At 64.1% G+C, this 114357-nt stretch carries 106 protein-coding genes and 2 pseudogenes (1 of these 108 only partly in view); 68 read left to right on the forward strand and 40 right to left on the reverse strand.

The annotated features are described in order from the left end of the window. Both AC4NN3_RS14910 and AC4NN3_RS14915 read right to left on the reverse strand, forming a co-directional pair. Positions 1-195: pseudogene (locus AC4NN3_RS14910) on the reverse strand (hypothetical protein); the annotation flags it as partial. Between the two features lie 150 nt (positions 196-345). After that, positions 346-651, reverse strand: a complete 306-nt coding sequence (locus AC4NN3_RS14915) for an ArsR/SmtB family transcription factor (protein WP_491927881.1) — start codon at positions 649-651, stop codon at positions 346-348. A gap of 75 nt (positions 652-726) precedes the next feature. Between AC4NN3_RS14915 and AC4NN3_RS14920 the strand changes: the two genes are divergently transcribed. The 21 genes and pseudogenes from AC4NN3_RS14920 (at position 727) to AC4NN3_RS15020 (ending at position 22842) form a co-directional block, all read left to right on the forward strand. Then, complete coding sequence (locus AC4NN3_RS14920) at positions 727-948, forward strand: YgaP family membrane protein (protein WP_491927882.1); 222 nt, start codon at positions 727-729, stop codon at positions 946-948. Continuing rightward, positions 945-1373: a YeeE/YedE family protein gene (locus AC4NN3_RS14925; protein ID WP_491927883.1), complete on the forward strand. Its 429-nt coding sequence runs from the start codon at positions 945-947 to the stop codon at positions 1371-1373. The genes AC4NN3_RS14920 and AC4NN3_RS14925 overlap by 4 nt, the downstream gene beginning before the upstream one ends. Further along, positions 1373-1813 (forward strand): DUF6691 family protein, encoded by a 441-nt coding sequence (locus AC4NN3_RS14930; protein WP_491927884.1) that lies wholly within the window; start codon positions 1373-1375, stop codon positions 1811-1813. Before AC4NN3_RS14925 ends, AC4NN3_RS14930 begins: the two co-directional genes overlap by 1 nt. Positions 1814-1834: 21 nt before the next feature. Then, positions 1835-2728, forward strand: coding sequence for an MBL fold metallo-hydrolase (locus AC4NN3_RS14935; RefSeq protein ID WP_491927885.1), 894 nt, complete (start codon positions 1835-1837; stop codon positions 2726-2728). A 61-nt stretch (positions 2729-2789) separates the two neighbouring features. Further along, the gene (locus AC4NN3_RS14940) at positions 2790-3149 is read left to right on the forward strand and encodes a protein tyrosine phosphatase family protein (RefSeq protein WP_491927886.1); all 360 of its coding nucleotides are present in this window, start codon (positions 2790-2792) and stop codon (positions 3147-3149) included. Between the two features lie 50 nt (positions 3150-3199). Then, positions 3200-4969, forward strand: a complete 1770-nt coding sequence (locus AC4NN3_RS14945; protein WP_491927887.1) for a SulP family inorganic anion transporter — start codon at positions 3200-3202, stop codon at positions 4967-4969. Continuing rightward, entirely contained in the window at positions 4962-5423 is a 462-nt protein-coding gene (trxC, locus tag AC4NN3_RS14950; RefSeq protein ID WP_491927888.1) for a thioredoxin TrxC, read from the forward strand. The genes AC4NN3_RS14945 and trxC overlap by 8 nt, the downstream gene beginning before the upstream one ends. A gap of 149 nt (positions 5424-5572) precedes the next feature. Then, positions 5573-6874, forward strand: coding sequence for an NAD(P)/FAD-dependent oxidoreductase (locus tag AC4NN3_RS14955; RefSeq protein WP_491927889.1), 1302 nt, complete (start codon positions 5573-5575; stop codon positions 6872-6874). Between the two features lie 10 nt (positions 6875-6884). Beyond that, entirely contained in the window at positions 6885-7259 is a 375-nt protein-coding gene (locus AC4NN3_RS14960) for a DUF5368 domain-containing protein (protein ID WP_491927890.1), read from the forward strand. 297 nt (positions 7260-7556) lie between these two features. Continuing rightward, positions 7557-8108 (forward strand): annotated as a pseudogene (locus AC4NN3_RS14965) (DUF3422 family protein); the annotation flags it as partial. A 426-nt stretch (positions 8109-8534) separates the two neighbouring features. Next, a complete protein-coding gene (locus AC4NN3_RS14970) occupies positions 8535-9506 on the forward strand; it encodes an acetylxylan esterase (RefSeq protein WP_491927891.1) in 972 nt (323 codons plus the stop codon). A gap of 68 nt (positions 9507-9574) precedes the next feature. After that, positions 9575-10582, forward strand: a complete 1008-nt coding sequence (locus AC4NN3_RS14975) for a LacI family DNA-binding transcriptional regulator (RefSeq protein WP_491927892.1) — start codon at positions 9575-9577, stop codon at positions 10580-10582. Positions 10583-11024: 442 nt separating this feature from the next. Then, positions 11025-12965, forward strand: a complete 1941-nt coding sequence (locus tag AC4NN3_RS14980; RefSeq protein ID WP_491927893.1) for an ABC transporter substrate-binding protein — start codon at positions 11025-11027, stop codon at positions 12963-12965. 296 nt (positions 12966-13261) lie between these two features. Beyond that, the gene (locus tag AC4NN3_RS14985; RefSeq protein ID WP_491927894.1) at positions 13262-14254 is read left to right on the forward strand and encodes an ABC transporter permease; all 993 of its coding nucleotides are present in this window, start codon (positions 13262-13264) and stop codon (positions 14252-14254) included. Between the two features lie 15 nt (positions 14255-14269). Beyond that, positions 14270-15397, forward strand: a complete 1128-nt coding sequence (locus AC4NN3_RS14990) for an ABC transporter permease (RefSeq protein WP_491928149.1) — start codon at positions 14270-14272, stop codon at positions 15395-15397. A 4-nt stretch (positions 15398-15401) separates the two neighbouring features. Continuing rightward, positions 15402-16430: an ABC transporter ATP-binding protein gene (locus tag AC4NN3_RS14995; RefSeq protein ID WP_491928150.1), complete on the forward strand. Its 1029-nt coding sequence runs from the start codon at positions 15402-15404 to the stop codon at positions 16428-16430. After that, the gene (locus AC4NN3_RS15000) at positions 16427-17461 is read left to right on the forward strand and encodes an ABC transporter ATP-binding protein (RefSeq protein WP_491927895.1); all 1035 of its coding nucleotides are present in this window, start codon (positions 16427-16429) and stop codon (positions 17459-17461) included. The genes AC4NN3_RS14995 and AC4NN3_RS15000 overlap by 4 nt, the downstream gene beginning before the upstream one ends. Then, on the forward strand, positions 17461-19314 hold the full coding sequence (locus AC4NN3_RS15005) for a DUF2264 domain-containing protein (RefSeq protein ID WP_491927896.1): 1854 nt from the start codon (positions 17461-17463) through the stop codon (positions 19312-19314). Before AC4NN3_RS15000 ends, AC4NN3_RS15005 begins: the two co-directional genes overlap by 1 nt. After that, the gene (locus AC4NN3_RS15010; RefSeq protein WP_491928151.1) at positions 19311-20321 is read left to right on the forward strand and encodes a hydroxyacid dehydrogenase; all 1011 of its coding nucleotides are present in this window, start codon (positions 19311-19313) and stop codon (positions 20319-20321) included. Before AC4NN3_RS15005 ends, AC4NN3_RS15010 begins: the two co-directional genes overlap by 4 nt. Before the next feature lie 21 nt (positions 20322-20342). After that, positions 20343-21980, forward strand: a complete 1638-nt coding sequence (locus AC4NN3_RS15015) for an acyltransferase (protein WP_491927897.1) — start codon at positions 20343-20345, stop codon at positions 21978-21980. A 211-nt stretch (positions 21981-22191) separates the two neighbouring features. Beyond that, positions 22192-22842, forward strand: coding sequence for a ThuA domain-containing protein (locus AC4NN3_RS15020; protein ID WP_491927898.1), 651 nt, complete (start codon positions 22192-22194; stop codon positions 22840-22842). 3 nt (positions 22843-22845) lie between these two features. On the opposite strand, the gene AC4NN3_RS15025 is transcribed toward AC4NN3_RS15020, so the two are convergent. Next, a complete protein-coding gene (locus AC4NN3_RS15025) occupies positions 22846-23568 on the reverse strand; it encodes a class I SAM-dependent methyltransferase (RefSeq protein WP_491927899.1) in 723 nt (240 codons plus the stop codon). Between the two features lie 146 nt (positions 23569-23714). On the opposite strand from AC4NN3_RS15025, the gene AC4NN3_RS15030 reads away from it, so the two are divergent. Together AC4NN3_RS15030 and AC4NN3_RS15035 are read left to right on the forward strand one after the other, a co-directional pair. Then, entirely contained in the window at positions 23715-24206 is a 492-nt protein-coding gene (locus tag AC4NN3_RS15030) for a YciE/YciF ferroxidase family protein (RefSeq protein WP_491927900.1), read from the forward strand. 54 nt (positions 24207-24260) lie between these two features. Further along, entirely contained in the window at positions 24261-24482 is a 222-nt protein-coding gene (locus AC4NN3_RS15035; protein ID WP_491927901.1) for a DUF2934 domain-containing protein, read from the forward strand. Positions 24483-24617: 135 nt separating this feature from the next. Here the strand turns inward: AC4NN3_RS15035 and efp are convergent, their stop codons facing one another. Beyond that, entirely contained in the window at positions 24618-25187 is a 570-nt protein-coding gene (efp, locus tag AC4NN3_RS15040) for an elongation factor P (RefSeq protein WP_491927902.1), read from the reverse strand. Positions 25188-25313: 126 nt separating this feature from the next. On the opposite strand from efp, the gene epmA reads away from it, so the two are divergent. The 3 genes from epmA to AC4NN3_RS15055 all read left to right on the forward strand — a co-directional run bounded on the left by epmA (position 25314) and on the right by AC4NN3_RS15055 (position 27708). Then, complete coding sequence (epmA, locus tag AC4NN3_RS15045; protein WP_491927903.1) at positions 25314-26372, forward strand: EF-P lysine aminoacylase EpmA; 1059 nt, start codon at positions 25314-25316, stop codon at positions 26370-26372. Continuing rightward, positions 26369-27424, forward strand: coding sequence for a lysine-2,3-aminomutase-like protein (locus tag AC4NN3_RS15050; RefSeq protein ID WP_491927904.1), 1056 nt, complete (start codon positions 26369-26371; stop codon positions 27422-27424). The genes epmA and AC4NN3_RS15050 overlap by 4 nt, the downstream gene beginning before the upstream one ends. A 71-nt stretch (positions 27425-27495) precedes the next feature. Beyond that, positions 27496-27708, forward strand: coding sequence for a hypothetical protein (locus AC4NN3_RS15055; protein WP_491927905.1), 213 nt, complete (start codon positions 27496-27498; stop codon positions 27706-27708). A gap of 35 nt (positions 27709-27743) precedes the next feature. Here AC4NN3_RS15055 and fabV read toward each other — a convergent pair whose 3' ends face one another. From fabV to AC4NN3_RS15080, 5 genes are all read right to left on the reverse strand, one after another. Further along, positions 27744-28913, reverse strand: a complete 1170-nt coding sequence (gene fabV / locus AC4NN3_RS15060) for an enoyl-ACP reductase FabV (RefSeq protein ID WP_491927906.1) — start codon at positions 28911-28913, stop codon at positions 27744-27746. A 174-nt stretch (positions 28914-29087) separates the two neighbouring features. After that, a complete protein-coding gene (locus AC4NN3_RS15065; protein ID WP_491927907.1) occupies positions 29088-29705 on the reverse strand; it encodes a class I SAM-dependent methyltransferase in 618 nt (205 codons plus the stop codon). Beyond that, a complete protein-coding gene (locus tag AC4NN3_RS15070; protein WP_491927908.1) occupies positions 29702-30367 on the reverse strand; it encodes a glutathione S-transferase family protein in 666 nt (221 codons plus the stop codon). Before AC4NN3_RS15070 ends, AC4NN3_RS15065 begins: the two co-directional genes overlap by 4 nt. A 2-nt stretch (positions 30368-30369) precedes the next feature. Beyond that, positions 30370-32082 carry a Rieske 2Fe-2S domain-containing protein gene (locus AC4NN3_RS15075; protein WP_491927909.1) on the reverse strand — a complete coding sequence of 571 codons (1713 nt, stop codon included), beginning with the start codon at positions 32080-32082 and terminating at the stop codon, positions 30370-30372. Positions 32083-32169: 87 nt separating this feature from the next. Beyond that, entirely contained in the window at positions 32170-33063 is an 894-nt protein-coding gene (locus AC4NN3_RS15080) for an aromatic ring-hydroxylating dioxygenase subunit alpha (RefSeq protein WP_491927910.1), read from the reverse strand. 135 nt (positions 33064-33198) lie between these two features. Here AC4NN3_RS15080 and AC4NN3_RS15085 point away from each other — a divergent pair, with 135 nt between their 5' ends. Next, entirely contained in the window at positions 33199-34245 is a 1047-nt protein-coding gene (locus tag AC4NN3_RS15085; protein ID WP_491927911.1) for an Ldh family oxidoreductase, read from the forward strand. Here the strand turns inward: AC4NN3_RS15085 and AC4NN3_RS15090 are convergent. Together AC4NN3_RS15090 and AC4NN3_RS15095 are read right to left on the reverse strand one after the other, a co-directional pair. Next, entirely contained in the window at positions 34242-35042 is an 801-nt protein-coding gene (locus AC4NN3_RS15090; protein ID WP_491927912.1) for an endonuclease/exonuclease/phosphatase family protein, read from the reverse strand. The genes AC4NN3_RS15085 and AC4NN3_RS15090 overlap by 4 nt on opposite strands. Before the next feature lie 3 nt (positions 35043-35045). Then, entirely contained in the window at positions 35046-35822 is a 777-nt protein-coding gene (locus AC4NN3_RS15095; protein WP_491927913.1) for an SDR family NAD(P)-dependent oxidoreductase, read from the reverse strand. 173 nt (positions 35823-35995) lie between these two features. On the opposite strand from AC4NN3_RS15095, the gene AC4NN3_RS15100 reads away from it, so the two are divergent. From AC4NN3_RS15100 to AC4NN3_RS15125, 6 genes are all read left to right on the forward strand, one after another. After that, positions 35996-37201, forward strand: a complete 1206-nt coding sequence (locus AC4NN3_RS15100) for an efflux RND transporter periplasmic adaptor subunit (protein WP_491927914.1) — start codon at positions 35996-35998, stop codon at positions 37199-37201. Further along, on the forward strand, positions 37198-39147 hold the full coding sequence (locus AC4NN3_RS15105; protein ID WP_491927915.1) for a MacB family efflux pump subunit: 1950 nt from the start codon (positions 37198-37200) through the stop codon (positions 39145-39147). The genes AC4NN3_RS15100 and AC4NN3_RS15105 overlap by 4 nt, the downstream gene beginning before the upstream one ends. Before the next feature lie 280 nt (positions 39148-39427). After that, complete coding sequence (locus AC4NN3_RS15110) at positions 39428-41278, forward strand: autotransporter assembly complex protein TamA (protein ID WP_491927916.1); 1851 nt, start codon at positions 39428-39430, stop codon at positions 41276-41278. Further along, entirely contained in the window at positions 41278-45606 is a 4329-nt protein-coding gene (locus AC4NN3_RS15115; protein ID WP_491927917.1) for a translocation/assembly module TamB domain-containing protein, read from the forward strand. Before AC4NN3_RS15110 ends, AC4NN3_RS15115 begins: the two co-directional genes overlap by 1 nt. 39 nt (positions 45607-45645) lie before the next feature. Then, positions 45646-46248 (forward strand): class I SAM-dependent methyltransferase, encoded by a 603-nt coding sequence (locus tag AC4NN3_RS15120; protein WP_491927918.1) that lies wholly within the window; start codon positions 45646-45648, stop codon positions 46246-46248. 89 nt (positions 46249-46337) lie between these two features. After that, entirely contained in the window at positions 46338-46565 is a 228-nt protein-coding gene (locus AC4NN3_RS15125) for a hypothetical protein (RefSeq protein WP_491927919.1), read from the forward strand. A gap of 26 nt (positions 46566-46591) precedes the next feature. Here AC4NN3_RS15125 and AC4NN3_RS15130 read toward each other — a convergent pair whose 3' ends face one another. The 4 genes from AC4NN3_RS15130 to AC4NN3_RS15145 are packed head-to-tail and all read right to left on the reverse strand — an operon-like array spanning position 46592 to position 52345. Continuing rightward, positions 46592-48445 carry an extracellular solute-binding protein gene (locus AC4NN3_RS15130; RefSeq protein WP_491927920.1) on the reverse strand — a complete coding sequence of 618 codons (1854 nt, stop codon included), beginning with the start codon at positions 48443-48445 and terminating at the stop codon, positions 46592-46594. Positions 48446-48492: 47 nt separating this feature from the next. Further along, complete coding sequence (locus AC4NN3_RS15135) at positions 48493-50118, reverse strand: ABC transporter ATP-binding protein (RefSeq protein ID WP_491927921.1); 1626 nt, start codon at positions 50116-50118, stop codon at positions 48493-48495. Then, complete coding sequence (locus AC4NN3_RS15140; protein WP_491927922.1) at positions 50115-51254, reverse strand: ABC transporter permease; 1140 nt, start codon at positions 51252-51254, stop codon at positions 50115-50117. The genes AC4NN3_RS15135 and AC4NN3_RS15140 overlap by 4 nt, the downstream gene beginning before the upstream one ends. Further along, the gene (locus AC4NN3_RS15145) at positions 51251-52345 is read right to left on the reverse strand and encodes a microcin C ABC transporter permease YejB (RefSeq protein WP_491927923.1); all 1095 of its coding nucleotides are present in this window, start codon (positions 52343-52345) and stop codon (positions 51251-51253) included. The genes AC4NN3_RS15140 and AC4NN3_RS15145 overlap by 4 nt, the downstream gene beginning before the upstream one ends. A 213-nt stretch (positions 52346-52558) precedes the next feature. Between AC4NN3_RS15145 and AC4NN3_RS15150 the strand changes: the two genes are divergently transcribed. The 19 genes from AC4NN3_RS15150 (at position 52559) to AC4NN3_RS15240 (ending at position 71603) form a co-directional block, all read left to right on the forward strand. Next, a complete protein-coding gene (locus tag AC4NN3_RS15150; protein WP_491927924.1) occupies positions 52559-52792 on the forward strand; it encodes a hypothetical protein in 234 nt (77 codons plus the stop codon). Between the two features lie 121 nt (positions 52793-52913). Continuing rightward, positions 52914-53555, forward strand: a complete 642-nt coding sequence (locus tag AC4NN3_RS15155; protein ID WP_491927925.1) for an AprI/Inh family metalloprotease inhibitor — start codon at positions 52914-52916, stop codon at positions 53553-53555. A gap of 174 nt (positions 53556-53729) precedes the next feature. After that, positions 53730-54887 (forward strand): cell division protein ZapE, encoded by a 1158-nt coding sequence (zapE, locus tag AC4NN3_RS15160; protein WP_491927926.1) that lies wholly within the window; start codon positions 53730-53732, stop codon positions 54885-54887. Between the two features lie 146 nt (positions 54888-55033). Then, the gene (gene mdh, locus AC4NN3_RS15165; protein WP_491927927.1) at positions 55034-55996 is read left to right on the forward strand and encodes a malate dehydrogenase; all 963 of its coding nucleotides are present in this window, start codon (positions 55034-55036) and stop codon (positions 55994-55996) included. Between the two features lie 76 nt (positions 55997-56072). Beyond that, complete coding sequence (locus AC4NN3_RS15170) at positions 56073-56303, forward strand: hypothetical protein (RefSeq protein ID WP_491927928.1); 231 nt, start codon at positions 56073-56075, stop codon at positions 56301-56303. A gap of 3 nt (positions 56304-56306) precedes the next feature. Beyond that, positions 56307-57506 (forward strand): ADP-forming succinate--CoA ligase subunit beta, encoded by a 1200-nt coding sequence (gene sucC, locus AC4NN3_RS15175; protein ID WP_491927929.1) that lies wholly within the window; start codon positions 56307-56309, stop codon positions 57504-57506. Positions 57507-57529: 23 nt separating this feature from the next. Then, positions 57530-58438 (forward strand): succinate--CoA ligase subunit alpha, encoded by a 909-nt coding sequence (gene sucD / locus AC4NN3_RS15180; RefSeq protein ID WP_491927930.1) that lies wholly within the window; start codon positions 57530-57532, stop codon positions 58436-58438. 231 nt (positions 58439-58669) lie between these two features. Next, complete coding sequence (locus AC4NN3_RS15185) at positions 58670-61672, forward strand: 2-oxoglutarate dehydrogenase E1 component (RefSeq protein WP_491927931.1); 3003 nt, start codon at positions 58670-58672, stop codon at positions 61670-61672. Positions 61673-61683: 11 nt separating this feature from the next. Then, positions 61684-62976, forward strand: coding sequence for a 2-oxoglutarate dehydrogenase complex dihydrolipoyllysine-residue succinyltransferase (odhB, locus tag AC4NN3_RS15190; RefSeq protein ID WP_491927932.1), 1293 nt, complete (start codon positions 61684-61686; stop codon positions 62974-62976). 160 nt (positions 62977-63136) lie between these two features. Then, on the forward strand, positions 63137-63583 hold the full coding sequence (locus AC4NN3_RS15195; RefSeq protein WP_491927933.1) for a hypothetical protein: 447 nt from the start codon (positions 63137-63139) through the stop codon (positions 63581-63583). A gap of 93 nt (positions 63584-63676) precedes the next feature. After that, on the forward strand, positions 63677-64309 hold the full coding sequence (locus tag AC4NN3_RS15200; RefSeq protein ID WP_491927934.1) for a LysE family transporter: 633 nt from the start codon (positions 63677-63679) through the stop codon (positions 64307-64309). 18 nt (positions 64310-64327) lie between these two features. Further along, complete coding sequence (lpdA, locus tag AC4NN3_RS15205) at positions 64328-65737, forward strand: dihydrolipoyl dehydrogenase (protein WP_491927935.1); 1410 nt, start codon at positions 64328-64330, stop codon at positions 65735-65737. A gap of 311 nt (positions 65738-66048) precedes the next feature. After that, positions 66049-67029, forward strand: a complete 981-nt coding sequence (locus AC4NN3_RS15210; protein ID WP_491927936.1) for a TRAP transporter substrate-binding protein — start codon at positions 66049-66051, stop codon at positions 67027-67029. Positions 67030-67089: 60 nt separating this feature from the next. Then, on the forward strand, positions 67090-67617 hold the full coding sequence (locus AC4NN3_RS15215) for a TRAP transporter small permease (RefSeq protein WP_491927937.1): 528 nt from the start codon (positions 67090-67092) through the stop codon (positions 67615-67617). A 5-nt stretch (positions 67618-67622) separates the two neighbouring features. Next, positions 67623-68909: a TRAP transporter large permease gene (locus AC4NN3_RS15220; RefSeq protein ID WP_491927938.1), complete on the forward strand. Its 1287-nt coding sequence runs from the start codon at positions 67623-67625 to the stop codon at positions 68907-68909. Then, positions 68909-69640 (forward strand): FadR/GntR family transcriptional regulator, encoded by a 732-nt coding sequence (locus AC4NN3_RS15225; RefSeq protein WP_491927939.1) that lies wholly within the window; start codon positions 68909-68911, stop codon positions 69638-69640. The genes AC4NN3_RS15220 and AC4NN3_RS15225 overlap by 1 nt, the downstream gene beginning before the upstream one ends. A gap of 19 nt (positions 69641-69659) precedes the next feature. After that, positions 69660-70502: a 5-dehydro-4-deoxy-D-glucuronate isomerase gene (gene kduI / locus AC4NN3_RS15230; RefSeq protein WP_491927940.1), complete on the forward strand. Its 843-nt coding sequence runs from the start codon at positions 69660-69662 to the stop codon at positions 70500-70502. Beyond that, entirely contained in the window at positions 70499-71263 is a 765-nt protein-coding gene (gene kduD, locus AC4NN3_RS15235) for a 2-dehydro-3-deoxy-D-gluconate 5-dehydrogenase KduD (RefSeq protein ID WP_491927941.1), read from the forward strand. The genes kduI and kduD overlap by 4 nt, the downstream gene beginning before the upstream one ends. 4 nt (positions 71264-71267) lie before the next feature. Then, the gene (locus tag AC4NN3_RS15240; RefSeq protein WP_491927942.1) at positions 71268-71603 is read left to right on the forward strand and encodes a cupin domain-containing protein; all 336 of its coding nucleotides are present in this window, start codon (positions 71268-71270) and stop codon (positions 71601-71603) included. Between the two features lie 179 nt (positions 71604-71782). Here AC4NN3_RS15240 and AC4NN3_RS15245 read toward each other — a convergent pair whose 3' ends face one another. Beyond that, positions 71783-72403 carry a hypothetical protein gene (locus tag AC4NN3_RS15245; protein WP_491927943.1) on the reverse strand — a complete coding sequence of 207 codons (621 nt, stop codon included), beginning with the start codon at positions 72401-72403 and terminating at the stop codon, positions 71783-71785. Between the two features lie 80 nt (positions 72404-72483). Between AC4NN3_RS15245 and AC4NN3_RS15250 the strand changes: the two genes are divergently transcribed. The 5 genes from AC4NN3_RS15250 (at position 72484) to AC4NN3_RS15270 (ending at position 77103) form a co-directional block, all read left to right on the forward strand. Beyond that, positions 72484-73098, forward strand: a complete 615-nt coding sequence (locus AC4NN3_RS15250) for a trimeric intracellular cation channel family protein (RefSeq protein WP_491927944.1) — start codon at positions 72484-72486, stop codon at positions 73096-73098. Beyond that, positions 73095-73442 (forward strand): DUF4326 domain-containing protein, encoded by a 348-nt coding sequence (locus tag AC4NN3_RS15255; protein WP_491927945.1) that lies wholly within the window; start codon positions 73095-73097, stop codon positions 73440-73442. The genes AC4NN3_RS15250 and AC4NN3_RS15255 overlap by 4 nt, the downstream gene beginning before the upstream one ends. 58 nt (positions 73443-73500) lie before the next feature. Beyond that, entirely contained in the window at positions 73501-74706 is a 1206-nt protein-coding gene (gene uxuA / locus AC4NN3_RS15260) for a mannonate dehydratase (protein ID WP_491927946.1), read from the forward strand. 102 nt (positions 74707-74808) lie between these two features. After that, positions 74809-76704, forward strand: coding sequence for an ATP-binding response regulator (locus AC4NN3_RS15265; RefSeq protein WP_491927947.1), 1896 nt, complete (start codon positions 74809-74811; stop codon positions 76702-76704). Positions 76705-76707: 3 nt separating this feature from the next. Further along, complete coding sequence (locus AC4NN3_RS15270) at positions 76708-77103, forward strand: response regulator (RefSeq protein WP_491927948.1); 396 nt, start codon at positions 76708-76710, stop codon at positions 77101-77103. A gap of 37 nt (positions 77104-77140) precedes the next feature. On the opposite strand, the gene AC4NN3_RS15275 is transcribed toward AC4NN3_RS15270, so the two are convergent. Beyond that, positions 77141-78502 (reverse strand): aminotransferase class I/II-fold pyridoxal phosphate-dependent enzyme, encoded by a 1362-nt coding sequence (locus AC4NN3_RS15275; protein WP_491927949.1) that lies wholly within the window; start codon positions 78500-78502, stop codon positions 77141-77143. Between the two features lie 205 nt (positions 78503-78707). Here AC4NN3_RS15275 and AC4NN3_RS15280 point away from each other — a divergent pair, with 205 nt between their 5' ends. Then, positions 78708-81107 carry a putative bifunctional diguanylate cyclase/phosphodiesterase gene (locus AC4NN3_RS15280; RefSeq protein WP_491927950.1) on the forward strand — a complete coding sequence of 800 codons (2400 nt, stop codon included), beginning with the start codon at positions 78708-78710 and terminating at the stop codon, positions 81105-81107. A gap of 1 nt (position 81108) precedes the next feature. Here the strand turns inward: AC4NN3_RS15280 and AC4NN3_RS15285 are convergent, their stop codons facing one another. From AC4NN3_RS15285 to AC4NN3_RS15310, 6 genes are all read right to left on the reverse strand, one after another. Beyond that, positions 81109-82251 carry a succinylglutamate desuccinylase/aspartoacylase family protein gene (locus AC4NN3_RS15285; RefSeq protein ID WP_491927951.1) on the reverse strand — a complete coding sequence of 381 codons (1143 nt, stop codon included), beginning with the start codon at positions 82249-82251 and terminating at the stop codon, positions 81109-81111. A 9-nt stretch (positions 82252-82260) separates the two neighbouring features. Next, positions 82261-82551, reverse strand: coding sequence for an MTH1187 family thiamine-binding protein (locus tag AC4NN3_RS15290; RefSeq protein ID WP_491927952.1), 291 nt, complete (start codon positions 82549-82551; stop codon positions 82261-82263). A 7-nt stretch (positions 82552-82558) separates the two neighbouring features. Beyond that, positions 82559-83293, reverse strand: a complete 735-nt coding sequence (locus AC4NN3_RS15295; protein ID WP_491927953.1) for an ABC transporter permease — start codon at positions 83291-83293, stop codon at positions 82559-82561. After that, positions 83293-84102, reverse strand: a complete 810-nt coding sequence (locus AC4NN3_RS15300) for an ABC transporter permease subunit (protein WP_491927954.1) — start codon at positions 84100-84102, stop codon at positions 83293-83295. Before AC4NN3_RS15300 ends, AC4NN3_RS15295 begins: the two co-directional genes overlap by 1 nt. Positions 84103-84186: 84 nt before the next feature. After that, on the reverse strand, positions 84187-84939 hold the full coding sequence (locus AC4NN3_RS15305) for a transporter substrate-binding domain-containing protein (protein ID WP_491927955.1): 753 nt from the start codon (positions 84937-84939) through the stop codon (positions 84187-84189). A 19-nt stretch (positions 84940-84958) separates the two neighbouring features. Continuing rightward, positions 84959-85792: an ABC transporter ATP-binding protein gene (locus AC4NN3_RS15310; protein WP_491927956.1), complete on the reverse strand. Its 834-nt coding sequence runs from the start codon at positions 85790-85792 to the stop codon at positions 84959-84961. Positions 85793-85970: 178 nt separating this feature from the next. Between AC4NN3_RS15310 and AC4NN3_RS15315 the strand changes: the two genes are divergently transcribed. Beyond that, positions 85971-86777 carry a YdcF family protein gene (locus AC4NN3_RS15315; RefSeq protein WP_491927957.1) on the forward strand — a complete coding sequence of 269 codons (807 nt, stop codon included), beginning with the start codon at positions 85971-85973 and terminating at the stop codon, positions 86775-86777. A 71-nt stretch (positions 86778-86848) separates the two neighbouring features. Here the strand turns inward: AC4NN3_RS15315 and AC4NN3_RS15320 are convergent, their stop codons facing one another. After that, positions 86849-87643, reverse strand: coding sequence for a response regulator (locus tag AC4NN3_RS15320; RefSeq protein WP_491927958.1), 795 nt, complete (start codon positions 87641-87643; stop codon positions 86849-86851). Positions 87644-87819: 176 nt separating this feature from the next. On the opposite strand from AC4NN3_RS15320, the gene AC4NN3_RS15325 reads away from it, so the two are divergent. Continuing rightward, a complete protein-coding gene (locus tag AC4NN3_RS15325) occupies positions 87820-88029 on the forward strand; it encodes a NepR family anti-sigma factor (protein ID WP_491927959.1) in 210 nt (69 codons plus the stop codon). 4 nt (positions 88030-88033) lie between these two features. Next, positions 88034-88606 carry an RNA polymerase sigma factor gene (locus AC4NN3_RS15330; protein WP_491927960.1) on the forward strand — a complete coding sequence of 191 codons (573 nt, stop codon included), beginning with the start codon at positions 88034-88036 and terminating at the stop codon, positions 88604-88606. Here AC4NN3_RS15330 and AC4NN3_RS15335 read toward each other — a convergent pair. Further along, entirely contained in the window at positions 88581-88970 is a 390-nt protein-coding gene (locus tag AC4NN3_RS15335) for a response regulator (RefSeq protein WP_491927961.1), read from the reverse strand. The genes AC4NN3_RS15330 and AC4NN3_RS15335 overlap by 26 nt on opposite strands. A 192-nt stretch (positions 88971-89162) precedes the next feature. On the opposite strand from AC4NN3_RS15335, the gene AC4NN3_RS15340 reads away from it, so the two are divergent. The 4 genes from AC4NN3_RS15340 (at position 89163) to AC4NN3_RS15355 (ending at position 93279) form a co-directional block, all read left to right on the forward strand. Next, complete coding sequence (locus AC4NN3_RS15340) at positions 89163-89855, forward strand: Crp/Fnr family transcriptional regulator (RefSeq protein WP_491928152.1); 693 nt, start codon at positions 89163-89165, stop codon at positions 89853-89855. A gap of 220 nt (positions 89856-90075) precedes the next feature. Continuing rightward, a complete protein-coding gene (locus tag AC4NN3_RS15345; RefSeq protein ID WP_491927962.1) occupies positions 90076-90726 on the forward strand; it encodes a sensor histidine kinase in 651 nt (216 codons plus the stop codon). Between the two features lie 28 nt (positions 90727-90754). Continuing rightward, positions 90755-91663, forward strand: coding sequence for a diacylglycerol/lipid kinase family protein (locus AC4NN3_RS15350; protein WP_491927963.1), 909 nt, complete (start codon positions 90755-90757; stop codon positions 91661-91663). Between the two features lie 38 nt (positions 91664-91701). Further along, the gene (locus tag AC4NN3_RS15355; protein WP_491927964.1) at positions 91702-93279 is read left to right on the forward strand and encodes an HWE histidine kinase domain-containing protein; all 1578 of its coding nucleotides are present in this window, start codon (positions 91702-91704) and stop codon (positions 93277-93279) included. Between the two features lie 20 nt (positions 93280-93299). On the opposite strand, the gene AC4NN3_RS15360 is transcribed toward AC4NN3_RS15355, so the two are convergent. The 15 genes from AC4NN3_RS15360 to AC4NN3_RS15430 all read right to left on the reverse strand — a co-directional run bounded on the left by AC4NN3_RS15360 (position 93300) and on the right by AC4NN3_RS15430 (position 110928). Then, the gene (locus AC4NN3_RS15360) at positions 93300-93740 is read right to left on the reverse strand and encodes a hypothetical protein (RefSeq protein ID WP_491927965.1); all 441 of its coding nucleotides are present in this window, start codon (positions 93738-93740) and stop codon (positions 93300-93302) included. A 5-nt stretch (positions 93741-93745) separates the two neighbouring features. Next, the gene (locus AC4NN3_RS15365; RefSeq protein ID WP_491927966.1) at positions 93746-94114 is read right to left on the reverse strand and encodes an ElaB/YgaM/YqjD family protein; all 369 of its coding nucleotides are present in this window, start codon (positions 94112-94114) and stop codon (positions 93746-93748) included. Positions 94115-94318: 204 nt separating this feature from the next. After that, positions 94319-94477 (reverse strand): DUF3309 family protein, encoded by a 159-nt coding sequence (locus tag AC4NN3_RS15370; RefSeq protein ID WP_193334877.1) that lies wholly within the window; start codon positions 94475-94477, stop codon positions 94319-94321. 41 nt (positions 94478-94518) lie between these two features. Continuing rightward, a complete protein-coding gene (locus AC4NN3_RS15375) occupies positions 94519-94683 on the reverse strand; it encodes a hypothetical protein (protein ID WP_193334878.1) in 165 nt (54 codons plus the stop codon). Positions 94684-94809: 126 nt separating this feature from the next. After that, positions 94810-95688, reverse strand: a complete 879-nt coding sequence (locus AC4NN3_RS15380; RefSeq protein WP_491928153.1) for a transglutaminase family protein — start codon at positions 95686-95688, stop codon at positions 94810-94812. A 5-nt stretch (positions 95689-95693) separates the two neighbouring features. Next, positions 95694-98102: a circularly permuted type 2 ATP-grasp protein gene (locus AC4NN3_RS15385; RefSeq protein WP_491927967.1), complete on the reverse strand. Its 2409-nt coding sequence runs from the start codon at positions 98100-98102 to the stop codon at positions 95694-95696. Between the two features lie 3 nt (positions 98103-98105). Next, positions 98106-101456, reverse strand: coding sequence for a transglutaminase family protein (locus AC4NN3_RS15390; RefSeq protein ID WP_491927968.1), 3351 nt, complete (start codon positions 101454-101456; stop codon positions 98106-98108). Between the two features lie 85 nt (positions 101457-101541). Next, positions 101542-103128 carry an FGGY-family carbohydrate kinase gene (locus AC4NN3_RS15395; protein ID WP_491927969.1) on the reverse strand — a complete coding sequence of 529 codons (1587 nt, stop codon included), beginning with the start codon at positions 103126-103128 and terminating at the stop codon, positions 101542-101544. A gap of 58 nt (positions 103129-103186) precedes the next feature. Continuing rightward, complete coding sequence (locus tag AC4NN3_RS15400) at positions 103187-104662, reverse strand: mannitol dehydrogenase family protein (RefSeq protein WP_491927970.1); 1476 nt, start codon at positions 104660-104662, stop codon at positions 103187-103189. Between the two features lie 59 nt (positions 104663-104721). Further along, positions 104722-105726, reverse strand: a complete 1005-nt coding sequence (locus AC4NN3_RS15405; protein WP_193334884.1) for an ABC transporter ATP-binding protein — start codon at positions 105724-105726, stop codon at positions 104722-104724. Between the two features lie 11 nt (positions 105727-105737). Next, positions 105738-106568 (reverse strand): carbohydrate ABC transporter permease, encoded by an 831-nt coding sequence (locus tag AC4NN3_RS15410; RefSeq protein ID WP_491927971.1) that lies wholly within the window; start codon positions 106566-106568, stop codon positions 105738-105740. A gap of 11 nt (positions 106569-106579) precedes the next feature. Continuing rightward, the gene (locus AC4NN3_RS15415) at positions 106580-107452 is read right to left on the reverse strand and encodes a carbohydrate ABC transporter permease (RefSeq protein ID WP_491927972.1); all 873 of its coding nucleotides are present in this window, start codon (positions 107450-107452) and stop codon (positions 106580-106582) included. 216 nt (positions 107453-107668) lie between these two features. Further along, entirely contained in the window at positions 107669-108976 is a 1308-nt protein-coding gene (locus AC4NN3_RS15420) for an ABC transporter substrate-binding protein (RefSeq protein WP_491927973.1), read from the reverse strand. Positions 108977-109133: 157 nt separating this feature from the next. After that, entirely contained in the window at positions 109134-110093 is a 960-nt protein-coding gene (locus tag AC4NN3_RS15425) for a sugar-binding transcriptional regulator (RefSeq protein ID WP_491927974.1), read from the reverse strand. Between the two features lie 61 nt (positions 110094-110154). Beyond that, positions 110155-110928, reverse strand: a complete 774-nt coding sequence (locus AC4NN3_RS15430) for a FadR/GntR family transcriptional regulator (RefSeq protein ID WP_491927975.1) — start codon at positions 110926-110928, stop codon at positions 110155-110157. A 488-nt stretch (positions 110929-111416) separates the two neighbouring features. Here AC4NN3_RS15430 and chvE point away from each other — a divergent pair, with 488 nt between their 5' ends. The 3 genes from chvE to mmsB all read left to right on the forward strand — a co-directional run. Then, entirely contained in the window at positions 111417-112445 is a 1029-nt protein-coding gene (gene chvE / locus AC4NN3_RS15435) for a multiple monosaccharide ABC transporter substrate-binding protein (protein WP_491928154.1), read from the forward strand. Positions 112446-112549: 104 nt separating this feature from the next. Then, the gene (gene mmsA, locus AC4NN3_RS15440; RefSeq protein WP_491927976.1) at positions 112550-114082 is read left to right on the forward strand and encodes a multiple monosaccharide ABC transporter ATP-binding protein; all 1533 of its coding nucleotides are present in this window, start codon (positions 112550-112552) and stop codon (positions 114080-114082) included. Then, a protein-coding gene (gene mmsB / locus AC4NN3_RS15445) for a multiple monosaccharide ABC transporter permease (protein ID WP_491927977.1) crosses the window boundary here: on the forward strand, positions 114079-114357 show its 5' end (the start). The gene runs 1005 nt beyond the window's last position; 279 of the gene's 1284 nt are visible here — the first part of the coding sequence; it begins with the start codon at positions 114079-114081; the stop codon falls past the right edge of the window. Before mmsA ends, mmsB begins: the two co-directional genes overlap by 4 nt.

The raw sequence follows: 114357 nt of genomic DNA on the forward strand, positions 1-114357 counted from the left end.
CCGCCAAAGCCTTGGCATTACGGCATAACCAGTCCAAGTTTTGATCCGCACCCCCAGGGCTGATGAATACCGGCGCAACAGATAGGCCTCCGTCAGCAAGCCAATGACTTTCTTGGTGCTGACATTCTCGACGACAGCAAGCTCCTCACTTTCGGCGCGTTCGAAGACCGCGCTGGCATCCGTGCCGGCACGCATGAACCAACACGCCACCAAGCCAGGTCGCCCATGCCGCCTCGGGCGGAAACGGCGGAAACCACTCTCCGTCCAGCAACCAGGTCAAGCCGAACAGGACGGCAGGGTAGGTCGGGGGCGGCAGAAGCAGCCTGGGATGGTCAGTCGCGGTCATCAGCAGGCGCAGTAGATATTGTAGAGTGTCATCAGCATCTGGCGCACCTCGTCGGAGGCCAGGGAGTAGTTGACCTGCTGGGCTTCCCGCCGCGTCTTGACCAGGCCCCAGGCGCGCAGCTTTGACAGGTGCTGCGACAGCGGCGACTGGCCGAGCTCGACCCGCTCGGACAGCTGACCCACATTGAGCTCGGCATCGAGCAGGTTGCACAGGATCAGCAGCCGCTTGGGATTGGCCATGGCGGTCAGGAGCTGGGATGCCCTGTCGGCATTCTCCTCCATTTTCGCCAAATCCATCTTGATCATATTAGATCTCTCGTATATACGAACATTCGCATACACACTATCACTCGTTTCAGGGCGGTTTTCAAGGAGCTTCAGATGCCTGTCAATATTGGTTCTGCCGACCGAATCGCCCGGATCATTGTCGGCCTGGCGCTGATCCTTGTTCCCATGGTTTCCGGCCTGGCGCTGTTCGCCAATCCGCTCCTGTACTGGGGCGCGGTGATCGTGGGCGCTGTGCTCGTCCTCACCGCCCTGGTGCGGTTCTGCCCCCTCTATACCATTTTCGGCCTCTCCACCTGCAAGGTACCCAATCGATGACTGAATTTACCCCAATGCTGTCGCTGTTCGGCGGCGCATTGATCGGCCTTTCAGCCGTTCTTCTCATGGCTTTCCATGGTCGCATTGCCGGCATGACCGGCATCCTGACCAGCCTTCTGCCCCCGGTTTCCACCGACTGGGCGTGGCGGGCCGCCTTCATTGCCGGCGCCATTGTCGCGCCCATGCTGGTGCTGAACCTGTCCGAGCACGCCATCGCCTATTCCAGCCCCGTGCCCACCCCCTGGGTGATCATTGGCGGCCTGATCGTCGGCGTCGGCGTCTATTTCGGCTCCGGTTGCACCTCCGGCCACGGCGTCTGCGGCATGGCCCGCATGTCGCCCCGCTCGATCGCCGCCACCATCATCTTTCTGGGCACGGCCATGCTGACTGTCTTCGTCATTCGTCATCTTTTGGGAGGCCTGTAATGCAGCGCACCATCATGTCCGGCATTATCGGTCTCATCTTCGGCACCGGCATCGCCCTGTCCGGCATGGCCAATCCGGCCAAGGTACTGAACTTCTTTGACGTCGCCGGCTTTTGGGACCCCTCCCTGGCCTTCGTCATGGGCGGGGCCCTGCTGGTGACCGCCATCGGCTACCGCTTTGTGCTGCGTCGCGACAAGCCGCTGTTCGAGGCGAGTTTCCACCTGCCGGCCAACCGCAAGCTCGATGCGCCGCTCCTGGCTGGCTCGGCCGTCTTCGGCTTGGGCTGGGGCATTTCCGGCTTCTGCCCGGGCGGCGCCATCCCGGCTCTGGGCCTGGGCGAAGTCTCGGCCTGGGCCTTTGTCGGCGCCATGCTGGTCGGCATTTTCGCCGCCCGTACCGTCCGCCTGGCGCGTGAACAGCGCGCCACCCAATCCGCCTGACCCTCAAACAGGAGTTATGCCATGACCATTCTACCCTTCACCCCCGACCTGACGGTTCACCCCGAGGTCACCGCCTTCTTCGACGCGCCGACCAATACAATCAGCTATGTGGTCAAGGATCCCGATTCCAATGCCTGTGCGGTGATCGATTCCGTCATGGATATCGACTATGCCGCCGGCCGCATCACCTATGACGGCGCCGATGCCATCATCGCCCATATCGAGCAGCACCAGCTCAAGCTCGAATGGCTGATCGAGACCCATGTCCATGCCGACCACCTGTCCGGCGCGCCCTATATCCAGGGCAAGCTGGGCGGCAAGCTGGGCATCGGCGAAAACATCCGCATCGTCCAGGAGACCTTTGGCAAAGTGTTCAACGAGGGCACCGAGTTCCAGCGCGACGGCTCCCAGTTCGATCGCCTGTTCACCGATGGCGACAGCTACCAGATCGGTGGCCTGACCGTCTTTGTCATGCATACGCCGGGTCACACCCCGGCTTGCATGACCCATGTCGTGGGCGATGCCGCCTTTGTCGGCGATACGCTGTTCATGCCCGATGGCGGTTCGGCCCGTGCCGACTTCCCCGGCGGCGATGCCCGCACGCTTTACCGCTCGATCCAGCGCGTGCTAGCGCTGCCACGCGAAACCCGGCTCTTCATGTGCCACGACTATGGCCCCAATGGCCGCGACATCGCGTGGGAAACCACGGTGGCCGACGAGATCGACCACAATATCCATGTCGGTCACGGCACTGACGAGGACACCTTTGTCAGGATGCGCGAGGCGCGCGACGCCACGCTCGCCATGCCCAAGCTGATCATCCCGGCTTTGCAGGTCAATATGCGCGCCGGCCAGCTGCCGCCCAAGGATGAAAGCGGCAAGAGCTTCCTCAAGGTTCCGGTCAACGGGCTCTAGCCCATTGCTGCGCCTCCCCGCGCCGCTGCGCGGGGAGGGACCATTCCCGAAAGTCCAAACCATGTTCTCCTTTTTCAAGCCCAAGGCCAACACCATGAACCTCCGCAAGGTCGACGACAATTTTGCCGTGACCGGCCAGATCACCCCCGAGCAGGTCCAGGCCGTCTCGGATGCCGGCTACAAGTCCATCATCTGCGCCCGTCCCGACAATGAGGACCAGGGCCAGCCCAGCTTTGCCGAAGTCGCCCGCGCCGCCGAGACGCTCGGCATCCAGATCGTCCATATCCCCGTCTCGGGACCTCTGGGCGAAGGCCAGATCATCCGCTTCCACGACGCCTGGGAGCAGCTGCCCAAGCCCATGCTCGGCTATTGCCGCTCCGGCGCCCGCGCCGGCAGCCTCTACGCCACGCTGAGCAAGTAATCCCCGGTTCAGTCCCCCGGGGCTGGACCCTTCTCCCACCGAGTTGACCGATGCACCTGAAGTCTTATTTCCCCATTCTCGACTGGGGCCGGCGCTATAATCACCAGACGCTGACCAGCGACCTCGTTGCCGCGATCATCGTGACCATCATGCTGATCCCGCAATCGCTGGCCTATGCGCTGCTGGCCGGCCTGCCGCCGGAAGTGGGTCTCTATGCCTCGGTGCTGCCGCTGGTCGCCTATGCCATCTTTGGCACCTCCTCGGCTTTGGCCGTCGGCCCGGTGGCGGTCGTCTCGCTGATGACCGCCGCTGCCGTCGGGCGCATCGCCGCCGAAGGCACGGTCGACTATGCCAGCGCCGCCATCCTGCTGGCTTTGCTCTCGGGCATCATGCTGACGTTGATGGGCCTGTTCCGGCTCGGTTTCATCGCCAATTTCCTGTCCCATCCGGTGATTTCCGGCTTCATCACCGCCTCGGGCCTCATCATCGCCACCAGCCAGGTCGGCGGCCTGCTCGGCATCAAGACCGAGGGCCACGCCATGCCCGATCTGGTCATGTCGATCCTGGCCAATATCGGCCAGATCAATCTCTATACCTTGGGGATCGGCGCCCTGGCGCTGTCCCTGCTGCTGTGGATCCGGCTCGACCTCAAGAACTGGCTGGCGCGTTTCGGCGTGCCCAAGGGTGTCGCCACCATTATCGTCCGGGCGGGGCCCGTGCTGGTGGTGTTCCTGACCATGGCGCTGTCGGTGCTGCTTGACCTGGGCGCCAAGGGCGTATCGCTGGTGGGCGACGTGCCGCAGGGCCTGCCCATGCTGTCGCTGCCCAATTTCGACATGGGCGTGATCCAGCAGCTGGCCGTGCCGGCGCTGATCATCTCCATCGTCGGCTTCGTGGAATCCATTTCGGTGGCGCAGACCCTGGCGGCCAAGCGCCGCGAGCGCATCTCGCCCAATCAGGAGCTGATCGGCCTGGGCGCCTCCAATATCGCCGCAGCCATCGGCGGCGGCTATCCGGTGACCGGCGGCTTTGCCCGCTCGGTGGTCAACTACGATGCCGGCGCTGCCACTCCCGCCGCCGGCGCCTTCACCGCCGTCGGCATTGCCGGCGCCACGCTGCTGCTGACGCCCTTTCTCGCCATACTGCCCAAGGCGACGCTGGCTGCCACCATCGTGTTGGCCGTGCTGACCCTGGTGGATTTCTCCATCCTCAAGCGCGCCTGGGCCTACTCCAAGGCCGATTTCGCCGCCGTGGCCATCACCCTGCTCGGTACGCTGCTGCTCGGCGTCGAAGTGGGCATTTCCCTCGGCGTCGGCGCCTCGATCCTGATCTTTCTCTATCGCTCCTCCCAGCCGCACGCCGCCATTGTTGGCCAGGTCCCGGGCACCGAGCACTATCGCAATGTCCTGCGCCACCAGGTCGATACCGTGCCTGGCGTGCTCTCGATCCGCATCGATGAGAGCCTCTACTTTGCCAATGCGCGCTATCTCGAGGATCTGGTGATCAACCAGGTCGCGGCCAATCCCGGCCTGACCGACGTCGTGCTGATGTGTTCGGCCGTCAATGCGGTGGACATGTCGGCGCTCGAAAGCCTCGAGGCGATCGATCACCGGCTCAAGGATCTGGGGGTGCGCCTGCACCTTTCCGAGGTCAAGGGCCCGGTCATGGACCGGCTCGCCGACACCGAATTCGTCAGCCACCTGCGCGGCGGCGTGCATCTGAGCCAGCACCAGGCGATGCGCGACATCATCGCCCGCCAGCTGCAAGCCGGATCCCCCTCGCCTGACCTGGATCAAAGACCGAGCGCCCACAATGGCTGACAATACCAATCTGGAGGACGTGATGACCCATATCGTTTGTTCCCATTGTGGCGCCACCAGCAGGATTGCCCAGGGGCAGGATGTCGGCGCCGGCAAGTGTGGAAAATGCGCGCTGCCGCTGTTTGACGGCCAGCCCGCCGACGTCCCCGCCGCCATTCTCGAAAAGCACATCGCCAAGTCCGACATTCCGGTGCTGGTCGATATCTGGGCGCCCTGGTGCGGCCCCTGTCGCGTCATGGGACCGCAATTTGCCGCCGCGGCCGAGCAGGCCGAACCGGCCATGCGCTTTGTCAAACTCAATTCCGACGAGAACCAGGATCTGTCGAGCCAGCTGAACATTCGCGGCATTCCGACCATGATCATGTTCAAGGGCGGCAAGGAGATCGCCCGCGTCTCGGGCGCGATGGCGAGCGCGGATATTCTCAGATGGGCCAGCAGGCAATCGGCAAGCTGACGTCACGCCCTGCTTGAGGAGGCAGGGGCAATCGGGGAGGAGAAAAAAGATGAAACGATGGTTGCTCTAGGGGCCCGGCCAAACGCCGGCCGCAGCGTCACGCAACGCAAAGGCGGATCGATTTCAGTCTATCAAAGGTGAACTACATCATGGATCGCAGGAAATTTCTGCAGCTGGCTGCCCTGGGAGGCGGGGTCGCTGCACTGTCACGCGCGACAGTCGCCCAGGCGCAACCCGTCACCCAGACGGCCGCGCGCATCGTCATCATCGGCGCCGGTGCCGCCGGCACGGCCCTGGCCAATCGACTCGCCGGCCGCCTGCGCGGCGCGACCATCACCATCATCGACCCGCGTCAGGAACACTTCTATCAGCCGGGCCTCACCCTGGTTGCCGCCGGTCTCAAGCCCGCCAGCTACACGCTGTCGCGCACCACGGACTGGTTGCCCGCCGGCGTCACCCTGCTGGCTGAACGCGTCGCGGCCGTCGATCCGCTCACCCGCATGGTATCGACCGAAACCGGCCAGAGCCTGGAATATGATTTTCTGATCGTCGCACCGGGCCTCGTGCTCGATCACGACGCTATCGAGGGCTTCTCGCTCGACATGGTGGGTCAGAACGGCATCGGCGCCCTCTATGCCGGGCCGGACTATGCGGCGCGGACCTGGACCGCGGCACAGCAGTTCATCCAGGAGGGCGGCACGGCCGTCTTCACCCGGCCGGCCACGGAGATGAAATGCGCCGGCGCGCCGCTCAAGCATGCCTTCCTGCTGCATGACCTGACCAAGCGGGCCGGCAATCTGGGCAAGGCCAGGTTCATCTATGCCGCCCATAACGACGCCCTATTCGGGGTGCCGATCGTCTCGGAAAAGGTGCGCATGCTGTTTGGCCAGCGCGGCATCGAGACCAGCTATTCCCGCGTCCTGACCGCGGTCGATGCCGGGCGCAAGGTCGCGACCTTCAAGACCGCCGAAGGCAGCGAGCAGGTCCCCTACGACTACCTGCACGTCATCCCGCCGCAGCGGGCGCCCGATTTCGTCCGCCAGTCCGGCCTGTCCTGGGCCGACAAATGGACCGATCAGGGTTGGGTCGAAGTCGATCAGGGAACGCTGCGCCATCTGCGTTACCCCGAGGTGTTTGCCCTGGGCGACGTCGCCGGCGTGCCCAAGGGCAAGACCGCCGCCAGCGTCAAGTGGCAGGTGCCCGTAGTGGAAGATCACCTGATCGCCGCCATCGAGGGGCGCGAGGGTACGCTGGTCTATAATGGCTATACCTCATGCCCGCTGATCACCCAGGTCGGCCGGGCCATGCTGGTCGAGTTCGACTACAAGAACAATCTGGTGCCGTCCTTTCCCGGTATCATCGCCCCGCTCGAGGAACTCTGGATCAGCTGGCTGATGAAGGAAGTGGCGCTCAAGGCCACCTACAATGCCATGCTGCGCGGCCGGGCTTGAGGAGATAGCCATGAAAGACCTGACCCTTGATACCATGCTGGCCGTGTTTGAAGAGATGTTCGGCACCGGCCTGTTCTGGACCCTGATGATCGCGGCACTGCTGGTGACCCTGGCCTATCTCTTCGTGCTGATCCGCGATCGGGCGGTGAACTGGCACAAATTCCTGCTGGCCCAGCTCGCCATGCCCATCGGGGCCATCCTGGCGGTGCTGTTCACCCAGGCCGTCACCAGTTCGAGCTTTGCCGATATCGGCGGCCCCATCGACCTCCTGGTCCTGCTGGCCGTGGCGGCAGCCGGCGCCATCGGCATGGCGATCCTGGTCTATACCATCCAGTCCCTGCTGCGCCCGCCGGCCCAGACCATTGTCGAAAGGAAAATGCCCTGAGTGCTTTTCATTCGCGGCGTTCCCACCATGATCATATTCAAGGCCGGCAAGGAGATCGCCCTGTCTCGGGCGCCATGGCGAGTGCGGATATTCTCAGATGGGGCACGGCATGAAGCCTGATTTTATCGCCGATCACCCGTACCGCGTGGCCATCGAAGCGGAGCTGCATGCCCGACCCGTGGAGCTGGTAGGCTCAACTCTGCGCGCCCGAAGGCTGGTGTTCGCCATGCCGCCGACTCCGGACGTGATGCGGCAAGCTATTGCTCGCTTCAGCAGGCGGTTTCCGCCCGGGGCTTTGACCTCCCGGAACACGATGGCCGGCAGTTCAGTTATCGATGCCAGGAATTGGCCATCACCTGGGAGTTCCATACCAAGTTCATCACCGTGAGCTGGGTTTCGGCCCTGGCGGACGGGGACAACTGGCCTCCATGCCTATGCCTCGATGCCCTCGACACGGGCCTATTTGTTGGAGCGACGCGCCTCGATGTAACGCAGGGCAGACGTATCGACCCGGAACTTCTGCCTGGCTTCGCTATCAACAGCCTGTGCCTTTCAGGCGTCGAAAACGACGCTGGAGAAGTTGCCACCGATTTCGTCGTAAACCAAGATCTGTATACCCGCCTGGAAGCGGCCTTTGGTGAACTATCAACCTTCAGGCGATCGGCGATGGTCCGACGGCTGTTGGAAGTGGAGTCCTATCGTGTGATGGCGTTGATGGGCCTATCCTACCAAACCCGGTGGCGGCTCACGCTTGCGCATGGCCTGCTGCGTCAGGCGAATGCGCGCGTCAGTGATGTTGCCAGGCAGGTCGGCTACGATTCTGACGTCGCTTTTCAGCCGAGCGTTTAAGGCGCAATTCGGAATTCCCCCGGTTGGGGTCAGATCACCAAGTGAGCAGTGATAGAGGTCCAACTGTACTTCAATATTCCGCGTCGCCAACTGGCGGCCCAGGCGTCGCACAACAGTCACCCCACTCAGAGACCTTGCTGTACGCTTGGCAGGCCGGCAGCTTTCGGGAACCTGCAACGGCGGCCGGAAATGGGGTGCGTTGCTGTCGTCTTCGTGCTATGTCCTATAACCGGTCGGTGATAGCGATCTCGCCGACATGCGGAATCATAATCCGTGTGTCCCCAGTTCAAATCTGGGCTTCGCTACCAATTTTGACCCCTGGAAACTGATCGGTTTCCAGGGGTTTTTGGTTTTAAGCCGCGACGTCATCTGGCTTGGATGCGGGGCGCGGTGCATGGTGTGGGCCGTTGATTTGCGGGAGTCGCCATGCCGTTTCCAGACCTGATCCAGCCCGAACTGGGTGAATATTATAGCACGGTGCAGACACCCGGGGATTTCGCGGGGTTCTGGGAGAGCACCCTGGCCGAAGCGCGGGCGATCGGCGGGGCGGTCAGCGTAGTGCCGGCGAAGACGACGCTGACGGCAGTCGAGGTCTTCGATGTGACCTTTCCGGGGTTTGGCGGGCATCCGGTCAAGGGCTGGCTGGTGCTGCCGATGCAGCGCAGTGGCAGGCTGCCGCTGGTGGTGCAGTTTGTCGGCTATGGCGGCGGGCGGGGCTTTCCGCACGAACAGCTGCACTGGGCGGCCTCGGGCTATGCCTATTTCCGCATGGATACGCGCGGGCAGGGCAGTGGCTGGAGCGTGGGCGAAACGCCCGATCCCGTCGGCTCGACGCCCTCGGGGCCGGGTGTGATGACCAAGGGCGTGCTGGACAAGAACGGGTATTACTACCGGCGGGTGTTTACTGACGGGGTTCGGGCGATCGATGCGCTGCTGGGCCATGACTTTGTGGACGCCGGCAAAATTGCCGTCTGTGGCGGTAGCCAGGGTGGCGGCATTGCGCTGGCGGTGGCCGGCCTGGACAAGCGGGTGACCGCAGCGATGCCGGATGTGCCATTCCTCTGTGACTACCCCCGGGCGGTGGCCAAGGCGACGCGCGACCCCTATGGCGAAATCGTGCGTTTCCTGGCGCAGCATCGCGACAAAAAAGAACAGGTTTTCGAAACACTTGCCTATTTCGATGGGGTGAATTTTGCGCGGCAGGCCGCGGCACCGGCGCTTTTCTCGGTGGCGGTGATGGACGATATCTGTCCCCCCTCGACCGTCTATGGTGCCTTCAATGCCTATGCCGGGGACAACAAGACAATGATCGAATATGAGTTCAACAATCACGAGGGCGGCGGGCCGTTTCAGGACCGCGCACAGATGGAGTGGCTGGCGACGCAGTTCGGGGGATAAGTGCAGTCAGGGCTTGCCTTGCGCAAGAAACGCAAATATTGCGTTGTTAAGCAATCTGAGGCAGACCGATGGCAGTGCAGAAGCGAGCCAACCAGGCCGATATCGCCGAACGCCTAGGCGTATCAGTGAGTACGGTGTCGCGCGCGCTGGCCAATGAGATGGGCATTAGCGACGCAGTGCGGCGCGATGTACAGCGCATGGCCCGCACGCTGGGATACAAATCCAAGCATATCACAGGCCCGGCGGGCGGGGATAAGCGGGCGGTAGCCTTGGTGCCGCTGGGGAGCGCGACCAGCGGGCTGTCCGGCTTCTATTTCGGCATTGTCGAGGGCATGCGGCAGCAGGCGGCGGAAGCCGGTATGATGCTCGACGTGCGGCTGGTCAACGACCAGATGGTGACGCTGGACATGATCCGCAAGCAGATCGACCAGGCCGATGCCGGCGGGCTCCTGCTGGCCGGCATAGATGCATGGGATGAGCTGGCGGCGTGGTGCGTGCAGGAAGATATCCCCGCCGTGCTGGTCAATGGCAGCGACCCGCGCATGCGCATCAGCTCGGTGTCTCCGGCCAATTTCTACGGCGCCTATCTGGCGACGCAGCGGCTGCTCGATGTCGGACACCGCCGCATCCTGCACTATACCCATCGCTATCGACCGACAATTCTGCAGCGGCAGCGGGGGTTTGAGGCGGCCATTGCGGCCACGCCGGGCGCGCAGGGGATCATCGTCAATACCGCCGATCGGGATTCCCGCGGCCTGCTGGCCGACCTCTTGGTCGGCGAGCATGATGTCACGGCCATGTTCAGCTGGAACGACATTGCGGCGGTGGAGATGCTGGAGGGGATCTATGCCCCCGACAGTCCGCTGCCAGCGGGGTTCTCGATGATCGGCTTTGACGACCTGCCGCTGGCGGGCATGGCGACGCCGCGACTGAGCACGATCCGGGTGGATCGCGAGGCGATCGGGCGCGGCGCGGTGCGGCTGCTGAGCCAGCATATGGAGGGGGAAAGGGCGGTGCAGCAGCTCGAGATCGGCGTCAGCATGGTCGAGGGCGAGACGGTGTTTGCCGCCAAATGAACACGAGTATGAACGCATGATGTCTCTGCGTTCATCGATTTTCCTCAGCTTAGGCCCTTGTTTGCACGACGCAAAGTGAACAAATTTGCGTAACTTGCGTGAATTGCGTAAATTGCTTGAAATAACGCAAATTGTGAACTAGCCTTTGTCCATCGGCGAAGCGCACCGACGAGCCGCAGGCTCAGGTGGCGCTGCCGGGAGGGGCGCCGACAACCACACCCCGTTCATCTGCCGGCCGAGGCGCGCTACTGCCTCAGGCGGGCTGCTGCCCGCCTGGTGTGGCGACGCAGATCTCACCGCTCACAAAGAGCGGGAGCGCCGGCCAAACGCCGGCACACGAGGACGGGCCGGCCTTTGGCCGGCGCGGTTGCGGATGACGGCACTGGGCCGTCATGCGCCAGACGAAACCCGGGCGAGGCAGCCCGGAACAGGGAGGATGAGGATGAAGCAGTTTAAACTTTTCGGTCGTGCCGAGGGGTCAGGCGGCCTGCGGCTGGCCAGCGCAGTGGCGCTGACGGCGCTGCTGGCGGCGGCGGGCCCGGCGCTGGGCCAGCAACAGGCACCGATACTGGACGCCATGGTAGAAAGCGGCGCACTGCCGCCGGTGGCCGAACGGCTGCCGAGCAACCCGCTGGTGGTCGAGCCGGTCGAAAGCGTCGGCACCTATGGTGGCACCTGGCGCTCGGCGCTGCGCGGCGGGCTCGACAATGCCTGGATCGCCCGGACCGTCGCCTATGACGGGCTGGTCCGCTACAATCGCCAATGGGATGAAATCATTCCCAACCTGGCTGAAAGCTGGGAGGTCAGCGAGGACGCGACCACCTATACGTTCAAGCTGCGCGCAGGGTTGAAGTGGAATAACGGCACGCCGTTCACCAGCGCCGACATTGCCTTTGCCGTCGAGCTGATGAGCGAGCCCAGCTATGGTGTGGGCACCTTCATCAAGAATGCCAACAATCCGGTGACGGCCGAGGTGGTGGACGAGACCACGGTCAAGCTGATCTTTGAAAAGCCCAATGGCATCATCATGGATGAGCTGGCCAGTGTGAACGGGCTGACCCTGGTGTCGCTGAGCAAGGACTATTGCAGCCAGTTCTACCCCAAATACAATCCCAACGCTGCTGAAGAGGCCAAGGCCGCCGGGTTTGAAACCTGGGAATTGTGGATGGCCAATCGTTGCAGCTGGTCCACGGAGACCATCCGCTTCGCCAATCCCGAGCTGCCGTTCATGAATGCCTGGATGATCGAGGAGCCGCTGACCGGCGACGCCACCCGCGCTACCTTCGTGCGCAATCCCTATTACTGGAAGGTCGACAGTACGGGCAACCAGTTGCCCTATATCGACCGGCTCGAAATGCGGGTGTCGGATTCGCTCGAAGAGATTACCCTGATGGCGCTCAACGGGGAAATCGACTTCCAGGATCGTCACATCGCGACGGTAGCCAACCAGCCGCTGTTCTTTGATGGCCAGGAAGCAGGCGACTACCGGCTGGGCGAGAATATCCCGTCGAACATGAACACCATGGTGCTGCAGTTCAACCTGAACCATGTCGACCCGGTCCGGCGCGAGCTGTTCTCCAACAAGGACTTCCGCATCGGCGTCAGCCATCTGATCGACCGGCAGGAAATCATCGACGTGGTGTTTACCGGCCAGGGCTCGCCGGGCCAGGCGGCGCCGCGCCCGGAATCGCCGTTCTATGACGAGGAAATGACCACTCAATATACCGAGTTCGATCCCGACGCGGCGGCAGCGGCATTTGCGGCGGCGGGCCTGGGCGAAAAGAATGGCGATGGCTTTTACACCATGCCGGACGGTTCACCGCTGGTGGTGACCATCGACATGATCTCGGCCTTCCGCGCGGAATGGACGGATATGATGGAGCTGATGCAGCTGCAGCTCGAAGCGGGTGGTATCGATATCGAGCTCAACAATATCGACCGCACACTCTATTACGACAAGCGCCCCACCGGCGACTATGACGCGCAGATCTGGCAGGGTGATGGCGGGCTCGATGTGATCCAGGAGCCGCGCTACTACATGCCGAGCGGCGATGAATCGGTCTGGGCCTATCGCTGGGCGCAGTGGTATCTGGGCTCGCGGCCCGAGATTGCCGAAGAGCCCGCCGAATGGGCCAAGCAGCAGATGGATCTTATGAACCAGCTGCGGGCGAGCGGCGACCCGGCGGTGCGCGACGAGCTGATGAAGCAGATTCTGACCATCGCCAAGGAAAACTTCCCGGTGATCGGCGTCAGCCTGCCCGGCAACGGCTACTACATTGCCAAGAACAACCTGCGCAATGTCGCCGAGCCCATGCTGCATGCCTATCTGTTCCCCACCCCGGGTCCCTACGATCCGTTCCAGTGGTATTTCGCCGCGGAATAACCTCGTCCCTCCCACCCCTCGCGGCAGCAGTGCCGCGGGGGGAATCTGGACCAAGATGGTCCGACCCTCGCCTCCCTCCCAACCCGGTCGCGCCGCGGCGCGCCCGAGTGCAAGCTCTGCGGGAGGGATCAAGGGTTGGGGCAAGTCACGCGCACCGAGCGTGCGACGCCATACCCCCACCCTGCTCGATACACGGACTTGGCTGACGCCAAGCCCCATCTCGCTTCCCTGCCCGCAAGGGGGAGGGAGCCCGACTGAAACGTCGGCGTGAGCGTAGACCTTGGAGGAGTTGCCCCATGCTGGGTTTCATCGGCCGACGATTGATTGCCATGGTGCTCACCATGTGGGCGGTGAGCTTTGTGGCCTTTGCCATCATCCAGCTACCGCCGGGCGATTACCTGACCACCTATATGGCGACGCTGGCCGCCAATGGCGACCGGGTCGATCCGGCCACCATCGAGGCGCTGCGGCGGCAATATGGCTTTGGCGAGCCGTATATAGTGCAGTACTGGAAATGGATCAGCGGCATCGTGCTGCGCGGGGATTTCGGGCAGAGCTTTGAGTGGAAGGCGCCGGTGACGACCCTGATCTGGGGCCGGCTGGGCAATTCCATCCTGCTCGAAGGGCTGGCCGTGATCGTGATGTGGCTGGTGGCCGTGCCGATCGGCATCTATGCGGCGGTTCGCAAATATTCGCTGGGCGATTACCTGGCCACCATTGGCGGCTTTATTGGCCTCGCCATTCCCAATTTCTTCTTCGCGCTGATCCTGATGTATCTCAGCTTCATCTGGTTCGGGGAGACCATTGGCGGGCTGTTCTCGCCGCAATATGAGGCGGCGCGCTGGAGCCCGGGCCGGGTCTGGGATTTCCTGAGCCATGCCTGGGCCCCCGTGCTGGTGCTGTCGATGGCCGGGACGGCCGAGCTGATCCGCATCCTGCGGGCCAATCTGCTCGACGAACTCAAGAAGCCCTATGTGACGACGGCGCGGGCCAAGGGGCTGAGCGAATTCCGCACCATCATGAAATATCCGGTGCGGGTGGCGCTCAACCCACTGATCTCGACGATCGGCTGGCTGCTGCCGGCGCTGGTGTCGAGTTCGGTGATCGTCTCGGTCGTGCTCAACCTGCCGACAGCCGGGCCGCTGCTGCTGCGCTCGCTCACAAGCCAGGACATGTTCCTGGCCGGCGCCATCATCATGCTGCTGGGCATGCTGACCGTGATCGGCACGCTGGTCTCTGACCTGCTGCTGGCCTGGATCGATCCCCGCATTCGCTATGGGAGCAAGTAAGTGGCCGTTCAAACGCTGACCCGTCCTGCAGTCGACACGATACCGGTAGTGCGCGCCAGGCGCGAGAGCCAGTTCGACCTGATGTGGCGCCGCTTCCGCCAGCACCGGCTGGCGCTGGTGAGCCTGTGGATCGTCGTGGCCTTCTACCTGGTGGCGATCCTCGCCGAGTTCCTGGCGCCGACCGATCCGGGCGCCTATAGCGCGCGCTATACCTATGCCCCGCCCCAGGGCATCCAGCTGTTCTCGACCGGCGAGGACGGCTCCTGGCGCCTGGCGCCGCATGTGAATGGCTATGCCAGCGAGATCGACACCAAGGCGATGCGGCGGACCTTCGTCATCGACCCCGAGGTGGAAATCCCGGTGCAGTTCCTGGCCCCCAGCGAACCCTATCTGCTGGCCGGGGTAATCCCGATGAGCGTGAAGTTCATCGGGGTGACCGAAGCGCGGGCGCCCTTCTATATTCTGGGTGCCGACCGGCTGGGGCGGGACCTGCTGAGCCGGCTGATCCATGGCACGCGGATTTCGCTCTCCATTGGCCTGGCCGGCGTGACGCTGAGCCTGTTCTTCGGCATCATCATCGGCGGCTTTGCCGGCTATTATGGCGGCTGGTTCGACAGCGCGGTGATGCGGGTGGTCGAGTTCATCCGCTCAATGCCCACCATTCCGCTGTGGCTGGGCCTGGCGGCAGCCATGCCCAAGGACTGGAGCGCGCTGCAGACCTACTTCGCCATCACCATCATCCTGAGCCTGATCGGCTGGACCGAACTGGCACGGGTGGTGCGCGGGCGGTTTTTGAGCCTGCGCACCGAGGACTTCGTCACCGCGGCGCAGCTAGACGGCGCCAGCGACTGGCGCATCATCACCCGGCATATGGTGCCCAGCTTCATGAGCCACATCATCGCCGCGGCCACGCTGGCCATTCCGGGCATGATCCTGGCCGAGACGGCACTGAGCTTCCTGGGGCTGGGGCTGCAGGCGCCGATCGTCAGCTGGGGCACGCTGCTGCAGGACGCGCAGAACATCCGCACGCTGGCCACGGCGCCCTGGCTGCTGACACCGGGTCTTTGCGTGGTGGTGGTGATCCTGGCGATGAACTTTTTCGGCGACGGCCTGCGCGATGCGGCCGATCCCCATGGACGGTAAGATGATGACCGAACACAGCAAACCCATCCTGACCATCCAAGACATGTCGATCGTGTTCTCCTCGCCCGACGAGGCCGATATCGAGGCGGTACGGCAGGTCGACCTGACGCTGACGCCGGGCAAGACGCTGGCGCTGGTGGGCGAAAGCGGCTGCGGCAAATCGGTGACGGCGCGGGCCATCCTGCGCCTGCTCGACGCCAATGCGAAAATCCCGCGCGGGCGCATCCTGTTTGAACCCGAGGGCGAGGCGGCGACCGACATCGCCCAGCTCAAGCAGGACAGTCTGGCGCTGCGGGCGATCCGCGGCAACCGGATCGCCATGATCTTCCAGGAGCCGATGAGCTCGCTGTCGCCGGTGCATACGATCGGCGACCAGATCGACGAGATGATGACCATCCATGAGGGGCTCAAGCCCAAGCAGGCCCGCGAGCGCACGGTGGCGCTGCTCGACAAGGTGGGGGTGCCGGGGGCGCGCGAGCGGGCCGGGGCCTATCCGTTCGAGCTCAGCGGCGGGTTGCGGCAGCGGGCGATGATCGCCATGGCGCTGGCCTGCACGCCGCAGTTGCTGATCGCCGACGAGCCGACCACGGCGCTGGACGTCACGACACAGGCGCAGATTCTCGACCTGTTGCGGCAGCTGCAGGCCGATTTCGGCATGGCCATGCTGTTCATCACCCATGACCTGGGCGTGGTGGCGGAGATCGCCGACGAGGTGGCGGTGATGTATCTGGGCGATGTGGTGGAGCAGGGCAATGTCTATGACGTGTTTGCCCGGCCCAGCCACCCCTATACCCAGGCCCTGATGGCCTCGATCCCCAAGATGGCTCGCAAGGCCGAGCGGGTGCGGCTCAACCCGATCAAGGGCACGGTGCCGGCGCCCCGGGACCGGCCAACGGGCTGCGCCTTTACCAGCCGCTGTCCGTACGCCTTCGAGCCCTGCGCCAGTGTGCGACCGGCGCGGACGGCTGTGGGCGAGGGGCACCATGCGCGCTGCCATCTGCTGACGGCCGTGCCGGTGGAGGAAATGGCATGAGCCGGCTGCTGAGCGTCGAAAATCTGAGCAAGCATTTCACCCTGGGCGGCGGGCTGTTCGGCAAGGGAAGGCGGCTGGATGCGCTGACCGAGATCAACCTGACCGTCGAGGCCGGCGAGACGCTGGCCATTGTGGGCGAAAGCGGCTGCGGCAAGACCACTTTGGGGCGCTGCATCATCCAGGCGCAGTCGGTCAGCGAAGGCCGGGTGGTGTATCACCCCAAGGGGGGCAGCGACGTGGTGCTGACCGCGCTCAGCAAGCGCGCCATCAAGCCGTGGCGGCAGGACATCCGCATGATCTTCCAGGACCCGATGAGCTCGCTCAACCCCAATATGCGGGTGTTCGACATCGTCGCCGAACCGCTGCGCATCCACCGGATCGCCAAGGGCAAGGTGCTTGAGGACATGGTGATCTCGATGCTGGAAAAGGTGGGCATTCCCGCCGAGGCAGTGGGGCGCTATCCGCATGCCTTTTCGGGTGGGCAGCGGCAGCGCATCGGCATTGCCCGGGCGCTGGTGCTCGAGCCCAAGCTGGTGATTGCCGACGAGGCGGTGTCGGCGCTCGACGTCTCGATCCAGGCGCAGGTGCTCAACCTGCTCGAGGATCTCAAGACCGATCTGGGGCTGACCTATATCTTCATCAGCCACGACCTGGGGGTGGTCAACTACATCGCCGACCGGGTGGTGGTGATGTATCTGGGCCATGTGGTGGAAAATGCGCCCACCGAAATGCTGTTCGAGCGGCCGCGCCATCCCTATAGCGAGCTGCTGCTCGAGGCGCTGCCGATTGCCGACCCGCTGCGGCGCAAGGGCCCAAGCGCCGAAGTGCGCGGCGAGATTCCCTATCTGGGCAACCGGCCCAAGGGCTGCCCGTTCAACACCCGCTGCAAATATGCCCAGGATGTCTGCCGCACCGACAAGCCGGTGCTGCGGCCGATCCACGGCACCGCGCAGGAAGCGGCCTGCCACTTCGCCGAAGAGCTGAATCTGAAGGGCGCCTATGATGTCGCGCCAGCCAAGGAACTTGCCTAATGACCTATGATCCCGTCACCGCCAATCCGCTGCATGGCAATCCGCTGCAGAGCCGCGCCGATGCGACAAAGGCGCTGGGCGACCTGTTCGCGCCGCTGCTGCCCTATTTCTCCGAGGGGGGCGCGCGAGTGCGGCTCGACGGGGCGGCGGCGCATTTCGACCGCGCCGCGGCCGACCTCGAGGGCTTTGCCCGGCCGCTGTGGGGGCTGGCGCCGCTGGCGGCGGGCGGCGGGGATTTTGCGCATTGGGAACTCTATCGGCGGGGCCTCGCCAATGGCACGGAGCCCGAGCATCCCGAATATTGGGGCGCGGTCAATTCGACCGACCAGCGCATGGTGGAGCTGGCGGCGATTGGCTTTGCCATGCGGCTGGTGCCGCATCTGGTGTGGGAGCCGCTGCCGCAGAAGGCCAAGGACAACCTGGCGGCCTATCTCAAGCATGCGCGGCAGTTCAACTATGCCGACAATAACTGGAAGTTCTTCCGCGTGCTGGTCGATCTGGGGCTGGAAGAATGCGGCGTCGCCTTCGACCGTTCGCTGACCGACGCCTATCTCGAGGAGCTGGACGGGTTCTATATCGCCGATGGCTGGTATCGCGATGGCAATATCCGCCGCATCGACCACTACATTCCCTTCGCCATGCATTTTTACGGGCTGATCTATGCCAAGCTGGCGCGCGGCGACGAAGCGCGCGTGGCCCGGTACAAGGAACGCGCGGTGGCCTTTGCCAAGGATATTCGCCACTGGTTCGATGAGGATGGCGGCACGCTGGCCTTCGGGCGGAGCCTGACCTATCGCTTTGCCTGTGGCGGCTTCTGGGGCGCGCTGGCCTTTGCCGATGTCGAGGCGCTGCCGTGGAGCGAAATCAAGGGGCAGTATATGCGCCACCTGCGCTGGTGGGCGGACAAGCCGATTGCGCATGGCAATGGCGTCTTGTCGATCGGCTATGGCTATCCAAACCTGTTCATGAGCGAGAGCTACAATTCGGCCGGTTCGCCCTATTGGGCGTTGAAGGCCTTTTTGCCGCTGGCGCTGAGTGCCGAGCATCCGTTCTGGAGCGCGGCGGAAGCGCCCGCGGTGGTGGATGACCAGCCGGTGCCGCTCAAGCATCCGGGCATGGTGATGATGCATACCAAGGGCAATGTGGTGGCACTGTCGAGCGGACAGCAGAACTGGCAGATGCGCGCGGGCGCCGAGAAATATGCCAAGTTCGTCTATGCCAGCCGCTATGGCTTTTCCGTCGAGGCGGACGAGCGGGCGTACAATATGGGCGCCTTTGACGGGGTGCTGGCCTTTTCCGATGACGGGCGGCACTACCGGGTGCGCGAGAGCAATGAGGTGGCGCAGATTGCCGGCGATACGCTCTATGCCCGATGGAAGCCATGGAGCGACGTCAGCGTCGAAACCTGGCTGATCCCGGCCAATCCCTGGCACATCAGGGTGCACCGGATCACGACGCCGCGGGCGCTGCATGCTACCGAAGGCGGCTTTGCCATCGAACGGGCCGACCTCAATGCCGACACGCTGACCGAAGCAGCGGGTCGGGCGGTGGCGCACAGCGTCAACGACATCAGCGCGATTGTCGATCTGGGCGGACAGCGGGAAGGGCGGGCGCACAAGGCCTATCCCAATACCAACCTGATCGTGGCCAAGACGCTGGTGCCGCAATTGCGCGGGGATATTGCGGCGGGGACAAGCGTGCTGGTCACGGCGGCCATGGCCCTGCCGGCGGGGGCCGATGCCGAGGTGGCGTTGGCGCGTGTGCCGGCCGCGCCCGACATCGCGGCGCTCGAAGCCCTGTTTGTCCGCGAGGGCATGGATGTCAGCGCCATTCTGGTTCCGGAGCGGTTCTGATGCGGCCCAAAATCGCCTTCGCCATGGCGGCGGACAAGACCAAGTTCGTTTTTGATGAGCAGGCCCTGGCGCGGCTGGCAGTGCATGGCGACATCGTGCAGGAGATCCCGCTCAACGAGTTCAGCAGCAGCGCGGCGCGGGCCGTGCTGGCCGAGATCGATATTCTGATCACCGGTTGGGGCTGCCCGATGATTTCGGACGCGGTGGTGCGGGCGGCGCCCAAGCTCAAGCTGATTGCCCATGCGGCGGGGACGGTAAAATATACGCTGGACCCGTCGGTCTATGCGGCGGGTATCATGGTAACGCATGCGGCCGATGCCAATGCGGTGCCGGTGGCAGAATATACGCTGGCAGCGATCATCTTTGCCAACAAGCGCATGTTCGAGATGCGCGACCGTTATCGGGCCGATCCGGCGCGGCGCTCGAGCCACGCGCTGATGGACGAGCCAATCGGCAATTATCACCGCACCGTGGGGCTGGTCGGGGCCTCGCGCATCGGGCGCAAAGTGGCCAAATTCCTGGCCGGCTTCGACTTTACCGTGCTGCTGAGCGACCCCTTCGTGCAGGCGGACGACCCAGTGACGGCTTTGGCCGAACTGGTCGATCTCGACACCCTGCTGGCGCGCTCGGATGTGGTGTCGCTGCATGCGCCCTCGCTGCCGACGACGCGGGCAATGATCGGTGCAAGGCAGTTGGCGCTGATGGCCGATGGGGCCACCTTCATCAATACGGCCCGCGGGGCGCTGGTGGACGAGGCGGCGCTGATCGCCGAACTGCAGAGCGGTCGCCTGCACGCGGTGATCGATGTGACCGAGCCGGAAATTCCGCCAGCGGGATCGCCGCTCTACAGCCTGCCCAATGTGTTCCTGACGCCGCATGTGGCCGGCGCCATCGGCACCGAGCGGCTGCGGCTGGGGCAATTGGTGGTCGACGAGATCGAGCGGTTTGTCGCCGGGGAAAAGCTCGAATTTGCGGTGGAACCGGCGTTGCTGGAGCGGTTGGCGTGAGCGGGACCTGGGCGGTGGAGGGTGCACGTGGATAGCTACCAGACACAAGACGATGTCGAGCACGAAGCGCGGTTGCAGTATCTCACCTGGGACCGGACACAAGAGGATATTGCCAGCCCGGAGCATCGGGCGCGATTGGCGCATTGGGCAGAAGTAGCGGGGGCCGAGTTTGCCGAGGGCGCCTATGTGGCGGCGCAAGCGGCGATCTTTACCAGCCATCTGGTGCTGGGCGCCGACAGCTGGATTGCCGGGCATGCGCTGGTGCGCGGCGATGTCGAATTTGGCGCCCATTGCACGGTCAATGCCTATGCCATGATTTCGGGCAAGGTGCGCTGCGGCGACGGGGTGCGGATTGCCAGCCATGTGAGCCTGGTCGGCTTCAACCATGGTTTTGACGATCCCGATGTGCCCATCCATAGGCAAAAGCATGAGAGCCTGGGCATCACGATCGGGGACGATGTCTGGATCGGCGCCAATGCGGTGGTGCTGGACGGCGTGAGCGTGGGCAAGGGCGCGGTGATCGCGGCGGGTGCGGTGGTCAGCAAGGACGTGCCGCCACTGGCCATTGTCGGCGGCGTACCGGCCAAGGTCGTGCGCTATCGCGGCCAGTCGGCCAAGCGCGACAGCGTGGCGCAGTTGGAGCGGCTGGGGGCGCGGGCGGCGGCGCAGTGGCCGCAGGTGCTGGCCAATCACCGCGTGAATGGTGTCTATCTGTCGATCGAGGCCGATGGGCAAAGCCGGCCCAGCCTGCGGCACCGCAATGACGCCATCGAGATTGCCGCCGGTTTCGGCGCCCTGCCCGAGGGGTTGGACGTGGCGGCGACGCTGGCCGAACTGCAGGGGCTGCAGGATAAGGCTACCGGGCTGTTTCCCGATCCGCATCGGCCGCTGGCGCCGGGCCAGGCGCTGCGCGATGACGGGCTGGCGCTCTACAATGTGCTCTCGGTCGGCTATGTCCTCGAGCTGCTTGGCGGCCAGCCGCGGCATCGAATTGCGGCGGTGGAGCTCGATGCGCCGGCGCTGTGCGACTGGCTGGAACGCCTGAGCTGGCGGGAGCGGGCCTGGGGCGCCGGCGCGGCGGTGGATGCCATCGGCACGGCGCTGTATTTCAATGCGCGGTATTTCTCCACCGGCCGGGCGCGCGAGACGCTGTTCGGCTGGCTGGCGCTCAACCAGGATCGGGCCACGGGATTGTGGGGCTCGCCGACCGCGGCGGCGGGGCTACTGCAGCCGGTCAACGGCTTTTACCGGTTGACGCGCGGCACCTATGCCCAGTTCGGCCTGCCGGTGCCGCAGGCCGAGCGGGCGATCGATAGTGTGCTGGCCAATTATCGCAATTATGGCGGGTTTGCCGGGCCGACCTATACGGCGTGCAACCTGCTCGACACGGTGCATCCGCTCTGGCTGTGCCTGCAGCAGAGTGACCATCGCCGGGCGGAAGCCGAGGCGATTGCCCGGGCGGTGATTGCGCGGGCCGAAGAGCGCTGGCTGGACGGGGCGGGCTTTGCCTTTGCCGACGGACAGGAACCGAGCCTGCAGGGGACCGAAATGTGGCTCAGCGTGGTGCATCTGGCGGCCAAGCTTCTGGGGATCGGGAGCCACTTTGCCTTCGTGCCCAAGGGGGTGCATCGGACGCAGGCGGTGGGGCTGGGGTTGTAACTATGCATGACCGGTCTCTTGCAGGCACAGAGCGTTCCGTGCCTGTGGCACCCCCACCCTTAATCCCTCCCCACAAGGGGGAGGGAGACGATGGAGCCGGGGGGAGTTGTGCTGGCGCCTCCCTCCCGTTGATGGGGAGGGAATGAGGGTGGGGTGACTGGGGGCTGGTGGACAAACCCAGGGAGCGTTGAATAGTGCCAAGGAGTTGTGCGTGACCAGGAACAAGAAAGCCCTCGTCGTCTGGGGCGGGATGGAACTGCATACGCCCGAGCGGAGCGCCCATGTGGTGCGCGACCTGCTGGAGGCCGAGGGCTTTGCCGTGACGGTGACGCCCGACTATGACGCGCTCGGCGCCGAGGATGTCGGCAGTCATGACCTCGTCGTGCCGGTGATCACGGCAGGCGAACTGGCGCCCGACAAGATGGACCGGCTGATCGCGGCGGTGCGGGCGGGGACGGGGCTGGCGGGCTATCACATGGGGCTGGCGACCAGCTTTCGCGCCAGCGTGCCGTTCCGCTATGCGGCCAGCTGCTACTGGGTGCAGCATCCGGGCAATATCATCACTTATACGGTCGATGTGGCACAGGCCGCGCACCCGATCATGGCGGGAATCGAGAGCTTCGAGCATATCAGCGAGCAGTATTACCTGAACTATGACCCGGCGGTCGATGTGCTGGCGACGACCACGTTTTCGGGGGAATTCCACCCGTGGCGTAAGGACGTGGTGATGCCGGTGGTGTTCACCACCCTGCATGACCGCGGCAGGGTGTTCTATTCCTCGCTCGGCCATACGGCCGACGAACTGGCGGGCGGTCCGGTCCGCGAAATCCTGCGGCGCGGCCTGCTCTGGGCGGCGCGCTAGGCCCTATTGCTGCTGCGCTGCCTCGGCCTGGTGCTTGAGCACTTCGGATTCGGGCAGGGCATTGGCATAGGCCAGTTCGCGGTTGGCGCGGGACCAGAAGGCCGGGTGGACGGTATCGAGCAGAGCCGGGTCGGTGGGGGTAAGGCCCAGCGCCGTCGTGGTGGCGGCGTCCAGATACAAGATAGCGTTCTGCCGGTACCAAGCGGGGATGGCGTCGTCGGCCCAGAGAACGGGGCGGATAAGGTCGTGTGCCGTGTAGCCATGGCGGGCGAAGCGGGCGGCCCACCAGCTTTGCCACTGCTCGTTGAGGTGGCCGACGCCGCCCTGGCCGGGAATGGCGGCGCTGAAAAGCACGGCGGGGGCCAGCGCCACCAGATCGGCGACGAAGCTGTCGGCACGGGCGGGGGACAGGTGTTCGGCGACTTCCAGCGAGAGGGCCAGATCGACGCGCGGACCGGCAAAAGGCTGTTCCAGATCATGCGGCACAAAGGCGATGCGCGGATCATCGAGCATGGCGGGGGTGACCCAGGCGCCCTCGACACCCAAGGCCGACTGAGCCCCGGCTGCCAGGGCGGTGGCAAGCCAGGTGCCGGTGCCGCAGCCGATATCGGCAAAGCTGGCGCGGGGCAGGCCGGCCGGCAGGGCGGCCAGCAGGCGCCGCGCGGCATGGGCGGTGTGGCCGCGTCGGTTCTGGTAGAAATCGGCGGGATAAAGAGCTGCTGTCATGCGGCGGCCGATCTGATGTGAGGCACGGATTGGGGCAACAGGTACGGTACGGTACAAGGTGCCCCATGGATCAATTGTCGGGAACCGTCCGCAGGTTACTACGTTGTTTGGCCAGCGTCCTCAATTACCACGCATGGAGACAGCAAATGGCTGCCGAAAAAACTCTCGACGACCTGTTCCTCGATACGCTCAAGGACATCTATTATGCCGAACGCCAGATCGTGAAGGCCCTGCCCAAGATGGCCAAGGCAGCGCAGTCGGCCGAGCTCAAGGCCGGCTTTGAAAAGCACCAGGTGGAAACCGAAGGCCAGATCGACCGCCTTGAGCAGATCTTCGAGCTGCTGGGCAAGCCGGCCCGCGGCAAGACCTGCGACGCCATTCTCGGCATTCTGGAGGAAGGCAAGTCGATCATGGACGAGTACAAGGGCACCATCGCCCTTGATGCCGGCCTCGTTGCTGCAGCCCAGGCTGTCGAGCACTACGAAATCGCCCGCTACGGCACGCTCAAGACCTGGGCGAACGAGCTGGGCATGAAGGAGGCCGTCAGCCTGCTCGACGCCACCCTGCAGGAAGAAGTGGCCACCGACCAGACGCTGAGCCAGCTGGCCACCAGCGCGGTGAACCAGAAGGCTGCCTAAGGGCTGTGCGGGCGCGGCGGCAACGCCGCGTCCGGTCCTTTGGGAACCGGTATCATGCTGAAGAATTCCGAGCTGGCCGAGGCCATCCGGCGCACGGCCTACTTCCTGTGGGAGCACGATGGCCGACCCGAGGGGCGGGCCTTCGACTACTGGCTGCGCGCCAAGGAAATGCATCAGCGGCATATGGCCTATGATCGCTGGCTGGCCGAAGGCACGCCGATCGACCGGGCGGAAGCGCACTGGAATGCTGCGGCCGGACAGATGGACGAGAAATAGGAACGGGCCCCGATGGGGCCCGTTTTTACTTGGATCGTGCATGCGGATCACCTGGGCCCTGCGAGCGTAGCTCTCCGGGCCTGATCGCCTAAATCTCCCCACCGGGCAGATTTTGCCGCCGCAGGCGGCCGGCGATCAGTCCTTCGCGCGTTCGACGTAGGAATTGTCTTCGGTGTTGATGACGATGCGGATGCCGGCGCCGATATGGGGCGGGACCATGCATTTGAGGCCATTGGTCAGCAGAGCTGGCTTGTAGGACGAGGAGGCCGTCTGGCCCTTGACCACTGGCTCGGTCTCGGCGATCTCGACGGTAACGCGCTGGGGCAGTTCCATGGAGAGGGCGGTGCCTTCGAAGGTCTTGAGGTGAACCTTCATCCCATCGGTCAGATAGGCCTTCTGGTCGCCGATCACGTCGTCGTGGACGGTGATCTGCTCGAAGCTCGAAGGCTCCATGAAGTGATGGCCCTCGCCATCGGAATAGAGATAGTCATATTCGCGGTCATCGACATCGGCCTTTTCGACCATTTCGACAGTGCGCCAGCGGCCGACGACCTTCACGCCGTCGGAAATCCGACGCATGTTGACGTTGGTGATGGAGTTGCCCTTGCCGGGGTGGACGTTTTCCGCCGTCAGCACGACGTGCAGATTGCCGTCCTGCTCGACCACATTGCCCTTGCGCAGCGACGAGGCGATGACCTTGACCATTATTCTTCCTTGTTCGTATCGGATGCGCGTCGTAGAGGCAGGGCCGTCCGCGCGCGGAAATAAGCTTTCGTGCGCCAACTACCCTATCTCGGCGCAAATCTCCAGCCTTGGTGTCATAAAGGTCTCATGAGCGCATCTGATCGCCTGCCAGCCTCGCCGTGGTGGACCCCGGCCGTGCATGCCGACCGCCGGCCGATCCTGTTGGCGCGCAACCGCATCGAGGCGGCGGTGCGCAGCTACCTGGCGGCAGAGGATTTCCTGCTGGTCGATCCGCCGGGACTGCAGCGCTCGCCGGGCAACGAGACGCATCTGCATGCCTTTGGCACGCAGATGATCGGCAATGACGGGGTGGGGCAGGCGATGTATCTGCATACCTCGCCCGAATTCAGCATGAAAAAGCTGCTGGCCGCCGGGGAGACCAGGATCGCCAGCCTGGGCCATGTCTGGCGCAATCGTGAGCGCAGCGCGCTGCACCATCCCGAATTCACGATGCTGGAATGGTATCGGGCGGGGGAGAGTTATGACGCGGTGATCGCGGACTGCGTGGCGCTGCTGCGGCTGGCGGCGACGACGACCGGGGTGGCGGCGCTGATCTATCGGGATCGGGTCTGCGACCCGTTTGCGGCGCCGGAGCGGTTGAGCGTTGTCGAGGCGTTTTTACGACATGCCCGGATCGACCTGTTTGCCAGCATGGATGCGGAGGGCGTCACCGATGGCGAGAAGCTGGCAGCGCAGATGGCGGCTTTGGGCATGGCCGTGCCGGCCGACACCAGCTGGAGCTATCTGTTCAGCCTGATCCTCACCGACAAGGTGGAGCCGCAGCTGGGGCTGGGGCGGATCACCGTGCTGGACCGCTATCCGGCGGCCGAGGCGGCGCTGGCGCGGCGGGCGGCTGATGACCAGCGGGTCAGCGAGCGGTTCGAGCTCTATGCCTGCGGCGTGGAACTGGCCAATGGCTTTGGCGAACTGACCGACGCGGACGAGCAGCGGCGGCGGTTCACGGCCGAGATGGACGAGAAGGCGCGGCTCTATGGCGAGCGCTATCCGATCGACGAGGATTTCCTGGCCGCGCTGGCGCTGATGCCGGCGGCCAGTGGCGTCGCGCTTGGCTTTGACCGGTTGGTCATGCTGGCGACGGCGGCGCCCAAGATCGAGGCGGTGCTATGGGCGCCGGTGGCCGAATGAGCGGGCAGCGGGCGATCAAGTCGGTGGCAGGCCTGGTCGAGGCGGGTCTGGTAGATGATGCCGGCGGGCTGGCGGCCGTGGCGGCGAAATATGCTGTGGCGATCACGCCCGCTGTGATGGCGCTGATCGACGTCACCGATCCCAATGATCCGATGGCGCGGCAATTCGTGCCGAGCGCGGCCGAGCTGGTGACGACGCCGGACGAGCGGGCCGATCCGATCGGGGACCTCAGCCATTCGCCGGTCGAGGGGATCGTGCATCGCTATCCCGACCGGGTGCTGCTCAAGGCGGTGCATGTCTGCCCGGTCTATTGCCGCTTCTGTTTCCGCCGCGAAATGGTGGGGCCGGCGGGGCTGGGGACGCTGACGCCCGATGAGCTAGACGTGGCCGTTGCGTATATCGCCGCGCATGCGGAAATCTGGGAAGTGATCCTGACCGGCGGCGATCCGCTGGTGCTGTCGCCGCGGCGGCTGAGCGAGATGATGGCGCGGCTGGCGGATATCGCGCATGTCAAAGTCGTGCGCTTTCATACGCGGGTGCCCGTGGTGGAGCCCGAGCGGGTGGATGCGGCCATGATTGCGGCGCTCAAGGCCAGCGGCAAGACGACGTATCTGGCCGTCCATGCCAATCATCCGCGCGAGTTCACCGCGGCGGCGCGGTCGGCCATGGCGCGGATGGCCGATGGCGGCATTGCGCTGGTCAGCCAGTCGGTGCTGCTCAAGGGGATCAATGATGATGTCGAGACACTGGCGGCGCTGATGTGGGCCTTTGTCGAAAACCGGGTGCAGCCCTATTACCTGCACCATCCGGACCTGGCGCCGGGGACCAGCCATTTCCGCATGAGCATCGAAGAGGGCCAGGCGCTGGTGGGGGCGCTGCGGGGCAAGATCTCGGGGCTGGCCCAGCCCACCTATGTGCTCGATATTCCGGGCGGGCACGGCAAGGCCGATATCGGGGCGGCGAGCATTGTGAGCGCTGACGGGCAGTTTCTGGTGCGCGACTGGCAGGGAATGGAACATGCTTATCCGCCGACAGCGGGAGATGCGGCGTGAAGATGCGCAGGCCTGGTGACAATGGCGGACCGCCGCTGGAGGAGTCAGAGCGCCCGTGGGGATCGGGCCCGGTGGGCAACTATTTCGAATGGAAGAAGGCCAAGCGCGAAGCGTTTGCCGAAGTGCCCTACGAGATCGCCATGATGCGGGCGCGGCGGGCCGAGAAGATCGGCCTGACCTATGAGGAATATACGCTGGAACTGCTGGAGCGCGGGCGGTTCCTGCAGGCGGAGGATGTCGAGCGGATCGCCCAGATCATCGCCAAACGCGGCGTGCGCTATTAGGCAAAGGGGCGCCGATGGCGCCCCAATTGTTGAGATCAGTTGACGATCTGCGGATCGACATCGGCGCTGTAGTCCACGCCGCCCAGGCCGAAGCCGAAGAGCTTGAGGAATTCGGCGCGGTGCTTGGGTAGGTCGGCCAGGCTGGGCAGGGTCTCGGTGGTGAGCGCGGCCCAGCGCGTTTTGAGTTCGGCCTGCACGGTGCCCGAGAGTTCCCAATCATCGACGCGGACGCGGTGGTCGCTATCGAGCGCCACATCGCCCTGCAGCTTGACGCGGAACAGGCGATCGATCTGCTCGATCGTGCCCTCGCCAATGCCCATTTCGTCCATGACCTTGATCAGCAGGGTGCCATAGAGCGGCACGACGGGAATGGCGGAACTGGCCTGGGTGACGACGGCCTTGAGCGCGACGACATGGGCGGCGTGCGCGCCATGGGCCGCACGGATGGCGGCGGCGGCGCGGTCGAGGTCGGCCTTGGCGCGGCCCAAAGTGCCATTGTGGTAGATGGGCCAGGTCAGCTCGCTGCCCAGATAGGTATAGTTGAGCGACTGGAAGCCATCGGCCAGTATACCGGCCTCGGAAAGAGCCTTGATCCAGAGTTCCCAATCCTCGCCGCCCATGACCTTGACGGTGGCGGCGGCCTCTTCCTCGGTGGCGGGCTCGACGGTGATCTCGGAGACTTCGCCGGTGGCAGTATTGAGCGTCTTGGACGTGACCTGGGCGCCATAGGGCTTGATGGCAGAGCGATAGGTGACGCCATCGGTCGGATCGGTGCGGACCGGGGAGGCTACCGAATAGACGATGAGGTCGACCTGGCCCAGATTGGCCTTGATGGCCGCAATGGCTTCGGCCTTGATGGCATCGGAAAAGGCATCGCCCTCGATGGTGACGGCCTTGCGGCCGGCGGCGCGGGCGCGGTTCTCGAAGGCGCGGTTATTGTACCAGCCCGCCGAAGCGGTCTTGCCTTCGGCAGGCGGGCGCTCGAAGGATACGCCGACCGTGTCGGCGTCGCTGCCAAAGGTGGTGACGATGCGCGAGGCCAAGCCATAGCCGGTCGAGCAGCCCAGCACGAGGACGCGCTTGCGGCTCGAGGCAATGGGGCCCTTGACCACGACATGGTCGATCTGGCGCTGTACATTGGTGGCGCAGCCGGTGGGGTGGGCCGTGGTGCAGATGAAGCCGCGGATCTTGGGTTCGATAATCATGCAAAGACTCCTCGATTTTGCCCAAGGCAATAGCGGGATTGGCGGCGCGGGGCTAGGGGCTGGCACGATTACCGCTCCAAGGAACTGCGGTCCCTCCCGCTGCTGCAGCTCCGAGCGGCGCAGGTGACGGATGTGGGGCAGGCCGCCCGGCCAGCGTGCAGTGATCCCGTCGTATCAGAGCCGCTCGAAGGTGCTGAACTGGAACTTCTGCACCGAGCCCCAGGGCGTGGCGTGTTCGTGCCGCTGCGTGGCGAGCAGGCGGAAACCGGGCCCGAGCACAGCGGCGAGCGAGGCGGCGTCGTGGCGGGCCACGGGCAGGCCGCTGCATTTTTCCGGGCCATCGGGTGCAAAGGTACCGATGACGGCGCGGCCGCCCGGCTTGAGGGCGGCGTGCAGGATAGTGGCATAGGCCTGCTGGTCAGCCGGCGCGGTGAGGAAATGGAAAGCGGCCCGATCATGCCAGAGGTCATAGGCGCGGTCCGGCGCCCATCGGGTGATGTCCGAGACGATCCAGGTGGCCCTGGCCTTGTGGCCGATGCGGTCTCGCGCCGTGGCGAGGGCGGCAGCGGATAGATCGAGCACCGTGACATGGTCCTGCCCGCGTGCCAGCAGGGCATCGACGAGGCGGGAGGCGCCGCCGCCGATGTCGATCACGGCCATGGCGGGCGACAGCCCAGCCTCCTGCAGCAGGCTGACGGAGAGTTCGGGCGTGTCCTCGAACCAGCTGACCTCGTTTTCCTGCTTGGTGGAATAGACGTTTTCCCAATGGTACTGGCGGTCGGTTTCGGTCATGCGGCACTCCCGTGCTGGGCCGGCAGCGCCTTGCCGGCGGGGAAGATGCCGGACATGACGACGAAGCCGGGCACGCGGCGCACGCGGTCGGTCCAGCGGCGGAGGGCGGGATAATCCTGGCGGGAAATGCCGCCTTCCTCGCTCAGCATGACATAGGGGAAGCAGGCAATGTCGGCCGTGGTGGGATGGGCTGGCGTGCAGAGCCAGTCGCGGCCCTCGCGCTCGCCGAACCACAGATGCTCGTCCATGAGGCGGAAGATGGCGTGGGCGCCGGCCTGCGCCTTGGGCAGGTCGACATCGTAGAAGAAGCCCAGTGCCAGGCGGGCGGCCGAACTGGTGGCGGTGATGTCATCGGCCACGGCATGCCAGCGCAGTACCTGGGCCAGGATCGCCGGATCGGTGGGAAACCATTGGCCGGTCGGATCGTACTTTGTGGCCAGATAGGCCAAGATGGCGCCGGAATCCGACAGGGTCAGGTCATCGTCCTGCAGCACGGGGAGCTGGCCGAAGGGATTGAGGCGAAGGAAGGCATCGGACTTGTGCTGGCGGCCGGGATAAAAATCGACCGGCACGACGTCATAGCGCAGCTTGAGCACGCTCATCAGCAGGCGCAGCTTGTAGCAGTTACCGGAGAGCTCGAAGTCGTGCAGGGTGATGGTCATGATCAGATATCCAGCACGAGGCGCGCGCTCTTGGCGCGGGAGACGCAGGTCATCATGGCAGTATTGGCGCGCTTCTCGCTGTCGTTGAGATAGACGTCCTGGTGGTCGCATTCGCCCTCCAGCACGCCGGTGAGGCAGGTGCCGCAGGCGCCCTGTTCGCAGGAGGAAGGGACGGTCAGCCCGGCCTCGCGCATCACCTCGAGAATGGTCTTGCCCGATGGCACGTGCAGGGTCATCGCCGAGCGGGCGAGTTCGACATCAAATGACGAGGAATCGTCGATGGGCTTGTCGTTCTTGAAGTATTCGAAATGGATGGATTCATCCGGCCAGCCTTGCGCGGCGGCAGTGGCGCGGACGGTTTCGAGCATGGCAGAGGGGCCGCAGACATAGACGTGCTGGGCGAAGCTCCACGTACCGAGGGTGGCCGCGATGGTGCTGCCGATCTCGGGGCGCGGCAGGCCGGTATGGAGCATGACCTTGCCATGCAGGGCTGCGAGCTCGCTGCGGAAGGCGACCTGTTCGCCGAGACGGGTGAAGTAATGCAGCTCATAGGGCAGGTCGGATTTGTCGAGAAAGCGGGCCATGGAGAGCAAAGGCGTGATGCCGATGCCGCCGGCAATCAGCACGGTGCGGGTGGCGTCGCGGCGCAGCGGGAAATTGTTGCGCGGCTCGGAAATGGCCAGCACATCGCCCTCGCGCACGGTGTCGACGAGGATCTTTGAGCCGCCCTTGCTGGCGCTCTCCTGCTTGACGGCAATGACATAGCTCAACAGGTCACCCGGGCCATTGGTGATGGAATATTGCCGGATCAGGCCATTGGGCAGGTGAACATCGATATGGGCGCCGGGCTGGAAAGTGGGCAGGTGGCGGGTGTCGCGATCGGCCAGCTCAAAGCCCACCACGCCATCGGCGCTGGTCCATTTGCGCTTGACCACGACCGGGATGGTGGTGCCGCGCGGAATGGCGATATCGGGCATGGTGGCCAGCTCGGCCGAGACCTTGTCAAAGGCCGGCTGCAGCGGCGTTGGCGCGGGCTGGCGGGCCGCAGCGCGTTCGAGCCGGTCGCGCAGCTTGGTCAGCGTCTCGTTGTGGTGGCGCAGGGCGAGGCTCGCGTCATCGGGCTGGCCTTGCAGCAGCCCCCGGATGACAGCGCGGCCGGCATCGACGGGCTGGACGAAATAGAGCGTGGTGCCGAGACGGATGGCGAGGCCGGGCAGGATCTGGGCCGGCTGATCATCGGGGGCGAGGCGGCCAAGGGCGGCGATGACGGCTTCGGGCGCGGCATTGACCGGCATGGGGCGCAAAGCGAACCAGTCGTCGGTCGTTTCGGCGCCGGGGAAGGGGGCGAAGGGGCGGTCACTGGTGGCGGCGGACCAGACCAGGCCATAGGCTTCCTGCACCGGATAGGTGCGGTTTTCGATGCGGCGGGCCGGGGCGTCGGCGGGGTGGGCCGGGATATAGGTGCAGCCGGCGGAGCGGTTGGCATAGCGCCAGCCATGATACTGGCATTTGAGCTCGGCGCCCTCGTTGACGCCGATGGAGAGGCGCACGCCGCGATGGAGGCACCGGTTTTCCCAGACATTGACATTGCCGTCATCGGCCCGCCAGACGGCTAGTTCGCGGCCGAGCAGCTGGCCCTGATACACGTGGCGAAAGGGCAGATCGTCGCTGGAGGCGATGGGGTACCAGGCGGGGTCGGTCAGGGAGAGCGTCATGGGATCATCCGAGGAGTAAGGGATCGCGCCACGATCGGATGAGGTCGGTACCGGCGCGCCCTGGCGTACGGGGCACGCTGCATGGCGTCAGCTCGCCATGGGAATGGTGCCATAGGTGATGCCCTTCTGGCTGAGCCAGCGGCGGTAGGCAATGGCGGACTTGTCGGCGCGGATCGGGGTTTCGGCACGTGGGTCAAGGGGGAGCCGCTTGGGATACTGGTTTTCCAGAATCGGCTTGTCCTGGCCGAAAATGGTCTGCTGGAACCGGCGCAAGTCGGTGACGGTGGAGGTGGAATCGATCATCGACTGCAGCAGATGGGCGCGGCAGCTTTCCTCGGTCATAGGCTGGAGGAAAATGGCGATGACGTCGCGGCGCTCGGGGGCCTCGGGCGAGGATTTGTAGAGCACCGAGCAGAAGGGATGGGGCACGCGATAGACATATTCGACATCCATGCCCTCGGTGGCCGAGAGCGCGGCGCGGGGCTGGAAGAACTTGCATTTGGTGGCCAGCACCTCGTCGCGCTCTTCGGAGACCTCGACGTCATATTCCTTGACCTCGGTATGCGGCTCGGCGCCCAGAATGTCGGTATGGACATAGGGGAAGTGACCCATGTCGAGGAAGTTTTCCACGGCGCGCGGGGCCGAGACGTGAATGCCGATGGAGCCGCAGCTCATGTTCTTGCGGTCGGGCTCGGCATATTCGGGAATGGGGAAGAGCGCGGCCGGCGGGTGGCCGAAGCTGGTCCAGATATAGCCATAACCGGTAATGACGGGGAGGCGCTCGATAATGCTCTCGGGGTCGATCTCGTCGCCGCGCTGCTCATGGGTGCGGCGCCAGACGACGGGCAGGCCGTCGGCATCGCGGGTGATGGCAAGCTTGGTGTCGAGCAGCAGCGTGGTCTCGACCAGGCCGGGCTGGATCTCGTCGGTGGCGGCGATCACCTGCCAGAGGTCATGGGTGGTGGCGTCGATGGCGGTCATGAAAAGCCTCAGGGTTGGCAATAGCATAATGCGGTCAAGGGCAAGTGCCAGTGGAAAGTTTGGCCAAGGCCGATCTGACGCAGGCGGGGCGCTCGAATTCTGGTATGGAAGAGCCGGATGGCAGGGAGTGCAGGCATGGCGATCGACACGGGCGCGCAGACTTATCCGGCAGCGCTGCTGGAGCAGCGGGTGGCGGCAGCGTTGCGGGGTGCGGGCGCCAGCGAGGCGTCGCTGGCGGCGGCCACCAGGGCGATGCTGCATGCCTCCATGGTGGGGGTGGACAGCCATGGCGTGCGGCTGACCGAGCATTACTGCCAGATGCTGGCGGGCGGGCGGCTCAACAAGGATCCGCAGCTGGTAGTCGACAAGCGGGCTGCCGGCAGCGCCATGGTGCATGGCGATGACGGGCTGGGCCATTATGCGGCCTATAAGGCGGTCGAGGTCGGCATCGAACTGGCGCGTGAGGCGGGGGTCGGCGCGGTGGGGATCCACCATTCCTCCCATCTGGGGGCGGCGGGCGCCTATGCGCTGGCCGGGGCGGATGCGGGCTTCATCACCTTTGCCACCACCAATACCGATTCCATGGTGGCGCTGTTCGATGGCGCGGCGCGCTTCCACGGCACCAATCCACTGGCCTTTGGGGCGCCAGTGCCGGACAGCCGGCCCTGGCTGGTCGACATGGCCACCTCATCGATCCCGATGAACCGGGTGCTGCTGCACCGCTCGCTGGGGCTGGAACTGCCCGAGGGTGTGGCGGCTGATGTGCATGGCAACGAGACTACCGATCCGCACATGGCCGAAATGCTGCTGCCGCTGGGTGGCGCCGATTACGGATACAAGGGCGCGGCTTTGGCGGGGGTGGCGACGCTGTTTTCGGCATTGCTGACCGGCACGACGCTGGATGGCGATTTCATCCCGATGTATGGCGGGCCAGGCGGGGATATTTCGACGCCCCGCAATATGGGCCACTTCGTTCTAGTGATCGACCCGGACAAGTTCATAGGGCGCGACATGTTCGGTCTGATGATGACGGGCTATCTGGCCAGCCTGCGCGCGGCGCCGGTGCGCGAGGGGGCCGAGCGGGTCATGGCGCCGGGCGATCGGGAATGGGAGACGGTGGCGCGGCGGCAAGCCGAGGGCGTGCCGGTCGATCCCGATACGGCGCGGTTCCTGGGGTTTTAGGCGATATCGAGCGAAAGGGCGCGATGGTCGGAGACTTCGGGCTGGGCCATGACGTCGAAGCGCTTGACCGCGACGTCGGGAGTGACCAGCAGGTAATCGGCAAAGCGGCCGGGCTTGGCATAGTGGCTGGTGCGGGTATCGGTGTGGCCGCCTGTGGTGACGAGGTCGCGCAGGCCGAGCTGGCCGAGAATGGCGAAGGTGGCGCTGTCGGGCAGCAGGTTGAAATCCCCACAAACCACCAAGGGTTCATTGCCGGGCCAGACGCGGCGGATCAGGGCGACCAGCGCTTCGGCCTGGGCGATCCGGGCGGGCGTGTCGCCTTTGCCCGTGGTATCGCGCAGGCCGTGCATCTGGGCGATGGTCAGCGGAATGCCGGCCGGATCGAGCAGGCGCAGGACATGGGCATTGCGGGCGCGCGGGTGGGTGCCCCAGCCGTCGGCACTATAGTTTCCGTGCACGAAATCGACGGCCTGGGCGGTGACAGGCAGCGTCTTGCGCACAAAGGTGGCAAGGCCGAACTGTGAGGCGACCGGCGTGTCGCCGTCAAAAAGCGGGCCGGTGGCGGTGGGGGCGAACATGCCGTCATGCCCCGGCAGCACCGCCGCCACCTCGTCAAAGAAGTTGGCGCGCTGCGGCAGGTCGAGCCCGGGCTCGCGATAGGTCAGCCAGCCGGTGCGTGCGCCGGGCGTGCGTGAGACCTCCTGCAGGCAGAGCACGTCGGCGTCGACCGTCGCGAGATAGTCCAGGATCTCGGGATGCAGGCGTCCCGCCCAGGCGTTGAGCGAGACGATGCGCATGGTTCAGGCGCCGCGGTAGATGTCGAAGGGACCCCAGGCCTGGGTGGTGGCCATGACCTGGAGGCGGTTGACATTGACATGGGCGGGGAGCGTGGTGCTCCAGAAGATGGTTTCGGCAATGTCCTCGGCATTCATCGCCTTGGTGCCGGCATAGGGCTTGGCCGCCTTGTCCTCGTCGCCCTTGAAGCGAACCAGCGAGAATTCGGTTTCGGTCAGGCCCGGCTCGATATTGGTGACGCGGACATTCTTGCCCTGCAGGTCCGAGCGCAAGTTGAGCGCGAACTGCTTCACGAAGGCCTTGGTGGCGCCATAGACCGAGCCGCCGGGATAGGGATAGTCACCGGCTACCGAGCCAAGGGTGACGATATGGCCGCCGCCGCGGGCGATGAGGCCGGGCAGGAGCGCGCGTACGGTATAGGCCAGACCGGTAATATTGGTGGCGATCATGGTCTCCCAGTCGGTGATGTCGGTCTCGGCGGCGGGCTGCAGGCCGAGCGCCAGACCGGCATTGGCCAGCACGATATTGATGCCCGCAAAGGGAGCAGGCAGGTCGGCAATGGCGGTGTCGATGGCGGCGCGGTCCTGCACGTCGAGCGCGATGATGTGGCAGTTTTCCGGGCCCAGATCGATCTGCAGATCGACCAGGCGATCCCAGCGGCGGCCGGTGGCGATGACCTTGCCGCCCGCGGCGACGTAGCGGCGCGCGGCGGCTTCGCCAAAGCCGGACGTGGCGCCGGTGATGAAGACGACGAAGCGGCTGGGGTCAAGCAGCTGGTACATGGCAAGGTCCTGGATGAAACGGCAGAACCGCAAGGTGGACCGGCCGGCCGGGGCCGTCAACCCGCGAGCGGCCGTGGGCAACCTTTCCAAAATGTAACCTGATTACCAAGTCCTCACGTGATCGGCATTACCGTCCCGGCTAGGAAGTACAGCTGAGAACTCGGGGTGGGCACTTGAAAAATCTGGCAAGATGGCTGGTGATACTGCTGGTGCTGGGCGGCGCGGCGGGCGCGACCTGGTGGTATTTCCAGGGGCAGAAGCCGGACGATACCGTGCCGGCGACCGTGGCGGTGGGGCGCGCCGATATCGAGCAGACCGTGCTGGCTTCAGGGACGCTGCAGGCCAATTCGCTGGTCAGCGTCGGCGCCGAGGTATCCGGCCGGATCGAGGCGGTGCATGTCAGGCTGGGCCAGGACGTCAAGGCGGGCGACCTTATCGCCGAGATCGACAGTCTCGATCAGGAAAATGCGGTCAAGACGGCGCAAGCCGTGCTGGCCGGCATGCAGGCGCAAAAGCGCAGCGCCGAGGTCAGCCTGGCCAATGCCCAGGCGACGCTGGCGCGCAATGAACAGCTCAATGCCAATGCGCTGGTTTCGCAGACCGATCTCGAGACGGCGCAGGCCTCGGTGGATGCGGCAGCGGCGCAGATCGACCAGCTCGATGCGCAACTGGCGCAGGCGGAACTGAGCGTGGAATCGGCGCAGCTCAACCTGGCGCGTACGCGGATCGAGGCGCCCAGCGCCGGCACGATCGTGGCGCTGCTGGTCGAGCAGGGGCAGACGGTCAATGCCAACCAGACCATTCCCACCATCGTCAAGATCGCCGACCTCGACACCATGGTGATCAAGGCGGAAATCTCGGAGGCCGACGTGGTGCGGGTGGCGGCCGGCCAACGGGCCTATTTCACTATTCTGGGCGAGCCGGATGTGCAGATCGATGCGCAGTTGCGCGAGGTCGAGCCGGCGCCCAGTTCGATCGCCGACGACACGAGTTCGACCGATACGGCGATCTATTATAACGGGCTGTTCGACGTGCCCAATCCGGACCACAAGCTTCGCATCTCGATGACGGCGCAGGTGACCATCGTGCTGGCCGAAGCCACGGAGGCGCTGGTGCTGAGTTCGGCGCTGGTGACCAACAAGGACCCGCGCGGCCAGACCATGGTGCGGGTCTATGATCCGGACACCAAGCAGATCACGCCGCGTCCGGTCGAGCTGGGGCTCAACAACAATGTGCAGGCTGAAATTACCAGCGGGCTAGACGAGGGCGACCTGGTGGTGACCGGCGGCACTGTCGGCATCGGAGCCCGCACGGCGGCAGGCGGTGGCACCGGGCGATTTGGCGGGGGCGGTGGCCTCCTCGGCGGTGGCCCGCCGTGACCGATCCGATCATTTCGCTGCGCGGCCTGACGCGGCGCTTCCAGACCGGCGCCGAGGCGGTGACCGTGCTCAGGGATGTCGATCTCGATATCGAGCAGGGTGAGCTGGTGGCGATCATCGGCCAGTCCGGCTCGGGCAAGTCGACGCTGATGAACATATTGGGGTGCCTCGACCGCCCCAGCGAAGGCAGCTATAGCTTTGCCGGCCAGGATGTCAGCGGGCTGGGACCCGATGCGTTGGCGCGGCTGCGACGCGAGCATTTCGGCTTCATCTTCCAGCGCTATCAGCTGCTGGCCGACCTCGACGCAGTGGAGAACGTGGCCATGCCGGCGGTCTATGCCGGGGTGGAAGCGAGGACGCGGCGGGAACGCGCGACGGCGTTGCTGACGCGGCTGGGCCTGGGCGACCGGCTGACACACCGTCCCAATGCGCTGTCGGGCGGACAGCAGCAGCGCGTCAGCGTGGCGCGGGCGCTGATGAATGGCGGTGAGGTCATTCTGGCCGACGAGCCGACCGGGGCGCTGGATTCGCGCAGCGGCAAGGAATTGCTGGCGCTGCTGGCCGAACTGCATGGCGAGGGGCATACGATCATCATCGTTACCCATGATCCGGCGGTGGCAGCGCTGACCGAACGGGTGATCGAGATTGCCGACGGGGTAATCATTTCCGACAAGCGGACAGGCGCCCAGACACGCATGGCGCGCCGCAGTCAGCCGACCAACAAGGTTGCCCGCTGGCGCGCGGGTTTTGATCGCGGGGCCGAGGCGCTGAACATGGCGCTGCGGGCCATGGTGGCGCACAAGATGCGCACATTCCTGACCATGCTGGGGATCATCATCGGCATTGCCTCGGTCGTGAGCGTGGTGGCGCTGGGGCAGGGCAGCCAGCAGACGGTGCTGAACAACATTTCCTCGATCGGCACCAATACGATCAATATCAATCCGGGCACCGGGTTCGGCGACCGCCGCTCGGCCCGCATCCGCACCCTGCTGCCCAGCGATGCCGAGGCGCTGGCGACACAGGACTTTGCCCATAGCGTGACGCCGCAGGTATCGAGCAGCGCCACCGTGCTGTTCCGCAACACCTCGTCCAATGCCACGGTAACCGGGGTGGGCGAGCAGTACTTCGAGGTCAATGGCCGCAGCTTTGATGCGGGTGTAGGTTTCAACCGGACCAGCATTGCCGAGCGCACCCAGGAAGCGGTGATCGACGGCAATGCGCGCGACGCGATCTTTCTCAATGGCGAGGATCCGATCGGCCAGGTGATCATGCTGGGCAAGGTGCCGGTGCGGGTAATCGGGGTAGTGGAAACCGTGTCGGGCTTCGGACCGGGCGGCAGTTCGGCCAATGTCTACGTGCCCTATACAACCGCACTCGACCGCATCCTGGGGCAGAACTATCTCAGCTCGATCGCGGTGCGGGTGGCCGATGACTATGACATGGCGCAGGCGGAGAGCGAGATCACCGAACTGGTGACACGGCTGCATGACGGCACTACCGATTTCTTCCTGATGAATACCGATACGATCCGCCAGACCATTCAATCCACCTCGGCGACGCTGACGCTGCTGATCTCGACCATTGCCGTGATCTCGCTGGTGGTGGGCGGCATCGGGGTGATGAACATCATGCTGGTCAGCGTCTCGGAGCGCACCAAGGAGATCGGCATCCGCATGGCGGTGGGCGCCCGGCGCGGCGATATCCTGCGGCAGTTCCTCATCGAAGCGGTGCTGGTGTGCTTTGTCGGCGGGGCGGCCGGAGTGGGGCTGAGCTTTGCCCTGGGCGCGCTGCTGACGGCGCTGGTGCCGGGAGCGAGCATGGCCTATTCGGCCGAATCGATGGTGCTGGCGATCGCTTCGGCGAGCCTCATCGGGGTGGTGTTCGGCTTCATGCCGGCGCGTTCGGCGGCGCATATGGACCCGGTCGAGGCGCTGGCGCGAGAATAGATGGGTGCAGTGCCGCGGCTGCGGATCACATTTTTCTCCAATCGGCCTCAGCGCTTGTGCGATGGCAGGGGCTCGCGGTAAACTCTTGCCGGATCGTCAGAAGAGGCGGGCGGTCTGCTTGGGCCGCGCGCAGCTTGCTTAACACAAAGTTGTCGCCCGATATGGCAATGTCGGCTTCTGCCTTTCTGGTTGAAGCGTAATGGGCGGGATTGGTTCACTGCATAAAGCGCGACATGTATTGAGTTTTTGCGCCCTGTGCGTGGCGGCCGCCGGTCTGGGCATGGCCGCCGCACCTGTTGCTGCCTTTGAGATATTCGGTCTCAGACTGTTTGAAGACCCCGACGCGGTGGACGCGGCGGCGGTAATTGCCGATCCGCAGCCCTATGGGGTGACCGTGGCGGTCAATGGCGAAAGCGCGCTTGAGAGCGTCGTGCGCAGTGCTTCGGCCCTGGTGGCGGACGAGGCCGAGCCTGCCTCGGGCGCGGCGGGGCTGTTGGCCAAGGCACGCGGCGACTACAAACGCATTGTCGCTGCGCTCTATGGCGAAGGCTATTATGGCGGCGTGGTCAGCATCCGGGTCGGCGGCCAGGAAGCGGCGCGGTTGGCGCCGGATGTGGAACTGCCCGATCCGGTCGATGTGGTGCTCAATGTCGATCCCGGTCCGCTGTTCCGGTTCAACAGCGTCAATATCGTCAATCAGGCGCCCGAGACCAGCGATCCGTTCGACTATGTCGAGCCGCCGGCCAGCCGTGGCTTTGGCGCCGGCGAGATCGCGCGCTCGGGCGTCATCACCCGAGCCGAGGCACTGGCGCTCGAAGCCTGGCGGCAGCAGGGCTTTGCCAAGGCCGTGATCGCCAGTCGCGATGTGGTGGCCGACCATGCCAGCTCGACGGTGGACGTCACCATCACGGTCAATCCGGGCCGGCAGGCCTCATTTGGCGCAGTCACCGTCAGCGGCACCGAGCGCATGGACCCCGAATTTGTGCAAAGGCAGGCCGGGTTGACCGGCGAGGCGTTCGATCCCGACGAAGTGGAACGGGCGCAAAAGCGGCTGGATCGGCTCGAAGTGTTCCGCTCGGCGCGGCTGGAAGCGGCCGAATCGATCGGCAGCGATGGCCTGCTGCCGTATAATCTGATCGTGCAGGAGCTGCCCGGCGCGCGGTTTGGCGCCGGCGCCAGCTATTCGAGCATCGACGGGCTGGGGGTGGAAGCCTTCCACCTGTGGCGGAACCTGTTCGGCCAGGCCGAGAGGCTGCGGCTTGATGCGCGCGTAGCCAGCATCGCCTATCCGGTGGATACGGCGCAGTTCGACTATTTCTTCGGCGGCACCTTCACCAAGCCGGGCGTCTTCACGCCAGATACCGACTTGGTAGCCGTGCTTTCGGCGGAGCGGACGGTCTATCCGACCTATACCGAAACCTCGGCGGAGGGTCGGCTCGGGATGACGCATTTCTATACCGACGAAATCACCTTCGAGGGCGGGGCGAGCCTTGAGCGCAGCCGGTTCGACGATGCCTTCGGCACGCGCGATTTCACCACTGCCGGGCTGTATAGCGCAGCGACGCTGGACTTCCGCGATGACAAGGTGGATGCCACCAGCGGCTGGTACGCGCAGGCGCGCGTCGAGCCGTTCTACGAATTCCAGTTCGCCAACCCGGGCGGCAAGATCGAGGTCGAGGGTCGTACCTATTTCGGCTTTGGCGAAAGCGACCCCTTCGTGCTGGCCGGCCGCATCAAGGCCGGCGCCGTGGTCGGGCCGAGCCTAGCAGAAATCTCGCCGGACAAGCTGTTCTTTGCCGGTGGCGGCGGCTCGGTGCGCGGTTATGGCTACAAGTCGATCGGCGTCAATGACGGCAGCGGTATCGTCACCGGTGGCCGCTATGTGCTGGAAGGTTCGCTCGAAGCGCGGGTCAAGGTGACCGACACTATTGGTGTCGTCGGTTTCGTCGATGGCGGCTATGTCGCCGCCGACGTGTTCCCGGGCATTGACGACCTGCGGATCGGGGCGGGCGCCGGCCTGCGCTACTATACCGGGCTGGGGCCCTTGCGGCTCGACGTGGCCATTCCTCTCAACAAGAAGCCGGGCGACGCCAATTACGCCGTCTATGTCGGCATCGGGCAGGCTTTCTAATGCGGCGTTTCTGGATCATCGTGCTGCTGCTGGCCGGGTTTGGCGTGCCGGCCACCCTGGTGGCGCAGGACGTGCTTTCCATGAGCGAGGACGAGCAGAAGGGCTGGCTGACCAGCTTCGTGCAGGACCGGCTATCGACGCCGGAGCGGCAGATCCGCCTCTCCAATATCGACGGGGCCCTGGGCTCGGACGTCTCGGTGCGCGAGATCACCATTTCGGATGCCGAGGGCGTCTGGCTGCGGGTGAACAATGCGCAGCTGAGCTGGAACCAGGCGGCCCTGTTCCTGGGCCGGCTCGAGGTGCGGTCGCTGACCGCCGAGAGCATCGACTATATCCGCAATGCGGTGCCCAATGACCAGATCGACCTGCCGCCGGCGGAAGAGGGCAGCTTTGCCATCCCCGAATTTCCCGTCGCTATCGTACTGCAGGAGCTTAATGTTCCCAGGGTGACGTTCGGCGAAACTGTTTTCGGGCTGGGCTCTGAAGTCTCGCTGGCCGGTGCCTTTACACTCGACAGCGGTAATCTCGACACCCATCTCGACATTGTCCGGCTCGATGGGCCGGGCGGCACGCTCGATCTCGACCTGGCCTATCAGGGTAGCGACAACAGCATCGACATGCGCCTGGCACTGGTCGAGCCCGCCGATGGGGTGATCGCCAATCTGCTCAATGTCGAGGGTCGACCGGCGGTGACGCTGACGCTGGCCGGCGCGGGGCCGGTGGCCGACCTGCGCACGACGCTGGAACTGCAGGCCAATGGCCAGGTGGCGCTGAGCGGCGCGACCACGGTGCGGCAGACGGGTGAAGGCTTTGCCGTGGATGCCGATCTGCGCGGACCGCTGTCCATGCTCATGGTGGAGGCCTATCGACCCTTCTTTGGCACTGAGACGGCGCTGAGCGCCCAGGCGCTGCTGCGCGATGGCGGGGGGATTTCGATCACCGGGCTCAAGCTGAGCGGCGGGCAATTGCAGCTCGAGGCGGCGGCCGAGACGACCGGCGACAATTTCCTGCGCCAGCTGACGCTGAACGCGGTGGTCAGCGATCCGGCCGGTGGCGCGGTGACGCTGCCGGTGGCGGGCGCAGCGACGACGGTCAATTCGGCACAGCTCAGCGTCGATTATGGCGGGGCGGAAGCTGCCGGCGCGGCGCAGGATTGGCGCGCCAGTCTCAGTATCAATGGCTTTGCCCAGCCGGGCCTGGGTGCCGAGACGGTGGCGCTGACCGTGAGCGGGGTGGCCTCGGCGCTAGACGATCCGGCGGCGCGCATGGTGACCTTCAATGGCGATGGCACGCTGAGCGGCATCAGCGCCGATGCGGCGACCGAAGCGGCCTTGGGCAATGAAATCGGCATCGGCCTGGCCGGCGTTTACAATGCCGGCCAGCCGGTGGAACTGGCGCAGCTGCGCGTAGTGGGCGAAGCGCTCACGGCGGCGCTGTCGGGCCAGCTGGACGGCTTTGACTTTGCCGGCGATATCGCGCTGGAAACGACCAGTATTGCCCCCTTCTCAGGGCTGGCGGGACGCGACCTTTCCGGCGGCATGACGCTGGCGGCAACGGGCACGGTCAAGCCGCTGACCGGCGGGTTTGACCTGACGCTGGATGGTACCGGCCGCGACCTGACCATTGACGACGACATTGCCGACGGCTTGCTGGCGGGTGAAGTGACCCTGTCGGGCCGGGTGGCGCGCAACCGCGCCGGGCTGACCGCGGAGGATTTCCGCATCGCCAATGGTCAGGTGCAGATGCTGGCCGACGGCACCTATTCGAGCACATTGGCTGATTTCGCCTTCAACCTTGACCTGGCTGATCTGGCGCTGCTGTCGCCGCAGGCGAACGGCGCGCTGGGTGTGGTGGGCACGGCGCGGGGCACAGAAGGCGTGATCGCGCTCAACCTCGATGCCACCGTGCCGAGCGGCCAGCTGGCCGGTCGCGCCCTGCGCGACGGGGCGCTGCGCTTTGCCGGGCAATATGCCGAGGAGAACCTCACCGGGGCGATCAGCGGCGGCGGCGCGCTCGATGGCTTTGCCACCACGTTGGCGGCGGACCTGAGCCTGACACCGGCGGCGCAGACGCTGGACAATATCGACTTCCAGGCCGCCGGCACGCGGATCAGCGGCGGACTGACGCGCACCGTGGTCACCGGGCTGATCGATGGCGGGCTCAGCGTCGTCTCGCCGGATGTCTCGGTGGCGGCGGCGCTGGCGCTGCTTGAGGCTTCAGGATCGATCAATGCCGAGATCACGCTGGCGCCGGATGGCGCCGAGCAGAGCGCCAGCATTCGCGGCGACGTGCAGGCACTGGCGATCAACGACATCCGGGTGGGTGCCGCCGATATTAATGCCAACATAGCCGATCTGTTTGGTGTGCCGCAGGTGAATGGCGCGATCAATGCCAGCGCGGTTTCGGCCGCCGGCGTCGATATCGACACACTGAGTGCGCGGGCGACGCAAGTGGGCGAAACCACCAGTTTTGACGCCCAGGCCGTGCTGGCGACCGGGACGGATATCGACCTGGCCGGCTCACTGACGCCGATCGAGGCCGGCTATCGGCTGGCGTTGGACCGGGCAGAGCTGGCGCAGGGCGACCTGATGGCGCGGCTGGCGCAGCCCACCGTGCTGGAAGTGGCCGGCGCGGATATCCGCCTCGATGCCGTACGTTTCGATGTCGGCTCCGGCTCGATCACCGCCAGCGGTTCGGCCGGCGAGAGCATCGATATCGTGCTCGATATTGCCGCGCTGCCGCTGTCGATCGCCAATGCCGTGGCCCCCGATCTTGGCCTGGCTGGTACCGTGAACGGACAGGCGCGGGTGAGCGGCTCGAGCAGTGATCCGCAGGTGCGCTTCAGCGCGCAGGCCGAGGGGATCAATGCCACGGCGATCAATGAATATGGCATTGCCCCGCTCAGCCTGAGCACGGAAGGCAGCTTTGCCAATGGTACGGTGACGCTGGCATCGCTGAATGCCAATGGGGCGGGCGGCCTCACGCTGAGCGGTTCGGGCACGGTGCCACTGAGCGGCAGTGGCATGGCGTTCAGTGTGCAGGGCTCGGCGCCCCTGGCGCTAGCCAACCGCTTCGTGGCCGAGCGCGGGGGCCAGCTGGCCGGCGTGGTGACGCTGGATGCGCAGGTCAGCGGCAGCCTCAGCGCGCCGCAGTTTGGCGGGCGGGTGGCGACCAGCGGGGCGAGCTATGTCGATCCGGAACTGAACCTGCGGCTGGACGCCATTACCGGCTCGGCCAGTCTCAATGGCGATCGCCTGGTCATCGACAGCCTGTCGTCAAGCCTGGCCACGGGCGGATCGGTCTCGGCCTCCGGCTCGGTGGGCCTGTCCGGTGGCTTCCCCGCCGATATCAGGGTCGCCCTCAATTCGGCGCGCTATGCCGATGGCAATTTGTTTGTCGCCACCGCCTCGGGCAACCTGGCGTTGACCGGCAATCTCACTGGCTCGCCGCTGCTGAGCGGCGATGTGCTGGTGGAAGAGGCCAATATTACGGTGCCGGAAAATCTGGGCGGCGGCGCCGCGCTGATCGAGGTGGACCACGTCAATACGCCGGTAGCGGTCGAGCAGACATTGGCGCGCGCCCGGATCGACGACCGCAGCGGCGCGCCCATTCCGCAGTCGCGACCGACGGGCGTGCTGCTCGACATCAATGTCAATGCGCCCAACCAGATCTTCATCCGCGGCCGCGGGCTCGATGCCGAAGTGGGCGGCTCGGTGCGCATTACCGGGCCGATCGGCGACATCCAGCCGGTGGGGGCGTTCGAGCTGACGCGGGGCCGGCTGGCCATTCTGGGCCAGCGGGTCATCTTTGAAAGCGGCACCGTGACGCTGGTGGGCGATCTCGACCCGGTGCTCAACCTGGTAGCGCGTACCGAGGGCGAGGATATCACCGTGTTCGTGACGGTCTCGGGCCGGGCTTCCGATATTGACGTCAGCTTCAGTTCGACCCCGCAGCTGCCGCAGGACGAAGTGCTGAGCCGGCTTATCTTCAACCGCTCGATCAGCGAGTTGTCGCCGCTGCAACTGGCCAAGCTGGCCGCCGCGGCAGCCGAACTGGTCGGCGGCGGCGGTGGCAACGGGCTGGTGGACAATCTGCGCGGCGCTGCCGGACTGGACGATCTCGATATCGTCACCGACAGCTCGGGCAATGTGGCGGTACAGGCGGGCGCCTATCTGCAGGACAATGTGTATCTGGGCGTGCAGGCCGGGGCCGGCGGACAGAGCAGGGTGACGATCAACCTCGATGTGACTGACGACCTCAAGGTCACCGGCTCGACCGGCCAAGACGGCGACAGCAGCCTTGGCGTCTATTACGAACAGGATTACTGAGGGCCGGCCGCAGCAGCGTTCGCGGGCCGGAGCAAGGCGATGAGTTTCTGGGACAGCCGCTATGACCGCCCCGGCTATGTGTTCGGGGAAGCGCCCAACGCCTTCCTGGCAGCCAATGGAGGGCGGCTCAAGGGTTATCGCACGGCGCTGGCCGTGGCTGATGGCGAAGGGCGCAACGGCGTGTTCATGGCCGAGCAGGGACTGGACGTGCTCTCCATCGACGCCTCGCCAGTCGGGCTGATCAAAGCGGACGGGCTGGCCCGCAAGCGCGGCGTGCGCCTGACCACCCATTGCCTCGACATTGCCGATTATGACTGGCCGGCGGCGCGTTTCGACGTGGTGGCGGCGATCTTCATCCAGTTCGCCGCGCCGCCGCTGCGGGCGGCCATGTTTGCCGGCATGGTGCAGACGCTGACCCCGGGCGGCTTGCTGCTGCTGCAGGGCTATCGTCCCGAGCAGTTGGCGCATGGCACGGGCGGGCCGTCGCAGTTGGAGAACATGTATACCGAGCCTCTGCTGCGGGAGCAGTTTGCCGGGCTTGAGATCATCAGCCTCGAAAGCTATGACACCGAACTGACCGAGGGCAGCGCGCATGCCGGGCTATCGGCGGTGATCGACCTGGTAGCGCGCAAGCCGGATTAGCCAAGCAATTGGGGGCAATTTATTCCTGTTTCACCGACACTTGGTGGGGCGCGGGCGTGCTAGTCATTGGGCCCAATCCGAGGTTCCCCATGACGATTCTGAAGCCGCTATTGATCTGTGCGCTGTTCTCCCTAGGCGCGATGCCGGTCTGGTCGCAGGACCAGGCCCCGCTGGATTGTGGCGACAGCGCCCAGATACGCGACGTGGAGGGCAACATGACCTGCGAAGGCGATGATGCGACCTCGGTCCCCGTGGCCAATGATCTGGACAAGGGCGCCATCAATGCCTCGATTTACAAGGATGGCAAGCTGCTCTAGCGGATGCGGCTGACCTGGCCAGCGCGCTATCGCGCGCCGGCACCGCCGGTCTTGGCTGCCTTGGACTCGTCATACCACCAGATGGTGGGGAAGCCGGACGAGAACTCCGGCAGTGGTTCGGGGTGGCTGAAGCGATCCCAATGGGCGACGCGCAATTCGCGCAGGGTATAGCCGGGGACCATATAGTGGTTGTGCAGCAGCACCCGGTCGAGCGCCATGCTGGCGGCGACCTGGGTGTCGCGATCATCGGCGACGATGATCTGGTCGATCAGCGCATCGATGGCGGGATCGGCGATGCCGGCATAGTTTTGGCTGCCCTCTTCTTCGACGCTGCCCGAGCCGAAGTAATAGCGCTGCTCATTGCCCAGCGAGAAGGACTGCACCCAGCCGCTATAGATGACGTCGTAGTCATGGGCGCGCAGCCGGTTGATATATTGCGGGCTGTCGACCGAGCGCAGGCTTACCTGGACGCCGATCAGCGCCAGATTGGCCACCAGGTTGGCGGCGACCGGCTCCAGTGTTGGGCCATTGAGCAGGATTTCGAAGGTGAAGGGGTTGCCCTGTGCGTCGACGAGCTTGGTGCCGTTCAGCGTATAGCCGGCCTCGTTGAAGAGGGTCAGCGCCTGGCGCAGGTTTTCACGCAGCTTGCCTGAATCGCCACCCACCGGATTGACATAGGGTTCGGTAAAGACCGAGGGCGGCACCTGATCCTTGAGCGCGGTCAGGATCTCAAGCTCCTCGCCCTGCGGCAGGCCGCTCGAGGCAAAGGGCAGACCATAGAAATAGCTGTCGATGCGCTTGTACTGGCCAAAGAACAGGGTGTCGCTGAGCGCCTCGAAATTGAACGCATAGTTGAGCGCCCGGCGCACGCGTTCATCCTTGAACATGTCACGGCGCATATTGTGGATGAAGCCGACCATCAGGCCGTTATCGGCATAGTCCTGGGGGAAGAGTTCCTTGATGACGCGGCCATCGGCGACGGCGGGGAAATCAAAGCCGGTGGCCCAGCGGCGGGCCTGGTTCTCGGCCCACCAGTCGAACTGATCGCCCTTGAAGGCCTCGAACTGCACGGTGGTATCGAGGAAGTACTCGATCTCGTATTTGTCGAAATTGTTGGTGCCGATACGGGTGGGGTGGTTGATACCCCAATAGTCGGGGTCGCGCTGATAGGTGATGGTGCGGCCGGCATCAAAACTGGCGAGCTGGTAGGGACCTGAGCCCATGGGGGCTTCGAGCGTCGACTGGCCGATATCGCGCGGCTTGCCGCTGGCGTCGCTGCCCTCCCACCAGTGCTGGGGCAGCACCATGAGCTGGCCCAGGATCAGCGGCAGTTCGCGGTTGCCGGTCTGATCGAAGGAGAAGGTCACCTCGCCGGGCGCGGTGACTTCGGCGCTGGTGACGTTCTTGTAATATTGCGCCTGATTGGGATTGAGCGCGATCGCAGTCTCGAAGGACCAGACGACATCCTCGGCCGTGACGGGTTCGCCATCCTGCCATTTGGCCGCCGGGTCGACGCGGAAGCTGACGGCGCCGTAGTCGTCGGCGATCTTCAGACTCTGCGCGATCAGCCCGTAGTAGGAATTGACCTCATCCATCGAGGGGGTCAGCAGGGTTTCGTAGACCAGGCCCAACCCGCCGGCTGGCTCGCCCTTGGGCAGGATGGGGTTGAAGGTGTCAAAGCCGCCTTGATCGCCCAGGCGCACCATGCCCGTCTTGGGGGCATCGACATTGACATAGTCGAAATGGGGGTAGTCGGCGGGATATTTGGGGTCCGCCTGCATGTTGAAGGCATGGGTCCACTCACCGGTGGCGGTCTGGGCTGTGGTCGGCGCGGCGAGGCCGAGCAGCAGGCCAAGGGCAAGGAGGGGTGCGAACTGCATCGGACGGCTCCGGAGAAAGGGCAATTGTGACAGAAGAGTAAGCGCAATCATGACGGCGCGACAGGGGGCGCGTGGTCACGGATCGGTGGGGCGGCCAGGTTGAAGGCGGCGGCCATCAGGGTGCGGGTATAGTCCTGTTGCGGGGCGGCAAAGATAGCGGCGGCGTCGCCCTGCTCGACGACTTTGCCCTCGCGCATGACGATGAGCCGATTGGCCAAAGCGCGCACCACCTTTAGATCGTGGCTGATGAACAGATAAGTCAGGCCATGGCGCTGCTGCAGGTCGCGCAAGAGATCGACCACCTGGGCCTGGATGGAGACGTCGAGCGCGGAGGTCGGCTCGTCGAGCACGACGAATTTGGGCTCCAGCACCAGGGCGCGGGCAATGGCGATGCGCTGGCGCTGGCCGCCGGAGAATTCGTGCGGATAGCGGAAGCGCGTCTCGGGCGGCAGGCCGACTTCCTGGAGCGCCGTGACCACGCGGGCGTCGCGCTCGGCGGCGCTGAGGCGGGGCTGGTGCACGGCCAGGCCCTCGCCGATGATCTGATCGACCGACATGCGCGGGCTGAGCGAGCCGAAAGGATCCTGAAAGACGATCTGCAGATCGGCGCGCAGTGGCCGCATGGCCTTCCAGGAGCGGGCCTGCAGTTCATTGCCGAGCACGACGATGCGGCCGATGGAGGGAATGAGGCGCAGCAGGGCATAGCCCAGGGTGGATTTGCCGGAGCCGGATTCGCCGACGACGCCCAGGGTTTCGCCGCGGCGGATGGTCAGGTCGACGCCATCGACGGCGCGGATATGGCCCATGGTGCGGCGCAGCAGGCCGCGCTTGATGGGGAACCAGACCTTGAGGTCGTTGACCTCGATGATGGTGGGGGCGCGCGGGTCGCTGGCCGGCGGGGTGCCGCGCGGTTCGGCGGCCAGCAGATGGCGGGTATAGGCGTGCTGCGGCGCGGCAAAGAGCGGGGCGACCGGGCCGGTCTCGACGATTTTACCCTCGGTCATGACGCAGACGCGGTCGGCAATGGTTTTGACGATGCCCAGATCATGGGTGATGAACAGCATGGCCATGCCGAGGCGCCGCTGCAGGTCCTTGAGCAGGATCAGAATCTGGGCCTGCACGGTGACGTCGAGCGCGGTGGTGGGTTCGTCGGCGATCAGCAGGTCAGGTTCGTTGGCCAGGGCCATGGCGATCATGACGCGCTGGCGCTGGCCGCCCGAGAGCTGATGCGGAAAGGCAGCGAGGCGGCTCTTGGGATCGGCAATGCCGACGGCGTCGAGCAGTTCCATCGTGCGGGCGCGGGCGGCGGTGGCGCGCAGGCCCCCATGGATGGCGAGGACCTCGCCGATCTGGCGCTCGATGGGATGCACCGGGTTGAGCGAGCTCATCGGCTCCTGAAAGATCATCGAAATGTCATTGCCGCGCACGGCGCGCAGCTCGGCGGGCGGCGCGGTGACGAGGTCGAGGCCTTTGAACAGGATCTGGCCGGAGAGCTGCGCCGTTGGCGGCAGCAGCTTGAGCACGGAGAGGGCGGTCACGGACTTGCCGGAGCCGGATTCGCCCACCAGCGCCAGGGTTTCGCCCGGGGCGATGTCGAAGGAGACATGGCGCGTGGCCAGATTGGCGCCGAAGGCAATGGTCAGGTCGCGGACGGAGAGCAGGGGGGTGGTCATGCAAACGCCTTGCGGGGATCGAAGGCGTCGCGGACGGCTTCTCCGATGAAGACCAGCAGGGTCATGAGGATGGCGATGGCGAAAAAGCCGGTGAGACCGAGCCATGGCGCCTGGAGGTTTTCCTTGCCCTGGAACAGGAGGTCGCCCAGCGAGGGCGTGCCGGGTTCAAGGCCCAGGCCGAGCAGATCGAGCGAGGTGAGGGTGACGACCGAGCCCGAGAGAATGAAGGGCATGAAGGTGAGGGTGGCGACCATGGCATTGGGCAGCAGATGCCGCCACATGATGGTCAAGTTGGAGACGCCCAAAGCGCGGGCGGCGGTGATATATTCGAAATTGCGGCCGCGCAGGAATTCGGCCCGCACAATGCCGACCAGCGAGACCCAGGAGAAGAGCAGCAGGATGCCGAGCAGGACCCAGAAGCTGGGGGCGATGACGCTCGAAATGATCAGCAGCAGGTAGAGCGCAGGAATGGCGGTCCAGATTTCGATCAGGCGCTGGGCGATGAGGTCGAGCCAGCCGCCGAAATAGCCCTGCACGGCGCCGGCAAAGAGACCGACGACAGAGGAGAGGATGGTCAGGGTAAAGCCGAAGAGGATGGAAATGCGCACGCCATAGAGGAGGCGGGCCAGCACGTCATGGGCTTCGCCATCAGTGCCCAGCCAGTGATAATTGCTCCAGTTGCAGCCAGGATCGTCAACGCCCAGGGGATAGCGGCTGCAGACCTGGTCGCGGCTCAGCAGCCAGGAGGGGGCGGTGGCGCCGGAACCGGGCTGGTAGCCATCGACGGTGCCGTAGCTGAAATGCACGGGCGGCCAGATGGCCCAGCCATTGGCGGCGATCTGCTCCTCCATGAAATCGTCGCGATAGTCGGGCGTGCCGAGAAAGCCGCCAAAGCGGGCTTCGGGATAATCGACAAAGGCGGGGAAGAGCAGTTCGCCCTCGTAGGAAACCACGATGGGCCGGTCATTGGCGATGAACTCGGAACCCAGGGTGAGGGTGAAGAAGGCCAGGAACAGCCAGAGTGACCACCAGCCGCGGCGATTGGCGCGGAAATTGGCCCAGCGGCGCTGGTTGATCGGGCTGAGCCAGCGGCGGCGCGGGGGGGCGGCGGGTTCGATGTCGGTTACCGCGCTCATACTTCGCGACTTTCAAAATCAAGGCGCGGATCGACCCACATATAGGCCAGGTCAGAGATCAGCGAGATGACGAGGCCGAGCAGGCTGAAGATATAGAGCGTGGCAAAGACCACCGGATAATCGCGGGTGACGACGGAGACGAAGCCGAGCAGGCCCAGGCCATCGAGCGAGAAGATGGTTTCGATCAGCAGCGAGCCGCCGAAGAAGGCACCGACAAAGGCAGCCGGGAAGCTGGCGATGATCAGCATCATGGCGTTGCGGAAGACGTGGCGGTAGAGCACCTGGTTTTCCGTCAGGCCCTTGGCGCGCGCGGTGGTGACATATTGCTTGCCGATTTCGTCGATGAAGGAATTCTTGGTCAGCAGGGTGGTGGTGGCAAAGGCGCCCAGGCCCATGGCGATGATGGGCAGGACCAGATGCCAGAGATAGTCGAGCAGCCAGAGATGAAATGGCCAGTTGGCCGAGCCAGTCGAGTGCAGGCCGCGCAGCGGAAAGATCGACAAGAAACTGCCGCCGGCAAAGAGGATGATCAAGGCGATGGCGACGAGGAAGCCCGGCACGGCATAGCCGATGATGACGATGGTGGAGGTCCAGACGTCAAAGCGGCTACCATCGGTGACCGCCTTCTTGATGCCGAGCGGAATGGAAATGCCATAGGCCAGCAGTGTCATCCACAGGCCCAGCGAGATGGAGACCGGCATCTTCTCGAGGATCAGGTCGATGACGGAAATGTCGCGATAGTAGCTGTCGCCGAAATCGAAGCGCAGATAGTTCCACAGCATGCTGCCGAAGCGCTCGAGCGGCGGCTTGTCGAAACCGAACTGCTGCTCGATGCGCGCCACCAGCTCGGGCGCCAGGCCCTGGCTGCCGCGATAGGCCGATCCGGATGACTTGGCGGGCTGGGCAGTGAAATCGCCACTCTCGCTGCCGGTGATGCGCTCGGTCATGGAGGCATTCTGGCCCGACATATTGGCCAGCGCCTGCTCGACCGGGCCGCCGGGGGCGAACTGGGTGATCAGGAAGGAAATGGCCATGATGCCGAATACGGTCGGGATCATCAGCAGAATGCGGCGAAGGATATAGGCGCCCATCGGGTCTCCGGGCAGACAGGTTGTCCGGCATGCTAAGCGCGGTGGTTGGCAAGGCGGCAAATCACCATGCGGTGAAAAGGCCGGCACCAACTGCACCATGTTGCGACAGGCTTGGCAAGCCGCGCCGGGCGGGCAGGCGTTCGCCCGCCAAGCCGCGCTGCGGGCTTGCCCCGAGACGGTTTGACAGTCAGGATCGGGCGCAAGGAGACGCGCATGAGTTATCAGGTAATCGCCCATGTCGACAGTCCGGCCACCGCCCGCATGCTGGTGGTGGCGCTGCGTGCCTATGGGTTTCACCCGCTCGAGCAGGGCGAAGGCGGGTTGCCGGGGGTGGGCAATATCTTCGGCCGGGGCGGCGTGCCGGTGCAGGTACCGGAAGAAGAAGTGGAGGATGCAACGCTTCTGGCCGCAGAACTGTTAAAGGAAATGGTGGTGGGCGACCCGTAAAGCGCCACATTGCTGTGCCTTACGTCAGTTGCGGACCATGGGCGGTTGAATGCAGGAAAGGCTTTGGCTATAAGCCAGCCAACCTGTTAACTTTTGTTAAGCCTTTGGGTAGGAGCGACCAATGACGGTTTGGATGCGCGGACTGGTTTCCGCTGCGGGCATTGCAGCCATCGCGCTGGTAGTGGCGGGATGTTCCTCAACGGGATCAAACACCGCCAATCTCAACACGATCGGCACGCCGCAGCAATTGCAGCCGGTGCAGAATTCGGTGGTGCAGCAGGGCACGCTGCCGGCGATCGGCGCCACGGGCACCGTTGCACCCGGCCTGTCCGGCCAGCCGGTGCTGGGCGGGGTTCAGGCCAATACGGCCATGACCGGCACCAGCCCGATGATGGCCGGCAATACGCAGATGGCCGCGGCTACGCCCGGCACGCCCTCCTCGATCGTCTCGCTCGATCCGCTGGCCCAGCCGACGGCGGGCGCCATGACCAGCGGTCCTGAAGGCGTGTGGAATGTCGTGGCCGGTGCTGCACAGTGCCGGCTCAACCTGCCGATGACCGCCAAGACCGGTACCAGCTACTACCGTGCGTCGGCGCCCGGTTGCGCGGTTCCCGTGCTGGCCGGCGTCGCCGGCTGGCAGCAGGTCGGCAGCCAGCTGCAGCTCTATGATGAAAATGGCAATATCGCCGCGTTCCTGGCCCCGAGCAGTGGTCGCTATATCGGCACTATGGCCGGTGGCCAGGCCATCTCGATGGCCCGCTAGAATTTGAATGGGGCCGGTCCGATGGGCCGGCTCCATTTTTTCGGCTTGTCTCGCATGTCCGGCAGAGCTCGTGGTGAGCGTGTCGAAGCACGAGACCTGCCACAACGATCTCGTCCTTCGCCTCCTGCGGTCAAGTCAGGCGGACCGTGATGAGGCCTATCGAGAGCCTTGCGTTTGCCCCCTCGCCCCCGCCGTACTGAACCTGCCACTGCCGTCGGCCCCGTCATGGGCGCCTATCAGGCGCTGGTGGTGCGCGGTACCCTGAACGCCGATCCGGCGCAGCGCGAAGCCGTGCTGCTGCTCGACGAGGTGCTGGCGGGGCTGGAGGACAGCAAGCCGCGCGGGCTGCTGGACAAGCTGCTCGACCGGCCGAAAGTGCCGGTGCGCGGGCTTTATCTTTATGGCGAGGTCGGGCGTGGCAAGACCATGCTGATGGACCTGTTCTTTGCCGCTGCGCCGGTCACCAAAAGGCGGGTGCACTTCCACGAATTCATGGACGAGATCCATGCCGGCATGGCGGCCTTCCGCAAGAGCGCCAGGGGCAAGGATGCCGATCCGGTCGAGGCGGTGGTCAAGCCTATCATCAAGTCGGGCCTCAAACTGCTGTGCCTGGATGAAATGCATGTGCATGACATCACCAATGCCATGCTGCTGGCGCGTCTGTTCGACAAGCTGTTCGCGGCCGGGGTGACGCTGGTAACCACCTCCAATGTGGTGCCCGACGACCTCTACAAGGATGGTCTCAACCGGCAATTGTTCCTGCCCTTCATCGACCTGCTCAAGGCGCATCTGACAGTGGCGGCGCTGCCGGCGGCGCAGGATTACCGGCGGCTGAAATTTGCCGGCCAGCACGTCTATGCCTTTGGCACAGGCGACGAGGCCCGGGCCCAGATGGACCGGCTGTGGCTGCGGCTGACGGGGGGCGAGGCGGGTGAACCGGGCGTGGTCGAAAGCACCGGGCGCAAGATCGCCGTGCCGCTGACCTGGCTGGGCGCGGCGCGGTTCGGCTTTGCCGATCTCTGCGACAAGCCGCTGGGCTCGCGCGACTTCGTGCGCATCGCCCATCAGTTCGATGCCATCATCATCGATGGCGTGCCGCAGATGGACCGCACCATGTCCAATCAGGCCAAGCGCTTTATCCTCTTGATCGACACTCTCTATGATCGCGGCGTCAAGCTGGGCGCCAGCTTTGCCGTGCCGCTGGAGCAGCTGGGCAAGGACGACAAGACGGCGTTCGAATTCGGGCGCACCGTATCGCGGCTGATCGAGATGCAGTCCGAGGACTATCTGGCACAGGGTCTGCGCGACGTGCCGGTCGAGGCCGCTTCGTAGCGCGCGGCGGCGCACCTTGCCCATCGGGCAGGGGCCCTTCGCCCATCGGCAAGGGCCAAAGCGTGGTTTAGACGAAGGGTTCACTTGCCCCTCTGAGCCGACAGGGTTAAACGTGCGCCAATTCAACGCAGTTGGGATGAGGACTAATGGCGCGCAAGAAGATCGCTCTTATCGGCTCGGGTCAGATTGGCGGCACACTCGCCCATCTCGCCGCTCTCAAGGACCTGGGCGATATCGTCCTGTTCGACATCGTTGACGGCGTGCCGCAGGGCAAGGCGCTCGACCTGTCGCAGTCGGCACCGGTCGAAGGCTATGATGCTTCCATCACCGGCACCTCAAAATATGAAGACCTCAAGGGCGCCGATGTCGTCATCGTCACCGCCGGCGTGCCGCGCAAGCCGGGCATGAGCCGCGACGACCTGCTCGAAATCAACCTCAAGGTGATGGAGCAGGTTGGCGCCGGGATTGCCAAATATGCGCCCAAGGCCTTCGTCATCTGCATCACCAACCCGCTCGACGCCATGGTCTGGGCGCTGCAAAAGTTCTCCGGCCTGCCCACCAAGATGGTGATCGGCATGGCCGGCGTGCTCGACAGCTCGCGCTTCTGCCACTTCATCGCCGATGAACTCAACGTCTCGATCCAGGACGTCAATGCCTTCGTCATGGGCGGGCACGGCGACACCATGGTGCCGCTGGCGCGCTATTCGACCGTGGCCGGCATTCCGCTCACCGACATCGTCAAGATGGGCTGGATGAGCAAGGAAAAGCTCGAAGAGATCATCCAGCGCACCCGTGACGGCGGCGCCGAGATCGTCGGCCTGCTCAAGACCGGCTCGGCCTTCTATGCGCCGGCTACTTCGGCCATTGCCATGGCTGAAAGCTTCCTCAAGGACAAGAAGCGCGTGCTGCCCGCCGCGGTCTATCTCAATGGCGAATTCGGCGTGAAGGGCACCTATGTCGGCGTGCCTGTCGTCATCGGCGCCGGTGGCGCGGAAAAGGTCGTCGAGATCACGCTCAACTCGGCCGAGCAGAAGGCTTTCGACAAGTCGGTCGGCGCCGTTGAAGGGCTGATCGAGGCCTGCAAGAAGATCGCGCCCAAGCTGGCCTGAAATGCTGGGTAATGTGCCAGACCTGTCTCACCTGCGGGACTTGTGCGCCAGGCACTGGAATCCTATCGGGGTTCCCATGGCGAATGCAGATACGGCGGGCGAGATCAGTTATCGCCCGCTACCGGAAGACGAATACGACACCTACCTGTTGCACCTGCAGTCCATGCTCGAAACAGGATCGTCGCAAAATGAGATCGTCAGCTATCTCGATCTCGTTGAACGCGATTATCTGATGCTAACGAAGCCCTCCGGGGATAAAGGCGCATTCGCACGCGCTCTATGGCAGACGCCACAAACTAGAGGCTAGACAATGAACATCCATGAACACCAGGCCAAAGAGCTGCTGAAATCGTATGGCGCACCGGTTGCCGCCGGCGTGGCGATCTTTTCGGCCGATGAAGCCGCTGCTGCCGCCAAGTCGCTGCCGGGCCCGCTTTATGTGGTCAAGAGCCAGATCCATGCCGGTGGGCGTGGCAAGGGCAAGTTCAAGGAACTGGGCCCCGATGCCAAGGGCGGCGTGCGCCTGGCCAAGACCATTGATGAAGTGGTCGCCTTCTCTAAGGAAATGCTGGGCAATACCCTGGTGACCAAGCAGACCGGCCCCGCCGGCAAGCAGGTCAACCGGCTTTATATCGAAGACGGCGCCGACATTGCCCGCGAGCTCTACTGCTCGCTGCTGGTCAACCGTGACAGCGGCCGCGTGTCGTTCGTGGTGTCCACAGAAGGCGGCATGGATATTGAGGCGGTTGCCGAGCACACACCCGAAAAGATCATCAGTGTCGATATCGATCCGACCGCCGGCGTCACCGAGGCCGATGTGGCCAAGATCGTCAGCGCCCTGGCGCTCGATGGCGATGCCAAGGCCGATGCCGCCACACTGATGCCGATCCTCTACAAGGCCTTTGTCGAAACCGACATGAGCATGCTCGAGGTCAATCCGCTGATCGTGATGACCGATGGGCATCTGCGCGTGCTCGACGCCAAGGTGAGCTTTGACAACAATGCCGCCTTCCGCCACGAAGAGCTCAAGGCGCTGCGCGACCTCAGCGAAGAGGACGCCAAGGAAATCGAAGCCAGCAAGTTCGACCTGGCCTATGTGGCGCTCGACGGCAATATCGGCTGCATGGTCAATGGCGCGGGCCTGGCCATGTCGACCATGGACATCATCAAGCTCTATGGCGCCGAGCCGGCCAACTTCCTCGACGTCGGTGGCGGCGCCACCAAGGAAAAGGTCACCGCGGCCTTCAAGATCATCACGGCCGATCCGGCCGTGAAGGGCATCCTGGTCAATATCTTTGGCGGCATCATGCGCTGCGACGTCATCGCCGAAGGCGTGATTGCCGCGGTGAAGGAAGTCGGGCTTGAGGTTCCCCTGGTGGTTCGCCTCGAGGGCACCCGGGTCAAGGAAGGCAAGGCGATCCTGGATCAGTCGGGCCTCAACGTGATTTCGGCCGACGACCTCGATGACGCGGCGCAGAAGATCGTCGCCGCCGTCAAGTCCGCTGCCTAAGCCCTGCAAGAGAGACCAAACCCATGTCCATTCTCGTCAATAAAGACACCAAGGTTCTCGTCCAGGGCCTCACCGGCAAGACCGGTACCTTCCACACCGAACAGGCACTGGCCTATTACGGCACGCAGATGGTCGGTGGGGTGAACCCCAAAAAGGCCGGCGAAACCTGGACCAGCGGGCTCGACGCCTCGGCGTCGCTGCCGGTATTTGCCAGTGTTGCCGAAGGCAAGGATCGCACCGGCGCCAATGCCTCGGTGGTCTATGTGCCGCCTCCCGGCGCTGCCGCCGCCATCATCGAAGCCATCGATGCGGAAATCCCGCTGATCGTCTGCATCACCGAGGGTATTCCCGTACTCGACATGGTGCGGGTCAAGGCGCGGCTCGAGAAGTCCAAGTCGCGGCTTTTGGGTCCAAACTGCCCGGGCGTGCTGACGCCGGAAGAATGCAAGATCGGCATCATGCCCGGTTCGATCTTCTCCAAGGGCTCGGTGGGCATTGTTTCCCGTTCCGGCACGCTTACCTATGAAGCCGTGTTCCAGACCACCAATGAAGGCCTCGGTCAGTCCACCGCCGTGGGTATCGGCGGCGACCCGGTCAAGGGTACCGAATTTATCGACATGCTCGAAATGTTCCTGGCTGATCCGGAGACCAAGTCGATCGTGATGATCGGCGAAATCGGCGGCTCGGCCGAAGAAGACGCTGCCCAGTTCCTGATCGATGAAGCCAAGCGCGGCCGCAAGAAGCCGATGGCCGGCTTCATCGCCGGGCTGACGGCCCCTCCGGGCCGCACCATGGGCCATGCCGGCGCCGTGATTTCGGGCGGCAAGGGCGGCGCGGAAGACAAGATCGCGGCGATGGAGGCAGCGGGGATCCGCATGTCGAAGTCGCCGGCACGGATCGGCCGGACGCTGAGCGAAGTCCTCAAGGGCTAAGTTAGCCCAAAGTCGGTCGCGCTTCGGACACAGAACGGTGTTAACCGGTTGGGATGCGGCAGGCGAAATTTGAGGTTAGGGTTGGCGGCGCCTTGCGGGGCGCCGCAAGTCTTAACAGGATGCAAAGGAAGAACGGTCAATAGTGCCTGCCAGCAATGACCGTTCATGAGGCCGGAGACTGTCCGGCTAGACCAGAAGGATGGCGGGGCGTGGGCCTCGCGAGAAAAAGCGATGACACGACAGGAAAAGAACGACACGTTCTTGCTGACCTCGTTCCTCTATGGTGGGAACGCCGACTATATCGAGCAATTGTACTCGCGGTACAAAGGCGATCCTGCCAGCGTCGACGAGACCTGGCAGAGCTTCTTTTCCAAGCTGGATGACGGCGAGGGCGTAGCGCAGAAGAACGCCGACGGGCCGAGCTGGGGCCGCAAGGACTGGCCGCAGGCCGCCAATGGCGAGCTGGTCAGCGCGCTCGACGGCAATTGGGGTGACATCGCGGTCAAGACCGAGAAGGCCATCACCAAGAAGGCCGAGGCGCTCGGCGTCGACAAGTCCAGTGTCGCCGATGTGCTGCAGGCCACGCGCGATTCGATCCGTGCCATCATGATGATCCGGGCCTACCGCATGCGCGGGCATCTGCATGCCGATCTCGACCCGCTCAAGATGAAGGCCGATGAGCCGGCGCCCGAGCTCGATCCCAAAAGCTACGGCTTCACCGACGCCGATTACAGCCGCAAGATCTTCATCGACAACTATCTGGGCCTGGAATACGCGACGATTCCGGAAATGCTGGCGATTCTCAAGCGCACCTATTGCGGCACGCTGGGCATCGAGTTCATGCACATCTCCGATCCTGAAGCCAAGCAGTGGATCCAGGAGCGCATCGAGGGGCCGGACAAGGAAATCTCCTTCACGCCCGAAGGCAAGAAGGCCATCCTGGGCAAGCTGATCGAGGCCGAGGGCTTCGAGAAGTTCATCGACGTCAAATATACCGGCACCAAGCGCTTCGGCCTGGATGGCAGTGAAGCCACCATTCCGGCGCTCGAGCAGATCATCAAGCGCGGCGGCGCGCTGGGGATCAAGGATATCGTGCTGGGCATGGCCCATCGCGGCCGCCTCAACGTGCTCACCCAGGTGATGCAGAAGCCGCACCGCGCCCTGTTCCATGAGTTCAAGGGCGGCGCCTTCTACCCCGACGATGTCGAGGGTTCGGGCGACGTGAAATACCATCTGGGCGCCTCGTCGGACCGCGAGTTCGATGGCAAGAAGGTGCATCTGTCGCTGACGGCCAATCCAAGCCATCTCGAGATCGTCGATCCGGTGGTGCTGGGCAAGTCACGCGCCAAGCAGGACCAGCACATCGCGCCGCTGGGCAAGCTGGTCAATATCCCGACCGAGGGCAAGCCCGACCGCTCCATGGTGCTGCCGCTTTTGATCCATGGCGATGCGGCCTTTGCCGGGCAGGGCGTGATCGCCGAATGCCTGGGCCTCAGCGGCCTCAAGGGCCATCGTACGGGTGGGTCCATCCACTTCGTGATCAACAACCAGATCGGCTTTACCACCTCGCCGATGTATTCGCGCTCCTCGCCCTATCCGACCGACGTCGCCAAGATGATCGAGGCGCCGGTGCTGCATGTGAATGGCGACGATCCCGAGGCGGTGGTGTTTGCCGCCAAGGTGGCTGTGGAATATCGCCAGAAGTTCGGCAAGCCTGTCGTCATCGACATGTTCTGCTATCGCCGGCATGGCCATAACGAAGGCGATGAGCCCAGCTTCACCCAGCCGCTAATGTATTCCAAGATCCGCGCGCACAAGACCACGCTCGAGATCTATGCGGAAAAGCTGGTGGGCGAAGGTCTGCTGTCGGCTGCCGATATCGAGCAGCTCAAGGCCGACTGGCGCGCGACGCTGGAAAAGGAATTCGAGGCCGGTCAGGACTATCGTCCGAACAAGGCCGACTGGCTCGACGGCGCCTGGAAGGATTTCCGGCCGGCCGATGCCGAAGGGCCGCGCCGCGGCGAGACCGGGGTCGAGATCGACCAACTGGTCAAGATCGGTACGGCGCTGACGCGCGTTCCCGAAGGCTTCAACGTCCACAAAACGGTCAAGCGCTTCATGGACAACCGCCTCGCGGCGATCGAATCGGGCGAGGGCGTGGACTGGGCCACGGCAGAATCGCTGGCCTTCGGCACGCTGGTGACCGAGAGCCATCCGGTGCGCCTGAGCGGCCAGGACGTCGAACGCGGCACGTTCAGCCAGCGCCATTCGGTGCTCAATGACCAGCTGGTCGACAACAAGACCTATACGCCGCTCAACAATCTCGACCCGGAGCAGTGCCGCTACGAAGTCATCAACTCGATGCTGTCGGAAGAGGCCGTGCTGGGCTTTGAATATGGCTATTCCCTCGCCGAGCCCAAGGCGCTGACCATCTGGGAAGCCCAGTTCGGCGACTTCGTGAATGGCGCGCAGGTGGTCATCGACCAGTTCATAAGTTCGGGCGAACGCAAGTGGTTCCGCATGAGTGGCCTCGTGATGCTGCTGCCGCATGGCTATGAAGGCCAGGGCCCCGAGCACTCCTCGGCGCGTCCGGAACGTTTCCTGCAGCTCTGTGCGGAAGACAATATGCAGGTCGCCAACTGCACTACGCCGGCCAATTACTTCCATGCCCTGCGCCGCCAGGTGAAGCGCGACTTCCGCAAGCCGCTGATCCTGATGACGCCAAAGAGCCTGTTGCGCCACAAGCGTGCCACCTCGGGCCTCGTCGAAATGGGTCCCGATTCGTGCTTCCACCGCCTCTTGTGGGACGATGCCGAGGCGCCGGGCGTGCCAAAAACCACGACCAAGCTGACCAGCGACGACAAGATTCGCCGCGTCGTGCTGTGCACCGGCAAGGTCTACTACGACCTGCTGGAAGATCGCGAAAAGAAGGGCATCGACGATGTCTATCTGCTGCGTATCGAGCAGCTCTATCCGTTCCCGGCCAAGGCGCTGCTGGACGAATTGAACCGCTTCAAGAATGCCGAAGTCATCTGGTGCCAGGAAGAACCCAAGAATATGGGTGCCTGGGCCTTCATTCAGCCTTATGTTGAATGGGTATTCGACCAGATGGGCCGGACTGGCCAGCGCGTGCGCTATACCGGTCGTCCGGCTTCTGCATCCACGGCAACGGGCCTGATGCGTACGCATCTGGCACAGCTGCAGGCCTTCCTCGACGAAGCCTTGGCACAATAAAAGGACTATACATGTCGACTGAAATCCGCGTGCCGACGCTGGGCGAAAGCGTCACTGAAGCCACCATCGGGCAATGGTTCAAGAAGGTTGGCGATACCGTCGCTGCCGATGAACCGATTGTCGAACTTGAAACCGACAAGGTCACGATCGAAGTGCCGGCGCCCGCCGCCGGTGTACTCGAAGCGATTGCCGCCCAGCAGGGCGAGACGGTCGATGTGGGCGCACTGCTGGGCGCCATCGGGGGCGCTGCCGGCGTCACCGTGACGGCCAAGCCTACCGCTGCGGCGCCAGCCGAAGCCAAGTCGGCAGCGCCGATCAACAATGCCGCCGGTCCGGAAGAGATCAAGCCTGAGCCCGCTGCTCAGCCGGTCACGGCCACCGATCGGGCTCCGGCCCCCTCGGCACAGAAGATGATTGCCGAGAACGGCCTTGATGCCGGCACCATTGCCGGTTCGGGCAAGGCAGGCCAGGTGCTCAAGGAAGACGTGCTGTCGGCCATGAGCAAGATTGCCGCTGCTCCGGCAGCAGCGCCGGCTGCGGCCCCCGCCGCCAAGCCAGCCGAGGCCAAGGCACCCGTGGCTGCCCGCGCCCCGGTTGACGAAGGCGTGCGCGAAGAGCGCGTGAAGATGACGCGGTTGCGCCAGACCATTGCCCGCCGCCTCAAGGAAGCACAGAACAGCGCTGCGATGCTGACCACCTTCAACGAGGTGGACATGGCGCCGGTGATGGCGCTGCGGACCCAGTACAAGGAACTGTTCGAGAAGAAGCACGGCGTTAAGCTCGGCTTCATGGGCTTTTTCACCAAGGCCGTCGTGCATGCCCTCAAGGAGATTCCGGCGGTCAATGCCGAGATCGATGGCGATGACCTGATCTACAAGCAGTATGCCAATATTGGCGTGGCTGTGGGTACCGACAAGGGCCTCGTGGTTCCGGTGGTGCGCGATGCCGACCAGATGGGCATTGCCGACATCGAAAAGGCGATCAATGCGCTGGGCAAGAAGGCCCGCGACGGTCAGCTGTCGATGGCCGACATGCAGGGCGGCACCTTCACCATCTCCAATGGTGGCGTCTATGGCTCGCTCATGAGCACGCCAATCCTGAATGCCCCGCAATCGGGCATTCTGGGCATGCACAAGATCCAGGATCGTCCCGTGGTGGTTGGCGGGCAGATCGTCATCCGGCCGATGATGTATCTGGCACTGAGCTATGATCACCGGATCGTCGACGGCAAGGAAGCGGTGACCTTCCTCGTACGCGTCAAGGAAAGCCTTGAAGCGCCCGAACGGCTGGTGCTCGATCTCTAGATCGCCGCATTGGGATGACAGATTTCGGGGTCCGCTGCGGCGGGCCCCTTTTTGTTGGCGCTTTCGTGATGTCGGCGACGCTGGATGCTAACAGTCTGTTAACGCGGGTGCTGCAGATGACAAACCATGTTAACGCGTATTTTGCGGAGATGAGCGCCTGTTGCATCCCCTGATCTATCCGGCCCTGTTGTGGCTCGCCATCCTCTTCCCCGCCCATGCCCAGGACGAGGCCAATCCCGAGCTGGTGGGCGAGCTGATGGCCTTTCATGGCGCCAGGGCGATTGTCAGCGCTATGACGACGCATTGCTACGAGACCACCGGGCTCGACAGCGCCTACCACACCGCCAATGACAACTGGTACCTGCGCAATATCGGTTTTCTCGATCTGGCCAATCGCGTCGTCGAGCGGTTGGGCGGCGGCACGCCGGAAGCCGTGGCGGCCGCGGAGACCTATGGCGGCAGCCAGATCATGAGCGCCTATAACCAGGCGGGCGACAAGAACCAGTTCTGCCGGGGCTTTCTCGAGCAGGTCAACAGCGGCGCGCTCGACATCGACAAGAGCCTGCCGGCAGCGTTGGAAAAGGCCCAGGCTATCGCCGCGCAGTAGCGGGCGCGCACAATGGCAGTTTGCGAAGCGGACAGAGTTCGCTAAACAGGGATGGCCCGCTGTGACGGGTCCATCGATGCGCCTGGTGCCCAATTGGATTTTCCCTGGCTTGAATTTGCCGGCCTGATGCTGGCCTTTGGCATCAATGCGGTCATTCCGGGCGCCGATTTTGCCATGGTGCTGCGCCAGTCTATTGCCCATGACCGGCGCGCGGCGCTGTTTACCTCGGCGGGAATCGCCACGTCGATCCTGGTGCATGGCAGCTACACGCTGCTGGGCGTCGGGGTGATTGTCGGCCAGTCACTGCTGCTGTTCAATATTCTCAAATGGCTGGGCGCCGCCTATCTGGTCTATCTGGCCATCTCCGCCCTGCGCAGTCCGCCACCGCAGCCGCCGGCTGAGGCCGAACTGGGCGCGGCGCGACGCGGCGATTTTGCCGCCTTTGCGCTGGGCTTCCTGACCAATCTGCTTAATCCCAAGGCCGTGCTGTTCTTCCTGGCGCTGTTTACCAGCCTGGTTTCGGCGCATACGGGGGGTGACATCAAGGTGTTCTATGTGGCGTGCATGAGCCTGATGCTGTTTGGCTGGTTCGCGCTGGTCTCGATGTTTTTTACGACCGCGTCGGTACGACAGGGGTTTTTCCGCTTTGGCAGGTGGTTTAATCGGGTTACCGGCATTACCTTCATCCTGCTGGCAGTGCGTGTCGCACTGGCCCAGCAACACTAACCAGTTTCGGGGCTTCCAATGGCAGACGTTTTCGACCTCACCATCATCGGCTCGGGTCCGGGCGGCTATGTCGCTGCGATCCGTGCAGCGCAGCTGGGCATGAAGGTTGCCGTCGTCGAGAAATGGGCCACCCATGGCGGCACCTGCCTCAATATCGGCTGCATCCCCTCCAAGGCGCTGCTGCATGCTTCCGAGCTGTTCGAAGAGGCCGGGCATGGCTTCAAGGCGCTGGGCATCGACATTCCGACGCCGGTGCTGAACCTGGCGCAGATGATGAACCACAAGACCGAAACGGTCGCGGCCAATGTCGGCGGCGTGGATTACCTGTTCAAGAAGAACAAGATCACTACCTTTCAGGGCATCGGCACCATTGCCGCACCGGGCAAGGTGCGCGTGACGCCACAGAATGGCGCCGCCGTCGAGATCGAGACCAAGAATATCGTCATCGCCTCGGGCTCGGTATCGGCCAACCTGCCGGGCATCGAGATCGACGAGAAGAAGATCGTGACCTCCACCGGGGCGCTGAGCCTGGAAAAGGTGCCCGGCAAGCTGGTGGTGATCGGCGCTGGCGTGATCGGGCTCGAGCTGGGCTCGGTCTGGGCGCGGCTGGGCAGCCAGGTGACGGTGGTGGAATATCTCGACCGCATCCTGCCCGGCATGGACAGTGAAGTGGCCCGGCAGTTCCAGCGCATGCTGCAGAAGCAGGGCATGGAGTTCAAGCTCTCGAGCAAGGTTTCGGGCGTCGACAAGCAGGACAATGGCGCGCTCAAGGTGTCGGTGGAGCCAGCCAAGGGCGGTGCGGCCGAACTGCTCGACGCCGATGTGGTGCTGGTGGCCATTGGCCGCAAACCCTATACTGAAGGGCTGGGGCTCGACATTGTCGGGGTGGCACTCGATGAACGCGGCCGCGTGCGGGTGGATGGCCAGTACAAGACCTCGGTCGACGGCATCTATGCGATCGGCGACGTGATTGCCGGCCCGATGCTGGCGCACAAGGCCGAGGACGAGGGCATTGCGGTGGCCGAGATCCTGTCGGGCCAGGCCGGGCATGTGAACTATGCCGCCATTCCGTCGGTGGTCTATACCAATCCGGAAGTGGCCAGCGTCGGCAAGACCGAAGACGAGCTCAAGGCCGAGGGCATTGAATACAAGATCGGCAAGTTCCCGTTCAGCGCCAATGGCCGTGCCAAGGCCATGCTGGCGACGCAGGGCTTTGTCAAAATCCTTGCCGATGTGAATACCGACCGGGTGCTGGGCGCCCATATCGTGGGCAAGAATGCCGGCGACATGATCCACGAACTGGTGGTGCTGATGGAGTTCTCCGGATCGGCAGAGGACCTGGCGCGCAGCACGCATGCACATCCGACACTGTCGGAAGCCGTGCGCGAGGCGGCCCTGTCGCTGGGTGACGGCGCCATCCACATATAATAGCTGGGCCAGCAACTACCCCTACAATGACGCCGCCGAGATCAATCTCGGCGGCGTTGCTGTTTTCCGAGGCCCATAAAGAGAGCGGCCTCCTCGACAAAAGTCATCATACAAGTTGCAGGGGATTGTATGTTGACTTGTTCCTGGTTCTTCCATACCAGTTTGTGACCAAGATGACGCAGAGTCCAGAGGAGGAGGATGGGTCGGTCTTGTGTGGCGGGGGCGAGGGCTCTGCGCCACAGTGAACGACGCCGGTCGCGACAGGTCGGAGGACGGCCTGACCGGTGTCATCAGACAACTGGGAGGACTCCATGTTTCATCTGCCTAAACTGGCAGCGACTGCGCTTGTCGCTGCATCCCTGATGGTTTCAACGGCCAGTGCCCAGACGGTATTGCGTTCGTCCGATACCCATCCTGATGGCTATCCGACGGTCGAAGCGGTCAAGCATTTCGGCGAGCTGCTGAGCGCGAAGACCGATGGCCGCTATAGCGTCGAAGTGTTCCACTCGGCCCAGCTCGGCCAGGAAGCCGACACGATCGAACAGACCCAGTTCGGCGTGATCGACCTCAACCGCATCTCAATCGGCGCCTTCGGCACCCAGGTGGCCGAAGCCACCGTGACGCAGCTGCCCTATATCTTCCGCTCGGCCGACCATTTCCACGCAGTGCTGGATGGCCCGATCGGCGAGGAAATCCTGGCCGCCTTCGAGGCCGTCGATCTGATCGCGCTGGCCTATTACGATGGTGGCGCGCGCTCGTTCTACAACAGCGAAAAGCCGATCGAGTCGCTTGACGATATGGCCGGCATGAAGTTCCGCGTCATGGGTTCGGACATCTTCGTGGACATGGTGGCGGCCCTCGGCGGCAATGCCACGCCGATGCCCTATGGCGAAGTCTATTCGGGTATCCAGACCGGCGTGATCGACGGCGCCGAGAACAATTATCCCAGCTATGACACGGCGGGCCATGCCGAAGTCGCCAAGTTCTATTCGCTTGACGAACACCTGATGGTTCCGGAAGTCCTGGTGATCTCCAAGATCGTCTGGGATGGCCTGACCCCTGAGGACCAGGCGTTGTTCCGCGAAGCCGCCAAGGAATCCGTTGCCAAGCAACGCGAGCTCTGGGCTGCCAAGGAAGTTGAATCCAAGGCCGCGGTGGAAGCGCTCGGCGCGGTGATCAACGAAGTCGACAAGGCGCCCTTCATCGAAGCCATGAAACCGGTCTACGACAAGTACGTGACCGACCCCAAGCTGCAGGATCTGGTTGCCCGCATTCAGGCGACCGAAGGCTGAGGCTTTCTTCCGGGCTGGCGCGCTGCGCCGGCCCGATCCCATCGTGGCGGAGAACCTGACGTGAAACACTGGCTCATGCCCATAAGTCGCGCCTTGGGGCGCCTTTCCACTGCCATCCTGTGGCTAGCCGGTTTTGGCCTCATCGCCATGACGCTCATCGTCGCCTACCAGGTGTTCATGCGCTTCGTCATCAATGCCTCGCCATCCTGGACGGAAGCGGGGGCTATCATGCTGGTGACCTGGTTCGTGTTTCTGGGCGCGGCCGTGGGGGTGCGGGAGAATTTCCACATGGGCTTTGATGTGCTGCTCTATCTGCTGCCGTCCAGCGCCAAGCCATGGCTGCGGACAATCAGCGACATCGCCGTGTTCGGCTTTGCCTTCGGCATGGTCTGGTATGGCGGCGAGCTGGCGATCCGCTACTGGTCCACCCGCATTCCGGTGCTCGGCCTGCCGACGTCCTTTACCTATTTCCCCATCGTGGTCTCGGGTTTCCTGATGTGCCTGTTCGCGCTGGAGCGCATGCTGCTGCGCCTGGCCGGTGAACCGATTGACGATCTGCCGACCGACCCGACCGTGACCGAGGCCTGATACGCATGGAATACTGGATCCTGTTCGGGGTGTTTACGCTGCTGATGCTGATCGGCACCCCCATCGCCTATTGCCTGGGCATAGCCAGCTTTGCCACCATCGTCTATCTGGGTCGCCCCGCCATCGTGGTGTTCCAGCAGCTCAATTCGGGCGTGTCTGCCTTCAGCCTTCTGGCCATTCCCTTCTTCATCTTTGCCGGCGACCTGATGATGCGCGGCGGCATCGCGGCGCGGATCATCGCCTTTGCCGGGTCGCTGATCGGGCATGTGCGCGGCGGGCTGGGGCAGGTCAATATCGCCGCCTCGACGCTGTTCGGGGGTATTTCCGGCTCGGCCGTGGCAGAAGCGGCCGCGGTGGGCGGCATCATGATCCCGCAAATGAAGGCGCGCGGCTATGGCGCCGACTATGCGGTCAATGTCACCTCGATGGCGGCGCTGATCGCGCTGCTGCTGCCGCCCAGCCACAACATGATCATCTATTCGCTGTCGGGCGGGGGCAATATCTCGATTGCCGACCTGTTCACGGCCGGCATCATTCCCGGCCTGCTGCTGGCGCTGGCGCTGTCGATCACGGCCTATATCGTGGCGGTCAAGCGCGGCTACCCGACCGAGCCGTTCCCCGGCTTCCGCAAAGCGGGCTATTTCTTCCTCGCCTCGATTCCCGGGCTGATGCTGATTGCCATCATCTTTGGCGGCGTGCGCTCGGGCATTTTCACGGCGACGGAAAGCTCCTGCATCGCGGTGTTCTATGCCTTCCTCGTCACCGTGCTGGTCTATCGGTCGCTGGGCTGGAGCGAGTTCGTGCATTCGGTGCTGGGGGCGGTGCGCACCACGGCCATGGTGCTGTTCATCATCGGCGCGGCGGCCTCGTTTGGCTGGCTGATGGCCTATCTCAAGGTGGCGATCATCCTGACCGACGGCATTGCGGCGATCTCGAGCGATCCGCTGCTGGTGCTGCTGATGATCAATGTGCTGCTGCTGGTGCTGGGCACCTTCATGGATATGGGCCCCCTGATCATCATTACGACGCCCATCTTCCTGCCGATCGCCAAGTCATTCGGCATCGACCCGGTGCATTTCGGGGTGATCATGATCCTCAATCTGGGGATCGGCCTCAATACGCCGCCGCTGGGCCCGGTGCAGTTCGTGGCCGCCGCGGTGGGCAAGATAACCGTCTGGGAGGCGATGCGCAGCATCTGGCCCTTCTATGGCGCCGGCCTCATTGTGCTCGGCCTGGTGACCTACATACCGGCCCTGTCGCTGTGGTTGCCGGCGCTGTTCAGGGGTAATTGATGAGCCTGAATGACGAAGTCCTGGCGCTGAGCCGCAAGCCCAAGCTGGCCGACCTGGTGATCGGCTCGCTGCGCAAACGCATTGCCGAGGGCGAATTCGAGGCCGGCGGCAAGCTGCCCACCGAAAGCCAGATGACCGCGATCTTCGGGGTCAGCCGCACGGTGGTACGCGAGGCGATTGCCGCCTTGGCCGCCGACGGGCTGGTGCAGTCGCGCCAGGGCGCGGGGGTCTTCGTGATGGCCAGCGCCGCCAGTCCGTTCTCGGCAATCGGCGCGAGCAGCTCGAACAAGATTTCGGTGGCGCTCAATGTGCTCGAAGTGCGCATGGGCATCGAGATCGAGTCGGCCGGGCTGGCCGCGCTGCGGCGCAGTTCCAGCCAGGACGCGGCCATCCAGGAGGCCTGGAACGAGTTCGAGCGCCAGATCAAGGCCGGCACGCCCACCGGCAAGACTGATTTTGCCTTTCACCGCGCCATTGCCGCGGCGACCAATAATCCGTTCTACATCGAGGTCCTCGATGGTCTGGGCAGCCGCACGATCCCATGCGATGTGGCATCACCCTGGGGGACCGAGAGCGTGCTGACGCTGGAATACCAGCTGGGCCTGCAGCAGGAGCATCTGACCATTCTGAGGGCCATTTCGGCCCAGGACGCCGATGCGGCGCGCGAAGCGATGCGCCAACACCTCTGGCTCAGCCAGGAGCGTTACCGCCAACGGCTGCGCGAACAATGAACAGGAAGCAGGACCAAGCATGAGCACCGATTTCGACATCCGTTTCGCCATTGATCCGGTGAGCGCGAGCACGATGAATACGGCCGAGCTGCGCGAGCATTTCCTGATCGAGGAACTGTTCACCCTGGGCGGGGTGAACTGGACCTATACCCATTATGACCGCATGGCGGTGGGCGGGGCGATGCCGGGCGCCAAGCCGCTGGTGCTCGAGGCGATCAAGCCGACCGGGACAGCCAATTTTCTCGACCGGCGCGAACTGATCGCGGCCAATATCGGCGGGCCGGGCACGATCACGGTGGATGGTGTCGCCCATGATGTGGGTAGCAAGGACATGCTCTATGTCGGCATGGGCAATGTCGCGGTGACGTTCGCCTCAGCCGACGCCGGCACGCCGGCCAAGTTTTACCTGCTGAGCGCGCCAGCCCATGCCAGCCATCCGACCAAGCTGATCCGCCAGGGGGACGCCAAGAGGCTCGACCTGGGTAGCCAGGAGGCGGCCAACGAGCGGAGCATCTTCCAGTTCGTCAATGCCGACAGCGTCCAGACCTGCCAACTGGTGGTGGGGCTGACCAGCTTTGCGCCCGGCTCGGTGTGGAACACCATGCCGGCCCATGTGCATGACCGGCGCATGGAAGCCTATCTCTATTTCGAGCTCGATCCGGCAGCCCTCGTGGTGCACCTGATGGGTGAGCCCGACGAAACCCGCCATTTGATCGTGCGCAACGAACAGGCCGTGATCTCGCCGCCCTGGTCGATCCATGCCGGCGCCGGCACGGGGTCCTATACGTTCATCTGGGCGATGGCGGGCGACAATGTCGACTATACCGATGTCGAAAAGATCGGCATGGACGAATTGCTGTGAGCGATCTGTCGGCGTTCAGCCTCGAGGGCAAGACGGTGCTGGTGACCGGCGCCAATACCGGCATCGGGCAGGGCATCGCCCTCTCGATCGGCCGGGCCGGGGGCAGGGTGATCGGCGTCGGACGCTCGGGCATGGAGGAGACGGCGGGGCTGATGGCCGAGATCGGCGCATCGTTCGTGGCGATCAAGGCCGATCTGGGCTCGACCGCCGCGGCGCAGGCCATGTTCGACTCGGCCTGGGAGCAGCATGGCCCGATTGATGGGCTCGTCAACAATGCCGGCATCATCAAGCGCGCCGATGCGGTGGACTTCACCGAGGCCGATTGGGATGCGGTGATGGACATCAACCTCAAGTCGATGTTCTTCCTGTGCCAGGCCATGGGCAGGAAGGCGCTGGCGGCGGGGCGGCCTGCGAGAGTTGTCAACATTTCCTCGATGCTGAGTTTTCAGGGCGGCATCAGGGTTGCCAGTTACACCGCGTCCAAGAGCGGCGTGCTGGGGATCACAAGGGTTTTGGCCAATGAGTGGGCAGCCAGGGGGATCAACGTCAACTCGATAGCTCCCGGCTACATCGAAACCAACAATACCGAGGCGCTGCGGGCCGATCCGGACCGCTCGGCCTCCATTCTTGGGCGCATTCCGGCGGGTCGCTGGGGCGTGCCTTCCGACATTGGCGATGCGGCGGTGTTCCTGCTGTCGCGCGCCTCAAACTACATGCATGGCGCGGTCATCCCGGTGGATGGCGGCTGGCTGGCGAGGTGATTTGATGAGCGAACAGAAACTCTTTGCGCAGGCTAATGACGGCGACGTCACGGTGCTGGCGCCCGGCAATACACGGCGGGTGCTGATCCACACGCCCGAACTGATGCAGGTGGAATTCGGCTTCGACAAGGGTGCCGTCGGCGCGCTGCACAGCCATCCGCATGTCCAGGTGAGCTATGTGGTCGAGGGAAGCTTCGAGGTGACCATTGGCGGGGTGACCGAGACCGTGGGGACCGGCGGCAGCTTTATCGTACCCTCGGGCCTGGTGCATGGCGTGCTGGCGCTGGAAAAGGGGCGGCTGATCGATGTGTTCACGCCGCTGCGGGCGGACTTTTTGTAGCAGATTGCCGGGTCAGGTGGTTCCTCTCCCGTTCACGGGAGAGGAGGACCACGCGGAGCGTGGTGGAGAGGGGCGCCACACGCGCAGGGGTTGTCCGAGGCCTTGCGCAAGCGGCTCCCCCTCCACCGCCTGACGGCGGTCCCCCTCCCCCGCAGGCGGGGGAGGAAAGGGGGCAGCGCCTAGCCGATCTCCGCCAGCATTGCGGCGTAGGCGGGTTCGTGGCGACCGGTGGTGTTCTCCCTGCCAGGCGCGGTCAGCAGGCCGCGGCGCGGTGGAATATAGCTGGAGATGCGGCGTTTGGGGCTTTCGGACCAGGTCAGGTTGAAGGCGGCGAGGCGAGGGAAGAACTCCATTTCCGAATAGGGCAGGGCATCGTGGACCCACCAGGCCATGGCTTCCCAGTCATCGGTGCGCTCGTAATAGGGCACGAAGGCGTTGACGACGATGCAGGCCGTGGCGCCCATGCGGCCCTCGGCATCGCGGCGGTCCCAGATGTGGCCGGCATAGTTGGCTTCGTTGCTGGCGCAGTTGAGCTTGTGGATATTGCCGAACTGGTTGACGGCGCAGGAGCGGAAGGCCGAGCGGATGGAAATCCGACCAAAGTGCGCCTGCAGCGGCTCCAGCAGGTTTTGACAGAGCGCGGTGCCGGCGGCGATGGCGAGGTCGGGATCGTCGGGGATATTGGGCAGGCCATGAAGGGCGGCGATCTCGGAATAGAGGAAATCGCGCATAAAGAAGCTGGGCGAGAGGCGAACACGGCCGAGGTCTTCGAGAGCTTTTACACTTTGAGGCTTACGCATGCTGGGCTCCGGCGCTGGAGCAGGGCATGGTGGGCGCCGTTGCGGTGGACCGCAACCCGGTTTTAACGGGAAGGAATGGCATGCTGATTGTCATCTTTTACATCGCCATCACGGTCGAGGCGATGACGGCCGCGCTGGCGGCGGGGCGCCGACGGATGGACTGGTTCGGAGTCTGCGTGCTGGCCTGCGTGACGGCTTTGGGCGGGGGCTCGGCGCGCGATATCATTCTGGGGCATTATCCGCTGACCTGGGTGGCCAATCCGTGGCTGCTGCTGCTGGCCTGTGGCGCGGCGCTGTTCACCATCGTGATTGCCCGGGTGGTGCACCGATTGCGCTGGCCCTTCCTGCTGCTCGATGCGCTGGGGCTGGTGGTGTTTTCGATCATCGGCTGCAATGTGGCCATCGAAATGGGACAGCACCCGGTCATCGTCATCGTGGCGGGCATGCTGACGGGCATTGTCGGCGGCATCCTGCGCGACGTGCTGTGCAATGACATCCCGCTGGTGTTCAGCGGCGAGCTCTATGCCACGGTGTCGGCGGTAACCGGGATCCTCTATTTTGGCGGGCTGACGCTGGGCTGGCCGCAGGAACTGGTGATTATCGGGTCGATGGCGGTGGGGTTCGGGCTGCGGGTGGCCGCCATCGTGTTCAAATGGGAGATGCCGCGCTTTGTCTATGACAAGGATCTGCGATGAGGCCGCAGCGCATCGTGCTGTCGCGCAAGGCGGGGTTTGACCTGCAGGCCGTGTCGCAGGCGCTCAACGGCCTGCCGGCGCAGTCGGTGGCCCGGCCGGGCCCTTGGGGCAATCCCTTCAGCATTGCCGGTGTGGTGGCCGAAACCGGGCTCGATCACGACGCGGCCCAGGCCGAGGCGGTGTCGCGCCATGCACGCTGGCTGGCGGGAGACCTACCGGGCGACAGGCCGCCACCAAATCAATCAGCGATCAAGGCGGCGCTGGGGGGCAAGAACCTGGCCTGCTGGTGCCGGGCCGGAACGCCCTGCCATGTAGACACGCTGCTGGCATTAGCCAACAAATAGACTTCTCTGCCGCGTCCGCATGTGGCAAGGCACTACCATACAAGAACGGAGCGATATCTTGCGACAGACGTGGCGGTGGTTCGGACCCAAGGACCTGTGCAGCATCGACGACATTACCCAGGTGGGCGCCGAAGGCGTGGTTAGTGCGCTGCATCACGTGCCCAATGGGGTGGTCTGGACACCAGAGGAGATCGCCAGGCGTCATTCCGAGATCGCCACGCGCAAGGATGGTTCACCCTCGGGACTGACCTGGGACGTGGTCGAGAGCCTGCCGGTGTCGGAAGATATCAAGAAGCAGAAGAACGACTGGCGCGAGCACATCGCCAATTACAAGATTTCGATGCAGAACCTGGCGAACAGCGGCATGGAGGTGATCTGCTACAACTTCATGCCGGTGCTGGACTGGACGCGCACCGACCTGCGCTGGGGCGTGCCCAATGGCGGCTCGTGCATGCGGTTCGACATCAATGATTTCGCCGCCTTCGACATCCATATCCTGCAGCGCGACGGGGCCGGCGCCGACTATTCCAACGCCATTGCCGACGAGGCGGGCCGCCGCGCGGCGGCGCTGGACGAGGATGGCAAGAAGCAGCTGGCGCGCAATGTGACCATGGGGCTGCCGGGATCTACCGAATCCATGTCGCTCGACGATGTGCGGGCGCATCTGGCCGAATATGCCGGGATCAGCCGCGAGCGGCTGCAGGCCAATTTCGTCGATTTCCTCGCGGAAGTCATTCCGCTGGCCGAGGATCTGGGGCTGCGCTTCTGCTGCCATCCGGACGATCCGCCGTTCGCGCTGCTGGGCCTGCCGCGGGTGATGTCGACCGAGGCCGACTACAATTACATCCTGGATGCGGTCGACAGCCCGGCCAACGGCATGACGCTGTGTTCGGGTTCGCTCGGCGCGCGGCCGGACAATGACCTGCCCGGCATGATGGAGCGGCTGGGCGACAAGGTGCATTTCCTGCACCTGCGCAACGTCAAGCGCGACAATGACGACATTGTCGGCTCGTTCTACGAGGCCGAGCACCTGGCGGGGGATACCGACATGGTGGCGCTGATCGCAGCAGTATTGCGGGAGGAAAGCAGGCGCCGCGCCGCCGGCCGTCCTGATCACTCCATTCCCATGCGTCCCGACCATGGCCAGGACATTCTGGACGACCTCGGACGGCGGTCCCAGCCGGGCTATCCGACGATCGGGCGGATGAAGGGATTGGCCGAATTGCGCGGTGTGATGACGGCTCTGGCGCACCAGCAGCGCTGACACCGGCACCAATTTGCCCGGATCGTTCGAGGATCCGGGCAATAGTTTACGACTTCTCAAAGGGTTGCGCGCAGTCTGGGAGCATCTTCGGCGAGGCGCAACGTGATTACACTGACGGCATTCCAGAGGGTGGTGGACTGGTTCATTCCGCCGCACATGGCGCATGACCTGCACACGCGCAAGCGCGTGCAGATGTTCATCATCAGCCATATCTTCGGGCCGATCATTGCCTCACCCATCCCGCTGTTCCTGTGGTTTGCCGACCCCCATCCCTGGCCGCATGTGGCGATCCTGGCCGCTTCGATCTATGGTTTCTGGCCGTTTCTGGCGCTGGTGAAGCTGTTCGGGCGCTTTTATACGCCCCTGGCCATGGCTTCGGTGCTGAACCTGACGTTCTGTATCCTGTGGGGTACCTACAATTATGGGGGCACCAGTTCGCCGTTCCTGGTGTGGTTCGTGCTGACGCCGCTGCTGGCCTTCATGTATCTGGGCGCGGCCTGGACCGCGCGCATCTTCGTGCTGGCCCAGATCACGCTGGGCCTGGCGCTGATGTATGGCATCTATCTCTACGGCGATTTCCCGCAATATATTCCCGTAGCCGACATGGCCCTGGCGGGCGTGCTGTCGGCGCTGGGCGCCAATATTTATGTGTTCATGATGGCGGCTTATTACTCGAGCGTGGTGGACAGCCAGTCCGAGCTGATCAAGGAAATCGATAGGCACCAGTATACGCTCAAGGCGCTGACCAGCGCCAAGGACGATGCCGAGCGGGCCAATGGGGCCAAGTCCGACTTCTTGGCCAAGATGAGCCACGAGTTGCGGACGCCGCTCAACGCGGTGCTGGGCTATTCGGAAATCCTGCTCGAAGATGCCGAGCTGGATGGGCGGGGCGAGCAGATCGCGGATCTGCAGAAGATCAGCGCGGCGGGCAAACACCTGCTGGCCATGGTCAACGATATTCTCGACATTTCCAAGATCGAGGCAGGAAAGATGGCCCTGCATATCGAGACTGTCGACCTGGATCGGCTGATCGACGATGTCGAGTCGACGGCACGTCCCCTGGCCGCCAAGAACACCAACAATTTCGTGGTCGAGCGCGGGCCTAATCTCGGCACGATGCGGGCCGATGCGACAAAGGTGCGCCAGACGGTGTTCAACCTGTTGTCGAACGCGGCCAAGTTTACCCAGAACGGCACGATCACGCTGGCCGTCAGCCGGGACGAGGGGTGGCTGGAAATTGCCGTGGTGGACACCGGCATCGGCATTTCGCGGGAGCAGCAGCAGGCGCTGTTTTCCAACTTCACCCAGGCCAGTGCCAAGATCACGGCCGTCTATGGCGGCACCGGGCTTGGCCTGGCGCTGAGCCAGAATCTGTGCCGCTTGATGGGCGGGGAAATCGAGGTCGAGAGCGAGATCGGCAAGGGCAGCCGCTTCACCATCCGCCTGCCGGCCCAAATCGAAAAGGCTGCCCAGCCGCCGGAGCAGGCGCTGTTTGGGGTATCGCGCGGGCGGGATGAAGCCGATTTCGCCAGCGAGTCCGAGGAGGGTCAGCAGCACAGGGAGGGCTATGCCGGGCTTAGCGGGCATCTGCTGGACCACAACAAGCGCGAGCGGCTGCTGGTGGTCGATGACGACCGCAATTTCCTCGAGCTGGCCGAGCGCCTGCTGATCCGCGAGAACTACACGCCGATCTGTTCGGATGCGCCCCAGTCAGCGCTGCAGATCGCGCGAACGGTCAAGCCGGCGGCGATTTTCCTCGATATCCTGATGCCCGGCTTCGATGGCTGGGACGTGTTGGCGGCCCTGCGGGCCGATCCGATCACCGCCGATATTCCGGTCTTCATGATTTCAATCCTGGCCGAGCGCAGCAAGGCGTTGGCGGCCGGGGCCGACGGCATCGTAATGAAGCCGCTCGATGCGTCAAAGGTAAAGGCGGCGCTGGCGGCGCTCAAGTCGGTGCGCGGGCAGCGCAAGGCCGCCAATGTTCAGATTGGATAGATAATGGCCCTGGTCCTGATTGTTGAAGACAACCCGATCAACCGCGATGTGCTGGGACGCCGGCTGGAGCGCAGAGGGTTCTCGATCCGGTTTGCCGAAGACGGGCCCAGCGGCATTGCGGCGGCCAGGTCGCTGATGCCGGACGTCATCCTGATGGATATCGGGCTGGGCGAGATGGATGGGTGCGAGGCGACGCGCCGAATCCGGTCGGATCCCGAGACGGCGGCGCTGCCCATCATTGCCCTGACGGCCAGCGCCTTTGAATCCGATCGTGCCAAGGCGCTGGCGGCAGGCTGCATCGACTTTGATACCAAGCCGGTGGACCTGCCGCGCCTGCTGGGCAAGATGGCGGCCGTGCTGGGTCCCAAGATGCCCGCTGCTGCCCTGGCCCAGATTTAGCGCACCGCAACAGGAGAAGGGCGGCCGCCTGCTCAGGTCAGACGACTTCAGGAGTGGCGGCAGAGATCGGGCGAGCCGGGTCCTGCGCCCCTTCGTGACCGAGGCGATATTCGAGGTCGGCATCGCGCATGGCCTTGGCCAGGATCTGGACGACCTGATCGATATCCTCATGGGTATGAGAGGCCATCACCTGGAAGCGGAAACGGGCCCCGCCCTGCGGTACGGCAGGGTACTCCACGAGATTGGCAATGCCGCCCAGCGCCATCAGGTGGCGGGAGGCATAGCGACCAACGCCTTCCAGGCCAAGCCGGACAGGCACGATGGGGGAGGGGTCGCCCAGCGTCTCCAGACCCGCGCTGGTCAGCTGGGCTCGCAAATAGAGGATGTTGTCCATCAGCTTGCGCCGCAGCGCGCGACCTTCCTCGGAGCGCACAATCGACAGGGCCGTCAGCACCGTGGCCGCCTGTACCGGCGAGAGGGCGTTGGAGAAGGTGTGGGTGGCGCTGTAATATTTGAGGTACTCCGCCGCCGCCCTGGTCTTGACGGCGATGAAGCCGCCATTGGAGGCGAAGGTCTTGGAGAAGCTGCCGATGATGATGTCGGCGTGATCGAGGGCGTTCTGCAGGCCCAGATGCCCCAGGCCATCGTCGCCGACCGAGCCCAGATCATGGGCGCAATCAACCAGCAGGGTGGCGTTGAACTGGTCGCACAGGGCCCGCATGGCCGCCAGGTCGGGCGTATCGGAGTGCATGGAGAACAGGCTCTCGGTCACGACCAGAATGCCATTGTCCGGATCATCGGCTCGAATGCGCTCCAGCTTGCGCGTCATGGCGTCCAGGTTGAGATGGCCGTGATAGTGGATGTGCTGCGTGGCGGCCTTGGCACCCTCCTGCAGACAGGAATGGGCCAGGATGTCCATAACCACGTGGTCACTGGCGCGGACGAAGCCCTGGACCGAGCCATAGCCGGCAGCCCAGCCGGTGGGGTAGAGCACGATCTGACGGCCACCCAAGAAAGACGACAGGCTCTCTTCGAGCAGCAGCGAGTTGGCGGTATTGCCGAGCAGGGCAGCGGAGCCGGCGCTGTGCACGCCATATTTGTTGATCGCGTCGATGGCGGCCTGCTTGATGGCGGGATGGGACGACAGGCTCAGATAATCCTGGCTGGCAAAGTTGATGCCCGAAAAGGCGTCGCCGGAATCGCTCCTGGCTTCGCAGCGGGCCGTCGGGGCGCTTGAGGTGGAGCGGGCATAGGGCCACAGATCGTGTTCCCGGCGCAAATTCTGCCAGGTGTAGAAGTCGGCAACCCGGGCCGTCAGATCGGCACCGGCAGGGGAACGGAAATCACGTAGACTCCCGGCCAGGGCGGCCTCGGGAACGGGCTTGTAGGGTGCACTCATTGAAGCTCTCCAAGGCTGGACGTCTTCCGTCTTTACAACGAAGCTACGGGAGCGGCTCGAAAATCGACGTCCCTGGCGGACATTATCGCGGGAGAGCCCAACTTACTCAAACTTTACCTTAATGATTGGTAACCGAGGCGAGATTGCCTTGCAAAGCAAGGCCGGAGAAAACGCAAAATTAAGCGCTGCCGACCATTGTGCCCGCATGAGCAACAGCACAAAAGTCGGCCTGCTTTCGTCGATCAACGGCTTCGTCGACCGCGCCATCGGGGCCGACGGACTGTCGCCGGCCGTGCGGCGGAAGCTGTTGCGCCAGCAATTGGGTTCGGTGCGCCAGATGATGCCTGCCCTGCTGGCGGCTATGGTGGTGGTATCGGTCGTGCTGCTGGTGATGTCCTGGGGCAATGCGCGATTCTGGCCGCTGGCGGTGACCATCGGGGTCATCAATGCGCTGCAGCTGCACGCCACCTATCTGGCCTGGCGGAATGCCCGGCGCGAGAGCGACCCCAGAGCCCCAAAAGCCGTCGGTCGCACGGTCATCTATGCGCTGCTGCTCGGATTGCTGTGGAGCGTGGTTTTCAACCTGTTGCCGCTCGAGCTGAATGCCACCATGCGGGGCGCGGCCACGATCTGCGCGGGGGGGCTGCTGTGCATCTCTATGATGGCGCTGGTGCATTACCCTCAGGCACTGGCCGCCTTCACGATTCCGCTGATCGCAGGCGTGCTGGGCACGGCCATCGCGCCGGGCTCAACGTCCAACCTGTGGGTGGAAATCGTGCTGCTGATGGCGTTCACCTCGGTCATGGTGGGAATCACCTTCAAGCATGCAGCCGCCTTTGTAGCGCATCGGGCTTCGGAAATGCTGCTCGAAGAGCGGGGAGAGATCATCGAACTGCTGCTGGGCGAGTTCGAGCACAGCACGTCCGACTGGATCTGGGGTTCTGACGCGGACGGGTCGATCAACCGCATTTCCCGCGGTTTCACCGCTGCGACGGGACTGAGCGAGGATGACCTGGTTGGTGCTGATTTCGTGCATTTCATGCAATGCGTCACGCCCGCCGATGACCCGCTGATGGCGCATCTGGAAAGCGACATTGCAGCGCGCAACACCTTTCAGGATGTCGAGCTGCGCGTGTCGGCGGCCGGCGTGGACTGCTGGTGGAGCCTGACCGGCAAGCCGGCCTTCGACGATGTCGGCCGCTATCTGGGCTATATCGGTACGGGTTCAGATATTACCCAGCGCAAGCTGGCCGAGCGCCGCATTACCACGCTGGCCCATCATGACTCAATGACTGGGCTGCTGAACCGAAACAAGTTCACCGAACAGCTCAATAGCTGTGTGGCGAGACTGGAGCGCTATGGCACACCGTTCGCCATGATGTTTCTGGACCTCGACCAATTCAAGACAGTCAATGACAGCCGTGGACATATGGCGGGGGATCGCCTGCTGGTGCAGGTGGCGCAGCGCATTAGCGAGCGGGTGCGCGAGCCTGACCTGGCCGCCCGGCTGGGCGGCGATGAGTTCGCCATCCTGCTGCCCAATACCGGCGACGCCGACAGTGTCGGCCGGCTGGCCGAGACCCTCATCGCCGATATCAGGCGCCCCTACACCATAGATGGCCACCTGGTGAATATCGCGGTGAGCATCGGGGTGGCAATGGCGCCGCTCAATGGCACGCAGCCCGACGAAATCCTGCGAAATGCCGATCTGGCCTTGTACCGCGCCAAGGCGGACGGGCGCAGTACCTATCGCTTCTTTGAGAGCCAGATGGACAGCGAGGCACGCGAGCGACGCCTGCTGGAAGTGGAACTGCGCGATGCCGTGGCCAAAGGGCAGCTGGCGCTGCACTATCAGCCGGTGGTCGCCACCGAAGATGAGCGGCCGGTCGGCTTCGAGGCCCTGATCCGCTGGAACCATCCCGGTCGTGGACTGGTCCCCCCTGCCATTTTCATTCCCGTCGCCGAACTGTCGAGCCTGATTGCCGATATTGGCGACTGGACGATCGAGCAGGCCTGCATGACGGCAGCCAGCTGGCCGGAGCACCTGACTGTGGCGGTCAACCTTTCGGCCAAGCATTTCCGGCTCTCCGACATCGCGCTGGTCGTGCAGAAGGCACTGGCCATGTCGGGCCTGGCGCCGCACCGGCTGGAACTCGAAATCACCGAGAACCTGCTGATGGAGAACCCCGAAGAAGTGGTGCCGCGGTTGGCCGAACTGCGCCAGCTGGGGGTGACGATCGCCATGGACGATTTCGGCACGGGCTATTCCAGCCTGAGCTACCTGCTGAAGTTTCCCTTTGACCGGATCAAGATCGATCGTTCATTCGTGCATGCCTCGGGCGAGGATGAGGTAGCGCGCGAAACGCTCAGGGCCATCGCCTCGCTGGGGCGAACGCTGAAGCTCAAGATCACTGCCGAAGGGGTCGAGACCCGGGAACAGGCGGACTTTTTGGCCGCCATCGCCTGTCACCAGTTGCAGGGCTATTATTTCGGGCGGCCGCTGGATCCGCCCGCCCTGGCGCAGTACCTGATGATCCGCTTTGCGGACCGTGCCGTGGCGCTCAAGGCCGAGGTCGAGCAGCAGCTGGCGGCGATCGCCAGCTAGACTAGTCTTCCAGCAGATAGGCGCCGGCGCGGCCGGGCAGGATGGCCGTGCCGACAAGCTTGGCGATGCTGGCGCCGCGCCGGACATATTTGCCGCTGACCCGGGACAGTACGAAACCATCGGTTCCAGCCAGTATGGGGTGGCGGGCCATGAAGGCCTCCGGGCCATCCATGGCAATGAGGTCGGCGATGGGCTGGCCCTTGCTGACGCGCTCGCCCAGCTGGACATGATAGGCCAGAAGGCCGGGGGCATCGGTGCGCAGCACTTCGGTGGCCTCGAACGGGGTTGGACCGGGCGCCGGCCGGGGCCTGGCGCCAGGCTCGGCCTGGATAAGGCCACGACCGGCGAAAAAGCCGAACAGCCCCGCCGCATCTTCCTGGCCTAGATGATCGAAACTGTCGGCCCGGCCGCGATATTCCAGCGTGGCGGTTTCGGCCGCCGGCGGGATGGGGTGGCCAGGGTTGGCCAGCTGCGCCTTGCGGAACAGTGCGGGCAGCACTTCGTCAAAGGAGCCGCCGCCGCTGTCTTCTGCAGTCAGCGTGGCGGCCACGCCCATCCAGTCGGCCAGGTCCTGCAGGCCGGGCATCAGCTCGGGGGAGGTGAAGATGTGTTTGAGACTGTCATCATCGCAGTGCAGGTCGAGCACGATGTCGGATGCGGCGGCCGATCTGAGCACCAGCAGGCGGAGATGCTGGATAGCCGAGCCGGGCTGCTGGCTGTCGATCCAGTCGATGACGGCGGCGCGGATGGTGGCGATGTTGGCCCGTGGATCAGAGCCGAGCCTGCCGGCCAGGACGGGGGCGATCAGGGGGTAGAGGTCGGGCCAGCGGCGGTTGTAGTTGACCCCGGTTTGCAGGTCGTAGCGGCCGATATGGTGGCGCAGTGTCGTGGTGGCCAGGCCCAGCGGATTGACCGAAGGGAAGATGGTGAAGCGGGCGGTGAGCTGGCCGGCTGCATCGGCGTCGCGCAGGCGCGGCAGCAGATGATGCAGGGCCATGGTGCCGGGCTGCTCGTCGGCATGCAGCGCCGCCTGGAGGTGCACGCGGGTGGGTGCGGTCTCGGGCCCGGCCGTGTACCAGGAGAGCGTGCTAGTCGCGCCGGGGCTGTCGCCGGGCAGCGTGGTCTGGTGCAGTTCAAAGGCCATGGTTGATCTCTATTGGTCGAGGCTGGCGAGCTTGTCGGCCATGCTCTGGGGTTTGTCGGTGCGGGTGGAGAAGGCCATGGTGCAGAAGACCCGCTCGACACCCATTGCCGTCAGCCGGGCGCAGCAGGCTTCGACCAGGGTGGTGACGTCGGCCATCTCGCCTTCGATATTGGTGCCATTGGCGTGCATGACATGGGTCAGGCCCGAGGCCTCGATGATGCGGCGGATTTCGCGCACATAGGCCGAAACCGAGGGCCCCACGCCCATGGGGACAATGCACAGATCGGCGATGATCTTCATGGTGTTCCTATCGCATCCATTTGGGGGCAAAGCGCATGCCCGGCGCCGCCGGCATGTGGCGCATCAGCCGGCGATAGACCAGGCCGCAGAGAAAGAACACCACCAGCGACACCGCCAGGAAATACAGCGCGGCGACGGAGAAATGCAGGAAGGCATTGTAGTCGCGCTCGAACAATTCCTTGGCGGTGATCATGACGTCCTTTTGCTGGCCGATGACGGGCAAGGCGAAATAGACGATGGCCGTGGCATGGAACAGGAACACGACTTCATTGGTATAGGCGGGCCAGGCCAGGCGGATCAGGTTGGGCCAGACCACCTGGCGGAACTGCTGGGTGCGGCTCATGCCATAGGCGCGGGCGGCCTCGATCTCGCCACGCGGCACGGCGCGCAGGGCGCCGTAGAAGATATCGGCGGTGTAGGCGGCCGTGTTGAGCACCAGCACGAGCGGGCCGATGAACAGCGGATGCAGCACGAACCAGGAGATGTCGAGCGGCTTCCACAGGCTGATGTTGAACGAGAGGGCCAGCGAATAGATCATGAAGAACTGGATGAACAGCGGGGAGCCGCGGAAGGCGTAGATGTAGCCGCGGCTGAGGCGGGACAGCAGCGGATTGGCGGAATTCTTGCCCAGGGCCAGGAAGATGGCCATGACGAAGCCGAGCGGGATCGACGCTGCGGCAAAGTAGATGTTGAAGACGATGGCCGGGGCGAAGAGCGCCAGTTCGCGCAGGAAGATGTCCATCAGCGGGCCTCGCTCAGAATGCCACGACCGGCACGCTGCATCAGGGCGCCAAAGGCCTTTTCCGAGAGCAGCGTGACGAGGATGTAGAAGACGAAGAGCACGAGGTAATAGCGCCAGCGCCAGTCATCGTGGACGAGGCCGACGGCGGAGAGATAGTTGGGGGCGCCGAGGCGATCGGCCCAGAGCACGATATCGGCGATCTGCAGCAGCGAGAGCAGCGAAGTTGCCTTGACCAGCAGCATCCAGACATTGGCAAGGCCGGGCAGGGCATAGACCCACATCTGGCGGATATGCACGCGCCACAGCACCTGGCGGGCGCTCATGCCATAGGCACGCGCGGCCTCCAGCTGGCCCTGGGGCACGGCGCGCATGGCGCCATGAATGACATTGGTGGCGAAGGCGCCATAGACCAGACCCAGCGAGACCGAGGCCAGCAGCAGATATTCCGGGGTGCCCAGGAACCAGTTGGCTTCCTTGCAGGGGGGCCAGGCAGCCGACTGGGCGGCAATGGTCTCGGGGGTACAGACCTGGCTGGCCATGAACCATTCGACCGCCTGCTCGAAGGCCAGCGGGAAGAACAGGAAGAACAGCACGTCGGGCACGCCGCGCACGATGGAGGAATAGGTGGAGCCGATGAGGCGCAGGGGGAAGAAGCGTGAATTCTTCAGGGTGGCGCCGGCCAGGCCGAAGATGACGGCCAGCGCGCCACCGACAACGGCGGCGAAAATGGTGAACTGGAAACTGGCATACCAGGTCAGGTGCTTGCCATTGGTGAGATAGCTCAGCCAGAAGGCGATGTCGTCGCTCATGGGCTGGTCCAAGCGGGCAAGAGGGATGGCATAGGCGGGCTTTCGGAAATGCCGGGGTGGGCGAACCCACCCCGACGGAGCGCATTATTCAGCGAAGTAGGGACCGCGGCCGTCGAACCACTGGGCGATCAGCTTGTCGACCGTGCCGTCCTGCTTGAGAGCGGTCAGCGCGTCGTCGAACTTGGTCTTGAGCTCGGCCTCGTCCTTGCGCAGGCCGGCACCGACGCCGTTGCCGATCATGACGTCCTCGCCGACGAATTCGAAGGCGCCATTGGAGGCGGCGACCACGGGCTCGAGATAGGCGCCATCAGCCAGGATGGTGTCGAGATTGCCGGCGCCCAGATCGGCCATGGCCTGATCGGCGGTGCCGAAGGAAACGACGGTATTGTTGGCGCCAAGGTTCTCTTCGGCATAGGCAGCCTGGATGGTGCCGCCCTGGACACCGACGCGCTTGCCTTCAAGGGCCGATGGGTCAATGCCGGCGCCGGCAGCGGCGATGAACAGCGACGGATCGGGCGGGAAATAGTTCTGGGTGAAGTCGATGGTCTCGAGGCGCTCGTCGGTGATCGACATGCCGGCCATGATCACGTCGTAGTTGCCGGCCAGCAGGTTGGGAATGATGGAATCCCAGTCATTGGTGATGACTTCGCAGGTGAGACCGGCCTGGGCACAGATGGCGGCGGCCAGATCGATCTCGAAACCGGCGGGCTTGCCGCTGTCGTCGAGGAAGTTCCAGGGGGCATAGGCGCCTTCAGTGGCGATGCGCACGGTTTCCTGAGCCTGGGCCGTGGTGCCCAGCGCGATCAGCGCTGCGGCGGCGAGAATGAGCTTCTTCATTACGATACTCCTTGGTTTGTTACGCTTGCAGAAGCCCGGTGTCGGGCCTTGTCGCCTCGTGGTGATTGGCGGCATTGAGAAATTGCTTGAGTCGGGGTGACCTGGTGGCGCCGAAGACCTCGTCGGGGGTGCCCTGCTCTTCGATGGCGCCCTGGTGCAGGAAGATCACGCGGTCGGAGACCGAGCGAGCGAACTCCATGTCATGAGTCACCAGAACCATGGTCCGGCCCTCGTCTGCCAGCACCTTGATGACACGCAGCACTTCGACCTCGAGCTCGGGATCGAGCGCCGAGGTGGGTTCGTCAAACAGCATGACGCGCGGATTGATGCACAGGGCGCGGGCGATGGCGGCACGCTGCTGCTGGCCGCCGGAGAGCTGGGCGGGATAGGCATCGGCCTTTTCGGCAATGCCCACCTTGGCGAGCATGGCGCGTGCGGCCTGCTCGACTTCCTCGCGGGCGCGCTTCTGCACGATCAGCGGCGCTTCCATGACGTTTTCGAGAATGGTCAGATGGGCCCAGAGATTGAAGCTCTGGAACACCATGCCCAGTTCGGAACGAATGCGGCGGATCTGGTGCTCGTCGCCGATCTGGCGATGCGGCGCCGTGCCGCGCAGCAGGATTTCTTCGCCATCGATGCTGACCGTGCCGCTATCGGGCACTTCGAGCATGTTGATGCAGCGCAGCAGGGTGGACTTGCCCGAGCCGGACGAACCGATCAGCGAGACCACTTCGCCCTCGTGGGCGGTAAAGGAAATCCCCTTGAGCACATCGAGGGCGCCGAACGATTTATGGAGATCGCGGATCGCCACAACCGGCAATTTGTTCTCAGCCGCCGCCTTCGTCTGCGCCATGCTCACCCAATGCCTGCGCGTGCAGGCCTTCCTGACTGGTGACTGCCGTTTTTTGAGGCTGACAATCTTGACCGCCCTCAACAAAAGCAAAAGCGGTGCAGATAGCAAGCGGAAATGGGCGTGGCATGTTGCTCTTGCCTATTGTATCGCCTGTGGAGGCTGCGGCGGGTGATGAGCCATGTTCTTTTTGCTGTCAAAATTGTTCTGGCTGGTGGCGCAGCCGATCAGTCTGTGTGTCCTGCTGATGCTGGCCGGACTGGTGCTGGTGGCGCGGCGTCGCATAGGCTGGGGCCTGTGGGTCGGTGGCACAGGCCTCTCGGTGTTGCTGGTGAGCGCCTATACCAACCTGGGCCTGGTGCTGATCGCGCCGCTGGAGAACCGGATTGTCCGCCCCACGGTCATGCCCGAACAGGTTTCCACTATAATCATGCTGGGCGGCGCCACGGACGGGCGGGTGAGCAGCGCCCGCGGGATTTCAGAACTCAACGACGCCGGCGATCGGGTACTCGAGACTTTCCGCCTGGCGCAGCTTTATCCGACGGCGCGCGTGCTGCTGACGGGTGGGTCGGGCGCCATTGCTGGCGAAGCAGAGTCGGAGGCCGCCATTGCCGGGCGCCTGCTGCGGGCCATGGGCATTGGACAGGAGCGGCTGCTGCTGGAAGAGGCATCGCGCAATACCGACGAGAACGCGGCGCGGACGCGCGAGCTGCTCGGGACCGAAAGCGGACCCGTCGTTCTGGTCACCTCGGCCTTTCACATGCCGCGATCGGTCGGGCTGTTCGAGGCAGCGGGCCTGGCGGTGGTGCCGTGGCCGGTGGACTATCGCGGTGCGGGCAATGAGGGGCTGTCGATTGATTTGGTCAATCCGGTCAGCAATCTGGCCATCATGAGCGTGGCTCTGCGCGAATGGATCGGTCTGCTGGTCTATGCCGGTTCCGGCAAGATCGATTCGATCCTGCCAGATCAGGATGGGCCGCGGTCATAAAAAGGGCCCGCCGGCGGGCGGACAGAAAAAGGGGCCGGGAAGTCCGACCCCTTCAGCACGGTAATTTTAGGTCAAGCTGCGGCGCGGGAGCCTTCGTCGAAGAACAGGGCCTGGCTGATCAGCGCCTTGACCATGTCGGGGTTGAACGGCTTGGTGACCAGGAAGGTCGGCTCCGGGCGTTCGCCCGTCAGCAGGCGCTCGGGGAAGGCGGTGATGAAGATCACCGGTACCGAATGGGTGTTGAGGATGTCGTTGACCGCATCAATGCCCGAGCTGCCATCGGCGAGCTGGATATCGGCCAGGATCATGCGCGGCTGGGTCTTGGCAAACATGCTGACTGCCTCCTTATGGGTGCGGGCAACAGCGACGACCTTGTGACCAAGGCTCTCAACGAGCTGCTCAATGTCCATCGCGATGAGGGGCTCATCTTCGATGATCATGATTTCGGTCGCAACCTGGCGGGAAATTTCCATGGAAGCCTCTTCAATCAGTGTAGAAAATGCACTGTCGCTGACGCCGAGAATTTCGGCCGCCTGCGGATAAGTAAAACCCTCAACTGCAACGAGCAGGAAAGCCTGGCGCGGGCGCGGCGACAAATTGCCCAGATTGTTGGCTGCGCGCTTTTCCCAGGCATAGGTCGAAATGGGCTCGGGAACTTCAACTGCCGATGTCGAAAACAGCGCCGAAAACAGCTTGTAGAGCGCGATACGATCGTTGCTCGCGGCAGGGAAAAGCGAGATGTCGGAAATCAGCGCTTCAAGTGTGGCGGCAACATAGGCATCGCCCGAGGTCTGCGACCCGGTTACTGCCCGGGAAAATCGCCGCAAGTAGGGCAAATGCGGCGCGATCCGCGTGGACAAAGTCATAAATCGAACTCCAAGTGACGCTGCAGGCTCGTGGACACACGAAGTCTACACAACGGCTTACCCCAAGAAAAGTTCCCGCTCTATGGAACTTTTTTGACTACGACGCATTTAGATCGTCAAATACCAACGATTCAATCGATGTGACGGTTTCGTTCAGCATGAAAAAGGACAAATCTTTGACTCAGCAACCGATGCGAACGCAGGCGACGCGGGCAGATGACGGGCTGGGTCCGAATACGGATATCGGCGCCCGGCTGCGGGCGCTCTATGGCGCCGTGCAGGAAGAGGGGGTGCCAGACCAGTTGCTCGATCTGCTGGAAAAGCTCGATGCCGCCGAACAGCAACAGTCCAGCAAGCCGGGCACGACACCCCGCGAGGGGAAGTAACGGTATGACCGAAGCGTCAAAAGCGGCCGCCGAGCCTACATCGTTCAAGCGTGAAATGCTGGCGACCCTGCCCAGCCTGCGTGCCTTTGCGGTTTCACTGACCGGCAAGCATGACAAGGCGGATGACCTGGTGCAGGACACCGTGATGAAGGCCTGGGCCAAGCAGACCAGCTTCGAAATGGGCACCAATATCAAGGCCTGGCTGTTCACCATCCTGCGCAATGAATTCTACAGCCAGATGCGCAAGCGTGGCCGCGAAGTCCAGGATAGCGACGGCGCCTTCACCGAACGGTTGTCAGTGCATCCGGCCCAGTATGGCTCGATGGACATGCAGGATTTCAAGAAGGCGCTCAGCCAGTTGCCGGATGATCAGCGCGAGGCCGTCATCCTGATCGGCGCGTCGGGATTTTCCTATGAGGAAGCGGCCGAAATCTGCGACTGCGCCGTGGGCACGATGAAAAGCCGGGTCAGCCGGGCGCGCACGCGACTACAGGAAATCCTGCAGATCGTCGGAGAGACCGATTATGGACCCGATGCGGTCTCGGCACAGGTTACGACGCATAACCATTCTTTCTAGGTGATGCCGTCAGCGCCTGGCTTACGGCGCCATGGAAGTCTTCTTCAATCATTGGCTTGACGATCACAGGGGCGCCCGGAAATTCGGGGTGCCCCTGCCTCAATTTGCTGTCGAGTGTGCTCAGGATGATGGCGATGCCGGCGTCACGCAGACCAGCCAGCAGGGGCCAGGTGTGATGCGGCTCATGGCCGATTTCGACAATCGCCAGATCGATGGCGGGCCACAAGTGCTCGTGCTGGCGGGCCTCCTGCGGTGAGCGGGCAAACAACATGGTGCAATCGATCCGTGACTCCAGCATGCGCTGAATATCAAAGGCGATCAGAAATTCTGCCTCGACGATGAGGACTGTGTGGCCGCTAAGCATTGCTGGTTCCCATCTAAAACCAGTGCAATGCGCGGAAAGCGCCAGAGTGTCATTTAACTTTGACATGTCGGAACCGCGGCGATGCCGCCGCGTTGCCATAGCTTACGGTTTCCAAGGTCCGGGTGCGGCGTGAGCATAGTTCTTCCCACTTCTGGGCGTCGCGTGCCATGCGAGCAGTGTCCCTTGCGCTCGATGCCAGGATTCAGGGAGTTCGAACCGAAGGAATTGCGGTTCGTCTCGTCGTTCAAGACCGGCGAGCTGGTTGCCGAGACGGGAGCGACCCTGTTGTCGGAAGGCGCGCATAGTTCGCACCTTTATACGCTGCTGTCGGGATGGGCGTTTCGCTACAAGCTGCTGGCCGACGGACGGCGGCAGATACTCAATTACATGCTTCCGGGCGATCTGGTGGGTCTGCAGGGATCCATTACCGGCGAAATGGACCATTCGGTGGAGGCGCTGTCCACGCTGGTGCTGTGCGTGTTCCAGCGCGACCGGCTCAACGAGCTGTTCCAGAATCATCCCGGGCTGGGATTTGACATTACCTGGATGGCGGCACGGGAAGAGCGGATGCTGGACGACCACCTGCTGAGCCTGGGACGGCGTAGCGCCATGGAGCGGGCGGCCTATCTGCTGGCCTTCCTGCACCAGAGGGCTGCCTCGGTGGGTCTGGTTTCCGATCGAACCATCGTGTTACCCATTACCCAGCAACATGTGGCCGATACCCTTGGCCTCTCCATCGTCCACACCAACAAGACGCTGCGCAAACTGGCCGATCGCGGATTCATCCGCTGGCTCGACCGCTCGTGTGAAGTGATCGATGTGGACGGTCTGATGAACTTGGCATCGTGGGAAGGCCTGCCCCAGGGAAGGCGACCGCTGATATGACGCCGATATTGGCTCCATACCCGCCGGACTGGTGCCGTTCCGGCCCTGCATTTGCCGCAGCCAGGTGCTGCCGGGCGGTGCGCAGGTGATGCGGCCGATACGACGGCGGGCGTTGCGGGACGGGCCCGCTCGGGTCCGTAGCCGCCAGGCCTTGCGGCACGAGAATGCTGCACTCAAAGGCAAAGTCAGAGACCTCGCGGCGGCACTGGAGCACGCGCAGATGCAGACCGAGGCCGAGCGGGAGCGCGTCGAGACGCTGCTGCATGATACCAGCCACCGGATCGGCAATTCCCTGGCGACGGTGTCCTCGCTGCTTGGCCTGCAATTGCTGCGCAGCACATCCGAAGAGGTCAAACAGGCGCTGGAAGCGGCGCGCTCACGCGTGCATGCCGTCGCTGCGGCGCATCGCCGCCTCCGGCTGGGGGACGGCCAGGAAACCGCCAGTGCGGACGAATTCCTGCAGCCCCTGCTGCAGGAACTGGCGAAAACGACGGCGAACGGGCAACGCGTTGCGCTGCTGAGCGAGGTCGACGCCATTCCGATCAGCGCGCGCGACGCCACCACGCTGGGCATATTGATCGGCGAACTGGTGAGCAATGCGCTCCGGCATGGATTTCCCGACGGTCGCGTTGGGCACATCATGGTGCGCCTGCAACGGGACCGGGTCGGCATTGCGACGCTGTCGGTCATCGATGACGGGGTGGGCGTCGCCAAGCAGGGCGCTGTCGGCGAGGGTGGCCTGGGCTCGGTCATCGTCAAGCAGTTGGCACTGCAGTTTGGCGGCGTGCCCGAATATGAGCGGCGCAGCGACGGTGGCCTGGCCGTGCGCGTCCCGCTACCCAGCATTGCCGGGGCGCCGCCGGCGGTGTGACTATGGCAGGAGAACGGGGTTGCACATAGTGGCAGTACTCAACCGCGATGGCGGCGCGTTGCGGACCATGGATCTGGATGAGTTGTGCACGCGCGCCGGTGCCACGTTTGCCCGCCATGGCCACAGCCTCGAGTGCAGAATCGTACGGGGCGAGGCGGTGGCGGCAGAACTGCGCCGGGTCGCCGGCAGTGCAGGCGTTGAGGCCATGCTGGCGGGCGGCGGCGATGGCACCGTCTCGACGGCAGCGGGCATTGCCTACGAAACGGGGATGGCGCTTGGCGTGCTGCCGGCCGGCACGATGAACCTGTTTGCCCGGGCGCTCAAGATGCCGCTTGAACTGGATGCGGCGCTCGAGGCGCTGGCAGCAGGGGAACTGGGCACCGTGGATGTGGCCACGGCCAATGGGCGCCTGTTCGTGCATCAGTTCGGCGTCGGCATCCATGCGCGCCTGGTGCGCATTCGCGAAAGCATGGTTTATCGCGGTCGGATCGGCAAGATACTGGCGAGCCTGCGGGCCGTGGCGGGCGTGGTCATCCGCCCGCCCGTGTTCGAGGTGGAACTGGCCACGGCAACCGGCCTGGTCCGGCGACGGGTGGCCGGTATCGCCATTTCCAATAATCGCGTGGGAGACGGGCACATACCCCATGCCGACCGCCTGGATGCCGGCGTGCTGGGGGTGTATGTCGCGGCGCCGATGTCGCCGGCAGAACTGCTCGGATTGGTGGCCGGCATTTTTCTGGGTACTTGGCGCGCCAGCCGGATGGTGTCCGAAAGCGAAGTTGTAGCGGTCACGCTGCGGTTTCCCAAGCGCAAGCGCGGGGCGCAGGCGGTGATCGACGGAGAACTGGTGGAGCTGGAATCCCGCGTGGAGCTGGTTATCCATCCCCGCGCAGTGCGGGTTATTCTGCCTGGACCGGTGGGCGAGATGGCGGTCTGATTTAGTTAGGAACCAAAAGACCAGGTCATGCGTTTCCAATGACGTTCGGCCGCATTGGGTATTGGCCGGGTGACTTGGGTGATGCAGGACGCAACGTGACAAATAATGGGGCCGTACTGCCAGAGTCGGTGATGGCAGCCGTAACGGATCGGAAACGTCTGGATGTCGCGTCGGCGTTTCAGGCACCCGAGGCTGAGTCCGATGGTGATTTCGACCGATTGAGCCGCGCGGCCGCCGGGGTGTTCGATGGCGAGTTTGCGGTGATCAGCGTTGTCGGTGAGCACCAGCAATGGTTTCGCTCGTGCATCGGCCTGGGCGACATGAAGGGTACCGACACCAACATATCGTTCTGTGCGCACACCATTGCGCTGCCAGACATCGACAATCTGGTGGTGCTGGACGCGCAGCAGGATGACCGATTCTGCGACAATCCGCTGGTGACGTCCTGGCCGCATGTTCGTTTTTATGCCGGCGCGCCCATTGTCGTGGCAGGGCAGAAGATCGGTTCGCTGTGTGTGCTGAGTGCCACACCGCGGAGCAATGTCGAACCGGCCATGCTGCAGCAATTGAACGATCTTGCGGGTGTTGCCGCGTCGCTGTTTGCCCTCAAGGAAGAAGCCAGGGTGCGCGCGCGCACCGCTGCGGCTTTGCTGCGCGAGGAATGGCGGCACGCGCTGACCCTTGAGGCCGGCAAGGTGGGCAGCTGGGTGTGGGACATCCGCACCGGCGAGATTGCCTGCAACGAAATGTTTCGCCGCATGTACGACCTGCCCGAGACCGGGTCCATCCAGATCGCGCAGGTACTCGATGCCACCCATCCCGGCGACCGGGAGAGAGTGCAGGCGGGAATCGATGCCAGCCTCGATGACGGGGTGGACTATGAGGCCGAGGCCCGGGTGGCTCGCACGGGGCGCTGGCTTACCATGCGCGGCCGCGTCTACCAGCGCGACACCGAAGGCAAGCCGCTGATCATGATGGGCGCCAGCACCGATATCACCGAAAGCAAGCAATCGGCCGACCAGACCCGGCTCCTGCTGCGCGAGCTCAACCACCGGGTCAAGAATACGCTGGCCATGATTCAGTCGGTGGCGCGGCAGACGGTGCGGCAGAATCCGGATCCGCATGACTTTATCGAGGCGTTCTCCGGACGGCTGCGGACGATCTCGGCCGCCCATGTGCTGCTGGCCGACCGCGACTGGGCGGGGGTGCAACTCGATGAAGTCATTGCTGCCCAGCTGGGCGAGAATTTCCGCAACGATCACCAGCGGGCCGAGGTAACTGGCGACGACGTCATGCTGCCGGCCGATCATGCGCTGGGCCTGGGGCTGATCCTGCATGAGCTGACCACCAATGCGCAGCGTTACGGCGCGTGGTCGATCGGGGGCGGGGTGGTGAGCCTCTCCTGGACCCTCAAGAACGAACCGGCCCGGGGCCTGTCGCTTAAGTGGCGGGAGCGCGGCGGCCCGCCAGTGGCGAGCGAGCAGGAACACGGTCTGGGCGCCCGTCTGATCGAGCGCAGCCTGAGCAAGGTTCTGGACAGCGAAGTGAAGCTGGAATTCCGGCCCGAGGGCGTGACCGCGGATGTCTGGCTGCCATTGCCTACTGAGTCCGCCTGAAGCGGCGGACTCAGTCTGGTTCAGTCTTCCTTGTCGTCACCGCCGCTATTGCTGACCAGCAGATAGGCAGCAATAGCTGCAGCGGGAATTCCCAGTGTCCGCAGCAGGGGCGAGCGCAGTAGCACGGGCAGAGCGGCCAGGGTGGCGGTGGTCAAGAAAGCACCGGCCTCGCTTGAGCGGCGCTTCTGGGCAAGTTCGCGCTTGCGCCGTCCCTCGCCGATCTGGGCGCCGAGATAGACCGCCAATGCCAGAAGCAGAAAAGCACCACCAAAGATCAGCGCGGCGTAAAGCGCGCCCACCTGCTGAGCCAGCGCGATATATCCCGCTGCCACCAGGAAGCCCGCGCCGAGCAGACCAAAGACCGCCATGATGGTATTGATGATCACCGCATGCTTGATGCGATCGGTCAGGTGATCAACCTCCAGGCCGAGGAGGCTGGCAATCGGCAGGAGAAAGTTCATGACGCTCAGTGCCGTGACAGCAGGGCCAGAACGTAACCGATGCCGATGGCGGTAGCGACAGCGGTCAGCGGCTTTTCGCGGATGGTATCCTTGAGCTGCTTTTCCATCACGCTGGCCTGATCCTGCACATCGTCGATGACATGCTGGCCCTGGCGCTGGATGTGGCGCAGTTCATTCCTGGCCGTATCGGTGGCCTCGGAGACCTTTTCGCTGCTCAGCTTGGACAGCGTCGCGGCAATGGCCTTGAGGTCGGCCTGCAGCTGGGAAACCTGCTCTTCGAGCTTTTCCTCGCGCGGAGTCGTATCGACCCGGGCGGCACGGCTGCGGGGAGCGGGTTTGGTGCGATTGGGTGCAAGGTCTGGGGTGGCGGCCATAAGAAGCTCCTGTTTCAATATGTCAGTAACGCTGCAAGAACCTAAGCAGTTCCGCGCGCCGGCAAAAGCGCTAAAAAATGCACCCGGGGTCACGCGGAAGCGGGCCGGGGCGCAATAGCGAGCGAGGGGAGGACGACCTCGCCCGTCGAGCGCGGCAAGCCCGCAAGCTGGCCGGGAACGCGCTCGGTTTGACGTGCTGACGGGCTAGATGCTGCCCATCAAGGCCAGGATGATGACCACCACCAGAACGGCACCAAGGATGCCGGAGGGGAAATAGCCGTAGCTGCGGGAATAGCCCCAGGTCGGCAGGGCGCCAATCAGTGCCAGAATGAGGATGATGATGAGAATGGTACCCAAGCCCATGGTCGTTCTCCGTTATGCAATGGTGTTGATGAAAAGGACGTTTAGAGGATGGCCAGCATCAAGCCGACGACGGCCGCCAGAATGAGAAATGCCGGAGCCAACGCCTTGAATACGTCGCCATAATGGGTCTGGCCATCATAGCCTTCGGTCCACACCATGCCGGTGCGGCTTGCCTGCTCAAGGGCCTTGAAATCGATATTTGTCATCACTGCCTCCGTCGTGTCCGGGGCTGGAAACGAATGTTTTCGGCCGCCGCGCCGCCTTTTTTGCGCCTGAGCAAGAAACGTGGATGCCTTGTATTTGGTTCCGCCAAGCCAGCGAAGCCGCAATCGCTATGGAATACGCAGCACGTCGACCGACTGCTTGGCCTCGTGCGAGCCGTGCGTCTTGAGCACGCCGACAATGGGGGAGACATCGGCATAGTCGCGGCCGTGGCCGATGGCGATGTGATCCGGCCCAGTCAGAATGGCATTGGTCGGATCGAATTCCACCCAGCCCATGTCCTGGCCGCACCAGGCCCGCACCCAGGCGTGCATGGCGTCGGCGCCTTCGAGGCGCGGCTTGCCAGCCGGCGGATTGGTGCGCAGGAATCCCGAGACATAGCCGGCCGGGATGCCAAGGCCGCGCAGGCCGGCGATCATGATATGGGCGAAATCCTGGCAGACCCCGCGACGCAGGGCAAAGGCCTCGGCCGGGGTGGTGCTGACCTTGGTGGCTTTGGGGTCATAGGCAAAATCGCGGTGCACGGCGAGGCACAGCGTGGTGACCGCGGCGAGCACCGAGGGCGCGGTGCCGATGGCCTCTCTGGCGTAGCTGGTGATGGCCGGGTCGAGCGGCACGCGGGGCGAGGCGGCGAGGAAGTGATGCGGACTGGCGGCGGCGACGCTCCACAGACCACCGATCTCGCGATGCAGGCCCGCAATGGTGGGGGAGAGGTCGATGGGCGGCGCCAGTTCCTCGACATGGACGCGAGCGCTCAGCCGGATCAGCAGGCTGTCATGGGGTTCGACATAGGCAATTTCGGTCGCCAGATTGCCGAAGAAGTCGTTGAAGGTGCTGACGCGCTCGGGGCGCGGGACAAATGACAGGCTGGACGCGACAATGCGCTGGACGCCCGGAATGGTGATCGGGGCGACGCGGACCAGATGCCGACCGCCATGCACCGGCGCGTCGTAGTCATAACTCATCTCAAGACGCACATCATAAAGCATGGCCATTACACCAGATAGGCCGTGGCGATGAGCCCGGAGAGAGTGACGATATCGCTGGCCAGACTGTCAAGCCGGGCGGGCACCATGTCGATGGCATCGGCCGTGCGCAGGCCGGTCTCGATTTCGAGCGCGGCCTTGGCGGCGGGCGAGAGTTGGCCGTCAACGACGCCACCGGGCAGCATCTCGATCTGGGCGCGCAATTCAGACAGCTGGAAGATGGCCGAGCGCGGATTGAGCGGATCCAGGATCAGCATGTCGATAACGCTCTGGGCCCCGGCACTCACCGAATAGCGGCGGCGATGGCTCATGACGCTGTCACCGATTTCGAGCAGCATCTCGACCGAGCCGTTCGGCGCGTCCTCGCTGGTCAGCCAGGCGGTGATACGGGCAATCTGGATGGCGCGTTCGAGCCGGCGGCCCAGTTCGAGAAAGCGCCAGCCGGCGAAGCGATACATGTTCTCATGCACCAGGCCCGAAAACCCTGCCAGCTTGCGCAGAAGCACCGTCATGGCATGGGCGGAATCGTCGCCGGAGCTGACGCGCCGGGCGAAACGCTGGGCGGTCTTCTGCAGGTCGTTGAGCGCCAGCCAGCCATCGGGTGAAAAGCGATCGCGGATCTGGCCGGCGCTGCGCACGGCGCTGTTGATCGATGACAACAGGCCCTGCGGCATCGCTTCGCTGGCATCGACGTCGACGGTATCGAGGAAATCGGCGCAGTGGGTCAGGATAGGCAGGTCGGCATTGGAGAGTTCGCCGAGGCGGGCATGATAGGCGCGCAGGATGCGCAAGGTCGCCTCGCAGCGTTCGGCATAGCGACCGAGCCAGATGAGGTTGTCGGCGGCGCGGCTGGGCAGGTCGCCCACAGTGCTGCGGACCAGGGTCTTGCCGCTATTGGGCAGCAGCGACACAGGCTCAACCGGTTGTGAGGACAGCACCCAGACGTCGGCCGCCTGGCCGCCGCGCTGCATGGCAATGGCGCTGGTATCGAGGGTCGAGCCAACGCGGGCAAAGCCCCCGGGCATGATCGACCAGCCGTCACGGGTACGGGCGGCGTAGACGCGCAGGGTGATCGGGCGCGGCTGCAGCTTGCCGTCGATATAGACGGGGGCGGTGGAGAGCTGGACCTTTTCCTGGCCAACAAAATTGGCGCCATTGCTGGCAATGGCCGCGATCATGGCGGCCTTTTCGGCGGGCGAGAAGGTCGAGCCCAGCCGCGTGCCATCCAGATCGTCAAAGGGCAGGGTGGTGGCAAAGGCCGGACCGATCATCAGGTCGTCGAAATTGTCGATCACGTGCTGCTGCTCGCCCGGCTGGCCGCACCACCAGGTGGCAATCTCGGGCAGCAGGAGCGGCGCGCCCAGCAGCTTGCGCGCAAGCCGGGGCATGAAGGCAGCGAGCGCCCGGGTTTCGAGCAGGCCGGTGCCCAGGGCGTTGATCATGGAGATCGAGCCATGACGCAGCGCCTCGACCATGCCGGGCGTGCCGATGCGGCTGTCATAGCGCAGTTCGAGGGGATCGACGAAGGCGGCATCCATGCGCCGCCAGAGGGCGCTGACCGGCATCAGGCCAGCCACCGTGCGCACCATGACCTTGCCATCCTGCACCAGCAGGTCCTCGCCCTCGAGCAGCATCAGGCCGAGATAGCGGGCGATATAGGCGTGTTCGAAATAGGTTTCGTTGAGCTGGCCGGGGGTGAGAATGCCAACCCAGCCGCCATCGCGCTTGGCGTCGGCGAACAGCATGTCGCGGAAATCGCGGAAGAAGCCGGCGAGCCGGTGCACATTCATCTCAGCATAGATGTCGCTGAGGGCGTGGGTGGTGGCGACCCGGTTTTCCAGGGCAAAGCCGGCGCCCGACGGGGCCTGGGTGCGATCGCCCAGCACCCACCAGGCGCCATCGGGGCCGCGGCCGAGTTCGAAGGCGCAAAAGTGCAGATAGTGGCCGCTGGTTGGCTTGATCCCGACCAGGGGGCGCAGGAACTCGTCATTGCGGGCGATCAATTCGGGGGGCAGCAGCCCCTGCTGGACGAGGGTGTTGTCGCCATAGACGTCGGCGACCACGGTTTCGAGCAGTTCGACGCGCTCGATGAGGCCGGTGCTGATGCGGGCCCAGTCGGCCTCGTCGACAAGCAGCGGCACATGGGCCAGTGGCCAGGCCCGCTCATGGCTCTCGGTGCCCTCATAGGTGCGGTAGAAGACGCCGGCGTCGCGCAGATACTGGTCGGCGCGCTCGAAGCGGGCGCCGAGCTCACCCGGCCCAAGCTTGTCAAACGCGGCCATCAGCGCCGACCAGCCCGGCCGGATCTGGCCGTCGGCGTCGATCATCTCATCGGGGATGCCGGGATGCAGCTGATAGTCGGCAATGATGCTGGGAATGGCCAGCTCCCCGTCGTGATCTTGGTCGTGCGTGTTCATGGGCTACCAGAAGCGCGGCGGCCGACGCAGGTCAAGCGTCAACGGGAATTCGTCCGCAGGCTTTTCGAGGCGCAGCTCGAAACCGCCGGCGGTGTAGTTGTGCGGGATGAAGCGGGCGAGGCGGCGCGCCTCGGCTTCGTTGCCGTTGACCGGGAAAGTATCATAGCTGCGGCCGCCGGGATGGGCGACGTGATAGACGCAGCCGCCGACGGGGCGCTGGGTCCAGCGATCGTAGATGTCGAACACCAGGGGGGTGTTGACCGGCAGCGCCGGATGCATGCCGGAGGCGGGTTGCCAGGCCTTGTAGCGGACGCCGGCCACGGCGGTGCCGGCCTGATCGGTGGTGCGCAACGGCACCGGACGCTGGTTGCAGGTGACGGCGTAGCGCTCGGGATTGATGCCACTCAGCTTGACCTGCAGGCGCTCGACCGAGCTGTCGACAAAGCGGACGGTGCCGCCGATGGCGCCCTGTTCACCCATGACGTGCCAGGGCTCAAGCGCCTGGCGCAGTTCGAGACGGACGCCGTCATATTCGACTTCGCCGCAGAAGGGGAAGCGGAATTCGAGCTGGGCCGTGAACCAGGCCGGATCGATCCGGAAACCGTGCCGCTCGAGATCGGCGACGACGTCGAGAAAGTCCTGCCAGACATAGTGGGGCAGCATGAAGCGATCATGCAGGGTGGTGCCCCAGCGGGTGAAAGTGCCGTCGAGCGGATTGGTCCAGTAGCGGGCAATCAGGGCCCGCACCAGCACCTGCTGGGCCAGCGCCATGCGGGCATTGGGCGGCATTTCAAAGCCGCGGAACTCGACCAGGCCGAGGCGCCCGGTGGGGCCATCGGGCGAATAGAGCTTGTCGATGCAGATTTCGGAGCGATGGGTATTGCCGGTGACGTCGACCAGCAGGTTGCGGAACAGGCGATCGACCAGCCAGGGCAAAGGCGCCGGCTGACCCGATTGCGGGTGCGGCACCTGGGCCATGGCGATTTCGAGTTCGTAGAGGCTATCGTGGCGCGCCTCGTCGAAGCGGGGCGCCTGACTGGTCGGGCCGATGAAGAGGCCCGAAAACAGGTAGCTCATGGCCGGATGGCGCTGCCAGTGCAGCACCAGGGATTTGAGCAGATCGGGCCGGCGCAGGAAGGGGCTGTCATCGGGGGTGGCGCCGCCGACCACGACGTGGTTGCCGCCGCCGGTGCCGGTATGGCGGCCATCGATCATGAACTTGTCAGCGCCGAGGCGCGACTGGCGAGCGGCCTCGTAGATGGCAGTGGTGGTGGCGACGCAATCGTCCCAGTTCGAGGCCGGGTGGATATTGACCTCGATGACGCCCGGATCGGGGGCGACGCGGATGACGTTGAGGCGCGGATCGTGCGGCGGCGCATAGCCTTCCACGTGAACCGGCTGTCCGACTTCGCGGGCGGCGGCTTCGACGGCGGCGATGAGTTCGAGATAGTCTTCGAGCGTTTCGACAGGGGGCAGGAAGACGCAGAGGCGGTGGTCGCGGATTTCGGCGGTGACGGCTGTGCGCACCTCGCCCTCGATCTCGCTGATCTCCTGCTCGGTGCGCTCCTGCTGCTCGCTGGATGGAGTGAAGCCGGCGGTGACCTGAGCGCGCGGATCGGCCTCGAGACCGGTCTGCCGGCGCGCGAGGATTTCAACCGGATCGGGCAGCGCGCCGCGCGGCGCGCCGGGGTCCTGGGCCACGACATGGGGGTAGTCGGTAGGCTTGATATGCTTGAGCGAGCTCAGCGGGAGGCGATAGCCGGCCGGGCTGTCGCCGGGCGCCAGGAACAGCTTGCCGCGGCGGGTCTTCCAGACCTCGGTCAGCCAGGGGCTGGAGGCGGCGGCGTTCCAGCGCTGTACGGGCAGGACAAAGCCGGTGGGGGTGGTGAGGCCGCGCTCGAAGACCTTGGCGATGCGCGAGCGCGCCTCAGGATCGGCCAGCTCGGAATTGGCCGGATCGACGTTTTCGGGCAGGTTGGCTTCCTTGAGCAGCCACTCGCCAGGATCCTCATAGGCCTCGGCAATGGTCTCGCCGGTGAGCCCCAGATTGCGGGCAAAGCTGTCGAGGAATTTGCGGGCGTCTTCATGGGTGGCGCTGGTCTTGACGCCTTCGCGGGCGATCAGCGTTTCGTCGGACCAGATCGGCTTGCCGTCCAGCCGCCAATAGAGCGAGAAGGTCCAGCGCGGCAAGGTTTCGCCAGGATACCACTTGCCCTGGCCATAATGCAGCATGCCATTGGGGGCAAAGCGGGTGCGCAGGCGGCGGATCAGGTCATCGGCCAGGGTGCGCTTGGTCGGCCCGACGGCGCCGGTATTCCACTCATCGGCTTCAAAGTCGTCGATGGAGACAAAGGTTGGTTCGCCGCCCATGGTCAGGCGGACATCATTGTCGGCCAGGACAGCATCGACCTGGTGGCCGAGGGCATCGAGCTGATCCCATGCGGCGTCCGAGAAAGGCTTGGTGATGCGCGGATGCTCGGCGACGCGGTCCACGCGCATGGCGAAGTCGAACTCGACCTCGGCATAGGAAGCGGTGCCCGAAATCGGCGCGGCATTGCGGTAATGCGGCGTGGCAGCCAGCGGCACGTGGCTCTCGCCGGTGAGCAGGCCCGAGGTGGGATCCAGGCCGACCCAGCCAGCGCCGGGGAGGTAAACCTCGCACCAGGCATGCAGATCGGTAAAATCATGGTCAGTGCCGGCGGGGCCGTCCAGCGAGACCAGATCGGGCTTGAGCTGGATCAGGTAGCCCGAGACAAAGCGGGCGGCAAAGCCGAGATGGCGCAGCGTCTGCACCAGCAGCCAGCTGGAATCGCGGCAGGAGCCCTTGGCATTGCCCAGGGTTTCCTCGGGCGTCCAGACGCCGGTTTCCATGCGCACGACATAGGCCAGCTTTTGCTGGATCAGCGCATTGATACCGGTGACGAAGGTGACGGTGTTTTGCGGCGACTTGTCGAGACTGTCGATAAACTGCTGCAGCAAAGGTCCGGCCGGCTCGGGCTGCCGATAGATCGACAGGTCGGGCCGGATATCCTCTGGATATTCAAACGGGAAGGTCTCGGCGCTCTCTTCGACGAAGAAATCAAAGGGATTGTAGACCGTCATATCGGCGACCAGATCAACCTCGATCTTGAGCTCGGTGACGGGCTCGGGAAAGACGATGCGGGTCAGGAAATTGCCATAGGGGTCCTGCTGCACATTGACGAAATGCAGGCTGGGCGAGACGCGCAGCGAATAGCTCAGCACCTTGGTCTTGGAATGGGGCGCCGGCTGCAGGCGGATGATCTGGGGCTGCAAATAGACCGGCCGGTCATATTTGTAATGCGTCAGGTGATAGACGGCAGCTTTGATCGACATATATCAGCGTCGCTCTGTTCGGACCACGTCAGGTTTTGCCAGCCTAGCGAGTGTGACGGCGTACCGCCAGCGCGCATGTTGCAGGTCAGACCATCGTGTCGATCACCTGCCGCTGCCGCAGCATCTCGAGAAAGATGCGGTAATCCTTGTCGAATTGGGTGCGGGCGGCGGCATCGGGCGCCCGGGCGTGACCGCCCTGCTGCATGGCAGTACAGGCCGCGTCGAGGCTCGGGTAAAGTCCGGCTGCCGTGGCGGCGACCATGGCCATGCCCAAAAGGGTCGCGTCCTTGGCGGCGGATTCCACCACGGTGCAGCCGGTGGCATCGGCATAGAGCGCCATCAGTATAGCGTTTTTGGTATGGCCGCCGGTGACATGCAGGGTGTCGATGGCATAGCCGCGGGTATTGAGGGTTTCAAGGATATGGCGGACGCCCAGAGCAATCGAGACGCAGGTGCGCCAGTAAAGACGGCAGAGCGAGTCAAAGTCGCTGTCGAGGGTCAGGCCAGAAATCACCCCCAAAGCGAAGGGGTCACCCAAAGGCGAGCGGTTGCCGTGGAAATCGGGCAGGACGTGCAGGCGGTCGGCCAGAGCCAGACCTTCGACCTGGCGCAGTAGCATGATGCGGCTGGCGATGGCGGCGTGCATGGGCGCATCGGGTTCGCCGCCGGCGCCGTGCCAGCGGATAATGTGATCGAGCAGGGCGCCGGTGGCGGACTGGCCGCCTTCGTTGAGCCAGACGCCGGGCAGCACGGCGCCGAAATAGGGGCCCCAGACGCCGGTGGTCGGGCGGTCTTCGGCGGAGAGGGCCATGACGCAGCTCGAGGTGCCGGCGATCAGGGCGAGGTGGCGATCGATGGTGTCGACGTCGCCGGCAAAGGCGCCAAGCACGCCGAGCGCACCGGCATGGGCATCGATCAGGCCGGCGCCGACCTGGCAGGCGGTGGTGAGGCCCAGTTGCGCGGCAGCGGCCGGCGTCAGCCCGCCCAGATCGGCGCCGACCGGGCTGGCTTCGGCCGGCAGCGCCGCTTTTTTCAGCAGGTCTTCCAGCCCGACCAGGTCGAGAAAATCGGCCTGCCAGCTGGGGCTCTTGTGCGCCAGATAGGTCCATTTGCAGGTCAGCGTCGACTGGCTGCGGGCCAGTGAGCCGGTGGCTTTCCAGGAAAGGAAATCGGCCAGGTCGAACATCATGCCGGCGCGGGCCCAGGTGTCGGGCAGGTAGCGCTTGAGCCACATCAGCTTGGGCGCCTCCATTTCCGGGGACATGACGCCGCCGGCATAGCTGAGCACGTCATGGCCGGTGCGGGTGCACTCGTCAGCCTCCGCAAGCGCCCGATGATCGAGCCAGACAATGGTGTCCCAGCGGTCCTCGCCCGTGGTCGAGACGGTCAACGGCAGGCCCTCGGTGTCGCGGACGACGAGCGAGCAGGTGGCATCAAAACCCAGGCCAACCACTTGTTCGGGCAGCGCCTTCGCCAAGGTCATGGCGTCGCGCACTGCGGCGCAGACGGCCTGCCAGATCTGTTCGCTGTCGTGCTCGGCGTGGTTGGCGTCGGGGCGATGCATGGCGATGGGCTGCTCGGCACGGCCCAGCAGGAGACCCTGGGTCGTCAGCACGCCGGCCCGGGCACTGCCGGTGCCCACATCCACTGCCACCAGGAGGCTTTGCGTCAAAGCTCGGGCGCCTTCTTCTCGGTTCGGGCGCGAAAGTAGCTGAAGCTTTGAACCTGGGCTAGAGCTTGTCGGCCAGATAGCGCTCCAGGGTCGCCTTGGTGCCGATTTTCCAGAGCGTATTCAAGGCGTTTGAGAAGGCGGTGATGAAGGCCGGATTTTTGGCGAGGTCGCCATAGATGTCGGCCATGGCCAGCCAGGCGGCGGGGTCGGCCTTGGCCAGCCTGGCCTGGGCGGTGAGGCGGGCCCAGCTCGGGTCGTTGGGCTCGATGACGGCGCCGGAGTCCGTGGTGCCGTAGCAATAGCGGCACCAAAGGGCACTCACGAGTGCCAATCCGTTAACAGACTGTTGACGTTGAACTCGGTCAAAGGCCGACGGAATGATGAATTTGGGCTGCCGATTGGACCCGTCAAGGGCCAGCCGCCTTATGGTATCGCCGATTTTGGGATTGGCGAAACGGCGCTGGCAGAGCGCGTAATAGTCGCCAAGGTCAGTATCGGGCACGGGCGGGACGACGGGGATAATTTCTTCCTGCTCGACCTTGGTCAGGAAGGCCGCGACGAGCGGATGCTCCATCGCCTCGTGGACGAAATGAATGTCCATCAGTCCTGCCGGATAGGCGATGGTGGCATGGCCGCCATTGAGAATGCGGATCTTCATGTGTTCATAGGGGGCTACGTCATCAACGAACTGCACGCCGACCTTTTCCAGGGCCGGACGGCCAGCGGGAAAATTGTCCTCGAGCACCCATTGGCGGAAGCGTTCGCAGAAGACCGGCCAGTTATCTTCGATGCCGAACTTTTCGGCGAGCAGGGTCTTTTCGCGGTCGGACGTAGCCGGGGTGATGCGGTCGACCATGCCATTGGGAAAGGCAACATTGGCCTTGACCCAGGCGGCCAGAGTGGGATCGACCAGATGGGCGAGGCCGATCACCGCATTCTGGGTGACGTGTCCATTGCCCGGAATGTTGTCGCAGCTCATCACCGTGAAGGGAATGGTGCCGGCGGCGCGGCGGGCGAGCAGGCCGGCCAGGATCAGGCCGAAGGCCGTGCGCGGGGCGGCCATATTGGCCGCGTCATAAGCGATATCGTTATGGGCCGGGTCGAATTGCTGGCTGGCCGGGTCGATATAATAGCCACCCTCGGTAATGGTCAGCGAGACGATGCGGGTGGCTGGATCGGCGAGGCGGGCGACGATGGCGGCGCTGTCGCCGGGGCGGAGATAGTCGATCATGGCGCCAGTAATGCGGGCGCTACTGGCATCGGCCTCCTGCTCGACCACGGTGGTCAGCCAGTCCTGGGCCAAAAGCTGCTGGCGCATGGCCTCGTCGGCATCGCGCACGCCGGCGCCGATGATGGCCCAGTCGTGATCGGCGCCAGTGGCGAAGAGATCGTCGAGGTAGACGGCCTGGTGGGCTCGGTGAAAATTGCCGACGCCGAAATGGACGATGCCGGCGCTGAGCGACGCCCGGTCATAGGCCGGCACGGCGGCCGTGGTGATCGAAGCAAGAGCGGCAGCGGAGAGTTTTGTCGTCATAAGCTTTAGTCCTTCACTCGCCCCGATGAGGGTTCGCTGCGGCTGAAATACCGGTTGCGTCAGATCGCCAGGCCGGCGGCGTCGAAGCGATAGATGCGGGTCGGGTCGGGCGTGAGATAGACGTCGTCGCCGTGGCGGAAGGTCTGGTCGCCATCAGTGCGGATGGTCATCAGGCCGAGGCCATCGACATGGACGTGCAGGAAGGTGTCGCTGCCGAGCTGCTCGGCGACGCCGACCTTGCCCTTCCAGGTGTCCGGCGTGGGCTGGGTGGCGAGCTTGAAGTGCTCGGGGCGCACGCCGATGGAATGGGCATTGTACTTGGCGGCCTCGGGACCATCGACGAAGTTCATGCGGGGGCTGCCGATGAAGCCGGCGACGAAGCGGTTGGCGGGCTTCTTGTAGAGGTCGAGCGGGGAGCCGAACTGTTCGACGCGGCCGGCATTGAGCACCACGATGCGATCGGCCATGGTCATGGCCTCGACCTGGTCGTGGGTGACGTAGATCATCGTGGTCTTGAGCTGCTGGTGCAACTCGGTGATCTCGAGGCGCATGTTGACGCGCAAAGCGGCGTCCAGGTTGGACAGCGGCTCGTCGAAGAGGAAGGCCTTGGGCTCGCGGACGATGGCGCGGCCGATGGCGACGCGCTGGCGCTGGCCGCCGGACAGAGCGCGCGGGCGGCGATCGAGATAGGAGGAGAGGTTGAGGGTGCGGGCGGCGTATTCGACCTTCTGGTCGATGACGTCCTTGGGCACCTTGGCCATCTTGAGCGGGAAGGCGATATTGTCGCGCACGCTCATATGCGGATAGAGCGCATAGCTCTGAAACACCATGGCGAGGCCCCGGCGCGCCGGGGGCGCCTTGGTCATGTCGACGCCGTCGAGCAGGATGGTGCCGCTGGTGGTGTCCTCGAGGCCGGCAATCAGGCGCAGCAGGGTGGACTTGCCGCAGCCGGAGGGGCCGACAAAGACGACGAACTCGCCCTCTTCGATATCGAGCGTGATGTCCGGAATGATCTGGACTTCGCCGAAGGACTTCTTGACGTGTTGCAGGGAAATCGAGCCCATTTTTCTAGTCCTTACTTTACAGCGCCGAAGGTGAGACCGCGGACGAGTTGTTTCTGGCTGAACCAGCCCATGAGCAGGATCGGCGCGATGGCCAGCAGCGAGGCCGCCGAGAGCTTGGCGAGGAAGAGGCCCTGCGGCGAGGAGAACGACGAGATGAAGGCGGTCAGCGTGCCGGCGCGGCCCGAGGTCAGGGTGATGGTCCAGAAGGCTTCGTTCCAGGCCAGGATGACGTTGAGCAGCAGGGTCGAGGCAATGCCGGGCACGGCCATGGGGACGAGGACGTGGACGATCTCGTTCCAGAGTTCAGCGCCATCCATGCGGGCGGCCTCGAGGATGTCGACCGGGATTTCCTTGAAGTAGGTGTAGAGCATCCAGATGATGATCGGCAGGTTGATCAGCGTCATGATGATGGTCAGGCCATGCAGCGTGTCGAGCAGGCGCAGGTCGCGGAAGAGCAGGTAGATCGGGATCAGCACGCCGACGGCCGGCATCATCTTGGTCGAGAGCATCCACATCAGCACGTCCTTGGTGCGCTTGGTGGGCGCAAAGGCCATGGCCCAGGCGGCCGGCACGCCGATGACGAGGCCGAGCAGGGTGGAGCCGACCGAAACCACGATGGAATTGAAGGCGTGCTTGAAATAGTCCGAGCGATCCTGCACGGCGGCGAAATTTTCCAGGGTGAAATTCTGCGGCAGGAAGGTTGGGGACGACGCGATGGCCTCGGCCTCGGTCTTGAAGGCGGTGAGGATGGTCCACAGGATCGGCGCGAACAGCAGCAGGGCGATGCCCCAGGCGAGCGCGGTGAAACCGATGCGGGTGGGGATGGATGCGGTGCGTGCCATGATCGGTTTCCCTACGCGTCGAGGTTCTTGCCGACCGCGCGCATCAGGAAGATGGCGACGATGTTGGCGATGATGACGGCGACCACGCCACCGGCCGAGCCGGCGCCGATGTCATTGGAGAGGATGCCGGTGCGGAACACCAGGAAGGCGATATTGGTCGAGGCATAGCCCGGGCCGCCGCCGGTGGTGACGCGGATTTCAGCGAAGATGCCGAGCAGGAAGATGGTCTGGATCAGGATCACGATGGTGATCGAGCGGGCCATGTGCGGCATGATGATGAAGTAGAAGCGGTTGATGGCGTTGGCGCCATCCATCTCGGCGGCCTCGCGCTGCTCCTCGGAGAGCGACTGCAGCGCAGTCAGCAGGATCAGCGTGGCAAAGGGCAGCCACTGCCAGGCGACGATGACGATGACCGAGAACAGCGGATACTGGTTGAACCAGTCCACCGGCTGCAGGCCGAAGAATTCCCACAGATGGGCCAGCATGCCGTAGCCGGGATGCATGAAGCCGTTCTTCCAGATCAGCGCCGCCACGGGCGGCATGACGAAAAAGGGCGAGATGACGATGATGCGCAGGATTCCCTGGCCCCAGATGGGCTGATCGAGCAGCAAGGCCAGGAAGGTGCCGCCGATGACGGTGATCAGCAGTACGCCGCCCACCAGGATCAGGGTATTGACCAGGGACTGGGTGAAGCTGGGATCGCCGATGACATAGACGTAGTTCGCCCAGCCGGCAAAGCCGGTCATCATCGGGTTGATCAGGCTGTAGTTCTGGAAGGAAAACCAGATGGTCATGACCAGCGGCACGATCATCCAGAGCAGCAGCAGGAGGACGGCCGGGGCCATCATGATGCGCGACAGGGTCTTGGTTTGTGCGGTGGCCATGTTTTCCTCGCCAAAACCCGGAAGCGCCGGGTGGTCTATCAGCAGGCCTCATCCTGAACTTGTCGGGGCCGAGGCAGGGACACGATCTGCGTGCCCGTCCTCATTTTCGTGCTTCGACGAGCTCAGCATGACGTCTCAAAACGCATGCGTGACTGGAGTGCCGCCCGGTCGCCAGAGTGACCATTGACCGGGCGGCACGTCTCCGGGAGGAGAGGCCTACTTGATGTAGCCGGCGCGGGTCATGTCGCGGGTGGCGGCGTCCTGAGCCTGAGCCAGGGCGTCGTCGGCAGACATCTGACCGGCAAGGGCAGCCGAGAAGAGCTGGCCCACATTGGTGGCAATGCCGGCGAATTCAGGAATGGCCACGAACTGCACGCCGACATAGGGGACCGGCTTGACGGTCGGCTGGGTCGGATCGGCCGAGTTGATGGAATCCAGCGTCATCTTGGCGAAGGGCGCTGCTGCCTGGTACTCGGCGTTTTCGTAGAGCGAGGTGCGGGTGCCGGGCGGGACGTTGGCCCAGCCTTCGCTGGCGGCGACGGTAGCGAGATAGTCCTTGTTGGTTGCCCAATTGATGAACTGCTCGGCCGCTTCGGCATTCTGGCTGCTGGTCGGGATGGCCAGCGACCAGGCCCAGAGCCAGTTGCCGCGCTTGCCCAGGCCATTGTCGGGCGCCAGGGCGAAACCGACATGCTCGGCGACGGTTGAGTCAGCGCCGGTCACGAAGGATGCGGCGACGGTGGCGTCGATCCACATGCCGCACTTGCCCTGCTGGAACAGGGTCAGGTTTTCGTTGAAGCCGTTGGACGAGGCGCCGGAAGGACCGGCGTCAGCCATCAGCGACAGATAGGTGTCGAGCGTTGCCTTCCATTCGGGCTGATCGAACTGGGGAGTCCAGCTTTCGTCAAACCAGCGGGCGCCGAAGGAGTTGGACATGGCGGTGAGGAAAGCCATGTTCTCGCCCCAGCCGGCCTTGCCGCGCAGGCAGATGCCGTTGATGTCGGCGTCCCGATCGGTCATGGCACGGGCGGCCTCGCCGATGAACTCCCAGGTGGGGGCATCAGGCATTTCAAGGCCGGCCTTTTCCATCAGGTCCTTGCGGTACATGACCATCGAGCTTTCGCCGTAGAAGGGCGCCGCATAGAGCTTGCCATCGACCGAGAGGCCGCCGCGGATGGCAGGCAGCAGGTCATCGACGTCATATGCGGCATCAGCGCTGAGGCCGTCGAGTGGCGCCAGCCAGCCCTGCTTGGCCCAGATCGGGGCTTCGTAGGTGCCGATGGTCATCACGTCATACTGGCCACCATTGGTGGCGATGTCGGTGGTGACGTTCTGGCGCAGGGTATTTTCCTCGAGCACGACCCAGTTGAGCTCAATGCCGGTCTGTTCGGTGAAGGCGCTCGACAGGCCCTGCATGCGGATCATGTCGCCATTGTTGACGGTGGCGATGGTGAGCGTCTGCGCCGAGGCGGATGTGATCAGCGCAAGGCTGAGCGCGCCCACGAGAATGGGTGTCAATTTCATTGGTTTTCCTCCCAGTGACGAGCCGGGCAATTGTCCCGGCTGTGGGCAAATACTCGCACATCATGCGGCAGAGTCAAGCGTGCCATGCGTAAATCGCTTGGCAGGTTGTGAGCAACAGAGGCCAAAGCCCTGGATTTAGTGCAGTTTTTTCAAGCGACTACGGCAGTCGCAGCAGGCCTTCGGCGGTGCGCTCATCCGTTATCAGGCCGTTAACCAGGCGGCGCAGCAGCGTGGCCCTTATGCCGGGCAATTTCCGGGCGCCCATGGCAATTGCCACGACCAGGGCATTTTCGCGCGAGGGAATGGGGGCCGAGGCCACCCGCTCATTGGTGAGGCCCTCGATCAGCCGGCCCTCGGCGTCAAAGCTCCAGCCGCAGATTTCGCCGACGGCGCCGGCTTTCTGCAGTTCCTTGAGCTCGGCATCGGTGATGAAACCGTCGACATAGAGCGGCGCATCGGGGCCGATATCGCCGACGCCGACAAAGGTCACATCGGCCTGGGCGGCCAGCGCCAGGGTTTCGCGAATCATGGGCTGGCCATGCAGCAGCTGGCGCTCGCGGGCCGAGGAGGCGATGACCGGCAGGGGCATGGGGAAGCTGCGCGCCTTGACGGTATCAGCCATGTTGAAGATGACGTTGTAATAGGCCGCCGAGCCGTCGGGCGCGATATTGCCGGTCAGCGAGACCACCTTGTGGTGCGGGCAGGCCATGGGGGTGAGCTGTTCCACGGCGGCCTTGAGCGTGCGGCCGGTGCCGATGGCCATGACGATGGGGTCGGGGCGCTTGAGCCAGCGCTCGATCTCGGTGGCGGTGGCCTCGGCGACGCCGATGGTGGTGGAATCGCTGCTGGGGTCGGAGGGCACGACCTCCACCAGATCGAGGGCGAAGCGGGATTTGAGGCGGCTGGCCAGGTCCATGCAGCGGCCGATCGGGTGATCGAGCCGGACCTTGATCAGGCCCTCGCTGACCGACATCGACACCAGGCGCTGCGCCGACTGTCGGGAAATGCCCAGCTTGCTGGCGATCTCTTCCTGGGTATTGCCGGCCACATAATAGAGCCAGCCGGCCCGCGCCGCATCGTCCAATCGGTTGCTGGAACTGTCCATTCGTTGCGCCATCAGGGATCCTGCATCGTTGCGCCGGGATTATTCGGACATGCAGGCGACGGCTGCAAGGCGTTTATGAAGATGCCCCCGGCCGCAGGGCGAGCTGGCTGAGCGCGACGCGGATATCGCGCTCGGTATCCTTGATGTGCAGCCGCATGGCGTCGGCGGCGGCGCGGCTGTTGCCGGCCTTGATGCAATCGAGGATGCGCTGATGGGCCTCGATGGTTTCGTGCAGGGTGTGGCCGCGCTTTTCGTGGCCGCGCCGGCTAATGAAGAAGCCCTCGCGCAAAGGCTGGGCCATGGCTTCGAAGAGAAAGCCGAGGATGCGGTTGCCGCTGGCCAGGGCGACAGCCTCGTGGAAGCCGACATCATGGGTGTGAAAGCCCAGCTCCTGGTCATGCGACATGGTCTGGCCGGGGATGCCGACAGTGTCGCGCATGCCCTGCAGTTCGCTTTCGATGGCGGCGATGCCGGCGCGCGAGGCGCGCTTGGCGGCAAGGGTCGCCGACTGCACCTCGAGCGAGAGACGGATCTCGACCAGGTCGAACAGGCCCTTGGGATCGTAGTGGATGATGGAGGTGAGAAAGTCGGCGAATGCGGCGCCATCGGGTTCGCGCACCACGGCCTTGCGGCCGCGGGCGATCTCGAGCAGGCCGCGGCCCTCAAGCATCTTGACGGCCTCGCGGATGGTGAGGCGGCTGACGGCATAGCGGGTGGCCAGCGCCGCCTCGCTGGGCAGGCTGGTGCCGGGGGCCAGTTCGCCGAGAATCAGCTGTGCCAGGTGATCGGCGACGGTGCCCGCGGCGGTGGACTGGTCCGGGCGTGTTTCGCCGTCGGTGATGCTCACGTCTCCTCCAACTTATCTGATACCTTTGCCTCCGGCCGCGTCGCTTGAGCGATCTTTGTGGCCAGATTTTCCCTCAGGTGACGGCAAGATAGCGGCAGTCCCGGCGAACCGCAATCGCCGTAGAACATACGTTATCGTTAATATTTGATGCTCGAAAAAAATGCGCAAAGGCGGCGAAGCTGCTTTACAAGGCTTGTCTGATTATCCTAGGTTCTGCGGCGTGGGCTGGGGAGGGCCCTGACGGCATGTGCCGTCGCGCAGGAGGACTCCATGCAGAACCAGCAGGCCGACCATCTTCGGGTGGCGTGGTCGTTGCAGTGTCCTAATCGGGTTCGGGCTCGTCGGCGATTGCTGTCCCCAAAGGACACAGCCACGGGTCCTAGTTCTTTCCCCTGACGACCATCCAAAGCTTCTGAACTCGGAATATATAAGGGAGTCGAGACGTGAAGATTTTCAAGACGCTTGCCACCGTACTGGCAGTCGGCGCCATGGCGCTGACCGCATCCACTGCGGCTTTTGCCCAGGACAAGGGCGCGATCGGCATTGCCATGCCAACGCAGTCCTCGCTGCGCTGGATCTCGGACGGCAATGAGCTCAAGGCGGCTCTCGAAGCCAAGGGCTATTCGGTCGACCTGCAGTTCGCAGAAGACGACATCCCGAACCAGCTGGCCCAGGTCGAAAACATGATCACCAAGGGCGTCAAGGCCCTGGTCATTGCTTCGATCGACGGCACCACGCTCAGCGCCGTGCTGCAGCAGGCCGCCGATGCCGGCATCAAGGTCGTCGCCTATGACCGCCTGATCCGCGACACCGCCAATGTTGACCTCTACACCACGTTCGACAACTTCCAGGTCGGCGTGCTGCAGGCCAATTCGATCCTCAAGGGCCTGGGCTATCCAGACAACAAGGGTCCGTTCAACGTCGAGCTGTTCGGCGGTTCGCCAGACGACAACAACGCCTTCTTCTTCTATGACGGCGCGATGAGCGTGTTCCAGCCGCTGATCGATGACGGCACCCTGGTGGTGAAGTCCGGCCAGATGGGCATGGATACCGTTGGTACCCTGCGTTGGGACGGTGCCGTTGCACAGGCCCGCATGGACAATATCCTGTCCGCCAACTACTCGGACGGTTCGCGCGTTGACGCTGTCCTGGCCCCCTATGACGGCCTGAGCCGCGGCATCATCTCGTCGCTGCGCGGCGTCGGTTACGGTTCGGCCGACCTGCCATGGCCCGTGATCTCGGGTCAGGATGCCGAAGCACCATCCGTCAAGGCGATCATTGCCGGCGAACAGTATTCGACCGTCTACAAGGATACCCGCGAACTGGCCAAGACCACTGCCGACCTCGTCGACACGCTGGTTTCGGGCGGTACGCCGGAAGGCCTCGACACCACCACCTATGACAATGGCGTCAAGGTTGTGCCGTCGATCCTGCTGACCCCGTATGAGGTCGATGCTTCCAACTACCAGGCCCTGGTTGTTGACTCCGGCTACATCAAGGCCGAAGACCTGCAGTAATAACTCGACACGACAATCTGGGCCCCGCGGCAACGCGGGGCCCTTTCCCGTATCGGAAATCGGCGCTATGCAGCGACGTTCCGGTGCATTGCAGAAAGCAGCCAATGACCAAGACCATTCTGGAGATGCGCGGCATCACCAAGACGTTCCCCGGCGTCAAGGCACTGTCGGACGTCAACCTGGACGTGCGCGAGGCCGAGATCCACGCCATCGTCGGCGAGAACGGGGCCGGGAAATCCACCCTGATGAAGGTGCTCAGCGGCGTCTATCCGGACGGCAGCTATGACGGCCAGATCATCTACAAGGGCGAAGAACAGCACTTCAAGACCATTGCCGACAGCGAGGCCAAGGGCATCGTCATCATCCATCAGGAGCTGGCGCTGGTGCCGCTGCTGTCGATTGCCGAGAACATTTTCCTGGGCAATGAGCAGGCCCGCGGCGGCGTCATCGACTGGGACGAGACGCGCGACGGCGCCCGCAAGCTGCTCGGCATGGTCGGTCTGAGCGAAGACCCCGACACGCTGGTGACCAATATCGGCCTGGGCAAGCAGCAGCTGGTGGAAATCGCCAAGGCGCTGTCCAAGGAAGTCCGGCTGCTGATCCTGGACGAGCCGACGGCCAGCCTGTCGGAAAAGGACAGCGCGGCGCTGCTCGACCTGCTGATGGAGTTCCGCAGCCAGGGCATTACCTCGATCCTGATCAGCCACAAGCTCAACGAGATTTCCAAGGTCGCCGACCGGATCACCGTGATCCGTGACGGGCGCACCATTGAGACGATGAACAAGGATCAGATCAGCGAAGACCGGATCATCACCTCGATGGTTGGCCGGTCGCTGGAAGACCGCTACCCGGCCCGCGTGCCGCAGATCGGCGAGACGGTGTTCGAGGTCAAGAACTGGAACGTGTTCCATCCCCAGCACCGCGACCGCCAGATCATCCGCAATATCGACCTCAAGGTCCGCAAGGGCGAAGTGGTGGGCATTGCCGGGCTGATGGGCTCGGGTCGCACCGAATTTGCCATGAGCGTGTTCGGCAAGTCCTATGGGCAGAAGATCACCGGCGAGGTCTTCCTGCATGGCAGCAAGGTGGATGTGTCTACCGTCGAAAAGGCAGTGGCCAGGGGCATTGCCTATGCCACCGAGGATCGCAAGAGCTATGGCCTCAACCTGATCGACCATATCAAGCACAATACGACCATTGCCAATCTCAAGGGCATTTCGCGCTTCGGCGTGATCGACGATATGGCCGAGATGGATGTGGCCAACGAATATCGCAAGAAGACCAATATCCGATCGTCGAGCGTCTACCAGATCACCGGCAATCTCAGCGGCGGCAACCAGCAGAAGGTGGTGCTCAGCAAGTGGCTGTTTGCCAATCCGGATGTGCTGATCCTGGACGAGCCGACGCGCGGCATCGATGTCGGCGCGAAATATGAAATCTATACCATCATCAATGCGCTGACGGCGCAGGGCAAGGCCGTACTGGTGATCTCCTCGGAGATGCCCGAACTGCTTGGCATCACCGACCGGCTCTATGTAATGAACGAAGGCCAGATCGTGGGCGAAATGCCGACGGCCGACGCCAGCCAGGAAAAAATCATGCGTGCGATTGTTCGTGCGGAAGGGAAGGCATCATGACCATCGAAACGGCACCAGCGGGCGCCACTCCGACCACCGAACAGGCGACCAGCCACCAGCTGACCGTCTGGGGAGCGCTCAAGTCCAACATGCGCGACTATGGCCTGTTGGCCGCGCTGATCCTGATCATGCTGTTCTTCCAGTATTTCACCAATGGCGTGCTGTTCAAGCCGGTGAACCTGACCAATATCATCCTGCAGAACAGCTATATCATCGTGATGGCGCTGGGCATGCTGCTGGTCATCGTGGCCGGCCACATCGACCTGTCGGTGGGG

Source organism: Devosia sp. MDV22-iso42, from assembly GCF_058629155.1.

Excerpts from the sequence above, each read along its gene's own strand:
- AC4NN3_RS14915 (WP_491927881.1), bottom strand. The coding sequence starts at position 651 with ATGATCAAGATGGATTTGGCGAAAATGGAGGAGAATGCCGACAGGGCA.
- AC4NN3_RS14920 (WP_491927882.1), top strand. The coding sequence starts at position 727 with ATGCCTGTCAATATTGGTTCTGCCGACCGAATCGCCCGGATCATTGTC.
- AC4NN3_RS14925 (WP_491927883.1), top strand. The coding sequence starts at position 945 with ATGACTGAATTTACCCCAATGCTGTCGCTGTTCGGCGGCGCATTGATC.
- AC4NN3_RS14930 (WP_491927884.1), top strand. The coding sequence starts at position 1,373 with ATGCAGCGCACCATCATGTCCGGCATTATCGGTCTCATCTTCGGCACC.
- AC4NN3_RS14935 (WP_491927885.1), top strand. The coding sequence starts at position 1,835 with ATGACCATTCTACCCTTCACCCCCGACCTGACGGTTCACCCCGAGGTC.
- AC4NN3_RS14940 (WP_491927886.1), top strand. The coding sequence starts at position 2,790 with ATGTTCTCCTTTTTCAAGCCCAAGGCCAACACCATGAACCTCCGCAAG.
- AC4NN3_RS14945 (WP_491927887.1), top strand. The coding sequence starts at position 3,200 with ATGCACCTGAAGTCTTATTTCCCCATTCTCGACTGGGGCCGGCGCTAT.
- trxC (WP_491927888.1), top strand. The coding sequence starts at position 4,962 with ATGGCTGACAATACCAATCTGGAGGACGTGATGACCCATATCGTTTGT.
- AC4NN3_RS14955 (WP_491927889.1), top strand. The coding sequence starts at position 5,573 with ATGGATCGCAGGAAATTTCTGCAGCTGGCTGCCCTGGGAGGCGGGGTC.
- AC4NN3_RS14960 (WP_491927890.1), top strand. The coding sequence starts at position 6,885 with ATGAAAGACCTGACCCTTGATACCATGCTGGCCGTGTTTGAAGAGATG.
- AC4NN3_RS14970 (WP_491927891.1), top strand. The coding sequence starts at position 8,535 with ATGCCGTTTCCAGACCTGATCCAGCCCGAACTGGGTGAATATTATAGC.
- AC4NN3_RS14975 (WP_491927892.1), top strand. The coding sequence starts at position 9,575 with ATGGCAGTGCAGAAGCGAGCCAACCAGGCCGATATCGCCGAACGCCTA.
- AC4NN3_RS14980 (WP_491927893.1), top strand. The coding sequence starts at position 11,025 with ATGAAGCAGTTTAAACTTTTCGGTCGTGCCGAGGGGTCAGGCGGCCTG.
- AC4NN3_RS14985 (WP_491927894.1), top strand. The coding sequence starts at position 13,262 with ATGCTGGGTTTCATCGGCCGACGATTGATTGCCATGGTGCTCACCATG.
- AC4NN3_RS14995 (WP_491928150.1), top strand. The coding sequence starts at position 15,402 with ATGACCGAACACAGCAAACCCATCCTGACCATCCAAGACATGTCGATC.
- AC4NN3_RS15000 (WP_491927895.1), top strand. The coding sequence starts at position 16,427 with ATGAGCCGGCTGCTGAGCGTCGAAAATCTGAGCAAGCATTTCACCCTG.
- AC4NN3_RS15005 (WP_491927896.1), top strand. The coding sequence starts at position 17,461 with ATGACCTATGATCCCGTCACCGCCAATCCGCTGCATGGCAATCCGCTG.
- AC4NN3_RS15025 (WP_491927899.1), bottom strand. The coding sequence starts at position 23,568 with ATGACAGCAGCTCTTTATCCCGCCGATTTCTACCAGAACCGACGCGGC.
- AC4NN3_RS15030 (WP_491927900.1), top strand. The coding sequence starts at position 23,715 with ATGGCTGCCGAAAAAACTCTCGACGACCTGTTCCTCGATACGCTCAAG.
- AC4NN3_RS15035 (WP_491927901.1), top strand. The coding sequence starts at position 24,261 with ATGCTGAAGAATTCCGAGCTGGCCGAGGCCATCCGGCGCACGGCCTAC.
- efp (WP_491927902.1), bottom strand. The coding sequence starts at position 25,187 with ATGGTCAAGGTCATCGCCTCGTCGCTGCGCAAGGGCAATGTGGTCGAG.
- epmA (WP_491927903.1), top strand. The coding sequence starts at position 25,314 with ATGAGCGCATCTGATCGCCTGCCAGCCTCGCCGTGGTGGACCCCGGCC.
- AC4NN3_RS15050 (WP_491927904.1), top strand. The coding sequence starts at position 26,369 with ATGAGCGGGCAGCGGGCGATCAAGTCGGTGGCAGGCCTGGTCGAGGCG.
- fabV (WP_491927906.1), bottom strand. The coding sequence starts at position 28,913 with ATGATTATCGAACCCAAGATCCGCGGCTTCATCTGCACCACGGCCCAC.
- AC4NN3_RS15065 (WP_491927907.1), bottom strand. The coding sequence starts at position 29,705 with ATGACCGAAACCGACCGCCAGTACCATTGGGAAAACGTCTATTCCACC.
- AC4NN3_RS15070 (WP_491927908.1), bottom strand. The coding sequence starts at position 30,367 with ATGACCATCACCCTGCACGACTTCGAGCTCTCCGGTAACTGCTACAAG.
- AC4NN3_RS15075 (WP_491927909.1), bottom strand. The coding sequence starts at position 32,082 with ATGACGCTCTCCCTGACCGACCCCGCCTGGTACCCCATCGCCTCCAGC.
- AC4NN3_RS15080 (WP_491927910.1), bottom strand. The coding sequence starts at position 33,063 with ATGACCGCCATCGACGCCACCACCCATGACCTCTGGCAGGTGATCGCC.
- AC4NN3_RS15085 (WP_491927911.1), top strand. The coding sequence starts at position 33,199 with ATGGCGATCGACACGGGCGCGCAGACTTATCCGGCAGCGCTGCTGGAG.
- AC4NN3_RS15090 (WP_491927912.1), bottom strand. The coding sequence starts at position 35,042 with ATGCGCATCGTCTCGCTCAACGCCTGGGCGGGACGCCTGCATCCCGAG.
- AC4NN3_RS15095 (WP_491927913.1), bottom strand. The coding sequence starts at position 35,822 with ATGTACCAGCTGCTTGACCCCAGCCGCTTCGTCGTCTTCATCACCGGC.
- AC4NN3_RS15110 (WP_491927916.1), top strand. The coding sequence starts at position 39,428 with ATGGCCGCCGCACCTGTTGCTGCCTTTGAGATATTCGGTCTCAGACTG.
- AC4NN3_RS15115 (WP_491927917.1), top strand. The coding sequence starts at position 41,278 with ATGCGGCGTTTCTGGATCATCGTGCTGCTGCTGGCCGGGTTTGGCGTG.
- AC4NN3_RS15120 (WP_491927918.1), top strand. The coding sequence starts at position 45,646 with ATGAGTTTCTGGGACAGCCGCTATGACCGCCCCGGCTATGTGTTCGGG.
- AC4NN3_RS15125 (WP_491927919.1), top strand. The coding sequence starts at position 46,338 with ATGACGATTCTGAAGCCGCTATTGATCTGTGCGCTGTTCTCCCTAGGC.
- AC4NN3_RS15130 (WP_491927920.1), bottom strand. The coding sequence starts at position 48,445 with ATGCAGTTCGCACCCCTCCTTGCCCTTGGCCTGCTGCTCGGCCTCGCC.
- AC4NN3_RS15135 (WP_491927921.1), bottom strand. The coding sequence starts at position 50,118 with ATGACCACCCCCCTGCTCTCCGTCCGCGACCTGACCATTGCCTTCGGC.
- AC4NN3_RS15140 (WP_491927922.1), bottom strand. The coding sequence starts at position 51,254 with ATGAGCGCGGTAACCGACATCGAACCCGCCGCCCCCCCGCGCCGCCGC.
- AC4NN3_RS15145 (WP_491927923.1), bottom strand. The coding sequence starts at position 52,345 with ATGGGCGCCTATATCCTTCGCCGCATTCTGCTGATGATCCCGACCGTA.
- AC4NN3_RS15150 (WP_491927924.1), top strand. The coding sequence starts at position 52,559 with ATGAGTTATCAGGTAATCGCCCATGTCGACAGTCCGGCCACCGCCCGC.
- AC4NN3_RS15155 (WP_491927925.1), top strand. The coding sequence starts at position 52,914 with ATGACGGTTTGGATGCGCGGACTGGTTTCCGCTGCGGGCATTGCAGCC.
- mdh (WP_491927927.1), top strand. The coding sequence starts at position 55,034 with ATGGCGCGCAAGAAGATCGCTCTTATCGGCTCGGGTCAGATTGGCGGC.
- AC4NN3_RS15170 (WP_491927928.1), top strand. The coding sequence starts at position 56,073 with ATGGCGAATGCAGATACGGCGGGCGAGATCAGTTATCGCCCGCTACCG.
- sucC (WP_491927929.1), top strand. The coding sequence starts at position 56,307 with ATGAACATCCATGAACACCAGGCCAAAGAGCTGCTGAAATCGTATGGC.
- sucD (WP_491927930.1), top strand. The coding sequence starts at position 57,530 with ATGTCCATTCTCGTCAATAAAGACACCAAGGTTCTCGTCCAGGGCCTC.
- AC4NN3_RS15185 (WP_491927931.1), top strand. The coding sequence starts at position 58,670 with ATGACACGACAGGAAAAGAACGACACGTTCTTGCTGACCTCGTTCCTC.
- odhB (WP_491927932.1), top strand. The coding sequence starts at position 61,684 with ATGTCGACTGAAATCCGCGTGCCGACGCTGGGCGAAAGCGTCACTGAA.
- lpdA (WP_491927935.1), top strand. The coding sequence starts at position 64,328 with ATGGCAGACGTTTTCGACCTCACCATCATCGGCTCGGGTCCGGGCGGC.
- AC4NN3_RS15210 (WP_491927936.1), top strand. The coding sequence starts at position 66,049 with ATGTTTCATCTGCCTAAACTGGCAGCGACTGCGCTTGTCGCTGCATCC.
- AC4NN3_RS15220 (WP_491927938.1), top strand. The coding sequence starts at position 67,623 with ATGGAATACTGGATCCTGTTCGGGGTGTTTACGCTGCTGATGCTGATC.
- AC4NN3_RS15225 (WP_491927939.1), top strand. The coding sequence starts at position 68,909 with ATGAGCCTGAATGACGAAGTCCTGGCGCTGAGCCGCAAGCCCAAGCTG.
- kduI (WP_491927940.1), top strand. The coding sequence starts at position 69,660 with ATGAGCACCGATTTCGACATCCGTTTCGCCATTGATCCGGTGAGCGCG.
- AC4NN3_RS15240 (WP_491927942.1), top strand. The coding sequence starts at position 71,268 with ATGAGCGAACAGAAACTCTTTGCGCAGGCTAATGACGGCGACGTCACG.
- AC4NN3_RS15245 (WP_491927943.1), bottom strand. The coding sequence starts at position 72,403 with ATGCGTAAGCCTCAAAGTGTAAAAGCTCTCGAAGACCTCGGCCGTGTT.
- AC4NN3_RS15250 (WP_491927944.1), top strand. The coding sequence starts at position 72,484 with ATGCTGATTGTCATCTTTTACATCGCCATCACGGTCGAGGCGATGACG.
- AC4NN3_RS15255 (WP_491927945.1), top strand. The coding sequence starts at position 73,095 with ATGAGGCCGCAGCGCATCGTGCTGTCGCGCAAGGCGGGGTTTGACCTG.
- AC4NN3_RS15270 (WP_491927948.1), top strand. The coding sequence starts at position 76,708 with ATGGCCCTGGTCCTGATTGTTGAAGACAACCCGATCAACCGCGATGTG.
- AC4NN3_RS15275 (WP_491927949.1), bottom strand. The coding sequence starts at position 78,502 with ATGAGTGCACCCTACAAGCCCGTTCCCGAGGCCGCCCTGGCCGGGAGT.
- AC4NN3_RS15280 (WP_491927950.1), top strand. The coding sequence starts at position 78,708 with ATGAGCAACAGCACAAAAGTCGGCCTGCTTTCGTCGATCAACGGCTTC.
- AC4NN3_RS15285 (WP_491927951.1), bottom strand. The coding sequence starts at position 82,251 with ATGGCCTTTGAACTGCACCAGACCACGCTGCCCGGCGACAGCCCCGGC.
- AC4NN3_RS15290 (WP_491927952.1), bottom strand. The coding sequence starts at position 82,551 with ATGAAGATCATCGCCGATCTGTGCATTGTCCCCATGGGCGTGGGGCCC.
- AC4NN3_RS15295 (WP_491927953.1), bottom strand. The coding sequence starts at position 83,293 with ATGGACATCTTCCTGCGCGAACTGGCGCTCTTCGCCCCGGCCATCGTC.
- AC4NN3_RS15300 (WP_491927954.1), bottom strand. The coding sequence starts at position 84,102 with ATGAGCGACGACATCGCCTTCTGGCTGAGCTATCTCACCAATGGCAAG.
- AC4NN3_RS15305 (WP_491927955.1), bottom strand. The coding sequence starts at position 84,939 with ATGAAGAAGCTCATTCTCGCCGCCGCAGCGCTGATCGCGCTGGGCACC.
- AC4NN3_RS15310 (WP_491927956.1), bottom strand. The coding sequence starts at position 85,792 with ATGGCGCAGACGAAGGCGGCGGCTGAGAACAAATTGCCGGTTGTGGCG.
- AC4NN3_RS15315 (WP_491927957.1), top strand. The coding sequence starts at position 85,971 with ATGTTCTTTTTGCTGTCAAAATTGTTCTGGCTGGTGGCGCAGCCGATC.
- AC4NN3_RS15320 (WP_491927958.1), bottom strand. The coding sequence starts at position 87,643 with ATGACTTTGTCCACGCGGATCGCGCCGCATTTGCCCTACTTGCGGCGA.
- AC4NN3_RS15330 (WP_491927960.1), top strand. The coding sequence starts at position 88,034 with ATGACCGAAGCGTCAAAAGCGGCCGCCGAGCCTACATCGTTCAAGCGT.
- AC4NN3_RS15335 (WP_491927961.1), bottom strand. The coding sequence starts at position 88,970 with ATGCTTAGCGGCCACACAGTCCTCATCGTCGAGGCAGAATTTCTGATC.
- AC4NN3_RS15340 (WP_491928152.1), top strand. The coding sequence starts at position 89,163 with ATGCCAGGATTCAGGGAGTTCGAACCGAAGGAATTGCGGTTCGTCTCG.
- AC4NN3_RS15345 (WP_491927962.1), top strand. The coding sequence starts at position 90,076 with ATGCAGACCGAGGCCGAGCGGGAGCGCGTCGAGACGCTGCTGCATGAT.
- AC4NN3_RS15355 (WP_491927964.1), top strand. The coding sequence starts at position 91,702 with ATGACGTTCGGCCGCATTGGGTATTGGCCGGGTGACTTGGGTGATGCA.
- AC4NN3_RS15360 (WP_491927965.1), bottom strand. The coding sequence starts at position 93,740 with ATGAACTTTCTCCTGCCGATTGCCAGCCTCCTCGGCCTGGAGGTTGAT.
- AC4NN3_RS15365 (WP_491927966.1), bottom strand. The coding sequence starts at position 94,114 with ATGGCCGCCACCCCAGACCTTGCACCCAATCGCACCAAACCCGCTCCC.
- AC4NN3_RS15370 (WP_193334877.1), bottom strand. The coding sequence starts at position 94,477 with ATGGGCTTGGGTACCATTCTCATCATCATCCTCATTCTGGCACTGATT.
- AC4NN3_RS15375 (WP_193334878.1), bottom strand. The coding sequence starts at position 94,683 with ATGACAAATATCGATTTCAAGGCCCTTGAGCAGGCAAGCCGCACCGGC.
- AC4NN3_RS15380 (WP_491928153.1), bottom strand. The coding sequence starts at position 95,688 with ATGCTTTATGATGTGCGTCTTGAGATGAGTTATGACTACGACGCGCCG.
- AC4NN3_RS15385 (WP_491927967.1), bottom strand. The coding sequence starts at position 98,102 with ATGAACACGCACGACCAAGATCACGACGGGGAGCTGGCCATTCCCAGC.
- AC4NN3_RS15390 (WP_491927968.1), bottom strand. The coding sequence starts at position 101,456 with ATGTCGATCAAAGCTGCCGTCTATCACCTGACGCATTACAAATATGAC.
- AC4NN3_RS15400 (WP_491927970.1), bottom strand. The coding sequence starts at position 104,662 with ATGACGACAAAACTCTCCGCTGCCGCTCTTGCTTCGATCACCACGGCC.
- AC4NN3_RS15405 (WP_193334884.1), bottom strand. The coding sequence starts at position 105,726 with ATGGGCTCGATTTCCCTGCAACACGTCAAGAAGTCCTTCGGCGAAGTC.
- AC4NN3_RS15410 (WP_491927971.1), bottom strand. The coding sequence starts at position 106,568 with ATGGCACGCACCGCATCCATCCCCACCCGCATCGGTTTCACCGCGCTC.
- AC4NN3_RS15415 (WP_491927972.1), bottom strand. The coding sequence starts at position 107,452 with ATGGCCACCGCACAAACCAAGACCCTGTCGCGCATCATGATGGCCCCG.
- AC4NN3_RS15420 (WP_491927973.1), bottom strand. The coding sequence starts at position 108,976 with ATGAAATTGACACCCATTCTCGTGGGCGCGCTCAGCCTTGCGCTGATC.
- AC4NN3_RS15425 (WP_491927974.1), bottom strand. The coding sequence starts at position 110,093 with ATGGCGCAACGAATGGACAGTTCCAGCAACCGATTGGACGATGCGGCG.
- chvE (WP_491928154.1), top strand. The coding sequence starts at position 111,417 with ATGGCGCTGACCGCATCCACTGCGGCTTTTGCCCAGGACAAGGGCGCG.
- mmsA (WP_491927976.1), top strand. The coding sequence starts at position 112,550 with ATGACCAAGACCATTCTGGAGATGCGCGGCATCACCAAGACGTTCCCC.